General features: G+C 40.5%; 123 protein-coding genes and 4 tRNA genes (1 of these 127 running past the window's edge). 82 read left to right on the forward strand and 45 right to left on the reverse strand.

Going from position 1 to position 114740, the window contains the following annotated elements; all coding sequences use genetic code 11:
• Positions 1-44 precede the first annotated feature (44 nt).
• From ahcY to nadD, 5 genes are all read left to right on the forward strand, one after another.
• Complete coding sequence (gene ahcY / locus RIC88_RS10920) at positions 45-1352, forward strand: adenosylhomocysteinase (protein ID WP_502880002.1); 1308 nt, start codon at positions 45-47, stop codon at positions 1350-1352.
• Between the two features lie 268 nt (positions 1353-1620).
• The gene (locus RIC88_RS10925) at positions 1621-2211 is read left to right on the forward strand and encodes a sigma-70 family RNA polymerase sigma factor (protein WP_350217578.1); all 591 of its coding nucleotides are present in this window, start codon (positions 1621-1623) and stop codon (positions 2209-2211) included.
• A gap of 123 nt (positions 2212-2334) precedes the next feature.
• On the forward strand, positions 2335-2520 hold the full coding sequence (locus RIC88_RS10930) for an anti-sigma factor (protein ID WP_350217579.1): 186 nt from the start codon (positions 2335-2337) through the stop codon (positions 2518-2520).
• A 56-nt stretch (positions 2521-2576) separates the two neighbouring features.
• Positions 2577-3143: a guanylate kinase gene (gene gmk, locus RIC88_RS10935; protein ID WP_350217580.1), complete on the forward strand. Its 567-nt coding sequence runs from the start codon at positions 2577-2579 to the stop codon at positions 3141-3143.
• Positions 3143-3721 carry a nicotinate (nicotinamide) nucleotide adenylyltransferase gene (gene nadD, locus RIC88_RS10940; RefSeq protein ID WP_350217581.1) on the forward strand — a complete coding sequence of 193 codons (579 nt, stop codon included), beginning with the start codon at positions 3143-3145 and terminating at the stop codon, positions 3719-3721. Before gmk ends, nadD begins: the two co-directional genes overlap by 1 nt.
• On the opposite strand, the gene frr is transcribed toward nadD, so the two are convergent.
• The 3 genes from frr to RIC88_RS10955 form a co-directional block, all read right to left on the reverse strand.
• On the reverse strand, positions 3718-4272 hold the full coding sequence (gene frr, locus RIC88_RS10945; protein WP_350217582.1) for a ribosome recycling factor: 555 nt from the start codon (positions 4270-4272) through the stop codon (positions 3718-3720). The genes nadD and frr overlap by 4 nt on opposite strands.
• Before the next feature lie 20 nt (positions 4273-4292).
• Positions 4293-4997, reverse strand: coding sequence for a UMP kinase (gene pyrH, locus RIC88_RS10950; RefSeq protein ID WP_350217583.1), 705 nt, complete (start codon positions 4995-4997; stop codon positions 4293-4295).
• A 65-nt stretch (positions 4998-5062) separates the two neighbouring features.
• Complete coding sequence (locus RIC88_RS10955) at positions 5063-5557, reverse strand: acyl-CoA carboxylase biotin carboxyl carrier protein subunit (protein WP_350217584.1); 495 nt, start codon at positions 5555-5557, stop codon at positions 5063-5065.
• A gap of 156 nt (positions 5558-5713) precedes the next feature.
• On the opposite strand from RIC88_RS10955, the gene RIC88_RS10960 reads away from it, so the two are divergent.
• The 48 genes from RIC88_RS10960 to eno all read left to right on the forward strand — a co-directional run bounded on the left by RIC88_RS10960 (position 5714) and on the right by eno (position 38729).
• A tRNA-Tyr gene (locus tag RIC88_RS10960) sits at positions 5714-5796 on the forward strand.
• Positions 5797-5875: 79 nt separating this feature from the next.
• A tRNA-Gly gene (locus RIC88_RS10965) sits at positions 5876-5948 on the forward strand.
• Between the two features lie 76 nt (positions 5949-6024).
• Positions 6025-6096, forward strand: a tRNA-Thr gene (locus tag RIC88_RS10970).
• A gap of 68 nt (positions 6097-6164) precedes the next feature.
• Positions 6165-7352 carry an elongation factor Tu gene (gene tuf, locus RIC88_RS10975; RefSeq protein ID WP_350217585.1) on the forward strand — a complete coding sequence of 396 codons (1188 nt, stop codon included), beginning with the start codon at positions 6165-6167 and terminating at the stop codon, positions 7350-7352.
• Between the two features lie 96 nt (positions 7353-7448).
• A tRNA-Trp gene (locus tag RIC88_RS10980) sits at positions 7449-7521 on the forward strand.
• Positions 7522-7539: 18 nt separating this feature from the next.
• Positions 7540-7731: a preprotein translocase subunit SecE gene (secE, locus tag RIC88_RS10985; protein ID WP_350217586.1), complete on the forward strand. Its 192-nt coding sequence runs from the start codon at positions 7540-7542 to the stop codon at positions 7729-7731.
• Between the two features lie 15 nt (positions 7732-7746).
• The gene (gene nusG, locus RIC88_RS10990) at positions 7747-8310 is read left to right on the forward strand and encodes a transcription termination/antitermination protein NusG (RefSeq protein ID WP_350217587.1); all 564 of its coding nucleotides are present in this window, start codon (positions 7747-7749) and stop codon (positions 8308-8310) included.
• A gap of 11 nt (positions 8311-8321) precedes the next feature.
• A complete protein-coding gene (gene rplK / locus RIC88_RS10995; RefSeq protein ID WP_350217588.1) occupies positions 8322-8765 on the forward strand; it encodes a 50S ribosomal protein L11 in 444 nt (147 codons plus the stop codon).
• Between the two features lie 9 nt (positions 8766-8774).
• On the forward strand, positions 8775-9473 hold the full coding sequence (rplA, locus tag RIC88_RS11000) for a 50S ribosomal protein L1 (RefSeq protein WP_350217589.1): 699 nt from the start codon (positions 8775-8777) through the stop codon (positions 9471-9473).
• A gap of 6 nt (positions 9474-9479) precedes the next feature.
• Positions 9480-10010, forward strand: coding sequence for a 50S ribosomal protein L10 (gene rplJ / locus RIC88_RS11005; protein ID WP_350217590.1), 531 nt, complete (start codon positions 9480-9482; stop codon positions 10008-10010).
• A 31-nt stretch (positions 10011-10041) separates the two neighbouring features.
• Positions 10042-10422, forward strand: coding sequence for a 50S ribosomal protein L7/L12 (gene rplL / locus RIC88_RS11010; protein WP_348283884.1), 381 nt, complete (start codon positions 10042-10044; stop codon positions 10420-10422).
• Between the two features lie 135 nt (positions 10423-10557).
• Positions 10558-14427 (forward strand): DNA-directed RNA polymerase subunit beta, encoded by a 3870-nt coding sequence (rpoB, locus tag RIC88_RS11015; protein WP_350217591.1) that lies wholly within the window; start codon positions 10558-10560, stop codon positions 14425-14427.
• Positions 14428-14482: 55 nt separating this feature from the next.
• Positions 14483-18793, forward strand: a complete 4311-nt coding sequence (gene rpoC / locus RIC88_RS11020; protein WP_350217592.1) for a DNA-directed RNA polymerase subunit beta' — start codon at positions 14483-14485, stop codon at positions 18791-18793.
• A gap of 4 nt (positions 18794-18797) precedes the next feature.
• The gene (locus tag RIC88_RS11025) at positions 18798-19130 is read left to right on the forward strand and encodes a DUF3467 domain-containing protein (protein WP_350217593.1); all 333 of its coding nucleotides are present in this window, start codon (positions 18798-18800) and stop codon (positions 19128-19130) included.
• Between the two features lie 118 nt (positions 19131-19248).
• Complete coding sequence (rpsL, locus tag RIC88_RS11030) at positions 19249-19623, forward strand: 30S ribosomal protein S12 (RefSeq protein ID WP_089356794.1); 375 nt, start codon at positions 19249-19251, stop codon at positions 19621-19623.
• A 12-nt stretch (positions 19624-19635) separates the two neighbouring features.
• Complete coding sequence (rpsG, locus tag RIC88_RS11035; RefSeq protein ID WP_350217594.1) at positions 19636-20103, forward strand: 30S ribosomal protein S7; 468 nt, start codon at positions 19636-19638, stop codon at positions 20101-20103.
• 8 nt (positions 20104-20111) lie between these two features.
• Positions 20112-22220, forward strand: coding sequence for an elongation factor G (gene fusA, locus RIC88_RS11040; RefSeq protein WP_350217595.1), 2109 nt, complete (start codon positions 20112-20114; stop codon positions 22218-22220).
• A 10-nt stretch (positions 22221-22230) separates the two neighbouring features.
• Positions 22231-22536 carry a 30S ribosomal protein S10 gene (gene rpsJ / locus RIC88_RS11045; RefSeq protein WP_089356797.1) on the forward strand — a complete coding sequence of 102 codons (306 nt, stop codon included), beginning with the start codon at positions 22231-22233 and terminating at the stop codon, positions 22534-22536.
• Positions 22537-22708: 172 nt separating this feature from the next.
• Complete coding sequence (gene rplC, locus RIC88_RS11050) at positions 22709-23341, forward strand: 50S ribosomal protein L3 (RefSeq protein WP_350217596.1); 633 nt, start codon at positions 22709-22711, stop codon at positions 23339-23341.
• Between the two features lie 2 nt (positions 23342-23343).
• Positions 23344-23970: a 50S ribosomal protein L4 gene (gene rplD, locus RIC88_RS11055; protein WP_350217597.1), complete on the forward strand. Its 627-nt coding sequence runs from the start codon at positions 23344-23346 to the stop codon at positions 23968-23970.
• A gap of 1 nt (position 23971) precedes the next feature.
• Positions 23972-24259 (forward strand): 50S ribosomal protein L23, encoded by a 288-nt coding sequence (rplW, locus tag RIC88_RS11060; RefSeq protein WP_350217598.1) that lies wholly within the window; start codon positions 23972-23974, stop codon positions 24257-24259.
• Positions 24260-24268: 9 nt separating this feature from the next.
• The gene (gene rplB, locus RIC88_RS11065) at positions 24269-25090 is read left to right on the forward strand and encodes a 50S ribosomal protein L2 (protein WP_350217599.1); all 822 of its coding nucleotides are present in this window, start codon (positions 24269-24271) and stop codon (positions 25088-25090) included.
• The gene (rpsS, locus tag RIC88_RS11070) at positions 25090-25368 is read left to right on the forward strand and encodes a 30S ribosomal protein S19 (protein WP_350217600.1); all 279 of its coding nucleotides are present in this window, start codon (positions 25090-25092) and stop codon (positions 25366-25368) included. Before rplB ends, rpsS begins: the two co-directional genes overlap by 1 nt.
• Positions 25369-25376: 8 nt before the next feature.
• The gene (gene rplV, locus RIC88_RS11075) at positions 25377-25847 is read left to right on the forward strand and encodes a 50S ribosomal protein L22 (RefSeq protein ID WP_350217601.1); all 471 of its coding nucleotides are present in this window, start codon (positions 25377-25379) and stop codon (positions 25845-25847) included.
• Positions 25847-26578 carry a 30S ribosomal protein S3 gene (gene rpsC, locus RIC88_RS11080; RefSeq protein WP_350217602.1) on the forward strand — a complete coding sequence of 244 codons (732 nt, stop codon included), beginning with the start codon at positions 25847-25849 and terminating at the stop codon, positions 26576-26578. Before rplV ends, rpsC begins: the two co-directional genes overlap by 1 nt.
• 17 nt (positions 26579-26595) lie before the next feature.
• Positions 26596-27018: a 50S ribosomal protein L16 gene (rplP, locus tag RIC88_RS11085; protein WP_089356805.1), complete on the forward strand. Its 423-nt coding sequence runs from the start codon at positions 26596-26598 to the stop codon at positions 27016-27018.
• Positions 27018-27230, forward strand: coding sequence for a 50S ribosomal protein L29 (gene rpmC, locus RIC88_RS11090; RefSeq protein WP_089356806.1), 213 nt, complete (start codon positions 27018-27020; stop codon positions 27228-27230). Before rplP ends, rpmC begins: the two co-directional genes overlap by 1 nt.
• A 9-nt stretch (positions 27231-27239) precedes the next feature.
• Positions 27240-27494: a 30S ribosomal protein S17 gene (gene rpsQ / locus RIC88_RS11095; protein ID WP_089356807.1), complete on the forward strand. Its 255-nt coding sequence runs from the start codon at positions 27240-27242 to the stop codon at positions 27492-27494.
• The gene (gene rplN / locus RIC88_RS11100; protein ID WP_348280433.1) at positions 27494-27862 is read left to right on the forward strand and encodes a 50S ribosomal protein L14; all 369 of its coding nucleotides are present in this window, start codon (positions 27494-27496) and stop codon (positions 27860-27862) included. Before rpsQ ends, rplN begins: the two co-directional genes overlap by 1 nt.
• 2 nt (positions 27863-27864) lie before the next feature.
• Positions 27865-28197 carry a 50S ribosomal protein L24 gene (rplX, locus tag RIC88_RS11105; protein WP_350217603.1) on the forward strand — a complete coding sequence of 111 codons (333 nt, stop codon included), beginning with the start codon at positions 27865-27867 and terminating at the stop codon, positions 28195-28197.
• Positions 28190-28744: a 50S ribosomal protein L5 gene (gene rplE, locus RIC88_RS11110; protein ID WP_350217604.1), complete on the forward strand. Its 555-nt coding sequence runs from the start codon at positions 28190-28192 to the stop codon at positions 28742-28744. Before rplX ends, rplE begins: the two co-directional genes overlap by 8 nt.
• A 6-nt stretch (positions 28745-28750) precedes the next feature.
• Positions 28751-29020: a 30S ribosomal protein S14 gene (gene rpsN / locus RIC88_RS11115; protein WP_348280436.1), complete on the forward strand. Its 270-nt coding sequence runs from the start codon at positions 28751-28753 to the stop codon at positions 29018-29020.
• 80 nt (positions 29021-29100) lie between these two features.
• Positions 29101-29499 (forward strand): 30S ribosomal protein S8, encoded by a 399-nt coding sequence (rpsH, locus tag RIC88_RS11120; RefSeq protein ID WP_350217605.1) that lies wholly within the window; start codon positions 29101-29103, stop codon positions 29497-29499.
• A gap of 10 nt (positions 29500-29509) precedes the next feature.
• On the forward strand, positions 29510-30061 hold the full coding sequence (gene rplF, locus RIC88_RS11125; RefSeq protein ID WP_350217606.1) for a 50S ribosomal protein L6: 552 nt from the start codon (positions 29510-29512) through the stop codon (positions 30059-30061).
• A 6-nt stretch (positions 30062-30067) separates the two neighbouring features.
• Positions 30068-30415 carry a 50S ribosomal protein L18 gene (rplR, locus tag RIC88_RS11130; protein ID WP_350217607.1) on the forward strand — a complete coding sequence of 116 codons (348 nt, stop codon included), beginning with the start codon at positions 30068-30070 and terminating at the stop codon, positions 30413-30415.
• A gap of 12 nt (positions 30416-30427) precedes the next feature.
• Positions 30428-30946, forward strand: a complete 519-nt coding sequence (gene rpsE, locus RIC88_RS11135; protein WP_350217608.1) for a 30S ribosomal protein S5 — start codon at positions 30428-30430, stop codon at positions 30944-30946.
• A gap of 4 nt (positions 30947-30950) precedes the next feature.
• The gene (gene rpmD / locus RIC88_RS11140) at positions 30951-31130 is read left to right on the forward strand and encodes a 50S ribosomal protein L30 (protein ID WP_350217609.1); all 180 of its coding nucleotides are present in this window, start codon (positions 30951-30953) and stop codon (positions 31128-31130) included.
• A gap of 2 nt (positions 31131-31132) precedes the next feature.
• Positions 31133-31582: a 50S ribosomal protein L15 gene (rplO, locus tag RIC88_RS11145; protein ID WP_350217610.1), complete on the forward strand. Its 450-nt coding sequence runs from the start codon at positions 31133-31135 to the stop codon at positions 31580-31582.
• A complete protein-coding gene (secY, locus tag RIC88_RS11150; RefSeq protein ID WP_350217611.1) occupies positions 31582-32889 on the forward strand; it encodes a preprotein translocase subunit SecY in 1308 nt (435 codons plus the stop codon). The genes rplO and secY overlap by 1 nt, the downstream gene beginning before the upstream one ends.
• Positions 32889-33107, forward strand: coding sequence for a translation initiation factor IF-1 (infA, locus tag RIC88_RS11155; RefSeq protein WP_089356818.1), 219 nt, complete (start codon positions 32889-32891; stop codon positions 33105-33107). Before secY ends, infA begins: the two co-directional genes overlap by 1 nt.
• Positions 33108-33135: 28 nt before the next feature.
• Positions 33136-33252: a 50S ribosomal protein L36 gene (gene rpmJ, locus RIC88_RS11160; RefSeq protein WP_089356819.1), complete on the forward strand. Its 117-nt coding sequence runs from the start codon at positions 33136-33138 to the stop codon at positions 33250-33252.
• Positions 33253-33254: 2 nt separating this feature from the next.
• Positions 33255-33632, forward strand: coding sequence for a 30S ribosomal protein S13 (rpsM, locus tag RIC88_RS11165; protein ID WP_350217612.1), 378 nt, complete (start codon positions 33255-33257; stop codon positions 33630-33632).
• Between the two features lie 7 nt (positions 33633-33639).
• Complete coding sequence (gene rpsK / locus RIC88_RS11170) at positions 33640-34032, forward strand: 30S ribosomal protein S11 (RefSeq protein WP_350217613.1); 393 nt, start codon at positions 33640-33642, stop codon at positions 34030-34032.
• Between the two features lie 21 nt (positions 34033-34053).
• Positions 34054-34656: a 30S ribosomal protein S4 gene (gene rpsD / locus RIC88_RS11175; RefSeq protein WP_350217614.1), complete on the forward strand. Its 603-nt coding sequence runs from the start codon at positions 34054-34056 to the stop codon at positions 34654-34656.
• Positions 34657-34676: 20 nt separating this feature from the next.
• Complete coding sequence (locus RIC88_RS11180; RefSeq protein WP_350217615.1) at positions 34677-35666, forward strand: DNA-directed RNA polymerase subunit alpha; 990 nt, start codon at positions 34677-34679, stop codon at positions 35664-35666.
• Complete coding sequence (rplQ, locus tag RIC88_RS11185; protein ID WP_350217616.1) at positions 35666-36256, forward strand: 50S ribosomal protein L17; 591 nt, start codon at positions 35666-35668, stop codon at positions 36254-36256. Before RIC88_RS11180 ends, rplQ begins: the two co-directional genes overlap by 1 nt.
• Before the next feature lie 89 nt (positions 36257-36345).
• Entirely contained in the window at positions 36346-37449 is a 1104-nt protein-coding gene (carA, locus tag RIC88_RS11190) for a glutamine-hydrolyzing carbamoyl-phosphate synthase small subunit (RefSeq protein ID WP_350217617.1), read from the forward strand.
• Positions 37449-38729 carry a phosphopyruvate hydratase gene (gene eno / locus RIC88_RS11195; protein WP_350217618.1) on the forward strand — a complete coding sequence of 427 codons (1281 nt, stop codon included), beginning with the start codon at positions 37449-37451 and terminating at the stop codon, positions 38727-38729. Before carA ends, eno begins: the two co-directional genes overlap by 1 nt.
• 67 nt (positions 38730-38796) lie before the next feature.
• On the opposite strand, the gene RIC88_RS11200 is transcribed toward eno, so the two are convergent.
• Positions 38797-39162, reverse strand: coding sequence for a VOC family protein (locus RIC88_RS11200; protein ID WP_350217619.1), 366 nt, complete (start codon positions 39160-39162; stop codon positions 38797-38799).
• 48 nt (positions 39163-39210) lie between these two features.
• On the reverse strand, positions 39211-40533 hold the full coding sequence (locus tag RIC88_RS11205; RefSeq protein WP_350217620.1) for an FAD-dependent oxidoreductase: 1323 nt from the start codon (positions 40531-40533) through the stop codon (positions 39211-39213).
• 187 nt (positions 40534-40720) lie between these two features.
• On the opposite strand from RIC88_RS11205, the gene RIC88_RS11210 reads away from it, so the two are divergent.
• A complete protein-coding gene (locus RIC88_RS11210; RefSeq protein WP_350217621.1) occupies positions 40721-41218 on the forward strand; it encodes a hypothetical protein in 498 nt (165 codons plus the stop codon).
• A gap of 93 nt (positions 41219-41311) precedes the next feature.
• On the opposite strand, the gene RIC88_RS11215 is transcribed toward RIC88_RS11210, so the two are convergent.
• The 6 genes from RIC88_RS11215 to RIC88_RS11240 all read right to left on the reverse strand — a co-directional run bounded on the left by RIC88_RS11215 (position 41312) and on the right by RIC88_RS11240 (position 49273).
• Positions 41312-42043, reverse strand: a complete 732-nt coding sequence (locus RIC88_RS11215; protein ID WP_350217622.1) for a hypothetical protein — start codon at positions 42041-42043, stop codon at positions 41312-41314.
• A 67-nt stretch (positions 42044-42110) separates the two neighbouring features.
• Positions 42111-42695: a Crp/Fnr family transcriptional regulator gene (locus RIC88_RS11220; protein ID WP_350217623.1), complete on the reverse strand. Its 585-nt coding sequence runs from the start codon at positions 42693-42695 to the stop codon at positions 42111-42113.
• A 127-nt stretch (positions 42696-42822) separates the two neighbouring features.
• Positions 42823-43050 carry a hypothetical protein gene (locus RIC88_RS11225; RefSeq protein ID WP_350217624.1) on the reverse strand — a complete coding sequence of 76 codons (228 nt, stop codon included), beginning with the start codon at positions 43048-43050 and terminating at the stop codon, positions 42823-42825.
• 457 nt (positions 43051-43507) lie between these two features.
• Positions 43508-46444 carry an FG-GAP-like repeat-containing protein gene (locus RIC88_RS11230; protein WP_350217625.1) on the reverse strand — a complete coding sequence of 979 codons (2937 nt, stop codon included), beginning with the start codon at positions 46442-46444 and terminating at the stop codon, positions 43508-43510.
• Positions 46444-48390, reverse strand: coding sequence for an IPT/TIG domain-containing protein (locus RIC88_RS11235; protein WP_350217626.1), 1947 nt, complete (start codon positions 48388-48390; stop codon positions 46444-46446). Before RIC88_RS11235 ends, RIC88_RS11230 begins: the two co-directional genes overlap by 1 nt.
• 241 nt (positions 48391-48631) lie before the next feature.
• Positions 48632-49273 carry a hypothetical protein gene (locus RIC88_RS11240; RefSeq protein WP_350217627.1) on the reverse strand — a complete coding sequence of 214 codons (642 nt, stop codon included), beginning with the start codon at positions 49271-49273 and terminating at the stop codon, positions 48632-48634.
• A gap of 142 nt (positions 49274-49415) precedes the next feature.
• On the opposite strand from RIC88_RS11240, the gene RIC88_RS11245 reads away from it, so the two are divergent.
• Both RIC88_RS11245 and RIC88_RS11250 read left to right on the forward strand, forming a co-directional pair.
• The gene (locus RIC88_RS11245; RefSeq protein WP_350217628.1) at positions 49416-49790 is read left to right on the forward strand and encodes a BlaI/MecI/CopY family transcriptional regulator; all 375 of its coding nucleotides are present in this window, start codon (positions 49416-49418) and stop codon (positions 49788-49790) included.
• The gene (locus RIC88_RS11250; RefSeq protein WP_350217629.1) at positions 49787-51898 is read left to right on the forward strand and encodes a peptidoglycan DD-metalloendopeptidase family protein; all 2112 of its coding nucleotides are present in this window, start codon (positions 49787-49789) and stop codon (positions 51896-51898) included. The genes RIC88_RS11245 and RIC88_RS11250 overlap by 4 nt, the downstream gene beginning before the upstream one ends.
• 74 nt (positions 51899-51972) lie before the next feature.
• Here RIC88_RS11250 and RIC88_RS11255 read toward each other — a convergent pair whose 3' ends face one another.
• The 3 genes from RIC88_RS11255 to RIC88_RS11265 form a co-directional block, all read right to left on the reverse strand.
• On the reverse strand, positions 51973-53073 hold the full coding sequence (locus RIC88_RS11255; RefSeq protein ID WP_350217630.1) for an MFS transporter: 1101 nt from the start codon (positions 53071-53073) through the stop codon (positions 51973-51975).
• Between the two features lie 79 nt (positions 53074-53152).
• Positions 53153-53572, reverse strand: a complete 420-nt coding sequence (locus RIC88_RS11260; protein ID WP_350217631.1) for a DUF3995 domain-containing protein — start codon at positions 53570-53572, stop codon at positions 53153-53155.
• A gap of 5 nt (positions 53573-53577) precedes the next feature.
• Positions 53578-55314, reverse strand: a complete 1737-nt coding sequence (locus RIC88_RS11265; protein WP_350217632.1) for an ATP-binding protein — start codon at positions 55312-55314, stop codon at positions 53578-53580.
• A gap of 171 nt (positions 55315-55485) precedes the next feature.
• Here RIC88_RS11265 and RIC88_RS11270 point away from each other — a divergent pair, with 171 nt between their 5' ends.
• Entirely contained in the window at positions 55486-56073 is a 588-nt protein-coding gene (locus tag RIC88_RS11270) for a hypothetical protein (RefSeq protein ID WP_350217633.1), read from the forward strand.
• 78 nt (positions 56074-56151) lie between these two features.
• Entirely contained in the window at positions 56152-56919 is a 768-nt protein-coding gene (locus RIC88_RS11275; RefSeq protein ID WP_350217634.1) for a TerC family protein, read from the forward strand.
• Here RIC88_RS11275 and RIC88_RS11280 read toward each other — a convergent pair.
• On the reverse strand, positions 56916-59186 hold the full coding sequence (locus RIC88_RS11280) for a T9SS type A sorting domain-containing protein (RefSeq protein ID WP_350217635.1): 2271 nt from the start codon (positions 59184-59186) through the stop codon (positions 56916-56918). The genes RIC88_RS11275 and RIC88_RS11280 overlap by 4 nt on opposite strands.
• A gap of 414 nt (positions 59187-59600) precedes the next feature.
• Complete coding sequence (locus RIC88_RS11285; RefSeq protein ID WP_350217636.1) at positions 59601-60620, reverse strand: nucleoid-associated protein; 1020 nt, start codon at positions 60618-60620, stop codon at positions 59601-59603.
• Positions 60621-60812: 192 nt separating this feature from the next.
• On the opposite strand from RIC88_RS11285, the gene RIC88_RS11290 reads away from it, so the two are divergent.
• Positions 60813-61886, forward strand: a complete 1074-nt coding sequence (locus RIC88_RS11290) for a hypothetical protein (protein ID WP_350217637.1) — start codon at positions 60813-60815, stop codon at positions 61884-61886.
• A 56-nt stretch (positions 61887-61942) separates the two neighbouring features.
• Here the strand turns inward: RIC88_RS11290 and RIC88_RS11295 are convergent, their stop codons facing one another.
• From RIC88_RS11295 to RIC88_RS11335, 9 genes are all read right to left on the reverse strand, one after another.
• Positions 61943-62449 carry a uridine kinase family protein gene (locus RIC88_RS11295; protein ID WP_350217638.1) on the reverse strand — a complete coding sequence of 169 codons (507 nt, stop codon included), beginning with the start codon at positions 62447-62449 and terminating at the stop codon, positions 61943-61945.
• 33 nt (positions 62450-62482) lie between these two features.
• Complete coding sequence (locus RIC88_RS11300; RefSeq protein ID WP_350217639.1) at positions 62483-63787, reverse strand: aminotransferase class V-fold PLP-dependent enzyme; 1305 nt, start codon at positions 63785-63787, stop codon at positions 62483-62485.
• Between the two features lie 73 nt (positions 63788-63860).
• Positions 63861-64550 (reverse strand): DUF2461 domain-containing protein, encoded by a 690-nt coding sequence (locus tag RIC88_RS11305; RefSeq protein ID WP_350217640.1) that lies wholly within the window; start codon positions 64548-64550, stop codon positions 63861-63863.
• Between the two features lie 66 nt (positions 64551-64616).
• Positions 64617-67061 (reverse strand): ABC transporter permease, encoded by a 2445-nt coding sequence (locus tag RIC88_RS11310; RefSeq protein ID WP_350217641.1) that lies wholly within the window; start codon positions 67059-67061, stop codon positions 64617-64619.
• 157 nt (positions 67062-67218) lie between these two features.
• Complete coding sequence (locus tag RIC88_RS11315; protein WP_350217642.1) at positions 67219-67614, reverse strand: VOC family protein; 396 nt, start codon at positions 67612-67614, stop codon at positions 67219-67221.
• Positions 67615-67630: 16 nt separating this feature from the next.
• Positions 67631-68608 carry an acyl-ACP desaturase gene (locus tag RIC88_RS11320; RefSeq protein ID WP_350217643.1) on the reverse strand — a complete coding sequence of 326 codons (978 nt, stop codon included), beginning with the start codon at positions 68606-68608 and terminating at the stop codon, positions 67631-67633.
• A gap of 190 nt (positions 68609-68798) precedes the next feature.
• A complete protein-coding gene (locus RIC88_RS11325; RefSeq protein ID WP_350217644.1) occupies positions 68799-69458 on the reverse strand; it encodes a Yip1 family protein in 660 nt (219 codons plus the stop codon).
• An 83-nt stretch (positions 69459-69541) separates the two neighbouring features.
• The gene (locus RIC88_RS11330; protein ID WP_350217645.1) at positions 69542-69928 is read right to left on the reverse strand and encodes an endonuclease domain-containing protein; all 387 of its coding nucleotides are present in this window, start codon (positions 69926-69928) and stop codon (positions 69542-69544) included.
• Between the two features lie 270 nt (positions 69929-70198).
• A complete protein-coding gene (locus RIC88_RS11335) occupies positions 70199-71014 on the reverse strand; it encodes a hypothetical protein (RefSeq protein ID WP_350217646.1) in 816 nt (271 codons plus the stop codon).
• Positions 71015-71276: 262 nt separating this feature from the next.
• On the opposite strand from RIC88_RS11335, the gene RIC88_RS11340 reads away from it, so the two are divergent.
• Positions 71277-74639, forward strand: coding sequence for a methylmalonyl-CoA mutase family protein (locus tag RIC88_RS11340; protein WP_350217647.1), 3363 nt, complete (start codon positions 71277-71279; stop codon positions 74637-74639).
• 49 nt (positions 74640-74688) lie between these two features.
• Here RIC88_RS11340 and RIC88_RS11345 read toward each other — a convergent pair whose 3' ends face one another.
• On the reverse strand, positions 74689-76437 hold the full coding sequence (locus tag RIC88_RS11345; protein WP_350217648.1) for a hypothetical protein: 1749 nt from the start codon (positions 76435-76437) through the stop codon (positions 74689-74691).
• A 141-nt stretch (positions 76438-76578) separates the two neighbouring features.
• Between RIC88_RS11345 and RIC88_RS11350 the strand changes: the two genes are divergently transcribed.
• From RIC88_RS11350 to RIC88_RS11360, 3 genes are all read left to right on the forward strand, one after another.
• Positions 76579-77469, forward strand: coding sequence for an ABC transporter ATP-binding protein (locus tag RIC88_RS11350; RefSeq protein WP_350217649.1), 891 nt, complete (start codon positions 76579-76581; stop codon positions 77467-77469).
• Between the two features lie 12 nt (positions 77470-77481).
• On the forward strand, positions 77482-81159 hold the full coding sequence (locus tag RIC88_RS11355; RefSeq protein WP_350217650.1) for a M1 family aminopeptidase: 3678 nt from the start codon (positions 77482-77484) through the stop codon (positions 81157-81159).
• A 76-nt stretch (positions 81160-81235) separates the two neighbouring features.
• Positions 81236-82018: a hypothetical protein gene (locus tag RIC88_RS11360; RefSeq protein ID WP_350217651.1), complete on the forward strand. Its 783-nt coding sequence runs from the start codon at positions 81236-81238 to the stop codon at positions 82016-82018.
• Here the strand turns inward: RIC88_RS11360 and RIC88_RS11365 are convergent, their stop codons facing one another.
• Positions 82019-82783 carry a class I SAM-dependent methyltransferase gene (locus RIC88_RS11365; protein ID WP_350217652.1) on the reverse strand — a complete coding sequence of 255 codons (765 nt, stop codon included), beginning with the start codon at positions 82781-82783 and terminating at the stop codon, positions 82019-82021.
• Positions 82784-82867: 84 nt separating this feature from the next.
• Here RIC88_RS11365 and RIC88_RS11370 point away from each other — a divergent pair, with 84 nt between their 5' ends.
• From RIC88_RS11370 to RIC88_RS11380, 3 genes are read left to right on the forward strand one after another with little or no spacing between them, the layout of a single operon-like run.
• A complete protein-coding gene (locus RIC88_RS11370; protein ID WP_350217653.1) occupies positions 82868-83278 on the forward strand; it encodes a hypothetical protein in 411 nt (136 codons plus the stop codon).
• Between the two features lie 26 nt (positions 83279-83304).
• Positions 83305-84066 carry a hypothetical protein gene (locus RIC88_RS11375; RefSeq protein WP_350217654.1) on the forward strand — a complete coding sequence of 254 codons (762 nt, stop codon included), beginning with the start codon at positions 83305-83307 and terminating at the stop codon, positions 84064-84066.
• 2 nt (positions 84067-84068) lie between these two features.
• Positions 84069-84653 (forward strand): acyl-CoA thioesterase, encoded by a 585-nt coding sequence (locus tag RIC88_RS11380; RefSeq protein ID WP_350217655.1) that lies wholly within the window; start codon positions 84069-84071, stop codon positions 84651-84653.
• On the opposite strand, the gene RIC88_RS11385 is transcribed toward RIC88_RS11380, so the two are convergent.
• Genes RIC88_RS11385 through RIC88_RS11400 form a run of 4 tightly spaced genes read right to left on the reverse strand, consistent with a single transcriptional unit; the run spans position 84628 to position 87204 of the window.
• The gene (locus tag RIC88_RS11385) at positions 84628-85035 is read right to left on the reverse strand and encodes a DUF3052 domain-containing protein (protein WP_350217656.1); all 408 of its coding nucleotides are present in this window, start codon (positions 85033-85035) and stop codon (positions 84628-84630) included. The two genes, RIC88_RS11380 and RIC88_RS11385, sit on opposite strands and share 26 nt — an antisense overlap.
• A complete protein-coding gene (locus RIC88_RS11390) occupies positions 85035-86219 on the reverse strand; it encodes a J domain-containing protein (protein ID WP_350217657.1) in 1185 nt (394 codons plus the stop codon). Before RIC88_RS11390 ends, RIC88_RS11385 begins: the two co-directional genes overlap by 1 nt.
• Positions 86220-86263: 44 nt before the next feature.
• Positions 86264-86629: a fluoride efflux transporter CrcB gene (gene crcB / locus RIC88_RS11395; protein WP_350217658.1), complete on the reverse strand. Its 366-nt coding sequence runs from the start codon at positions 86627-86629 to the stop codon at positions 86264-86266.
• Complete coding sequence (locus tag RIC88_RS11400; protein ID WP_350217659.1) at positions 86626-87204, reverse strand: acyl carrier protein phosphodiesterase; 579 nt, start codon at positions 87202-87204, stop codon at positions 86626-86628. Before RIC88_RS11400 ends, crcB begins: the two co-directional genes overlap by 4 nt.
• Before the next feature lie 163 nt (positions 87205-87367).
• Here RIC88_RS11400 and RIC88_RS11405 point away from each other — a divergent pair, with 163 nt between their 5' ends.
• From RIC88_RS11405 to RIC88_RS11420, 4 genes are all read left to right on the forward strand, one after another.
• Positions 87368-87742 carry a tellurite resistance TerB family protein gene (locus tag RIC88_RS11405; RefSeq protein ID WP_350217660.1) on the forward strand — a complete coding sequence of 125 codons (375 nt, stop codon included), beginning with the start codon at positions 87368-87370 and terminating at the stop codon, positions 87740-87742.
• The gene (locus RIC88_RS11410; protein ID WP_350217661.1) at positions 87739-88170 is read left to right on the forward strand and encodes a YybH family protein; all 432 of its coding nucleotides are present in this window, start codon (positions 87739-87741) and stop codon (positions 88168-88170) included. The genes RIC88_RS11405 and RIC88_RS11410 overlap by 4 nt, the downstream gene beginning before the upstream one ends.
• 86 nt (positions 88171-88256) lie before the next feature.
• Entirely contained in the window at positions 88257-88706 is a 450-nt protein-coding gene (locus RIC88_RS11415; protein ID WP_350217662.1) for a CBS domain-containing protein, read from the forward strand.
• Positions 88707-88754: 48 nt separating this feature from the next.
• Positions 88755-90275 carry a serine hydrolase gene (locus RIC88_RS11420; protein ID WP_350217663.1) on the forward strand — a complete coding sequence of 507 codons (1521 nt, stop codon included), beginning with the start codon at positions 88755-88757 and terminating at the stop codon, positions 90273-90275.
• Between the two features lie 301 nt (positions 90276-90576).
• On the opposite strand, the gene RIC88_RS11425 is transcribed toward RIC88_RS11420, so the two are convergent.
• The 4 genes from RIC88_RS11425 to RIC88_RS11440 are packed head-to-tail and all read right to left on the reverse strand — an operon-like array spanning position 90577 to position 93443.
• Positions 90577-92214: a peptidoglycan DD-metalloendopeptidase family protein gene (locus tag RIC88_RS11425; RefSeq protein ID WP_350217664.1), complete on the reverse strand. Its 1638-nt coding sequence runs from the start codon at positions 92212-92214 to the stop codon at positions 90577-90579.
• 37 nt (positions 92215-92251) lie between these two features.
• Positions 92252-92827: a YdeI/OmpD-associated family protein gene (locus RIC88_RS11430; protein ID WP_350217665.1), complete on the reverse strand. Its 576-nt coding sequence runs from the start codon at positions 92825-92827 to the stop codon at positions 92252-92254.
• A gap of 4 nt (positions 92828-92831) precedes the next feature.
• A complete protein-coding gene (locus RIC88_RS11435) occupies positions 92832-93248 on the reverse strand; it encodes a hypothetical protein (protein WP_350217666.1) in 417 nt (138 codons plus the stop codon).
• A gap of 24 nt (positions 93249-93272) precedes the next feature.
• Entirely contained in the window at positions 93273-93443 is a 171-nt protein-coding gene (locus RIC88_RS11440; protein ID WP_350217667.1) for a glycine zipper domain-containing protein, read from the reverse strand.
• Between the two features lie 190 nt (positions 93444-93633).
• On the opposite strand from RIC88_RS11440, the gene RIC88_RS11445 reads away from it, so the two are divergent.
• The 4 genes from RIC88_RS11445 (at position 93634) to RIC88_RS11460 (ending at position 96054) form a co-directional block, all read left to right on the forward strand.
• The gene (locus tag RIC88_RS11445; protein ID WP_350217668.1) at positions 93634-94602 is read left to right on the forward strand and encodes an alpha/beta hydrolase family protein; all 969 of its coding nucleotides are present in this window, start codon (positions 93634-93636) and stop codon (positions 94600-94602) included.
• Positions 94599-94949, forward strand: coding sequence for a PadR family transcriptional regulator (locus RIC88_RS11450; RefSeq protein ID WP_350217669.1), 351 nt, complete (start codon positions 94599-94601; stop codon positions 94947-94949). The genes RIC88_RS11445 and RIC88_RS11450 overlap by 4 nt, the downstream gene beginning before the upstream one ends.
• The gene (locus RIC88_RS11455) at positions 94946-95557 is read left to right on the forward strand and encodes a hypothetical protein (protein ID WP_350217670.1); all 612 of its coding nucleotides are present in this window, start codon (positions 94946-94948) and stop codon (positions 95555-95557) included. Before RIC88_RS11450 ends, RIC88_RS11455 begins: the two co-directional genes overlap by 4 nt.
• Positions 95558-95640: 83 nt before the next feature.
• Positions 95641-96054, forward strand: coding sequence for a secondary thiamine-phosphate synthase enzyme YjbQ (locus RIC88_RS11460; RefSeq protein WP_350217925.1), 414 nt, complete (start codon positions 95641-95643; stop codon positions 96052-96054).
• A gap of 20 nt (positions 96055-96074) precedes the next feature.
• Here RIC88_RS11460 and RIC88_RS11465 read toward each other — a convergent pair whose 3' ends face one another.
• Positions 96075-97085, reverse strand: a complete 1011-nt coding sequence (locus tag RIC88_RS11465; protein WP_350217671.1) for a helix-turn-helix domain-containing protein — start codon at positions 97083-97085, stop codon at positions 96075-96077.
• A 299-nt stretch (positions 97086-97384) separates the two neighbouring features.
• Here RIC88_RS11465 and RIC88_RS11470 point away from each other — a divergent pair, with 299 nt between their 5' ends.
• The 3 genes from RIC88_RS11470 to RIC88_RS11480 all read left to right on the forward strand — a co-directional run bounded on the left by RIC88_RS11470 (position 97385) and on the right by RIC88_RS11480 (position 100111).
• A complete protein-coding gene (locus tag RIC88_RS11470) occupies positions 97385-97894 on the forward strand; it encodes a hypothetical protein (protein ID WP_350217672.1) in 510 nt (169 codons plus the stop codon).
• Between the two features lie 15 nt (positions 97895-97909).
• Positions 97910-99049, forward strand: coding sequence for an Ig-like domain-containing protein (locus RIC88_RS11475; protein ID WP_350217673.1), 1140 nt, complete (start codon positions 97910-97912; stop codon positions 99047-99049).
• A 105-nt stretch (positions 99050-99154) separates the two neighbouring features.
• Entirely contained in the window at positions 99155-100111 is a 957-nt protein-coding gene (locus tag RIC88_RS11480) for a hypothetical protein (protein ID WP_350217674.1), read from the forward strand.
• Position 100112: 1 nt separating this feature from the next.
• Here RIC88_RS11480 and RIC88_RS11485 read toward each other — a convergent pair whose 3' ends face one another.
• The 7 genes from RIC88_RS11485 to RIC88_RS11515 form a co-directional block, all read right to left on the reverse strand.
• Positions 100113-100754, reverse strand: coding sequence for a hypothetical protein (locus RIC88_RS11485; protein ID WP_350217675.1), 642 nt, complete (start codon positions 100752-100754; stop codon positions 100113-100115).
• 51 nt (positions 100755-100805) lie between these two features.
• Positions 100806-101960 (reverse strand): alpha/beta hydrolase, encoded by a 1155-nt coding sequence (locus RIC88_RS11490; protein WP_350217676.1) that lies wholly within the window; start codon positions 101958-101960, stop codon positions 100806-100808.
• A gap of 12 nt (positions 101961-101972) precedes the next feature.
• On the reverse strand, positions 101973-102650 hold the full coding sequence (locus tag RIC88_RS11495; protein WP_350217677.1) for a hypothetical protein: 678 nt from the start codon (positions 102648-102650) through the stop codon (positions 101973-101975).
• Positions 102647-104308 carry a tetratricopeptide repeat protein gene (locus RIC88_RS11500; RefSeq protein WP_350217678.1) on the reverse strand — a complete coding sequence of 554 codons (1662 nt, stop codon included), beginning with the start codon at positions 104306-104308 and terminating at the stop codon, positions 102647-102649. The genes RIC88_RS11495 and RIC88_RS11500 overlap by 4 nt, the downstream gene beginning before the upstream one ends.
• Before the next feature lie 43 nt (positions 104309-104351).
• Positions 104352-105254: a nuclear transport factor 2 family protein gene (locus tag RIC88_RS11505; RefSeq protein ID WP_089356885.1), complete on the reverse strand. Its 903-nt coding sequence runs from the start codon at positions 105252-105254 to the stop codon at positions 104352-104354.
• A gap of 3 nt (positions 105255-105257) precedes the next feature.
• Positions 105258-106817: a hypothetical protein gene (locus tag RIC88_RS11510; protein WP_350217679.1), complete on the reverse strand. Its 1560-nt coding sequence runs from the start codon at positions 106815-106817 to the stop codon at positions 105258-105260.
• Positions 106818-106938: 121 nt separating this feature from the next.
• Positions 106939-107784, reverse strand: coding sequence for a TolB family protein (locus tag RIC88_RS11515; RefSeq protein ID WP_350217680.1), 846 nt, complete (start codon positions 107782-107784; stop codon positions 106939-106941).
• Between the two features lie 45 nt (positions 107785-107829).
• Here RIC88_RS11515 and RIC88_RS11520 point away from each other — a divergent pair, with 45 nt between their 5' ends.
• Positions 107830-109446 (forward strand): amidase, encoded by a 1617-nt coding sequence (locus RIC88_RS11520; RefSeq protein WP_350217681.1) that lies wholly within the window; start codon positions 107830-107832, stop codon positions 109444-109446.
• Entirely contained in the window at positions 109443-110099 is a 657-nt protein-coding gene (locus RIC88_RS11525; protein WP_350217682.1) for a hypothetical protein, read from the forward strand. The genes RIC88_RS11520 and RIC88_RS11525 overlap by 4 nt, the downstream gene beginning before the upstream one ends.
• Here the strand turns inward: RIC88_RS11525 and RIC88_RS11530 are convergent.
• Positions 110096-111322, reverse strand: coding sequence for a 3-phosphoshikimate 1-carboxyvinyltransferase (locus RIC88_RS11530; RefSeq protein ID WP_350217683.1), 1227 nt, complete (start codon positions 111320-111322; stop codon positions 110096-110098). The genes RIC88_RS11525 and RIC88_RS11530 overlap by 4 nt on opposite strands.
• Before the next feature lie 69 nt (positions 111323-111391).
• On the opposite strand from RIC88_RS11530, the gene RIC88_RS11535 reads away from it, so the two are divergent.
• The gene (locus RIC88_RS11535; protein ID WP_350217684.1) at positions 111392-111547 is read left to right on the forward strand and encodes a hypothetical protein; all 156 of its coding nucleotides are present in this window, start codon (positions 111392-111394) and stop codon (positions 111545-111547) included.
• On the opposite strand, the gene aroB is transcribed toward RIC88_RS11535, so the two are convergent.
• Complete coding sequence (gene aroB / locus RIC88_RS11540; RefSeq protein WP_350217685.1) at positions 111540-112562, reverse strand: 3-dehydroquinate synthase; 1023 nt, start codon at positions 112560-112562, stop codon at positions 111540-111542. The two genes, RIC88_RS11535 and aroB, sit on opposite strands and share 8 nt — an antisense overlap.
• 61 nt (positions 112563-112623) lie before the next feature.
• Here aroB and RIC88_RS11545 point away from each other — a divergent pair, with 61 nt between their 5' ends.
• The gene (locus RIC88_RS11545; protein WP_350217686.1) at positions 112624-113802 is read left to right on the forward strand and encodes a proline dehydrogenase family protein; all 1179 of its coding nucleotides are present in this window, start codon (positions 112624-112626) and stop codon (positions 113800-113802) included.
• Positions 113803-113834: 32 nt separating this feature from the next.
• A protein-coding gene (lysS, locus tag RIC88_RS11550) for a lysine--tRNA ligase (protein WP_350217687.1) crosses the window boundary here: on the forward strand, positions 113835-114740 show its 5' portion. 813 nt of this gene lie beyond the right edge of the window; 906 of the gene's 1719 nt are visible here — the first part of the coding sequence; the start codon lies at positions 113835-113837; its stop codon lies beyond the right edge, outside the window.

Consider the following 114740-nt stretch of genomic DNA (forward strand, 5'->3'; position numbering starts at 1 on the left):
CTTTGCACTCCGAAAAAAGAAATCAGACAAGAAATATTTAAATAATGAGCGTAACTACGGAAAAATTTAAGGTTAAAGACATTGCCCTGGCAGATTGGGGTAGAAAGGAAATTGGGCTGGCTGAAGCTGAAATGCCTGGCTTGATGGCACTGCGAGAGGAATATGGGAAAAGTAAGCCATTGGCTGGAGCTCGGATTGCGGGATGTCTTCACATGACTATTCAGACAGCAGTCCTAATTGAAACATTGGTTGAATTAGGCGCAGATGTGACATGGTCTTCATGCAATATCTTCTCAACTCAGGATCATGCCGCAGCAGCTATTGCTAAAGCCGGAGTTCCTGTTTTTGCCTGGAAGGGAATGAACGATGAAGAGTTCGATTGGTGTATTGAGCAAACGCTATTTGCATTTAAAGATGGTAAGCCTTTGAACATGATCCTTGATGATGGTGGTGACCTTACTAATATGGTGCTTGACAGATATCCAGAATTAGTAAATGATATCAGAGGCTTGTCCGAAGAAACAACAACAGGTGTTCACAGACTTTATGAGCGCATGAAGAAAGGAACACTTCCAATGCCTGCAATCAACGTGAATGATTCTGTAACCAAGTCAAAGTTTGACAATAAATATGGATGTAAGGAATCGCTCGTTGATGCAATCAGAAGAGCAACCGATATTATGCTAGCTGGAAAAGTTGCTGTGGTAGCTGGATATGGTGATGTTGGAAAAGGTTCAGCTGCTTCTTTAAGAGGAGCGGGTGTTCGTGTGATTGTAACAGAGATCGATCCAATATGTGCGCTACAGGCTGCTATGGATGGATATGAAGTGAAGAAAATGTCTGATGCTGTTTCAAGAGCAGATATTATTGTTACCGCGACAGGTAACAAAGACATCATTAGAGGAGAGCACTTCGAAAAGATGAAAGACAAAGCGATTGTCTGCAACATCGGTCACTTCGATAATGAAATCGATATGGCATGGTTAAAGAAAACCTACGGATCTACTCATGTGGAGATTAAGCCACAAGTCGATCTGTATAATGTCAATGGAAATGATGTGATCGTTCTTGCTGAGGGAAGACTAGTAAATCTTGGATGTGCTACAGGACATCCATCATTCGTAATGTCCAATTCATTTACTAATCAGACATTGGCTCAGCTAGAACTGTGGCAAAATCATAAAAACTATGAAAATGCGGTTTATATGCTTCCTAAGCATTTGGATGAGAAAGTAGCTGCATTGCATTTGGCTAAGATTGGCGTTGAGTTGGATTCATTAACGAAAGATCAAGCAGACTATATTGGAGTGGAAGTTGAAGGACCATTCAAGCCTGAATATTACAGATATTAATAGAACAGATTTATAAATATGAGAGGATTCTTCTTAAATGGGGAATCCTCTTTTTTGTTATAGGGGTATTCCTGACTCATTGGCAGCCTTTTGCTTTTGGCAGGTTTTTGGTGTATTTTATATAGTAGCTGATTTGAATGTCAGTTGTTGAACAATTGATGGATAAATAGGTTCTATAGTATGAAGTTTTGAGAAGAAGGAACTTATTTAGAACAAATCTAAATCAGGCACGTATATTGATGTACATACACGTAAAAATGTGAAGAGAATGACCAATCAAGTAGATACTCCAGTAAAAAGATCATATTCAGAAGCCAAAAAAATACAGGTTTTCGATGGGGAATTCATGCCTCATATCGACTCGATGTATAATTTTGCTTATCGTCTCACTTTCGATGAAGATGAGGCAAAAGATTTGGTGCAGGATACATACATGAAGGCTTTCCGCTTTATCAATTCCTTTCAAGAAGGAACGAATGCAAAAGCGTGGCTTTACAGAATTCTGAAAAACAGTTTCATAAACGACTATCGAAAGAAAAGCAAACAGCCTGCTAAAGTTGATTATCAGGAGGTAGAACAATTCTATAATTCAGAAGATACCCCAAGCAATGCGACTGTTGATCTCCGCTTGGAGACAACAAAGGATATGATTGGTGATGAGATAAGCAATGCCTTAAATTCTTTAGCGGTTGATTTTAGGACGGTAGTTATCTTATGCGATCTTGAAGGCTTCACTTACGAAGAGATGGCCAAAATTTTGGATATTCCAATAGGTACTGTGCGTTCAAGACTACACAGAGCAAGAAACTTGCTTAGGGAAAAATTAGGCTCTTATGCTCTTTCAATGGGGTACAATTAAAATTGAACTTTTTTAGCCCGCTCACCATTCCATACGTAACACAAAAACAACATTCTTGAAATGTCAGATTGTCCCGACTGTGGTTGTAGTGATTTTGATAAGTGCTTGAGAATATTAAACCTCATGCTGGATAATGAAGCCACCCCTAACCAGGAAGAATTTTTCTATGGTCATATTGAGAAGTGCATGGTTTGTTTTGCTCACTATAATGTGGAAAAGCAAATAAGACAGCTACTTAAAACCAAGTTGAATAATAAAGCCGTGCCAAGTGCTTTAGCTGATGAGATTAGAAAAAAGATCGTTTCATAACTCGAGAGCATCTCTAAATAATTGTCCCTAGAGTCATTCGGGTTTAAATTCGCCGGATGGAGGGAAAGGCTATCATATTTTCTGCACCATCCGGTGCTGGCAAAACTACCATCGTTCATAGTTTGCTGGACAGAATTCCAGGTCTGCGATTCTCTATATCCGCTACCACGAGACCTAAGCGTCCGACTGAAATAGATGGCAGAGATTATTATTTTCTATCCGTTCAGGAATTTAAAAACAAACAAGAATCAGGAGATTTACTGGAATGGGAGGAGGTCTACACAAACACCTTTTATGGTACGCTCAAAAGCGAAGTAGAACGTATTTGGTCTGAAGGCAATCATGTTATTTTTGATGTGGATGTTAAAGGAGGAAAAAAATTGAAGGCTATTCTAGGTCAGAAAGCTATTTCCATTTTTGTAAAAGTCAAAGGGAAGGATGTCCTGAGAGAGCGTTTGCAAGCCAGGAGTACTGAAAATGAAGAAGTTTTAAATATGCGGGTAAGTAAAGCCACAGAGGAGATGAAAGAAGAAACTCACTTCGATGAAGTGGTGCTCAATGAAAATTTGGATGTGGCTATTAATAATGCGGAGAGTCTGGTAAAGAAATTCATCAAAAGTTAATGAAAGAAATTGGACTATTTTTTGGTTCTTTCAACCCCATTCACACCGGGCACATGATTATTGCCAACCTGGTGAAAGAAACAACTAGTGTAGAAGAGGTATGGTTTATTGTAAGTCCACAAAATCCGTTTAAGAAAAATAAGAACCTGCTGCATGAATTTGACAGGCTGGATATGGTGAATGCCGCCATAGCAGATGATTACCAATTTCGGTCCAGTGATGTTGAGTTCAGTATGCCCAGACCAAGCTACACGATTGACACGCTTACTGTCTTACAGGAAAAACATCCGGATAAGAAATTCAAACTAATAATAGGAGAAGATAATCTGGCTTCATTTCCGAAATGGAAAAACCATGATAAAATTCTGGAACATTTTGGATTGATTGTTTACCCAAGACCAAATTCAAAACCTTCAGAACTTTCATCACACATCAATGTGCATTTGATAGATGCACCTGAGGTAGATATTTCTGCGACCCTGATTCGAAAATTGGTGAAAAAAGAAAAATCAATAAAGTATTTGGTGCCGGATCCGGTAGCTGCTTTGATAAAAGCAAAGGCTTTTTTCAAAACTTAAACAGTCATAATGTCCTTTTCCTTGCTCTCCACTAAAGAGTCAATCTTGGCTGTATATTTATCGGTTAGCTTCTGAACATCATCCTCAGCCCCCTTAACCAAATCTTCAGAGACGCCATCTAATTTTTTCAGAGAATCATTTGTATCCTTTCTGGCATTACGGATACTGATTTTTCCTTTTTCTGCTTCCGATTTCACTTGCTTCATAAGTTGAAGTCTTCTTTCCTCAGTTAATGGAGGTATGTTTATGCGGATTTGCTCACCGTCATTCTGTGGGTTGAGGCCTAAATTGCTATTGATAATTGCACGCTCAATTTCCTGAAGCATTCCCTTCTCCCATGGCTTCACACTCAAAGTACGAGCATCAGGAGTAGTCACACCAGCAACTTGATTCAAGGGAGTCATAGTTCCGTAATATTCTACCTCTATTCCATCCAGCATGCTTGGCATGGCTTTCCCGGCTCTGATTTTTGAAAACTCAGCAATCGTGTGAGAAACAGCACCTTCCATCATCTCTTTCGCTGTGTCAAGATATATTTCTATTTCTTCCATAGGTGAAAATTATAATTTTTTCAATGAATAAGTGTCCCTACTTCCTCCCCGGCTACTATTTTTTGAAGATTACCTTCCTTGTTCATGTCAAATACAATGATAGGAAGGTTGTTTTCCTGGCAAAGTGTGAAGGCTGTCATGTCCATAATGTTCAGGTTTTTTTCATAGGCTTCTTGGAATGAAATTTTAGAATAGCGTTCAGCATTAGGATCCTTTTCCGGATCAGCAGTGTAGACACCATCAACCCTTGTACCTTTTAAGACCACATCAGCCTCAATTTCTATCGCACGCAAACTAGCTGTTGAATCGGTTGTGAAATATGGATTACCAATCCCAGCTCCGAAAATGACAACTCGTCCTTTCTCTAGGTGCCTGATTGCTCGTCTCCTAATAAAAGGCTCACACACTTGCTCCATTTTTAGTCCGGCCATCAGACGAGTGTACATCCCTTGTTTTTCAAACATGCTTTGAAGAGCCATAGCATTTATCACTGTGGCCAGCATGCCCATATAGTCACCTTGCACCCGATCAATACCGGATGCTTCAGCTTCAACGCCACGGAAAATGTTGCCGCCTCCTATCACAACGGCTACTTCGATTCCTTCATTTACGACCTTTTTTATTTCTTCAGCGTATTGGGTCAAACGATTGGAATCAATCCCATGCTGTTTTTCTCCCATCAATGCTTCTCCACTTAATTTTAATAGTATTCGTTTGTAGGTCATGTGTTAATGATATGTATATGTCTGAAGGATGAAATCGTGCAAATATATAAGGATTGAAATCGGAATTATTCGAAAGAAATAAGTACTTGATTTTTTTCGACATTCTCTTTCGCCGATATGTGGACTTTACTCACTTTTCCTTCACCTGGAGACTTTATGACGTTTTCCATTTTCATAGCTTCCAGCACAAGTAGTTTGTCGCCTTCACTAACTTCATCACCTTCAGTTACTATTACATCTATAATCGATCCCGGCATAGGAGCTTTAATATCTTTCACAGCAGTGCTGGCCACCATGTTCATTCCAAGCTGATCTAAAATTTGGTCGATGTGATCCGTCACAGAAACATCAAGCAATTGACCATTTACTTTGAGTTTCATTTTTTTCCCATCCCTATCTACCACATCCACTCGAAAAATTTTATTTGATTTGAAAACCTTATATGAGTTTTCGTTGATCTTCACCACCTCCCCATTAAATCTTTTCTTATTGAGAAGAATCCCTTCTTTATCACTCTCAACGCTAATTTTTTCGATATCATCGATCTGTACTTCTATCATGGAAATGGAGTTTATTTTCTGTTCGTCCAAAATTATGGATTCAATTAGATTTTTTATCTAAAAATGAAATTTGATTAGTTGAAAAAACCATATACTTTTGCAATCCTTTTTCTGGGAAGCATCTGGGAAAAGTAGTTCTTGAAAGTATTATAATCAGGGGAGATACTCAAGCGGCCAACGAGGACAGACTGTAAATCTGTTGGTGTATTCCTTCGCAGGTTCGAATCCTGCTCTCCCCACTGTGATCGTTCGAAACTTTAGTGAAGACGATCCTTCATCAAGCAAGCAAGTTCATCTTCGCTAAGCTTCGATGAACAAGCGGGTGTAGCTCAGTTGGTAGAGCGACAGCCTTCCAAGCTGTAGGTCGCGGGTTCGAGCCTCGTCACCCGCTCAAATCTTCCGAGAATATTTTCGGGAGTCTTTGAGCTCTTTGGTTCAAATTACTGAACTCAGGGAGTTTAGAATTAGCCGATGTAGCTCAGGGGTAGAGCGTTTCCTTGGTAAGGAAGAGGTCAGGGGTTCAAATCCCCTCATTGGCTCTTATTCAAGGATTAGAATTAGAAAATAGAGTAATAACAATAAATTAAACAAACGAGGATTATCAAGCATGGCTAAAGAAACCTTTGATCGTTCGAAACCACACGTAAATATTGGTACAATCGGACACGTTGACCATGGTAAAACAACTTTAACTGCTGCTATTTCGGCTGTACTAGCTGGAAAAGGTTTGGCAGATATTAAAGACTTCTCTTCTATCGATAACGCACCCGAAGAGAAAGAAAGAGGTATTACCATTAATACTTCACACATTGAGTATCAGACAGAAAAACGTCACTATGCTCACGTTGATTGCCCTGGTCACGCGGATTATGTAAAAAACATGGTAACAGGAGCGGCTCAGATGGATGGAGCTATCATCGTGGTAGCTGCAACTGACGGACCAATGCCACAAACTAGAGAGCACATCCTTCTTTCAAGACAGGTAGGTGTACCAGCTCTAGTGGTATTCATGAACAAAGTTGACTTGGTTGATGATCCTGAGCTTCTAGAGCTAGTAGAAATGGAAATCAGAGAGCTTCTTTCTGATTATGATTTCCCGGGTGATGACATTCCTGTAATTCAGGGTTCTGCTCTTGGTGGCCTTAACGGCGATGCTAAGTGGGTAGAAAAAATTGAAGAGCTAATGACGGCTGTGGATGAGTACATTCCACTTCCTGAAAGAGCTGTTGATAAAGATTTCTTGATGCCGGTTGAGGATGTGTTCTCAATTACTGGTCGAGGTACTGTTGCTACAGGTAGAATCGAAAGAGGAGTAATTAACTCTGGAGATGCTGTTGATATCATCGGTATGGGTGCTGAAGGACTTAAGTCTACAATTACTGGAGTAGAGATGTTCCGTAAGATTCTAGACAGAGGTGAAGCTGGAGATAACGTAGGTCTACTTTTGAGAGGTATTGAAAAAGATCAAATCAAAAGAGGAATGATTATCTGTAAGCCAGGTTCTGTAACTCCTCACGCTAAGTTCAATGCTGAGGTGTACGTTCTTTCAAAAGAAGAAGGCGGACGTCACACTCCATTCTTCAACAAGTACAGACCACAGTTCTACTTGAGAACTACAGATGTAACTGGAGAGATCATGCTTCCAGCTAACGTAGAAATGGTGATGCCAGGTGATAACGTTACTATCGAAGTGAACTTGATTAACCCTGTTGCACTTGAAAAAGGATTGCGATTTGCAATTAGGGAAGGTGGACGAACTGTAGGTTCTGGTCAGGTAACTGAAATTCTTGATTAATACATAGTTATCCCGAAGCACGCAAGTGCTTTCGGGATTTGTTTATACAAACTGATTACTCTAAATTTGCAGTCCTTTTGGGACTGCTTGTTTTTTACGGGTGTAGCTCAATTGGTAGAGTAGTGGTCTCCAAAACCATTGGTTGGGGGTTCGAGTCCCTCCTCCCGTGCTAAAAAGAAGGAAAATTATGTCTAAAGTTATCAATTTTTTCAAAGATTCATACGATGAATTGACACATAAAGTGTCCTGGCCAAAGTATGGTGATTTGCAAAATAGTGCCGTTTTAGTGCTAGTAGCATCGTTGATTTTTGCGCTTATGATAGGAGCGATAGACTATGCCTTCGAAAATTTGATGGAGTTTATTTATCAGGAACTATAATACGTACGGGATAGGATGGAGTATAAGTGGTACGTCGTAAGAGCCGTTAGCGGCAAGGAAAAGAAAGTCAAAGAAGCCATTGAGAATGAAGTGGTTCGACAAGAATTGACCGAATATATACCTCAGGTACTTATTCCTTCGGAAAAAGTATATGAGATGCGTAACGGCAAAAAAAGAGTAAGAGAAAGAAATTTTTTTCCAGGATATGTATTGATCCAAGCTGACTTCTCCAATGGTGAAGTGCAACACCTGGTTACGAATAAAGAACTAATTCCGAATGTGATCGGCTTTCTAGGATCCACCGGGAGTAGTACAACAAAAGATCCAATTCCTTTAAGGCAATCTGAGGTGAATAGAATCCTCGGTAAAGTTGATGAGGTTGAGGAATATGAAGAGAAGCTTGATACCCCATTTATAGTGGGTGAGAGTGTGAAAGTGATGGACGGTCCCTTTAGTGGCTTCACGGGTACAGTAGAGGAGGTATTTGAGGATCGTAAGAAGCTTAATGTTACGGTTAAGATTTTTGGCAGAAATACACCTGTCGAATTAAATTATATACAGGTAGAAAAAGAAGATTAATAAGGTAAAAAATGGCTAAAGAAATATCGGGCTATTTGAAATTACAGATACGAGGAGGGGCGGCAAATCCGTCACCACCAGTAGGACCCGCACTTGGTGCTAAGGGTCTGAATATCATGGACTTCTGTAAGCAATTTAATGCAAGAACTCAGGATAAGCCAGGACAGCTTCTTCCGGTTGTTGTTACAATTTACGCAGATAAGTCTTTTGACTTTGTAATTAAAACACCTCCGGCTGCAACTCTATTGATGGAGGCAGCTAAGTTGAAGAAAGGATCTTCCGAGCCAAACCGTGTGAAAGTAGGTTCAGTAACATGGGATCAGGTTAAAGCAATAGCTGAGACTAAGATGCCGGATTTGAACTCTTTCAGTATTGAGTCTGCAATGAGAGTTGTGGCTGGTACTGCACGAAGCATGGGTGTGAAAATTTCAGGTAAAGCCCCTTGGGCAAATTAATATTTGGTAATGGGAAAGCTTACAAAAAATCAAAAGAAAGCTCAGGAACTTTTAGAAGTTGGCAAAGAGTATTCTTTGGAGGAAGCAGCAAAGCTTGTGAAGGAAATCACCTTCACCAAGTTTGACTCTTCTGTAGATATCGACATCCGATTGGGTGTGGATCCAAAGAAAGCTGACCAAATGGTTCGTGGAGTGGTGTCGTTACCTCATGGTGTAGGTAAAGACGTGAGAGTATTGGTGCTATGCACACCTGATAAAGAGCAAGAAGCAAAGGATGCTGGTGCTGATCATGTTGGATTGGATGATTATGTGAAGAAGATCGAGGGGGGTTGGACAGACATAGATGTAATCATTACTATGCCAACTGTAATGGCACAAGTAGGTAAACTCGGACGGGTTCTTGGACCTAGAGGTTTGATGCCTAATCCAAAGTCTGGAACAGTGACGATGGATATTGGACAGGCAGTAAAAGAAGTGAAAGCTGGTAAAATCGACTTTAAAGTTGACAAGTTTGGAATCATCCACACAAGTGTGGGTAAAGTATCATTTGAAGCTGATAAGATCAGAGATAATGTTACTGAGATGGTTCAGACCGTATCAAAGTTGAAGCCTGCCTCATCAAAAGGCACGTACTTCAAGTCGATCACACTATCATCAACGATGAGCAGTGGAATAGCAATTGATAAAAGTAGCATAGCGAATATATAAACAGTTATGACACGACAAGACAAAGCACAATTAATAAGTGACCTTACTGAAAAGTTTAAGGGAACAGATCATTTCTATATAGCTGACACTTCAGGCCTCACAGTTGCTGAGATCAATAAGTTCAGGGAAATGTGCTTCAATAAAGGAGTAGAATATAAGCTTGTGAAAAACACGCTTATTAAGAAAGCCCTTGAGAATGTAGATGGAGATTTTTCGTCTTTAGACGAAGTGTTGAAGGGTACATCTGGCATTATGTTCGTTAACGAAATTGCCAATGCTCCTGCGAAGATTATCACTGAATTCAAGAAAAAGGATTCTAAAGATAGACCGAAATTCAAGGCTGCTTCCATAGACTCGGATTTATTCATAGGTGAAGATCAACTAGGAGCACTTGCTAGCTTGAAATCTAAGCAAGAGCTTATTGGAGATGTCATCGCATTACTGCAATCGCCTGCTAAGAATGTTCTTACTCTACTTCAGAGTGGGGAACACAAGCTTGCTGGTATTGTTAAAACACTTTCAGAAAGAGAGAATTAAAAATTTTTAAACAGAATTAACACTTAATAAAATGGCGGATTTAAAAGAATTTGCAGAGCAATTAGTTAACCTTTCAGTAAAAGAGGTAAACGAACTAGCTAACATCCTTAAAGACGAATATGGTATTGAGCCAGCTGCAGCTGCAGGACCAGTAATGGTTGCCGGTGGTGGCGGAGCTGAAGGTGGGGCGGAAGAAGAGAAATCTTCATTCGACGTGATCCTTAAGTCTCCAGGTGGTGCAAAACTTGCTATCGTTAAGTTAGTGAAAGAACTTACTGGACTAGGCCTTAAAGAAGCGAAAGAGCTTGTTGATGGTGCTCCTAAGGCAGTGAAAGAAGGAATCGCTAAGGACGAAGCGGAAGCATTGAAAAAGCAGCTTGAGGAAGCTGGTGCTGAAGTAGAATTAAAGTAATTAGCACATAATACTTAAGGTTTAGGCCTGGCTCCCTCCCATTTTTTTTTTGGGATCAGGGATCAGGTCTTTTCCTGTTTGTATATAAAGCTAAAATGTCTTTTTCAATTTTTATAAACTAAAACTCCGTAAGCTTTGGCTAACAACAATAACACGAGAATCAATTTCTCTTCAATCAAATCAGTTATTGATTATCCGGATTTTCTGGATGTACAATTAAAGTCATTTGTTGACTTTTTCCAGCTGGATACACCGGCTGAACACAAAGAAGGCGAAGGCCTTTACAAGGTGTTTATGGAAAACTTTCCTATTACGGATTCTCGAGAGAATTTCGTATTGGAATTTGTGGACTATACAGTAGACCCTCCAAAATACAGCATCCAAGAGTGTATTGAAAGAGGACTTACTTATTCTGTCCCATTAAAAGCAAAGCTTCGTCTGCTTTGTAATGACGAAGAAAATGAAGATTTTGAAACGATTGAGCAAGAGGTATTTCTGGGTAACATCCCATACATGACCGAAAAGGGCTCTTTCGTAATCAATGGTGCGGAGCGTGTGATTGTATCACAACTTCACAGGTCTCCGGGTGTGTTCTTTGCTCAAAGCAAGCACACCAATGGAACACTTCTTTATAGTGCCAGAATTATCCCATTCAAGGGGTCATGGATCGAGTTTGCAACTGACGTAAACAACGTGATGTATGCATATATTGATCGTAAGAAGAAGTTTCCTATTACCACACTTCTCAGATCTATTGGATATGGATCTGATAAAGAAATATTAGACCTTTTCGGCTTATCTGAAGAGATTGAGGCAACAGAGAAGGATCTTAAGAAAGTTATCGATAGAAGACTTGCTGCAAGGGTATTAAGAACCTGGACAGAAGATTTCGTGGATGAAGATACCGGTGAGGTAGTATCTATTGATAGAAACGAAGTTGTTCTTGAGCGTGATAGCATGATAACTGAAGATGATATTCAGACTATCATCGATTCAGGATCTAAGTCGATCATCGTTCATAGAAAAGATGTGAATATTGCAGAATATTCCATCGTTTATAACACCCTTCAAAAAGATAATTCAAACTCAGAGAAAGAAGCAGTTGAGCAGATTTATCGTCAGTTGAGAAATACGGAGGCTCCTGATGAGCAAACTGCGCGTGATATTATCACAAGCTTATTCTTCTCAGATAAGAGATATGATCTTGGGGAAGTAGGTCGATATAGAATCAATAAGAAATTAGGTATTGATACCGATTGGGATAGAAGAGTTTTAACAACTGAGGATATCATCCTTATTGTTAAATATCTAATTGGACTAATCAATAGTAAGGCTGTGGTCGATGATATTGACCACTTAAGTAACAGAAGGGTAAGAACAGTTGGTGAGCAGCTTTATTCTCAGTTCGGTGTTGGTTTGGCCAGAATGGCAAGAACCATCCGAGAAAGAATGAACGTCCGTGACAATGAGGATTTCAAGCCGGTTGATTTGATCAACGCTAGAACATTGTCTTCTGTGATCAACTCATTCTTCGGAACAAATCAGCTATCTCAGTTCATGGATCAAACGAATCCACTTGCCGAGGTAACACATAAAAGAAGAATGTCTGCCTTAGGACCAGGCGGTCTTTCAAGAGAAAGAGCCGGTTTCGAGGTTCGAGATGTTCACTACACTCACTATGGTAGACTTTGTACCATTGAGACACCAGAGGGACCAAACATTGGTTTGATTTCTTCACTTTGTGTTCACGCTAAAGTGAACCAAATGGGTTTCATTGAAACACCATATAGAGAAGTAGCAAAAGGTACTGTAGATATGTCAGGAAATGTAAAGTACCTGACAGCAGAAGAAGAAGATACCCACAACATTGCACAAGCTAATGCGCCATTGTCTGACAAGGGTAAATTCTTGAATGAGAAAATTAAGGCTCGATTTGAAGGTGACTTCCCACTTTGTAGTGAAGAAGAAGTGAGTTACATGGACGTAGCTCCAAACCAGATTGTGTCTGTTGCAGCCTCTATGATTCCATTCCTTGAGCACGATGATGCGAATAGGGCATTGATGGGATCAAACATGCAGCGTCAGGCAGTACCATTGATGAGACCACAGGCTCCAATCGTAGGAACTGGTCTTGAGGAGCGAGTAGCACTTGACTCAAGAGCATTGATCAGAGCAGAGAGAGACGGAGTAATTGAATATGTAGACGCTACTAAGATTACAGTAAAGTATACGCTTGATTCTGATGAGCAGATTATCACTTTCAATGATTCAGTGGTGACTTATGATCTGGTTAAGTTCAGAAGAACGAATCAGGACACTTGTATCAACTTGAAGCCAATCGTACAGAAGGGTGATAAAGTGAAGCAGGGACAAGCATTATGTGATGGATTTGCGACGGAGAAAGGAGAGCTTGCACTAGGTATTAACATGCAGGTTGCCTTCATGCCTTGGCAAGGATACAACTTCGAGGATGCGATTGTAATCTCAGAAAGAGTAGTGAGAGAAGATATCTTCACCTCTATTCATATCGATGAATTTGAGCTTGAAGTAAGAGATACAAAGCGTGGTGAAGAGGAGCTAACTAGCGAGATTCCAAACGTTTCTGAAGAGGCAGTTAAAAATCTTGACGAAAACGGAATTATCCGAACAGGTGCTGAGATTAAAGAAGGAGATATCCTTATCGGAAAGATTACTCCTAAAGGAGAGTCAGATCCAACTCCGGAAGAAAAATTATTGAGAGCAATCTTCGGTGATAAAGCTGGTGATGTAAAAGATGCTTCATTGAAGGCGTCTCCATCTCTGAAAGGTGTGGTTATTGACACCAAGCTTTTCTCCAGACCTAAGAAAGATAAAGACGTAAGAGCGAGAGCTAAGAAAGAAGTTGAACTGCTTAAAAACAGGTATAGTCAGCAACTTTCGGAAGCGCGAGCGACTATGATTGATAAAATCACACAGCTTCTTGAAGGCAAAACATGCCAGGGAATCAAACATAAGTTTGGTGAAGAAGTGATGAGTAAGGGAACCAAGTTCACGAGGAAGAACATCGAAGCGAACTTGTTCCCACCAAAGAACAAATACAGAGACGAGAGTAATTACAACGTTCCTGAAGAGGCGAATCTGATCTCTGATTTGATTATTGAAAACTGGGTAACAGACGAAAAGACCAATGAGCTGGTATTTAAGCTAGTCAAAAATTTCATGGGTTACCGAAATGATATCTCAGGTCATTTCAAAAGAGAGCGTTTTACGCTTGAAGTTGGAGATGAGCTGCCTGCAGGTATTGTTCAGCTTGCTAAAGTTTATGTTGCTAAGAAACGTAAACTTCAAGTGGGTGATAAGATGGCAGGACGTCACGGTAACAAAGGGGTTGTAGCGAAGATTGTGCGTGAGGAAGATATGCCGTTCATGGAGGATGGAACTCCAGTGGATATCGTATTGAATCCTCTTGGTGTACCATCAAGGATGAACATCGGTCAGATTTATGAGACTGTTCTTGGATGGGCAGGATTGAAGCTGGACAGAAAATATGCGACTCCAATTTTTGATGGTGCTACTGAAGAAGAAGTACAGAATGAGCTGAAAGAAGCAGGCCTTCCGAATTTCGGTAGAACCTATCTATATGATGGACTTTCTGGCGAGCGATTTGATCAGCCGGTGACTGTTGGTGTGATTTACATGCTGAAACTGGGTCACTTGGTGGATGACAAAATGCACGCAAGAAGTATAGGACCATACTCACTTATTACTCAGCAGCCGCTTGGTGGTAAGGCACAGTTTGGAGGTCAACGTTTTGGAGAGATGGAGGTATGGGCATTGGAGGCATTTGGTGCAGCCAACGTTCTTCAGGAAATCCTCACCATCAAATCTGATGATGTAATTGGTAGAGCTAAAGCTTATGAAGCGATCGTGAAAGGCGAGAACATGAATAAGCCGAACATTCCGGAATCATTCAATGTATTGATACATGAATTGAGAGGATTGGCTCTTGAAATTACTTTGGACTAATTAATTATTGACAATCATTCCCCGCCAGCTGGCGGGGGCTTTATTGATATACAACATGGCGTTCAGAAAAAACAAAAAAATTCACAACGACTTCTCTAAAGTTACCATCAGTCTTGCCTCTCCGGAATCAATTCTGGAAAGCTCACATGGTGAAGTAACTCAGCCGGAAACCATCAATTACAGGACTTATAAGCCTGAGATGGGTGGCCTTTTCTGTGAGCGAATTTTCGGTCCTGTAAAAGATTGGGAGTGTCATTGTGGCAAATACAAAAGAATTCGATACAAAGGCATTATTTGTGACCGATGTGGTGTCGAAGTGACAGAGAAGAAGGTTCGAAGAGAGCGAATGGGTCATATCGAATTGGTAGTACCGGTTGCACACATCTGGTACTTCAAGTCATTACCAAATAAAATCGGATATCTTCTAGGTGTACCAACCAAGAAGTTAGATCAGATTATTTATTACGAACGATACATCGTAATTCAGCCGGGAGCTAAAGAAGAAGACGGAATTTCAAAACTGGACTTCCTTACTGAAGAAGAATACCTGGATATTCTGGATAAGCTTCCAAGAGAAAATCAGATGCTTGATGATGATGATCCGAACAAATTCATCGCAAAGATGGGTGCGGATGCATTGGAAATGCTTTTGGCAAGAACTCAGCTGGATGAACTTTCATTTGAACTAAGACATCAGGCAGCTACAGATACTTCTCAGCAGAGAAAAGCAGAAGCTTTGAAGCGATTGAGAGTAGTTGAAGCATTCAGAGATGCAAAAACCAGAATCGAGAATAAGCCTGAATGGATGATTGTGAAGATGGTACCGGTAATTCCACCTGAATTACGTCCTTTGGTGCCGTTGGATGGTGGTAGATTCGCTACTTCTGACTTGAACGACCTGTATAGAAGGGTAATTATTAGAAACAATCGTCTGAAAAGACTAATTGATATTAAAGCTCCGGAAGTAATTCTTCGAAATGAGAAGAGGATGCTTCAGGAAGCGGTGGATTCACTTTTCGATAACTCAAGAAAAGTAAACGCCGTTCGATCTGATGGAAACAGAGCCCTAAAATCTTTAAGTGATATGCTTAAAGGTAAGCAAGGTCGATTCCGTCAAAACCTATTAGGTAAAAGGGTTGACTATTCTGGTCGATCTGTAATCGTAGTAGGTCCTGAATTGAAGATGCATGAGTGCGGCTTGCCTAAAAACATGGCAGCTGAGCTATTCAAGCCGTTCATTATCAGAAAATTGATCGAACGTGGAATCGTAAAAACAGTAAAATCTGCGAAGAAGATAGTTGATAGAAAAGATCCTGTAGTTTGGGATATTCTTGAAAACGTATTGAAAGGACATCCTGTACTTTTGAACAGGGCACCTACACTTCACAGGTTAGGTATTCAGGCTTTCCAGCCTAAGTTGATTGAAGGAAAAGCAATTCAACTTCACCCGTTAGCATGTACAGCATTCAACGCTGACTTTGACGGTGACCAGATGGCGGTACACGTTCCTCTTGGTCATGAAGCAATTCTTGAGGCATCTCTATTGATGCTTTCTTCACACAATATTCTGAACCCTGCGAATGGAGCACCTATTGCGGTACCTTCTCAGGACATGGTATTGGGTCTTTACTACATCACAAAGGGTAGGAGAAGCACCGATAAGGAGAAAGTAGCTGGTGAAGGCAAAATTTTCTACTCTCACGAAGAAGTAATCATTGCGCTTAATGAGAAGCAAATTTCTCAGCATGCTTACATCAAGGTGAGAACAAAAGTAAGAAACGAGCAAGGTGAACTTGAAACCAAAATAATTGAAACTGTTGCTGGTAGAGTATTATTCAATGAGTCTGTTCCTGAAGAGGTTGGATTTGTTGATGAGCTTTTGACCAAGAAAAAGCTTCAGAAGATTATTTCCAATGTCTTCAAGATTGTTGGAATGGCAAGAACAGCTCATTTCCTTGATGATATAAAAGATCTTGGATTTAAGATGGCCTATAAAGGTGGTCTTTCAATGGGACTTGATAACATCAACGTTCCGGAGGAGAAAGAGAAGTTGGTAGCTCAGGCGAAAGAGGAAGTAGATGCTGTATGGCAGAACTACCTGATGGGTCTGATCACAGATAATGAGCGTTACAACCAGGTGATTGATATCTGGACCAGAACGAACACCATGCTTACCAACTCGCTGATGAAGCAGATGGAAGAGGATGATCAGGGATTCAACTCGATCTATATGATGATGCACTCCGGTGCTAGGGGATCAAGGGAGCAGATTCGTCAGCTTGGTGGAATGAGAGGATTGATGGCTAAGCCACAGAAAAACCTTCAGGGTTCTGTTGGTGAGATCATTGAAAACCCAATTCTTTCAAACTTTAAGGAAGGACTGGATGTAATTGAGTACTTCATCTCCACGCACGGTGCGAGAAAAGGTCTTGCGGATACAGCATTGAAAACTGCGGATGCTGGTTACCTAACCAGACGTTTGGTGGATGTTGCGCAGGATGTTGTTATCAACGAAGATGATTGTGGAACATTGAGAGGTCTTTCTGTTTCTGCATTGAAGGATAATGAAGAAGTAGTAGAAGCATTGTCTGAGAGAATTCTTGGACGAGTTTCTGTTCACGATATATATGATCCAATTACCGATGAGTTGGTAATTGAATCTGGTGCCGAGTTCACAGAGGAGATAGCTGATTATGTTGATCAGTCGAGCATTGAAGAGGTTGAAATCAGGTCTGTATTGACTTGTGAAACTCGTCAGGGAGTTTGTGCTAAATGCTATGGAAGAAACCTATCAACGGGTCGAATGTCTCATATCGGAGAGTCTGTAGGAGTAATTGCTGCACAGTCAATCGGTGAGCCGGGAACACAGCTTACATTAAGAACATTCCACGTAGGAGGTACAGCATCTAACATTGCCGTTGACGCAAACATCAAAGCGAAGTTCGAAGGTGTTGTTGAGTTTGATGAGCTAAGAACCGTGAAGTCTACCGACGATGAAGGAAACAAGATTGAGGTAGTAATGGGTAGGTCAGGTGAGATCAAAATCCTTGATGCGAAGAAGGAGAAAGTATTGATCTCTAACCACGTCCCTTATGGAGCAATCCTGAAAGTGAAAGACGGTGGTAAAGTTGCCAAAGGTGATGAGCTATGCTACTGGGATCCTTATAACGCAGTTATTATGTCAGAATTTGACGGTACTGCATCATTCGATTCAATCATTGAAGGAGTTACTTTCAAAGAGGAGTCTGATGAGCAAACTGGTCACAGAGAGAAGGTCATTATCGATACAAAAGATAAAACAAAGAATCCTGCTATCGATATTGTCGGAAAAGACGGAGCAACTCTGAAGGCTTATAACATACCAGTAGGAGCCCACATGGCTGTTGAAGAAGGAGATAAGATCAAGCCGGGTCAGGTACTTGCTAAGATTCCTAGAAAAACTGGTAAGTCACGAGATATTACCGGAGGTCTTCCAAGAGTAACGGAGCTTTTCGAGGCACGAAACCCTTCAAACCCGGCGGTGGTTAGTGAAATCGACGGTGTTGTAGAGTACGGTGGAATCAAACGAGGTAACCGAGAGATTTACATTGAGTCGAAAGACGGTGTGAAGAAACGTTACATGGTGCCACTTTCTAAGCACATTCTTGTTCAGGATAACGACTATGTTAGAGCAGGAGATGCACTTTCTGATGGAGCAATCACTCCGGCAGATATTCTAAAAATCAAAGGCCCTACAGCAGTACAGGAATACCTAGTGAATGAAATTCAGGAAGTATACCGTCTACAGGGTGTGAAGATTAACGATAAGCACATCGAAGCAATCGTTCGTCAGATGATGCAAAAAGTAGTTATTGAGAATCCGGGAGATACAAGCTTCCTGACAAATCAATTGGCTGATCGTTTTGCATTCATGGAAGAAAACGATAGCATTCTTGATAAGAAAGTAGTGGTTGAGCCAGGTGATTCTTCGAATTATAAGGCAGGTCAGATTATTGATGCCAGAAGTTTAAGAGACGAAATTTCAAGCTTGAAACGTAGAGATCTTAAGCCAATGGTAACAAGAGATGCTGAGCCGGCAACTGGAAAGCCAACACTACAAGGAATTACACAGGCATCACTTGGAACGGAAAGCTTCATTTCTGCAGCTTCATTCCAGGAGACTACCAAAGTATTGAGCGAAGCTTCCATCAAAGGAAAAGCCGATACATTGATTGGCCTGAAAGAAAACGTAATCGTAGGACACCTGATACCGGCAGGTACAGGTGTAAGAAAACACCAGAATTACATCGTAAACTCTCAGGAGGAATACGAGAAGTTGGTGTCTTCTAAAGAGGAGTTCGAATCTAAAGAAGTAGAAGAAGCTTAAGATTATGAGCGACGATCAGAAAAAGAAAGACGATAAAAACCAAAATCAGATCAACATAGAGCTCTCGGAGGAAACTGCCGAGGGCATCTATGCCAATCTGGCGATGATTGCTCACTCAAGTAGTGAGTTTGTTATTGACTTTATTCGACTGATGCCCGGAGTGCCGAAAGCAAAAGTGAAATCACGAATTGTGGTTACCCCGGAACATGCAAAAAGACTCCTCAATGCCCTCAAAGATAATATCCAAAAGTACGAAGCTACTTTTGGAGAAGTCAAGCAGACAGATGAAGTACCTAAATTCCCGATGAATTTTGGCGGAACCATGGGTGAGGCTTAATATGAACCTCTCTGTTCCGATAAATATTTCCGTTAATTAATCTTTTAACTTTTTGATATAATCTCAATATATCTATCTTTGCGTTCCCAAATTTTGGGACGATTAGAAATTATAGCGTATGCCAACTATACAACAATTAGTAAGGAAGGGTAGAAAAAAGCTGACCTCAAAGTCTAAATCCCCAGCATTGGACTCTTGTCCTCAAAGAAGAGGAGTATGTACTCGAGTGTACACGACTACTCCTAAGAAGCCAAACTCAGCAATGAGAAAAGTGGCGAGGGTGAGACTTACCAATGGAAAAGAAGTGAATGCTTACATTCCGGGAGAAGGACACAACCTTCAGGAGCACTCAATTGTGCTTATCAGAGGTGGTAGAGTAAAGGATTTACCTGGAGTAAGATATCACATCATTAGAGGTGCGTTGGATACTGCTGGTGTAAACGGACGTCTACAAAGAAGATCTAAATACGGCGCTAAGCGACCTAAAAAATAATTTGCAGGAGAAATGAGAAAAGCAAAACCTAAAAAGAGATACATACTTCCTGATCCTATATATCAGGATACCCTTGTTACCAAGTTTGTAAACAATCTGATGTTTGATGGTAAGAAGAGCGTCTCTTATAAAATCTTTTACAGTGCAATCAATCAGGTAGAAGAAAAAACAAAAGAAAACGGTCTTGAAACATGGAAGACAGCATTGAGTAATATCATGCCATCTGTTGAAGTAAAAGCGAGGCGGGTTGGAGGAGCTAATTTCCAGGTTCCTATCGAAGTTAGACCGGACAGAAAAATTGCCCTTGGCATCAAATGGATGATTAAGTACGCAAGACTTAGAGGCGAAAAGACCATGGAAGATCGTCTTGCAAATGAAATCATCGCTGCATCAAAAGGTGAAGGAGCCGCTGTGAAGAAAAAAGATGATATGCACAGAATGGCTGAAGCTAATAAAGCATTCTCACACTTTAGATTCTAAGAACCAAAATGGCAAGAGACTTAAGACTTACAAGAAATATCGGTATCGCAGCTCACATTGATGCCGGAAAAACAACCACTACTGAGCGTATCCTTTATTACGCAGGTATCAACCACAAAATCGGTGAAGTTCACGATGGTGGTGCTACCATGGACTGGATGGAGCAGGAGCAAGAAAGAGGTATTACAATTACTTCAGCTGCGACAACTGTATTCTGGAAATATAAAGATGAGGATTACCACATCAATATTATTGATACTCCCGGACACGTTGACTTTACTGTAGAGGTAAATAGATCACTTCGAGTATTGGATGGGTTGGTTTTCCTTTTTAGTGCAGTTGATGGTGTGGAGCCACAGTCTGAAACGAACTGGAGACTTGCAGATAATTACAAAGTAGCTAGAATCGGGTTTGTTAATAAAATGGACCGCTCTGGTGCAGACTTCTTGAAAGTTTGTAAGCAAGTAAAAGAAATGCTAGGTACTAAAGCAGTGCCACTTCAGTTGCCAATCGGAGCTGAAGACAACTTCAAAGGAGTTGTAGACTTAGTAGAAAATAAAGCCTATATCTGGAATGAGGAAGATATGGGGATGACTTTCGAAGAAATTGATATTCCGGCTGACATGCTGGAAGAGGTTGCTGAGTATAGAGAGCATCTTGTAGAGTCAGTGGCTGAGTATGATGAAGGATTGATGGAGAAATACTTCGAAGATCCTGAAAGTATTACAAGAGACGAAATTGTTGCTGCTTTAAGATCTGCAACTATAGACCTTGCATTTGTGCCAATGCTTTGTGGTTCAGCTTTCAAAAACAAAGGAGTTCAAACACTTTTGAACTATGTGATGGAACTTCTTCCATCTCCTTTAGATAGAGATAGTATTGTTGGAACAAATCCTGATACTGAAGAAAAAACTTCAAGAAAGCCATCAAGTGATGAGCCATTCGCAGCACTTGCATTCAAGATTGCAACGGATCCATTCGTAGGTCGTCTATGTTTCGTAAGATCATATTCAGGAACATTGGAGTCTGGATCTTATATCTATAATACAAGGACCAGCAAGAAAGAGCGTATTTCACGAATCTTCCAAATGCATGCCAATAAGCAAAACCAAATTGAAAAGCTTCATTGTGGAGATATTGGCGCAGTTGTTGGATTTAAGGATATTAAAACTGGAGATACGCTTTGCAACGAAAAAGCTAAAATCGTTCTTGAGTCAATGGTATTCCCTGAACCGGTTATTGGATACGCAATTGAGCCAAAAACTCAGGCAGACGTAGATAAGTTAGGTGTAGCTATTGGTAAATTGATCGAGGAGGATCCAACCCTTCAAGTTGAATCCAATCACGAAACAGGGCAGACCATTCTTAAAGGAATGGGTGAGCTTCATCTGGACATCATCATCGATCGTCTTAAAAGAGAATTCAAAGTAGAAATTAATCAAGGCGCTCCCCAGGTTGCTTATAAAGAAGCAATTACCAATTCAATTGAGCACAAAGAGGTTTACAAGAAGCAGTCAGGTGGACGAGGTAAGTTTGCGGATATCTCATTCGAAATCGGACCGAAAGATGAGGATTATGAGCAAGGTGGATTGCAGTTTGTAAATCAAATTGTAGGGGGTGTAATTCCAAAAGAATTCATTCCGGCAATTCAAAAAGGATTTGAGACCGCAATGGTAAATGGTCCTTTAGCTGGTTATCCGATTGATAACATGAAGGTGAGACTATTTCATGGATCATTCCACGATGTAGATTCAGATTCACTATCATTCGAACTAGCAGCTAGAGCAGGGTTTAAAGCTGCAGCAGCCAAGTGTTCTCCTGTCATTCTTGAGCCAGTAATGGCTGTAGAGGTAGTAACTCCTGATGAATACACGGGAACAATAACAGGCGATCTTAATAAGCGAAGAGGAATGATGAAGGGAATGGATACTAGAGGTACTTCTACAGTAGTTAAAGCGGACGTTCCATTATCTGAACTATTCGGATATGTAACAGATCTTAGAACTAACAGTTCAGGTAGAGCAACGGCTTCATTGACGTTCTCTCACTACGATCAGGTACCTAAGAATATTGCTGAAGGTATTATTGCTGATGTTAAAGGCACAGCCAACGTATAAAAATTAGAAGATGAATCAGAAAATTAGAATAAAGCTTAAGTCTTACGACCACAATTTGGTTGACAAGTCTTCTGAGAAAATTGTTCGAGCGGTAAAGACCACTGGAGCAGTAGTAAGTGGTCCAATCCCGCTTCCAACTGTAAAGGAAAAATTTACGGTGCTGAAGTCACCACACGTGAACAAGAAAGCAAGAGAGCAATTTCAACTGTGCACATACAAAAGATTAGTAGACATCTACAGTAATAGTGCAAAAACAGTAGACGCACTTATGAAGCTTGAGCTCCCGAGTGGAGTAGACGTTGAGATTAAAGTATAACTCGGTTTTTAACCGAAAAATGAGAACCAATTGGTCCATATCGATTGGTTCTTTTTTTGTCTGAAAATAACCGATCAAAGTTTTTGTTCGGCAAATGGATTTGCTATCTTTGCAGTCCTTTTCACGAAAAGTTTGCCTGAGAGGGTAATTAAAAGATATAAACGAGTAGAAAATGCCTGGTTTAATAGGAAGGAAAGTAGGAATGACAAGTGTCTTCGACGAGAATGGTAAAAGCATCGCTTGCACCCTTGTTGAGGCTGGTCCTTGCGTCGTGACTCAAGTTAAGAACGAAGAGACAGACGGATATAAAGCTGTGCAGTTGGCTTATGGTGAGCGTAAAGAAAAAAACACACCGAAGGCACTTCAGGGTCATTTTGCCAAGGCAAAGACTACTCCTAAAGTGAAGGTGGTAGAGTTTAGGGATTTCCGAGCTGAATTTGATGATAAAGTGAAGTTGGGTAACGAAATCAAAATCCAGGATGTATTCAATGAGATGGATTTCGTTGACGCAGTTGGTATTTCCAAAGGAAAGGGTTTCCAAGGAGTTGTTAAAAGACACGGATTTGGTGGTGTAGGTCAGTCAACTCATGGTCAGCACAATAGATTAAGAGCTCCGGGTTCAATTGGTGCCGCATCTTTCCCATCTAGAGTATTCAAAGGAATAAGAATGGCTGGTAGAACTGGTGGAGATCGAGTAAAAACTCTTAACCTAAGAGTGTTAAAAGTATATCCTGAGAAAAACCTGGTACTTATTTCAGGTGCAATTCCAGGAGCTAAAAATTCATTCGTAATACTTGAGAAGTAATCATGAAGGTAGCTGTATTAAATATTAAAGGAGAAGAGACAGGAAGAGAGATCAACCTGGACAAGAGCATCTTTGGCATAGAGCCAAACGAGCATGCTGTCTACCTTGATGTGAAGAACTATTTAGCAAACCAACGACAGGGTACTGCTAAGACAAAAGATAAAGGAGAGATCACAGCATCAACTCGTAAGATCAAGAAGCAAAAAGGAACGGGTACTGCTCGTGCCGGTAGTGTGAAGTCTGGTATTATGAGAGGTGGAGGTACCTTCTTCGGACCTCAGCCAAGAGACTATGGTTTCAAGCTGAATAGAAAAGTTAAAAAATTAGCTCGAAAATCAGTTCTTTCATCAAGAGCAAAAGAAAAGGCCATTCAAATACTTGAAGACTTTACTTTCGAAGCTCCAAAAACAAAAGAATTCATAGGCATCCTTAATAGTCTTTCTGCTTCAGGTAAGAAGGCATTGTTCCTTGTAAGTGATAAGAACAAGAATGTATTCTTGTCTTCAAGAAACATTAAGAAAGCACATGTTTCAACTGTTGACGAAGTGAACACATATGATTTGATCAATGCAGAACGATTGATTATTTGTGAAGGAACGCTTGAGCAACTTAAAGAAAGATTGAATTAAGATGGGAGTTTTAATAAAACCACTAGTTACAGAAAAGGTATCAGCTCTTAATGAGCATGGCAAGTACGGATTCGTAGTAGCCAGGAATGCCAATAAAGTACAGATCAAATCTGAGGTTGAGAAAACTTACGGAGTTACTGTAGAATCTGTGAATACAATGATTCAGCCTGGTGGATCCAAAAGGCGATACACTAAGTCTAGAGTTATTGAAGGAAGAACTCCAGCTTATAAAAAAGCAATTGTGCAGGTGGCTGAGGGAGATATAATTGATTTTTATAGCGGAATATAATAAACAGAGATGGCTGTAAAAAAACTTAAACCGACAACTCCAGGGCAGAGATTCAGAATGGCTCCTGTCTTTGATGATATTACCAAGTCCACTCCAGAGAGATCTTTGGTGGCTACATCTAAAAGAAATGGAGGTAGAAATAACCAGGGTAGAATGACCGTGAGAAATGTTGGCGGTGGCCACAAGCGTAAGCTTAGGCTCATCGACTTCAAGAGGGATAAACACGGTGTACCTGCTACTGTAAAAGCAATCGAATATGATCCAAACAGATCCGCTAGAATCGCATTGCTTTATTATGCTGATGGTGAAAAAAGATACATTCTGGCACCAGCTGGTCTTGAGGTCGGAACGGTTGTTAATTCAGGTAAGGGAATAGCTCCTGAAGTTGGAAATACACTTTTCCTATCAGAGATTCCTCTTGGTACAATCATTCATAACATTGAGTTGAAGCCTGGAAAAGGTGGGGTGATGGCAAGAAGTGCAGGAACTTATGTGCAGTTGGTTGCTCGTGAAGGCAAGTATTCCACAGTAAAGCTTCCTTCCGGTGAAATGAGAATGATCCTTAACACCTGTCTTGCCACTATAGGCACTGTGTCAAACTCTGACCATATGAGTGTGAGGCTAGGTAAAGCGGGTAGAAACAGATGGTTAGGTAGACGACCTAGAGTAAGAGGTGTGGCTATGAACCCTGTCGATCACCCAATGGGTGGTGGTGAAGGTAGATCTTCCGGAGGTCACCCAAGATCTAGAAATGGTCAGTACACGAAGGGTATGAAAACTCGTCGACCAAATAAATATTCTGATAAGCAGATAGTTAAACGAAGGAAATAATGTCAAGATCATTAAAGAAAGGACCTTATATAGACTTCCGACTTGAGAAAAAAGTCGATGCGATGAATGACTCTGGTAAGAAGTCTGTGATCAAAACATGGTCAAGAAGATCAATGATATCTCCGGATTTTGTAGGACACACGTTCGCTGTTCACAACGGAAATAAATTCATCCCTGTTTTCGTAACAGAAAATATGGTAGGACATAAACTTGGCGAATTTGCACCGACTAGAAACTTTAGAGGTCATATCGCTAAGAAGGATAAAGGTAAAAGATAAGAGCACCAATGGAAGCTGAAAAGAAATTAAAGAAATCAGTACGAATCAGACTTCAGAAAGAAGCTGACAAGAAATTCCGTGAGGAAAACAAGGGGAAACTTGGTGCGGTTAAATCATCGCTGCGAAATGTTCCTACTTCTCCTCGTAAGATGAGATTGGTAGCAGATATGATTCGTGGAGAGCGAGCAAATATTGCACTAAACATCCTTCGTTTTGACGCACATCATGCATCAAACACTCTGGAAAAACTTCTTCTAACTGCAATTGCAGATTGGCAAATGCAAAATGAAGACATCAGCATCGAAGAAGCTGACCTTTATGTGAAGGAAATCTATGTAGATAGCGCTCGAATGTTGAAAAGATTGAGACCTGCCCCACAAGGAAGAGCTCACAGAATCAGAAAGAGATCAAATCATGTGACTATCGTAGTTGATAATCACAACCAGGATACTAAGGAAACTAAAGAAAGCAACAAATAATGGGACAAAAAGTAAACCCAGTTGGATTTAGATTAGGTGTTATCAAAGGGTGGGACTCTGCCTGGTTTGATAGCAAGTCATATGCTGACAAACTTGTTGAAGACAACAAAATAAGAAAATATATCTCTGCTCGTATGCCAAAAGGAGGCATCTCTAAAATTGTGATTGAGCGGACATTGAAAAGAATTACCCTTACTGTTCATACCGCTCGTCCGGGTGTTGTGATTGGTAAAGGCGGGTCTGAGGTTGATAAGATCAAAGAAGAGTTGAAAAACTTGACAGGAAAAGATCTTCAGATCAATATTTTCGAAATCAAAAGACCTGAGTTAGATGCGAAGTTGGTAGGTGAGTCTATCGCTCAGCAGTTGCAGGCAAGAATCTCTTTCCGAAGAGCGATGAAGCAATCAATTGCTTCTTCAATGAGAGTTGGAGCTCAAGGAATCAAGATCAAATGCTCTGGTAGACTTGGTGGTGCGGAGATGGCAAGAAGCGAGCAGTATAAAGAGGGAAGAATTCCTTTGCATACACTTAGAGCGGATATCGATTACGCGATTACTGAAGCACATACCATTTATGGTAAAATCGGAATCAAAGTATGGATATTCAAAGGAGAAGTATTCGGTAAGAGAGATCTTTCTCCAAACGTAGGACAAGCAGGTGGTGGCAATAGCAACGCACCTGGTGGTGGAGCGCCGAACAGAAGGCGAAGAGAAAATAGAAGAAGAAAGTAAAAGTTTTGTAAAGCATCATGTTACAGCCAAAACGAACGAAATTTAGAAAAATGCAAAAAGGCCGAGTGAAGGGTCTTGCCAATCGTGGGCATAGACTTGCATTCGGAACTTTTGGAATCAAGGCCATGGAGCCGGGATGGATCACAAGCCGTCAGATAGAAGCTGCCAGGATTGCGATGACAAGAGCAATGAAGCGGGAGGGACAGGTTTGGATTCGAATCTTCCCTGACAAGCCCGTGACCAAAAAGCCTGCAGAAGTAAGGATGGGTAAGGGTAAAGGAGCACCGGAATATTGGGTAGCTACTGTTAAGCCTGGCACTGTTCTTTTCGAAGCTGCGGGAGTAGATATCGAGTTGGCGAAAGAAGCTTTAAGATTGGCTGCTCAAAAACTTCCAATCTCTACAAAATTCACATTAGCAAAAGATTATAAGCCAGAGTAATGAAAAATTCTGAATTAAGAGGATTGAGTCTGGACGAGCTGAAAAATAAGCTTGCAGTTGAAAAGGAGAACTACGGCAAATTGAAGTTTGCACATAGTATCACTCCAATTGAAAACCCAATGAAAATTCGCGAGAATAGGAAATTGGTAGCAAGAATTCAGACAGAAATTAAGGCCAAAGAATTAAACCAAGTTGCTGAAGCAAGCAAATAATTTTCAGTGATGGAAAGAAATCTAAGAAAAGAAAGAATCGGACAAGTGGTGAGCAATAAAATGCAGAAAAGCATCACGGTAGCTGTTGAACGTAAAGTGAAGCACCCGATCTATGGAAAATTTGTGAGAAAAACCACTAAGCTCACAGCTCATGATGAGAAAAACGATTGCAACATCGGTGATACCGTGAAGGTGATGGAAACTCGTCCAATGAGCAAAAGCAAAAGATGGAGGTTGGTAGAAATTATTGAAAGAGCAAAATAATGGTACAGCAGGAGTCAAGATTATCGGTTGCGGACAATAGCGGCGCTAAAGAAGTGCTAGTTATCCGTGTGCTTGGAGGCACCAAGAAGCGATATGCTTCTGTAGGTGACAAAATTATTGTGACTGTTAAGCACGCACTTTCATCAAGTAGTTTGAAAAAAGGAACTGTTTCAAGAGCAGTGGTTGTAAGAACCAAAAAAGAAGTTCGCAGAAAAGATGGTAGCTATATCCGTTTCGAGGATAATGCAGCTGTACTTCTTACTGCAAACGATGAGCCGAGAGGAACAAGGATCTTTGGCCCTGTGGCTAGAGAGCTTAGAGAGAAGCAGTTCATGAAAATAGTATCATTAGCACCCGAAGTACTTTAACAATGAGCAACGTAAAATTTCACGTAAGAAAAGGAGATACGGTTAAGATCATTGCCGGAAACGATAAAGGTAAAACCGGTAAGGTTCTTGAAGTAAATACCGCTAAGTACCGCGCGATTGTTGAAGGTGCGAACATGATTACTAAGCATGTGAAGCCTTCTGCTGCAAATCCTGAAGGAGGAATTCAGCAAACAGAAGCAGGTATTCACCTTAGCAACCTTAAAGTTGTAGATCCGGCATCCGGAGAGGCGACAAGAATTGGAAGAAAGCAGAATGCAGATGGTAAGCTGCAGAGATATTCAAAAAAATCAGGAGAATTTATCACGAATGGCTAGTCCTAGATTAAAAGAAAAATACAGAAAAGAGATCATTCCTCATTTGAAGGATAAGTTTCAGTACAGCTCTGTTATGCAGGTGCCTAAACTGACTAAGATCGCAATCAATAAAGGTATTGGTGCTGCTGTGTCTGATAAGAAGTTGGTTGATACAGGAGTTGAGGAATTAACTCAAATCACTGGTCAGCAGGCTGTTGCAACAATTGCAAAGAAGTCAGTATCCAACTTTAAGTTGAGAGAAGGAATGCCTATAGGAGCGAAAGTTACGCTCAGAGGTGATAAAATGTATGAATTTCTTGATCGATTGGTGACCGTAGCGTTACCACGAGTAAGGGACTTCAAAGGAATTAGAGAAAAGGGATTTGACGGAAGAGGTAACTACACACTTGGTGTGCAGGAGCAAATCATCTTCCCGGAAATCAGTATCGATAAAGTAAACAAAATCACTGGTATGGACATCACGTTTGTGACAACTGCACAGACTGATGAGGAGAGTCTTGAATTATTACGATCTCTTGGAATGCCGTTTACTTCAAAGAAGAACTAAGAAATTATGGCTAGATCAGCAGTAAAAGCGAGAGAAAGAAAAAGAGAAAAGCTTGTAGCAAGATATGCCGAGAAGCGAGCTGCCCTAAAAGCAGCCGGTGACTGGGAAGGTCTTGACAAACTACCAAGAAATTCTTCGAAAGTGAGATTGCACAATAGATGTAAGCTTACAGGTAGACCTAAGGGCTACATGAGGAGATTTGGTATCTCAAGGGTGACATTTAGAGAGATGGCATCTGATGGAAAAATTCCAGGAGTAACAAAAGCGAGCTGGTAGTTAAAAACTTCCTTTCGTTTCAAAATATTAATTATTATTTTTGCACCCCCTTTTTCGAGGGGGATAAGTGTGTTTAAGAAATGGTAACAGACCCGATAGCAGATTATTTAACCAGGATTCGCAACGCGATAGGCGCGAACCACCGTGTAGTAGAGGTGCCTGCTTCTAATTTAAAGAAGGAGATCACTAAGGTATTGCACAGTAAGGGCTTCATCAGAAACTACAAGTTTGAGGATGATGGAAAGCAAGGCATTATAAAAATTGCTTTGAAATACAATCCACAGACGAAGCAGTCAGCAATCACTAGCTTGGAGAGAATAAGTACTCCGGGACTTAGGAAATATGCTGGATCTGAAGCTCTGCCAAGAGTACTGAATGGTCTTGGTATCGCAATTTTATCTACATCTAAAGGAGTTATTTCTGATAAAGAAGCTCGCAGAGAGAATGTAGGTGGAGAAGTTTTATGTTACGTGTATTAATTGATTTGAGATGTCAAGGATAGGAAAAGCACCAATTAATGTACCTGAAGGAGTTTCAATCACAGTAGACAAACAAACTGTGAGTGTAAAAGGACCTAAGGGAGAGTTGACTCAACAGATAGATCCGGATATCACCTGTAAGGTGGAAGACGGAGTATTAACTGTGGAGCGACCTACAGAGCAAAAAAGACATAAATCACTTCATGGACTTTACCGTTCGCTGGTCAGCAACATGGTAGAGGGAGTGAGTAACGGGTTCAAGAAAGAAATGGAGCTTGTAGGGGTAGGTTATAAGGCTGCTGTCCAAAACAATGTTTTGGAACTAAACCTTGGATACTCTCACAGCATTTATTTCGCAGTACCTGAAGAAATCAAGGTTTCTGCAGAAACTGAAAAAGGAAAGAACCCTAAAGTGACGATTGAAGGGATTGACAAACAACTAGTTGGTCAGATTTCGGCAAAAATCAAATCACTGAGAAAAGTTGAGCCATACAAAGGAAAAGGTATTCGCTTTGTTGGAGAGAAAGTTAGAAGAAAAGCTGGTAAAACTGCTGCTAAATAATAAGATATGGCAATTACTAAAACAGCAAGAAGAAAAAGACTTAGACTGGGTATCCGTAGGAAGGTATCCGGTACTGCTGAGAGACCTAGAGTTTCTGTTTTTAAGAGCAATAAAGGTATTTATGCTCAGTTGATTGACGATGTGAATGGTAAAACATTGGCTTCTGCATCAACCAAAGAAATTGGTAAAACCAATTTGAATGTAGAAGTAGCAAAAGAAGTAGGCAAAAAGCTTGCTGAAAATGCTAAAGGAGCAGGGATTGAGACAGTGGTGTTTGACAGAGGCGGATATCCTTACCATGGCAGAGTTAGATCTTTGGCAGAAGGAGCTCGTGAAGGAGGTTTAAAATTCTAAGAAACAGAAATTATGTCACAAAGCAATATAAGATCTATAAAAGCAAGTGAAATCGACCTTCAGGAGCGAGTAGTTGCGATCAAGCGAGTAGCGAAAGTAGTGAAGGGTGGACGAAGATTCAGCTTCTCAGCTATCGTAGTAGTAGGAGATGGAAACGGTGTAGTTGGATACGGACTAGGTAAAGCAAACGAGGTAACAGACGCGATCACTAAAGGGATTGATGATGCTAAGAAAAACCTTGTGAAAGTACCGGTTTTCAAAGGAACTGTTCCTCACGAAGCGATCGGTAAGTTCGGTGGTGGTCTTGTGCTACTTAAGCCAGCAGCACCGGGTACTGGAGTAATTGCCGGTGGTGCGATGCGTGCAGTATTGGAGAGTGCAGGGGTACACGACGTACTTGCAAAATCAAAAGGATCTTCAAACCCACATAACGTGGTGAAAGCAACTTTTGATGCTTTAAATAAAATGAGAGACCCATTTGCTGTCGCTCAGCAAAGAGGTGTGTCTTTGGATAAAGTTTTCAATGGCTAAGACAATGGGAAAAGTATTAATCACACAAAAGAGAAGTACGATCAAACGTCCTCAGAATCAGAAAAAAACAATGATTGCTTTGGGCCTTGGTAAAATAAATAAGTCCGTTGAAAAAGAACTGACTCCTTCAATTAGCGGGATGATCAAAACGGTGAATCACTTAGTAGAAGTAAAAGAGCTGTAAACATGAGACTTGAATCATTAAAGCCTGCAGAAGGCTCAACAAAGAATAGAAAGAGAATCGGTAGAGGACAAGGCTCTGGACGAGGTGGTACATCCACAAAAGGTCACAAAGGAGCTCAGTCACGTGCAGGTTACTCTCGTAAGACAGGTTTCGAAGGAGGGCAAATGCCTTTACAAAGACGAGTGCCTAAGTTTGGATTTAAGAACAACAACAAAGTTGTTTCCAAGCCAATCAACCTCGATGATCTTCAGGAGCTAAGTGAAGCAAAAAAGCTGAAAGAAATTACGATTGAAGTCTTAATAGCTAATGGTCTTGCTCAAAAGAACGATATCGTTAAAGTGTTAGGAAGAGGCGAACTGAAAACTGGACTTAAAGTTACAGCACATAAATTCTCAAAAACTGCTCAGGAAGCAATTGAGAAAGCTGGTGGATCCATTACTATAGTAGAATAATGAAGAAATTCATAGATACCATAAAAAACATTTTTTCCATTGAGGAACTGAGAACTAGAATCCTAAACACAATAGGATTTTTAGTGATATTCAGAATAGGTTCTTTCGTGGTACTTCCGGGTGTAGACCCAAGTAATCTTGGAGGAGATGCACAAGGTATTTTTGGATTATTGGATACGTTCTTAGGAGGCGCATTTAGTAATGCTTCCGTATTCGCATTAGGTATTATGCCTTATATCTCTGCATCCATTGTGTTGCAGTTGATGACAGTGGCAGTACCATATTTTCAAAAGCTTCAAAAAGAAGGAGATAGCGGACGTAAGAAGATCAATCAACTTACAAGAGTATTGACTATCGCTATATGCATGGCTCAAGGATTTAGCTACGTTTCAGCAGCTATCCCTGCAGAAGCGATTATTAGCAACACCTTCTTCTTCAAGTTTACTTCCGTGATCATCCTAACTTCAGGTACCATCTTTTGTATGTGGCTTGGAGAGAAAATCACTGATAAAGGAATTGGTAACGGTATTTCGATGCTAATTATGATTGGTATCATTTCAAGATTCCCTGGAAGTATTGCTGCTGAAGCAATTACAAGAGGAATGAGCGAGATGTTGCTGTTCATTTTAGAATTAGTTGCTCTGTTCTTTGTAGTACTTGTAACGGTGGCGTTGGTGCAGGCGGTAAGAAGAGTACCGGTACAATATGCAAAGCAAGTAGTTGGAAATAAAGTATACGGTGGTCAGAGACAATACATTCCATTGAAAGTGAATGCTTCAGGAGTTATGCCGATCATCTTTGCTCAGTCTATCATGTTCCTGCCGGCAATGCTTGCAGGTCTTTGGAGAGAGGAAAGTGATTTCGCAAACTACATTGGAACAACATTCTCTGATTTCACTTCATGGCAGTACAATTTGACCTTTGCGATCATGATTATCGTGTTCACATTCTTCTATACTGCCATCACAATCAATCCTAACCAGATTGCAGACGATATGAAACGAAATGGTGGTTTCGTACCAGGTGTTAAGCCGGGAAAACAAACCGCTGACTTTTTAGATAATATTCTTTCAAGAATCACTTTACCTGGAGCGATTTTCCTTGCGATTATCGCAATCCTTCCTGCATTCGCTATGATAGCAGGTGTAAATCAGGGCTTTGCCCAGTTTTACGGAGGAACATCACTATTGATCATGGTAGGTGTAATTCTTGATACCCTTCAGCAGATTGAGAGCTACCTGCTCATGAGGCACTATGAAGGAATGATGAAATCAGGTAGAGTTAAAGGAAGAACTCAAGCAGCATAATGGCAAAACAAGCATCCATAGAGCAGGACGGAACGATCGTGGAAGCATTGTCAAACGCAATGTTTAGAGTAGAGCTTGAAAACGGTCATGAGGTGATCGCACATATCTCAGGAAAGATGAGAATGCACTACATCAAGATTTTACCCGGAGATAAGGTAAAGTTGGAAATGTCTCCTTATGATTTGACCAAAGGAAGAATCGTATATCGATATAAATAACAGTCATAGACTGAAAAAGTAAAAAGAAATGAAAGTAAGAGCATCCGTTAAAAAACGAAGCGTTGATTGCAAAGTGATCAGGAGGAAAGGGAAGCTTTATGTAATCAATAAAAAGAATCCAAAGTTTAAACAGAGACAAGGATAATTATGGCAAGAGTTGCAGGAGTAGATATTCCCGATAACAAGCGAGGCGAGATTGCCTTGACTTACATCTTCGGCATTGGTAAAACATCAGCTCAAAAGATTTTGGCTGAAGCCGGTGTAGATCCGAACAAGAAAGTTCAGGATTGGACTGACGATGAAGGTGGTAGTGTAAGAACTGCTATCCGAGAGAAATACAAGGTAGAAGGTGTTCTCAAAGGGGAGATACAAATGAGTATCAAACGATTGTTAGATATCGGTTGTTACAGAGGCCTTCGTCATAGAAAGGGTCTTCCGGTAAGAGGACAGCACACCAAGAATAATGCTCGTACTCGAAAAGGAAAGAGAAAAACGGTTGCTAATAAGAAGAAAGCTGTTAAGTAATAGATAGATGGCACAAAAGAGAAAAGATAAAGCTAAAAAGAGAGTTGTTGCTGTTGATGCGATAGGCCAGGCGCACATCAAAGCATCATTCAACAACATTATCATATCAATGACCAATGGAACAGGTCAGGTTATCAGCTGGGCATCAGCCGGTAAGATGGGTTTCCGTGGTTCAAAGAAAAACACGCCATACGCAGCTCAGGTAGCAGCTCAGGAATGTGCTCAAAAAGCATATGACTTAGGATTAAGAAAGGTTGAGGTTTTTGTTAAAGGACCTGGATCAGGTAGAGAATCGGCTATTAGAACCATTCAAAACACAGGTATCGAAGTTACAATGATCAAAGATGTAACCCCACTACCTCACAATGGATGCAGACCACCGAAAAGAAGAAGAGTTTAAGATATTAAATAGTTATAGATAATGGCAAGATATACTGGGCCTAAGACTAAAATTTCAAGACGATTTGGAGAGCCAATCTTCGGAGCGAGCAAAGCGCTTCAGAAGAAAGCATACCCTCCGGGTCAGCATGGTCGTGGAAGAAGAAAGAAGCAGTCTGAATATGCAATCCAGCTAGCTGAAAAGCAAAAAGCAAAGTACACGTATGGTGTATTGGAGCGTCAGTTTGCAAACGTCTTTGACAAGGCATCAAGAAAAAGTGGAATTACAGGTGAGATCTTACTTCAAATGTTAGAAGCAAGATTGGACAATACTGTATTCCGTTTAGGTATTGCGCCTACAAGAAGGGCAGCAAGGCAACTGGTTTCTCACAAACACATAACTGTGAATGGAGAATTGGTAAACGTACCTTCTTACACATTAAAAGGAAACGACATCATTGGCGTAAGAGAGAAGTCAAAATCTCTTGAAGCCATTACTGATAGCCTGGCATCTAATGCCAGAAGCTATTCTTGGTTGGAGTGGGATTCTGCTAGCATGACTGGCAAGTTTCTTAATGCTCCTAGCAGAGAAGAAATTCCTGAAAACATCAAGGAACAGTTGATCGTCGAATTGTACTCTAAGTAAACACTCAAAATATAAGATATATGTCTATCCTAGCATTTCAAATGCCGGAAAAAGTGGTAATGGAAAAAGCAGATGACTTCCATGGCCTCTTTACGTTCAAACCTCTGGAAAAAGGATACGGTGTTACAATAGGTAATGCGTTGAGAAGGATTCTTCTTTCTTCTTTGGAAGGTTATGCGATCACAGGTGTGAAAATCCCTGGTGTACTGCATGAATTCTCTACCATCGAAGGAGTAGTAGAAGATGTGAGTGAAATGATTTTGAACCTGAAAATGGTTCGATTCAAGAAAATTGAAGAAGTAGCTGACGGTTCTATCACAGTATCTGTTTCAAACATGAAAAAGCTTACTGCCGGTGACCTGGCGAAAGCAACCACTTCTTTCGAAATCCTAAATCCTGAGCACGTAATTTGCAATCTGGATGAGTCAGCTAAGTTTGAAATTGAGCTTACTATCGAAAAAGGAAGAGGGTATGTTGGTGCAGATGACAACAAGCCTGCAGATCAAAACTTCGGATTCATTGCTATCGACTCAATCTTTACGCCGATTAAGAATGTAAAGTACAGTGTGGAAAACACACGAGTGGAGCAGAAAACGGATTATGAGCAGTTGACTTTAGATATTGAAACTGATGGATCTATCCATCCTGAGAATGCATTGAAAGGTGCAGCTCATATCTTGATTCAACACTTTATGTTGTTCTCAGACCAGAGCATGATCCTTGAAACACAGGAAACTGGTGAGCCTGAGCAAGTAGATGAAGAGCTTCTACATATGAGAAAGATGCTTAAGACTAATCTTAATGATCTTGATCTTTCAGTAAGAGCTTACAACTGCTTGAAGGCTGCTGATGTTAGAACATTAGGTGATTTGGTATCGCTTGAGATCTCTGACATGATGAAATTTAGAAACTTCGGTAAGAAGTCACTTGCTGAGCTAGAGCAATTGGTTTCTGATAAAGGTCTTACTTTCGGTATGGATCTTGGTAAATACAAATTGGAGGAAGAATAATGAGACACGGAAAGAAATTTAACCACCTTAGTAGAAAGACCGCTCATAGAAGTGCAATGCTTTCTAATATGGCCTCTTCTCTTATCATGCATAAGAGAATAAACACAACTGTAGCAAAGGCGAAAGCACTTAGAAAATTTATTGAGCCAATTTTGACCAAGTCTAAAACGGACGACACTAACTCAAGAAGGGTAGTATTTGGTTACCTTCAGGATAAGGCGTCTGTAACCGAGCTTTTCAGCAATGTAGCTGAGAAAATCGCTACAAGACCAGGAGGATACACCAGAATCATCAAGACTGGGGCGAGACTAGGTGATAACGCTGAAATGTGTATGATGGAGCTAGTTGACTTTAATGAGTTGCTACTTGGTGACGAGACTGCAGGTAAAGCAAAAACCAGAAGATCAAGAAGAGGCGGATCTGGCAAAGCGAAGGCGGAAGCTCCAAAAGCTGAGGCGAAAGAAGTGAAGGAAGAAGTAGTTGCTGAAGAGGTGAAGGAAGAAACCAAAGCAGAAACTGTAGAAGCTAAAGCTGAAGAAACAGAGCCGAAAGCTGAGGCTAAAGAAGAAGAAAAGAAGAAAGAAGATTAAGTGTCTTTGATCTTAAGATATATAAGCCATTCACCAATTAGTGAATGGCTTTTTTATTGCCCTTTACATAACTATTTTTGCTCCCCAGTATGAAATACCCTACCCGTAAGAAAGCAACACTTTTACTTCAGGATGGCACCACTTTTACTGGATACTCCATTGGCAAACAAGGTACTTCAGGTGGAGAAATCTGCTTCAATACCGGAATGACCGGATACCAGGAGATCTATACTGACCCATCCTATTATGGTCAAATCATTGTTAATACTACATCACACATTGGCAACTATGGAGCTATTGATACCGAGGTGGAAAGCGCAAGTCCTACTATTAAAGGATTGGTGGTCAATGATTTTTCTCACATTTACAGCCGAACTAGTGCCACAGAAAGCTTGCAAGAGTTTTTAGAAAAGAACAACACTGTAGGTATTGCCGGAGTTGATACCCGGAAGATTGTTCGCCACATTCGTACCAAAGGCGCCATGAATGCGATTATTTCGTCTGAATTGGAGGGAAAAGAGCTTCAGGCTGAACTGGATAAAATACCAAGTATGGAAGCTCTGGAGCTTTCTACGCATGTAACTACCAAAAAGCCGTATGAATTAGGTGAATCAAATAGTGGCTTTAAAGTTGCCGTTTTGGACCTAGGCATAAAGAAATCTATTTTAAAGAACCTGACTAACAGGGATTGTCATTGTAAAGTATTTCCTGCTGAGACCACTTTTGAAGAAATGGAAAAGTGGAATCCCGATGGCTACTTTATTTCCAATGGTCCCGGAGACCCGGCAGTAATGGATTATGCGGCAAATACTGTCAAAAGTATTCTGGAAAAGAATAAACCATTGTTCGGTATTTGTATGGGAAGCCAAATTCTGGCTCTTGCGGTAGGAATTCCAACCTATAAAATGCATCACGGTCATAGAGGGTTGAATCACCCAGTAAAAAATTTACAAACAGGATTAAGTGAAGTTACCTCTCAGAATCATGGTTTTGCTGTAGAAATGGAAGCTTTAATGCAATCAAAAGTAGCTGAGCTTACGCATATCGATTTGAATCATGATACTGTTGAAGGGCTAAAATTGAAAGATAAGCCTGCATTCGCCGTTCAGTATCACCCGGAATCTTCACCGGGACCTAATGATTCGGTTTATCTGTTTGACGATTTTATCCAACTAATAAAAAACAATAAGTAATGAGCGTTATTGAAAGTGTATTTGCCCGACAAATTATGGATTCACGGGGCAACCCAACCATAGAAGTAGAGGTAATTACAGAGGATGGCTACATCGGAAGAGCAGCGGTTCCATCCGGAGCTTCAACTGGAGAACATGAAGCTGTAGAGCTCAGAGACGGGGACAAGTCCCGATATATGGGCAAAGGGGTGCAAAAAGCAGTTGATAACGTAAATGATATTATAGCTCCTGAGATTGAAGGGCTGTTAGTAGTAGAGCAATCCTACATCGATCAGGTAATGATTGAACTGGATGGTACACCTAATAAGTCAAGGCTTGGAGCAAATGCCATTTTGGGAGTTTCACTAGCTGTTGCTCATGCCGGTGCAGATGCTTGTCAACTTCCATTGTACAGATACATCGGAGGAACCAATGCTAAAGTTCTCCCGGTACCCATGATGAATATCATCAATGGTGGCTCCCACTCCGATGCACCAATAGCATTTCAGGAATTCATGATTCGTCCTGTAGGAGCTCCTACTTTTACTGAAGCCCTACGAATGGGGGGAGAGATTTTCCATAACCTAAAGGCGATCATTCATGATAAAGGGTTGAGCACTGCGGTTGGTGATGAAGGTGGATTTGCGCCAAATTTTAAAGGTGGAACGGAAGAGGCACTGGAAAGCATTTTAGCAGCGATTAAGAAAGCAGGCTACAAAGCTGGGAAAGATGTAACAATTGCATTGGATTGTGCATCGTCTGAGTTCTTTTCAAAAGGCACCTACGACTACAGCAAGTTTGAAGGTAAGAACGGATTAAAAAGATCAAGTGCAGAGCAGGCAGAATATCTGGCTAAGCTGGTAAATGACTATCCGATTGACAGTATCGAGGATGGCTGTGATGAGAACGACTGGGAGGGGTGGAAAATGCTAACTGAAAAGATTGGTGATAAATGCCAACTGGTAGGGGATGATCTTTTGGTGACAAATGTCAAGTTCCTCGAAAAAGCAATCAAGGAAAAGGCCGCTAACTCCATTTTGATCAAAGTAAATCAAATCGGCACGCTAACTGAGACGCTTGATGCCATTGAGATGGCGCACAAAGCAGGCTGGACAGCTGTGGTATCGCACCGATCAGGAGAGACAGAAGATGCTACTATCGCGGATATAGCTGTAGCTACTAACTCTGGTCAGATCAAGACGGGATCTATGTCTCGATCGGACAGAATGGCTAAGTACAATCAGCTTCTTCGCATTGAAGAGGAGCTGGGTGAGGTTGCTATTTATCCAGCTGCCAAATAGAATAGAAGAAAGTAAGTCAATTTTTTTGTTAAGTGAGTCGTCCTTCCACTCAAAGTGGTGGGACGACTTACACATCCTGTACTATAAAAATTGCATTCTTGTTCAAATCATAGAATCCAAACTCATGTGTACCCCATGGTGTATTCATTCGGAGTTTTTCTTTTTTGATTGTGCCTCGTTTGACGAATTCATCCACATAGGTGTGTATGTCCGAAACAAAAATCTTCATCACTGAGGGGAAGACCGGGTCACCCGCATTATTGTGGTGAAACTGTAGATGAAATTCCAGGTTATCTCGTTGCAGTCCTGCATATCCATCGTCTCCAAATACAAACTTGAAGCCGGTGTATTTTTCATACCACTCCAGGTCGCGTTTGATGCTGTCAGTAGATAATACAGGAATAATTTGTAGAGGGGAAATTGATTGAGACATGAAGTTAAAACGAATAAAAACAATTGAAGTTTATGGAACATAAACTTGTTAGTTTTCTGAACTCAATTCAATCAGATCAGATTCCAACCTTTCATTACCCAGTGCTTTCTGAGTGATTTCATACATGCGATCATTTGATCCTTTTTTTCCGAATAATAGATTGGCTGCTAAATGACCATAGGTCATCGTTCCCTTAGCTCCAACACCAGACATTCCCCCAACAAGCACAGCATTTCTGTCCAATGTGCCATCAGACATTGGAAGATTAATTACATAAGGCACTTCTGATTTTGTTAGCGAATACACGCACGAATAGCCGCTATGAAAATCAAGATTATCTTCTTCTATATCTAACCCATTCATTTGAAGGTATTCAATTGTTTCTCTGGCACTCCATTCCTTTTCTTCTGTGGATAAAGGAATCGTCCAAACCTCATCTAGATTCGTAATAGGCGTTCTTTTAAAATGCCCACCCACTTTCAGGATAGGTACCCCGTCAGAATCATATCCTTCGATCATTGAATAAAAGAGTTCGTCATGAAGCTTGATGATTGGGTATCCATTAAGGAGTTTGTCCTTTTGTGCAGCACTCCAATTGTTGTAAACTGAGGGTTTAATTTTCAGGAAAGCCAGAAATAGTCGCTTTGGTGTGATCAACTCATCAATAACCGGAGAAATATGCTGCAACAACTTCCCATTGTATGGGCCAGCAGCAGCAACAATCTTCGAGGCTTCTACGATCTGGTTATTTTGATTTTTAGTGTCCTGGATTGTTAACTGATATCCCTGATCGATCCGTTTCAGTTGATCAACCCTTTGATTGTAACGCACTTCATTGTCGGTGTAGCTGATGGCTTTATGTAGTTTTTGAATGAGCACACTGGGATTCATGGTGCCGGAGTACTTCTGATACTCGCGGATTACTTTTAGAGAATCCGGAAGCTGCATGCCGAATTTTTTCATGGCTGTTTCAACATCCGGCGCAAATGCGATACTGTCTCCGGAAGAAGCCGGCAAAGTATCCGGTTTGTTAAGGTTGAATACGGCAATCTCCTCAGAGGTCTTGGGATAAAAAATGTAGGTTACCGGAGAAGTGGAATATATATCTTCCATGGAATGCTTCCCAGGCTCTTTCGTATTTAGAAAATCAATCAACTTCTGAGTCTCCTCAATCCCCCGAATTTGCAAGTAAGCATAGATATCACCTTCTGGTCCAAGGCTTCTGGAAATACGTGATTCCCCAAGACTTGATCCTGAGGTATAGATGGAGTCTTGTTGTTCAAGCAAAATCACCGATTCTCCTTGTTGAGCCAAATGCCAGGCCGTGGCACTGCCCATCAGTCCACCTCCAATGACTATCGTGGGTTTCATTTCTTGTTCAGTCTGACAGGAAGTTAGAATGAAAAGGGTAAAAGTGACTGTAATCCAATGAAACATTCCTTTAAGATAAAGAATTGGAAGTCACCAATAGCGTGCAGTTAGTTTTATACCAACTGTGTTGATTTTTTATGTACCTTTTACAAAACCACTACGTTAAAAAGATCAAAAAAACAGACCAATGAAATCGTACCTACTGCTCCTTCTTTTTTCTTTTAGTTTATCCCCTTCAAAACTGCCTGAGCTCAATGCTAAAGTCATTGAGTTTGTAGACAAGAACATGGGCAAAAAAGTAGACCGTGGTGAATGCTGGGATCTGGCAGCTGGTGCTCTTGCCTACTCCAATGCTTACTTCGATAGAAGTTCTGTGAAGACGGCCATGATCTACGGGAAAGAACTAAATCCATCAAAGGATGAAATTTTACCGGGTGACCTGATCCAGTTTAAAAAGGTTCAAATGGAATGGAAAGAGGGAAACACGACCTACCAATCGTCTCTGGGGATGCCGGATCATACCGCCATCGTTTATAAGGTTAATGGATCCGGTGACTATGAAATTGCTCACCAAAATACGGCCGACTGGGGCAAAAAGGTTGGAGTTAATAATTTCCGACTTGACAGGGTCACAAAAGGCAAGCTGAATTTTTATCGGCCGGTTGCTTCCAAGGCTGATATGTGAGTTTATCGTCTGATGGTTTTCGTCTCCTTTTCATTTGTTGTGTCTTCGCAAACCACTAATTCATTACGTGAGGACACAAGGGAAGACGAAGGGCTAATGTTTTAGTTTCTTTTTTAATTCTTCAGCTCTTTTTCGCCCAGCTTGATAATTGGGATCAAGTTGTATTGCTTTGTCTAAATACTGCAAAGCTTGATTTCTGTATTTTTTACCTTGATGCTGGTTGGCCCAGCCCCAGTAGGTGAAGCTCATTATTTTCCAATTAGCAAAGTCTGAATTCTTTTCTTTTTTATCAATTATAGCTTGATGGTCTTTTTTAGCAAATTTTCTTTTTGAAAAGAAAATCCAGGGTAAATTCTCAGCAACACTTCCTCGTAAGAATTCAGGCATATAGCTAATATGTGAGTATTTGGCTACAGCATCTTCGAACATATCGAATGCCTCTCCAACAAGTTTTAGCTTTTTTGTTTCAGCTCCTACTAAAGATAAAGCTGAGGCTCTATAAGAAGATATAAATGGCAGTAGCTCTTTTGTTGTTGTAGAGGTATAGAACAACTCGTTTAATTGATCAAAACTCTTTTTAGCATAACCCTTGTATTCAGATTTTGAAATAAAAGATAAGTTCAAAGCTGTTTCGTGATACATTATTCCAAGTCTGGCTTTGTTTATCATGCTTGGGTCTTGCTGGTATTTTCTTTCTACCTCTTGGAGCTTCACTTTCAATTCTGGAATATCGATAAGCTCCATGACATCATCTAATTGCTGTTCAAATGCTTTCAGTTTAGAGAAGTCTAGTGGATGTGCATTTAAACTATTTGTTACCGTCATTGCTGTTATATTTTTTTGAATAACAGCAAAACTGCAATGAAGACTGGGCTAAAATCGATGACTTAAGTTAAGATTGTCGTTTGTGGTATACCCTGTTTTTAATTCGACTTAAACTTTCCGGACTCACCCCTAATAAATTAGCAATGAATCTTTGAGGTACCCTTTGAAATAGATCAGGTTGTTCTCTTAATAAATTTTGAAATCTTTCTTCAGGTTTATCCGCTGAAAGAGACATTGCAATATCAGTGGCTCTTTGAGCAACTCGTTCAGCCATAAGACGCCCAAAGGTTTCGTATTTACTACATTCCTGATAAAGTGTTAGAAGGTTCTGTTTTTTGATAAGAGCTACTGTCGTATTCTCCATTGCTTGTAAGTTCATCATTCCAGCTGTTTCATGATTAAAACTTTGAAAGTCGGTTACCCAGGAGTTGTCAAATGAAATATCGCAGGTTCTTTCTACGCCATCCTTAATGTGGAAGTGTCTTATAGCACCTTTGGTAATAAAAGCGATAAAGTCACAAACTTTATTGGATTCCAATAAATACTCTCCCTTCTTCAAGGACTTATCTTCAAAATAATGGTCAATAAGTCCAAGTTCTGCATCCGAAAAAGGAATCGTCTGTTTACAAAAGGTCTTCAGTTTTTCGTACAAAATCGGTCTTTTTTACTCACACTCAACGTGGCGTTATCTAACCTTTAAATATATCGGCTTTTCAGCCATGGATTTGTGTCTTCACAAACTGCTAATTCATTTCGTGAGGAACTTAAGCTGGTGTGTTTTAATTCAAGTCCCATTTTGATTTAATAGTTAGGCTGTCTGTTATGATAATTCGTTGGCACTCGCCCTTCATTGAATATGGCATTTGAAGTTCGTGAGTTCGGGTTGCTGTCAATAGTTCAATAGTTACCTCTTCAATTTCTGGAACACTTTCAAATTCACGGTTGAGATAAGTCGGTGTATAATAATCAACTTTAGAACCATGATGTTCTAGCTTCCCTAAGTTCACTTGAATGGAGTTAGAAGTGAGTTTAATGTTATTGAACTCCTGACCAGATTTGTTAATAACCTTGAAATAGACCCGTTCAGAAATCTTGGACTGTAGTTTTATAATTACATAAACAGCAGCAAGATTAAGTAGTAAAATGACAAGAGGTATGAATGCTTTTCTTCTGTATCTTCCTTGATTAGCTGATATGACAACAGAACTTGTTGTCAGTCCAATTAGGGCAAATGGAATAGCAATAAAAATCCAAAGAAAACCGTATCCCTCAAGTGTTGAAAGGTCAATAGCAAACCTCGCTCTGGCAACCCACCATAAGGCAAATATTCCAGTTCCCCTGCCTAACGTTAAAGAACCATAGAAGTTGAAGGTAATAACTAGCTAAAATGAGTATGCGTTCCAACTGCTAGCAGCAGCATAATCTGCCGTTTGCATTTGACTAAGTCGCATATTCATTTTAGTGTTAGCGACTTTGTTTTATTACTTTTTGGGTTAAAATCATTTCTCCTTGGTCGGATATCTTAAGTAGATATATTCCATCTTGAATAGAACTGAGGTCGATATAGCTTGCGATTTTTGTGGACTCTAAGATCATTATTTTTTGCCCACTTAGATTAGTCACCTCAATGATAAAGTGATTGTATCTTCCGCTAGACTCAATATACAATTGGTTAGCAAAGGGATTTGGGAAGATCGAAAAAGTCTGTTCACTAACCCCATCCATTGTACTCAGAATTTTAGTAACTTCTAACTCAATGGCAGTCTGATCACTTTCATCTTCTCCATCAGAAACGGATATTAGTACAGATAGTACTCCAACAAAATCAGTTACGGGAGTAATCTCATTATCAGATACTAAATAGTTTTGACCATCAAATACAGTCAGGACAAAATCGTCAGGAAAAACATTGTCCGGATCTTCAATGATTAAATCATTTATAGTAAGTGTAAGCGGCGTGCCTTCTGGAGTAGTAAGTTCTGATGCTGTTCCTGTTATAGTAGGAATATCATTAACTGGCATAACCTCTACTTCTAGCATGAACTGATTACTCTCATCTTGTCCATCGTTTACTGTAATTGAAATCTCTAGTACTCCATTGAAGTCTACATCTGGAGTTATATCAAGTTTGTTGAATGTGTAATTATCACCTTCATTGAGTTTCATTGAAAAATCATCAGGATAAACTCCATCTATATTAATGATCGAGATATCAGATAATGAAAGTGTGATGGTTTGTTCTTCAAGGGTAGATAAAACAACTTGACTAATTATTTCAGGTATGTCATTTACAGGTGTCACAACAATTTCGAGGTTAAATATTGGACTTTCATCCTCCCCATCGTTGACCCGTATAGGAACTTCAAGTGTACCATTGAAATCTACACCGGGAGTTAATAGGTTATTATCAAATGAATAATTTTCTCCCTCTAAGATTTCAAGAGAAAAGCCGCTTGGATAGGGAACATCTAGATTTGTGACTGAAATGGCATCTAATGAAATATTAATGGGAGTATCTTCTTCTGTAGTTAGTTCGATTATCTGTTCAGTAATCTCAGGAATATCATTAACATTTTCGACGGTGACAGTTAATTCATAGATATTGCTTTCATCTAGCTGGTCTTTGACAATTACAGGAATAGTTAGATCCCCAAAAAAGTCTTTCAATGGCGCAATGATATTACCCGAAAAATTATAATTAGCTCCTCCTTGAATAATTATGCTAAAATCATCAGGGAAGGAACTGTCTGGATCAGTAACCGAAATGTCATCAAATATTATTTCAAAAGGAGTTTCTTCTAGCTTGGGAGATTTAGCAATTGAATCAATAACAGGTGGGAAATTGACATGAAAATAACTTTCTTCTGAAAAAGATGAGCCTTGAAAACCATTATCTATGGCTTGAATACTCCAGTAATAATCACCAGGTTCCATGAATCTGCTAAGGAAATGTACAGTTCCATATCCAAGATTACCATTTTCTACTATTTTCCTTTTGCCAGATGCAAAGCTGTTTGATGATATTGCAGTGTCAGTCTCCATTCTGAGGTACCAATTATAGGTGAGTGTTTCACTGTTGGTTTCATTATCAGTACTCTGATCCCAGCTAAATTCAAAACGATCGTCCACTAACTCAGTAATCAAATTGGTAGAAGTGGTTGGCGATGAGTTTGAGCTTAAACCGTCATTAATGAATATTATGGATGTTCTAGTATCGAAAGTACCTTCATATGCCCCCGATATAGCTAAATCTAAATCTGAATCATTATCATAGTCGCCCCATTTTATGGATCCGTATGCTATATCTGGTAAGTTATCACTTGTGATTTCTGAAAAACTTCCACTACTATTTGAATAAATTTTACCAAAATTTATTAGCGCATTATCCTGAATCGTATTTCCAATTTGTGCGACATCTGAGAAACCGTCATTATTGAAGTCTCCATCACTTAAATGACCAAAATACGTCGGAGAAATACTAGTCTCTGCGATTTCGAAGGAGGCTCCACTCTGATTATGAAATAATCTTGTTAGGGATTCTCCCCTGGAAGAAGTTGGAGATGTTTGAAAACGATAAGTTCCAGACATTAGAATTTCTGGATAACTGTCATTATCTGTGTCAAAAACTCTAATGTTACCAGCACTCAATCCAATCGTATCAAGAATAGATTTCTCAAGGAAAGAGCCATTGTCTTTATAAAGGCGAGTTTCAGAATTTGTAGTTCTTCCTTCAACTATTTCTTCGTAAGATCCTGTTAGTACAATCTCTAATTTCCCATCATTGTCTATATCAATAGGCTCTATATCTTGGGTGAAGTACCCATATGGATTATCATCAAACTCCTGCTCAGTAAATCCACCATTTTCATTAATGTATAGTGCAGTTTTAAAGAACCAGCCTCCATTTCTTCCTTGAACCAATTTTTGTCCAGAAAAGACTACATCTATGTCTCCGTCATTGTCAAAATCGGAGAAGAAACCAACTCCACGAAAATCATTTATTTGAGCTAATAAATCGAATGATCCATTTTCGAGGTAATTGTTAACATAAATAGATGTTGATCCACTTGAAGATCCTCCTTCGGAAATGAGAAGGTCTACATCTCCATCACCGTTAAAATCGCTTATGTCAAGGATATTAATTTTGTTTTCAAATATTGAATTATCCTCACCGAAGCTTCCATCTCCATTATTTATGTACAAGATTGAAGCATCAAAGGACACACCGGAATCATCTTTTGATAAACCTGATATTATTAAATCAAGATCTCCATCTGAGTCAATATCAAGCCAATCTACTTGGCCAGCAAGTTCTTCAAATCCAGCATCAAATTCCGAGAAGGTCTGAGAGGTAGCAGAGTATGAGAAAATAATTATCGAGAAGAAGAAAATGTATTTCATTATTGAGAAAATTTATAAAGCAAAGGAGAGCATGAAACTACTCCAGCTGCTGTGCTTGCGAAATAGATTCCATTATCTAAAACAAATATTGATTTGTAACTTCCTCCTCCATCACATGGATAATAGGAAATAAGATTCCACTTATTTTGATCAAAATCATATCGAAATAGTTCATCGCCATCCGCTAAAACATAAGCATTTCCATCGTAGTAAAAGCCTAGTGTGAGAAGTGTGTATGTATATTGGCTGAAATCATTGCGTGAGATTTCTGACCAGGTGTCTGTAGTAGCGTCATATTGCCAATTGGTCCCTTTTGTTATTAAATACACTACATCGTTGTGAATGAATGGAAAAGCAAAATCTTCAAATGTAGTTGGAATATTGTTTCTACTGCTAAAGTCCCCCGTACGGTGATCGTATGACCAAACTTGTCCAGTATTTGTGATGATGTAATAAAGATCTTCTAGCTGGAAATAGTGAGCTACGTTAAACTCAAAAGGGAGATCGTCTTTTTGAACCCATCGGTCATCAGCAAAATGGTATTCCCAGAATTCTCTTATTGGAACAGAACCAAGCTGTCCTCCCATTTTGAGAACTGAGGATTCTGTAGGGATGAAAAGATTTCTGTCATCATTTTGATTAATGGGATATGTAACGAAGCTCCATTGGTCAATTGATGGATCGTAACTGTAAAGTCGATCGGCATTAACCTCGACAATATATCCCTTATTTTGGAAAGAGAATCCTTTGTAAAGCCAGCTCCAATCAAAATTGTGAGATGATTTCAATTCCCATGATTTCAATATTCTTAATGAGTTTGATGATGTTGCTCTCTTGAGACCATTTACTACAGTAATTGCTAAATCAGTATCATTATTTATGAAATCTCTCGAAACAGGAATGGTGGTACCAATTGATACCGAATCATAATCAAATAGTACTGCTTTATACTCGCCAAAGTATATTTCTGTCAATTCGCCATTTTGAGTGAAGTACTCCCCATTAATTAAAACAGTATCTCCTGGGTAGCCTTCTTGGGTAGATATTTGATTGATTATAGGGCCATGAATAACTAGCTCTTGTGTTGTTTGTGTTTCCTGAGGACCTATGGATAAGGTGATAATTGAGGTTCCAAAAAACTCCATATCTGGAATAATGAATTGTATTTCTGAATCAGTGGAGTGCGTCACTTCGGCTTCAATTCCTTGAATTGATATCTTATTCAATTCTTCATCCCAGCTGAAATTACTGCCTGAAAGTGTGATAATTGAACCATCAAATCCTTCATCTGGAGATATAGCTGATATTGAAGGGGTGTTTAAGGTAAAATCATTTTCTTCGCTTGCCTTGTTTCCAACCATCACCCATACCGTGTTTGAGATTACTTCTAGATTGCTGGGAACAATAACTTCAATGTTAGAATCATCGATCGAAACGATTGATGCTTCCACTCCAGAAAAATAGACACTAGTCACAATTTCAGGATCTAAAAAGTGTTGTCCAATAATTTTTATGGAATCCGAAATTTGTCCACTGTTTGGAGAAAGCATATTCATAGAAGGAGTATAACCACTAAAAGTGAAACTTTTAGTAGAACCATATACAACTGTGTCTGACTCTAGAAAGGCGCGGTAGAAGTAGGTGGTTCGTTTAAGGTCTGAGGAAATTTCATGTTCAAAACTCTCATCATTGGATTCAATGTTAATATCAGCAATAACTACGTCTTCTTCGAATGCATTTGATGTGCCATATTCAAAACCAACTTTTTCTATTTCATTTCCATTTGATTCAAAAGAAGCTGAAAGGATAACGATACCATTCTCAACTTCGATGGCTGATCCAGTCGTAATGGTTGGTGGATTTGGTTCTAGCACTGATTCATTATCATCGTTGCAAGAAACAACTCCTATTAAAATGTATAGAGAAATTATTTTTTTTAGTGTCATTGTCGATAACGCTAAGCTAGCAGGAGTGCGCCCCGAGCTTAGCAGAAAAACACTAAGATAGCGCAGCTGCCCAACACCTACAACGGCTTCTATGAAATGCTGCATTTAGAAAGACAAAATCTAGAAGCAAGACAGTTGCTAGGAGAGAAGATGCTTTCAGAATGGGTAGCGGCGCGGTGAAGATCATATGAAACGAGTGGATAGCACTCAGGCGCATTCGTGCTAGCAACTGTTAGCAATTTTACTTTATTACCGAAATATTCTTTCTAATCATTTCTATATCATACGCCTTTGAGTCACAGTTTTGTTTGCCATCTGGAAATATTAATTCCATGAATTCATTCAAATCTTTGCAGTTTCTGAAAATGTTAAACTCTTCATTTTTAAAGTCCCAAACAACACCTTTAAGTGTTTCATTTCCCGCAGATTTAACACTTGTGTTTGCTGCAACGGCAGCTCCCCATCCGCTATGGAGTTCCAATTCAGTATACAAATAATTGTCGCCACCTTCAATGACCTTTACAAAAGCATTATATGTATACATAGACTGGTCTTTATCCTTTTTGTTTCTGTTCTTTGGCATCACAATTTGTACTTTCTGAAAGAATAAATTTCCGTCATAGGAAATGGCAAAAGTGTTTTTGATTTTCTTTTCAGAATCACGGTAATAGAAGAAGCACTCATTTACTTCATCTAATGATTCATCATATTCTTTGCCATTTATTACAGGGTATATTTCCACTTGACTTGATGGTTTTTTGCTTATTAAGTCTTCCTTGGTCTTATATAAACCATCTTCGTAAGGGGAGTCATAATTTGTTTGTCCAAAGGCTAGATTGCTAGAGAGTGATAGTAAAAAGATAGTAATGAAAAGCTGCTTCATGAAATGCTTAAATTATTGCTAACAATAATGTAACGCGCACTGTGCGCGTTATCTACCTTTCTAATATACCGGCTTTAAGATTGAAAAATTAATAACTATAAAAATAGTTGTATAATTATAATTATAGTTATAGTATTGCTCTATGAAGGAATTGACCAAAGCAGAAGAACAACTCATGCAGATCCTGTGGGGGCTGGAAAAAGCCTACCTTAAGGACATTGTGGAGCAGTATCCGGATCCGGCACCTGCATACACCACCATTTCTACGGTAGTGAATGTATTGGTGAAAAAGGGATTCATCGGATTTGAAACGCATGGGAAGTCGAGGGAATATTTCCCTTTGATCTCGAAGGAAAAGTACACCCGTCAGTCCATGAATGGCCTGATGAGTAGCTTTTTTGATAATTCTGCCAAGCAGTTTGCTTCCTTCTTTGCCAGTCAGAAAGATTTGTCGGTGGAGGAGCTTCAGGAAATCAGAAAACTAATTGATGACCAGATAAAGCAACGAGGATCATGAGTGAAGTACTGGTTTATATAGGCAAAGTATTTTTGATCCAGGCATTGTTTTATGGCTTTTATAAGCTGGTATTAAAACAATCGCTGAGGCATAGCTGGAATCGGTTTTACCTTCTTTCAGTTCTGATTTTAAGCTTTGGTATTCCTTTTATCGAGACGCCATATCAGCAGGCCATAGAGCCACTGAATACTGATTATGTGATTACATGGGTACAGGAGTCAGCCATGGAATATGAGCTGACACCTATTATAAATACCTCAGAATCCACTTTCAATTATTGGTCTGTACTTCCCTGGCTGTATGGTGTGATCGTTTGCTATCTGATCAGTCGGTCGGTGGCGTACTTATTCATTCTTCAAAAACTCAAAAAGCATTCGGAATATGTAAAAAAACAATGGTTTAAGCTTTTTAAGATTTCACAACCTCGTCCATTCAGCTTCTTTTCAAATGTATTTATTCCGGAGCAGATCTTCGGGACATCCTCTTTTGATCAGATTCTGGCGCATGAGTGTGTGCACGTAAAGCAGTGGCATTCGTATGACCGTCTGCTAATGGATTTTCTTGTTTCGCTGTTTTGGTTCAACCCCTTCATTTATTGGTATCGAAACGCACTCATTGAAATCCATGAATTCCAGGCTGATGCAGCAGTGATCCGGCGGTTCAAGGATCCAGTCGGATATCAGGAAATTTTATTTTCGCAGCTTCAGGTGGCTTCTTATTCAGGTTTGGTGAGTCATTTCAATTTTTCAATCATTAAAAAACGAATTGTTATGATGAACAAACAAAAAAATAAATATGCAGGGTGGGTATACGCACTCACTTTGCCGGTAGTACTCTCGGTCATTTTTGCGTTCTCAACCAGGGAAGCGATTGAGCCGATCGAAAAGGTAGGAACGGAATTGGCGGATATTTTATCTCCGCAACCTGGGTTTAAATTTCCGGGATTCACCCTGCCGGAACCCAAAGCAACAACTCAGGACAATACTACTCCTTCCATTTTGCCCTTAAAGGATACGGAAAATGTCAGGATGACTTCCGGATTTGGTACCAGGTATGACCCCATTGATAAGGAAGAAAAATTGCACAAAGGAATGGACCTGGCGACTCCTATCGGAAATCCTGTGTTAGCTACAGCGGATGGAAAGGTTGAGTTGGCGAAAGAAGACGGGAAGCATGGTCAGCGTGTGATAATTAAGCACAATGACACTTTCACTTCAGCCTATTCTCATCTTTCATCCATTGACGTGAAGGAAGGAGAATCGGTGAAAAAAGGCGATCAGATTGGCCTTTCAGGCAACTCTGGAGCGAGTACTGCACCTCACCTGCACTATGAGATTCAAAAGGATGACGAATATGTAAACCCGATCTATTACATCGGCGATTACAACTTTAAGGTTAAAACAGAGCAGGGTGAGTTGATGGAAGCGGAGCGTCAAAAGGCTATGAGACATGCCGAAAGGCAGCAGGCTGAAAAGGAAATGATGATTGCAAAGCAAGAAGCGGAGCAAGCAAGAATCAATCAGATTCAAGCACAGGAAGCACAAAATTTAGCCAGCGAAGAACAGAAGCAAGCTTATCAGCAACAAAAGGAAGCTGAAGAAAGACGGCAAGTAGAAGAAAAAATTCGGGAAGAAAAGCTGAAGTTTGAAGATAGAAGACAAGCAAGAGGAGAAACTCGAATTACCATTGATGGTCCCGGTAGCACAAGTTTGTCAGGAAAAAATCCACCCCTTTATGTTGTTGATGGTGAGATCAGAGATAATGTTGAAGAAATGGATCCAAATAAGATAGAACGGATCGAAGTGTTGAAAGGGGAGAGTGCTACTTCAAAATATGGAGAAAAGGGTAGTGATGGGGTAATCGAAATTACAACCAAGGATAAGAAGAAAGAGAAAACGAAGTTGAAAGAAAAAACGAAGGATAAGGACAAAGAAAAGCTAAAGAATGAACAGGAAAGGCTGGCAAAGGTCTATGGATTTTTAGAAGGATACGATGGTGATTCTTTTAATGCGGCTAATTGGAACATCGTTTTGAAAGATGACATGGTGAAGTTAAAACGTGTTGGAAGCTTGGAGGGTATTGTGCTATATAATGCGTTTTTTGAATAGGAAAAGAATGTAAATCACTAAAAACAACATATACATTAAATCCCGATAGGATTATTCTATCGGGATTTTTTCTTTTACCTCAGCATATACTCGAACAATCCGGTAATAACTTCTGAAGCCCCGATGTAAATCCCTACGCCATATGTCACATGCCTAACGGACAAATTCCGAATGACAAAAGGCAGTCCGCTTATATTGACCATGGTAAACCCCGCTCCAATGATTAATGCTGCTAAAATGGTCAAGTAAGGATTATATGAAAAGATCATAGCAACCACACCAACTGCTAAAACTAAAAAGCTACTAATAATCACCTTCTTTAAGTCTGATTTTGATACTTTTTTACTTATCAGGAAACCGGAAATGGCACACATGCCCAATATAGCAAAGGAGATGTATCCCTCATATGCTGTAAATCCTGGAAACCTGGTAGCGAAATGTTCTGGTAAAAACTCCACGAGAAAAGCCTTTCCTATTCCCAGGAAAAGGCCAACTACAATAATGGCTAAATAAGAGATAGGTGTTTGGTTCTTCACCCGATCATTAGCCATCAACTCTGTTTTTCGCTGCATCACTTCATCACGCGATACTCTATGAAAAATGAATCCGGTGACGGAAATAAGGATTCCACCTACAACGAATGTTAGGGTATCACCGAAAAAAGTCACTAATGCTACCACAACAGGTTCAAGCGCATAAAGCAACTCTGTGACAAGAAAAAGTACACCTACCACAATCGGTAATTGCTTTGCTGGGGCAAACGCCTCAATCATTGAGTTAGCGGGGCTAATAAATAGGTTCATACTTATCAGCCAAACCACAATCATAAATGGTATAATTCCACTCACATCCATAATGTGGGATGTCCCTATCAGGGTTGCGACAACCATGAAAATCATGGCAGTAGCACCTATCCCAACCGTGAAAATGATCATGTATTTACCATTTTTCTTCAGTATTCGGTCGGCAAGCCAGCCTGCCAATGGTGGAATGACAATGAGAATAATAGCTTTGGCGATGATGAGGAAATCTATCAGATGTGTAATGCCGAGGTTTTTCATCAAAATCGGCTGGTATTCATGATAGGCAATCCAACTAATAACTACTGCTGCATTAAGTGCGGCAAGACTGTAAACTTCTCTCCACTTGAGAGACGGTGCTTTTTCGATAGACATAAATTGCTCTTTGGTTATAGATGTTGGTATTTACGGGAAATGGTGATTAACCGGATTTCAACGGTAATGCGCTAATAAGTTAGATAATTCCTATAATGAAACCAATCAGGGCAATTACAATACAAAGCGGAGAGAAAAAGTTGGAGTCGTTGCGAGCAAACTCAGTGGTCTTCACTTTTTTGAAAAATCCAACATATTTAAAGTCACCAATCGCCCGAAACAGAAATATAGAAGGAATCAGCCATTCTGCTATGTTTACCGCCCAAGGTGGTAATTCGAATGGTATATGATCAGCACGAATCAGATAGAATATAGCGAACAATAGCAGTCCCAAACCCACAATTGCACTATCTGTCTTCTTTGGTTTCATTACCCACTCACCATCCGTGGTTTTAGGAATTGATGCTTCAAAACCCCATGATCCTCCCATCGCCCAGCTAAAATGAAGTAATGAAAGTAGAAGAAAGATGGAAACGATTGACAGAGTTAGGAGATACATGATTTTTAATTGAAGTATTTCATGAATACCTGCTTCAATGTCTCGGTCTTGATCGGTTTCAACACATAATCACTCATGCCAACCTTTAAACATTCTTCCATACTGCTTTTCATGGCGTTTGCCGTCAGTGCAATGATGATGGGTTTTTGCTGCTTGTCGGCATAGAAGTCTATTATTTGCTTTGATGCTTCAAACCCCGAAATTCCCGGCATTTGCAGGTCCATGAAAATGATGTCATAAAATTTTTCAGAAGCTTTTGAAACCCCCTCATTCCCATTAATAGCAGTATCTACCTTAGTAATATTCAGGCTTTTCAGCATTTTAGTTGCTACCAGACGATTAATCTCCACATCCTCGACCAGGAGTACATCCAACTCTTCCAGTCCGGGTACCACAATTTTATCATAATTCTCAAGGTCGTCTTTGCTGGCTACTCCCAATGGCAAGGTGAAATAGAAGTTGGAGCCCTGTTTTGGTACGGATTCAAACTGGATTTCTCCACCCATAAGCCTGACTAACTTCTCTACAATTGAAAGCCCCAAACCGGATCCTTCATATGCGGCATCATCAGAAGCTTTATAGAATGTTTCAAATAAGTGAGCTTGTTTATCTTCCGGAATCCCAGCCCCTGTATCTTTTATGCTAAACTTAACCGAACAAACATCTCCAGTTTGAGCAACGACCTTAACGCTTAAGATTATACTCCCCTTCCAGGTGAATTTTATGGCATTATTCAGCAAGTTTACCAATACCTGCCGTATGCGGGCAATGTCACCGGTGAGATACTCCGGTAGATTTGGATCTAAATCTAACTTTATAGTAATGTTTGGATTTCCACTCACCCGTTTCTCAAATACCCTCCAGATGGCATTTAATTCAACTTTTGTTGAGAAAGAACTCATACTGAGTTCCAGCTTACCTGCCTCTATAATGGTTATATCCAGTACGTTGCTAATCAAGCCATGAAGAATATTACTGCTGTAGCCAAGACTTTCTATGAGTTCCCTTTGTTCCTGAGTCACATCTGTTTTTGATAGCAATTCTGTCATCCCTACAATGCCATTGAGCGGAGTTCTCATTTCGTGAGATATGGTCGCCAGAAAAGTAGTTTTAGCCTGATCTGTTGACTCTGCATTTTGCTTTTCGGCTTCCAGCTCTTTGTTTCTTTTCCTTAGCTCACGTCTGTCATCGATGTAAGTGCGCTTAAATACATACAGGCAAATTCCCATAATCATCAATGATGTGAGTGTAGAAATGGCCAGATCCTGCATGAGTAATTCATTGCTCTGATATGGGGCAGCCAGGTGAGGATATTTGATTTCAAATACAACTAAGCCGAGCACCATTCCAAAGGTTATGATGATGAATATAAGGTAATCCCTTAATGGCAATACCAGCAGGCCCGAGAGATAAACAAGTGCCAGGAATGTAGGTATAGCAGCTTTGATGCCGCCCGAAGGCAGCCAAGATATGCCGATTAAGAAAAGGGCGAGATAATAATAGATGAGTGATATTTTTCGGAACCCTATTTGTTTCTTCTGAAGAACATAAAGTGCCGTGTAGATAAAAATTCCACTAGTATACACCGTCTGTACAAAGTATTCGTACCCAACAAAAAAACCATAGATCGACCAAAAGAGGAATACCAAAATGGTAAGCGCCAGCGTAATCTCAAAAAGTCGGAGTTCAATCTTTTTGGACTTATCGGTATTTGGCAGAATATTGTTTATAGATGATTTCAAATAACTGGCTATCGCTGAAATAGTGAAGTTAATGATTTAGGTGTAATATTCTATACTCCGAATTTTTACTGATTAATTACTGGGTGATTCCTATTAAAATTATTTACTCACTTCTTGCGAGTACGAGCCAGCGGATCAAAATCTACTTTTGATATTTGAATAGCCGATTTTATGAAAAAGATTGTTCCATACCTCATTGTACTCACCTTCGCTTTTTTTTCTGGAAAAGGATTTGGTCAAGCGTATGTTGCAGTAGACGTAGAAGAAGAGTACGATTTTCTGACCAATCATTGGCTGAAAATGTCTGAGGACATATCGCACTATTATGGCTTGTCGGCTTTCTGCACCAATAGTGAATACAGAACTTATACCATTGAGGTTTTAGAGCTACTCCATCATTACGATTCGATGGTGCTTGATTTGCTGAAAGACCCGACAGTAGAAATAGATATTAGCTCTCATGAGTACAAAAAGACCATGAAGGATATTGAGAAGTTTGAAGGGGACTATGATTTGAAGGGTTTTATTGCCTTTTTGAGAGAAAGTTGCACAACCAGAAATCAACTGGAAAGAGATAAGCAAGACCTGAAGAAAGAAATGGGAATGTATTCTTATGATGGACAAGTGATGATGTTGGAAACAGAAGTCAATAAGTTTCTCAATAAAATCGATAAGCGAATCTTAGCTATCAATAAGCACATTCATCACATCCATCCTGATAAGGTAAAGCCATTCAAAATGGTTAGTGCAAACGATTAGCTTTAGTTAATGCCATATTGTAAATAAGGATTGCATCTGTTAGTTCAGTTTTGTTTCTTACGGCAAAACGAAATTGAAATGGTAGAAAATATCTTCACCCTTCTAATGCTCATCATCTTGCAGGCTGTTCTTGGATTTGACAACCTGCTTTATATTTCGCTGGAATCGAAACGGGCACCTGCACATAAGCAAAAAATGGTTCGCTCTGTTGGAATCGGGATCGCCATAGCTCTAAGAATCATTCTACTTTATGTGTTGGTAAATGTGATCCAATATTTCCGGGAACCATTCCTTGAACTTGACTCAGAACTCCTTTCCGGAGCTATCAGTGTCCATAGTTTGATTGTGTTTTTTGGAGGTGCATTTATTCTTTACACAGCAGTTAAAGAAATCTTTCATCTGGTTTATCTGGAAGAGCATGAAGGGCAGGAGCAGAGAAGTCAAAGTACATTTAAAACAATCATGATGATTGTCCTGATGAACCTGATCTTTTCTTTCGATTCGATTCTAAGTGCCATGGCGTTGAGTGAGGTGTTTTGGGTTATGGCAGCTGCTATTATTATCAGTGGCGGTATGATGATCTGGCTAGCGGATGGTGTTTCTAAGTTTCTGGCCAAAAACAGATTGTATGAAGTTCTTGGCTTATTCATACTCTTTTTAGTAGGGGTGATGCTGTTGTCTGAAGGTGGGCACTTGGCGCATCTTCAACTCTTTGGTAATCACATCACGCCGATGAGTAAAACCACTTTTTACTTTATCATTTTCATTTTGGTTGTGATAGACATTGTGCAGGGTCGCTATCAGAAGAAACTAATAGCGAATAGAACCCCGTCAAAAAACCATTAGTTCCTATAGACAGTCTTATGAATGATTTGGTTATTGAAATGTATCTGAATTGAATAAGCGCCACTTTTTAGGTTTGAAAGATCAAGCACGCTTTTTTTATTTGAATGCCTAACAGGTACTTGGTACTTTATGCCAGCCATGTCATACACTATAATCTGATTTGGTAAAATTCCACTTTCATGTTGAATTTGGAGTGATGAACCGGTCGGGTTAGGGTAGGTGACAACTAAACCAGACAATCGTTTGACTACTTCTACCCGGATAGTTCCTAGCACCTCAAATTGACCATCAAAATCGTATTGAGTCAGTCTGTAGTAATTAGCTCCAACTGGCGGATGCAAATCTGAGTATTTGTAGTTAATGATAACATCAGAATTACCTGCTCCCTTGACGCGCTCTAATTCATCAAAGTTTGTTCCATCAGACGATCTTTCCACAATGAAGTGCTCGTTATTGATCTCAGTGGCGGTACTCCAGAATAAATCAATTCTATTTTTGTTTTCACGACCGGAAAACTCAATGAGGGAAACAGGAAGCAACGCTCCGGCCTGTACGGCCTCTAAATATAGATCAAAGCTTATATCTGAACTGGTGGCATTGGCTTGATGTATTTCTACTGCGATGTAGTTTGTGCCTACAATTAAATCCGCAGGATCGACTTCAAAAACAAAATAGGTGTCTTCATCGATTCCACCTTCTGCTCCTGATGCATAGTCTAGATATGTAACTGCGCCAGTTGGCATGTTGTCACGAACAATTTCATTTCCATTTAAGTAAACAATCGCACCATCGTCTCTTCTTAAGCCAACTTTCAATGCATAGACTGAGGCGTCAGTATTTTCAAATGATTTCCTAAAATAGGTAGTTGGATATTTGTTGTTTGCATCACCCCCAAATCCGACCGTTGTGGTTTCATTTCCATCGCCATATCCAAGCTCTGCAGCACCGCTAGACCAGCCAGAGTCATCAAATGAGGTGCCTGTCCAGGCAGTTCCCTGGTCTGAGCCATCGTCCAGATAATTCCAGGTTTCACCTTTTCCTATTAGCTGATCAGAAAAGCTGCCAACCAGTTCCATATCAAAGCTAATATCACTACTGGTTAGGTTAGCCTGATGTATTTCTACTGCTATATAGTTTGTTCCATTGGTTACATCAAATACAGAAAGTGTATACTCCTGATAAAGATCCTCTTCTGCGACTGTACCCGACGAAAATGTGGTAGATGTGATGGTTCCTGTGGGCATATTATCCCTTAATACTTCATTGCCATTTATATACATGACAAATCCATCATCGTATTTAATATTGGCTAAAATTTTAGTGAAATTAGCTCTATCCTCTACATAAAAGGATGTTCTGAAGTACGTGGTAGTATACTTGTTGTTTGCATCTCCCCCAAAGCCAACGGTTGTCGCTTCATCACCATCTCCATAGCCAAGCTCTGCAGCGCCGGCTGCCCACCCGGAATCATCAAAACCACTTGCTTGCCAAGCTGTACCCTGATTGGATCCATCGTCCAGATACCTCCAGGTAGCTCCTTTATTCAGTAGGTTTTGTTCTGTCCCAATGGTGTTTGGCCCAGTGCCGGAGGTTGGTGTGCCGTTTTCATCTACAGTTAGATCGCTACAAATTTGATCTGATGAGGCTCCATTCAGGTATTGAATCTGGTCTCCTAGATTCAGCGCATTATCTCCGCAGAGCAAAGCGTCTGTATGATCCATGTATAAGTCATCAGAGGAGGTGGATGTATTGTAGATTAAAGTCTCACTAAATCCGGATAAAATCAAATCATCTCCAATCGAAGTTGTTGCATTTGCAGTTATGGTCAGTTTCCCGAGTATAATTATGTCTGACGTTGTGCTAAGGGTACCGTAGATTGTAACATTACCGCTTAGCATGGCACGTGAACTGGTGAAAGTACCTCCACTTCTTACATAGATATTTCCGGTATGATAGAAATTTGGTGTTCCTGAGCCGTTAAATGTACCAACATTGGCCAGGCCCAGGTCATTTGCAGAAGTAGCAGGGCCTCCATTATCGGTAGTAGCATTTACAATGATGTTATGGCCACTAAGGATTACAACATTATCAGTTGGTCCGGGGATTGCAGCAGCAGCGCCTGATCCATCTGAATTAAGCGTCCAGGAGTCTGCCTCGTCCCAATTTCGAGGAGCAGTAGCCCCATTTCGGCTATAATAAGTGGTTTGACAAAAAAGGCACGAGCCTGATACTAAAAAAAGTATTGATCCTGCTATGACTTTATTCATCAATGATTTTTCAGCATTAACCATTGCGAATGTTTTTAAAAATGAATGGCGGTGTTACCCTATTTCCAACTAATAAATATAGCTAGAGTTGATCTAAATCAAGTATTCATACGATTGTCATCTGGAGAATTTTCGATCAGCAATAGGCGTACAAGCATTTAGGCATTGATTTTGTTGATTAGTAGGTGTTAATGCTCGTTCTCGTAATAGTTGTATAATATTTATATCCGTAGTATCGATTACTCAGTAACAGCTGCAGTCGATTAGCTAGATCAAGGAAGGCTAATGGAATTTTAACAGCAGTTGAAGAGACACACCTCCCTACGTACATTACTCAAGTTCATTTAGCTTAGGTATTCTAATTTGGTGACCACAGCTTTATAGGAGTTTATTAATAAAATAACTCCAAAAACTTTAGGATTCATTCTCATAATAAATCTTGTAGTACTTTCGCCCGTCCGAATCCTGCCCACGCTCAATTAGCTCACGATTACCATGAATGTAGACGTGAAAGTTTTTATCCAGTTTTAACACGCTCTTAAAAATCCGGGCCTGCTTTTTTACAGACTGAACTGCAATCTTAAAGTTGTCCTCCAGCTCCAGGTCCATATCCTCTTGATACTGTTTATCAAAAAAACGAAAGGATTTTACAGCTTCCTCTTCCTGGCCAAAAACTGATAGTTCAAACTCTCCTTTATCAAAATTTTCAGCTTCTTTGAAGTATTTGATAGACTTATTAAGTAGGTCAATTTGATCCGTTTTGGAAACTTCAAATTCTTCCGGCATTTGATTCGTGATATAAGTTTTCGTCATCTCCAGAAAATGGTTGGTGTTGTTCACATGATCCTTCTTGAAGTCAAGCTGAATGAAATCGTTTTTCCAATACACAGCTTCGCTATTGTTGTTGTCATAAGCGAGGATTGTGAAAGGATCTTCATCAAAAAGGATCAAACAGGCTTTATCAAGTTTTTTTTCGCCGATTCCTTCTTTGAAAAGCAAGGTTGGTTCCTTAGTCCAATCAGGTGTTTCAATGAACGGGTCTTTTTTCTCTACTTTAAAAATGCCCAGGCCATCGATTGTTTTGTCTTCAAGAAAAATATCATTAAACCGGATGATGAAAAGCTCGCCTTCTTTAATGTTCGGATGACGTGAGCTTGTTCTTAAATGTGAGATTATCCCCTCATGGGTGTTTCCAATCTTCTCATTTCTGTTGATTTCGTTTGTGAGCTTGTATAGCACATTAAGCTCGAGATCAACATTATGAGAAAACTGATAGGTATTGGTAGCAGATGCAAAAGGTTTTAAAAAGATATTTTTTAACATCTCCTCTTCACTTGGAGAAAACTCATGTTGGATGAGGTGATGGTTATTAGCCTCTTCCTCAATTTTTTGAAAGAAAAGCTCTTTTACACTTGCACCTTTGTACTCGATCATAATCGGTTTGATTTATCTGCCACGAAATTAATTCGAATTGAAGCATTACCTAATTTCTCAATTTTTTAGATAAAAGGATGATGTAACTGGACTAACATCGATTTTACCGTATCAGAAACTGGTAACTTACAAAAACAAATTTTTTGGTAGGGTAAATCCTATCCCTCCTGTACTACTACTAAAATTACGATTATGAAATCAATAAAATTAATTGCCTTATTACTAAGCTTCGCATTTCTTGTGGCTTGCTCCAATGATGACGAAGTACCAAGTAAAATTGATATCCCAACAAATTTCTCGGTAGATATACCACAGTCGATTAGCGCCAATGCCGGTGGACTAAACGGTCGTGTTTCCGGAGATGGTGATGGAGTGATAGAGGGAAATGAAATCTATGAAAGTCTGAGAGGCTTTATCAAAATTGGTGAGGGATCAGCGGAAATCATAGAGTTAACTCTGTTAGTTGGTGTCGCGCTTGAAGTGCAAAATGTCCGCAGCTACACTTTTGAAAGCGATGACGATGGCCGTGAAAAGCGAATTGATATAACGGAAAGGGTCACTCGTGGAGGAACGGCATATGACTATGAAATGACGATGGTTGATACTGAGAATGACGAAATGGCCTTGCAACTTCTTTGGAATACCAACCCTGTACAAGGTGTGGGCATACTGAAACCTTACAATATTGATCGGACAGAGAACACAGATGCCATTGACGCTTTTATAAGAATTGATTACAGTGAGGATGACGCCAATTATGATGCAACTATGACTGTATCTATCGCTGGACTAGAGACTGTCGACAATGGTGACATTGATAACTTGAAAATGTTTGTAGGTAAAAAGGGAGACGTTGTAGATGTAATGGGTAACTCCAATCATCCAAATATTGTCATAATAGATGAAGATTTTACCGGTGGAAGAAATTATGCATTTGTTGCTCGGGGTGATGAGTCAACTGATTTAGGAGTTGCTAAACTGGCACTACCACCATCCTCAACTACTACCGATGATGTATTGGTTGATTATTCAGTCTTTGCAGTTTTGGAGGCAGAAATTAATGCTGTGGCAAACTTAGATCAGACCATTATTGATGCAATACTGGCAGAAGCACATTCACCTGCTTATTTTAATAACGATGGGTTTATTACTTCTGGTATTGACAACAAGCCAGCTAGTTTTGATGCGGCATTTGTCGATTTGACTGGTATGAACCCATTTGTCCCTAATGATGTAAAGAACTTAACGATAGATTTTATTCAATAATTGGTTTAAGGTTATTTTAATTGAAATCCCGACTGAGAGGTCGGGATTTTTTTTGATCATTGCAAACGGGCTTTGTCTACAATATCACTCAATTCATTTTCTGTGATCTCTTTCTCACCAGATAAAACAAAATCCGCATCGGCGATTACACCATATTTTTGATGAGCTTCCCACACATACTCAAGGTACCAGTCCGGTTCATTGCCCCATCTTGTTTCTTCTTTTCTACGATTCAGGTATGTGGACTTTGTGATTTTCATTATCACAGTCAAATCATACAGGTTGTTCAATTCAATGCTTGCGAATGCACGGATTCCCTCTATTATGATAGCATCACAATCCGGGTTTTTTTCTATCGTTTCTAAGATTCTCTCAAAATCGTATGATTCAGGTACTTCCCAGTTACTAAGTCCATTAATTTTTGGGATGTCCTTTTCAGGAATAACATACGCATCCATATCTATGATCAGTACCTTTCTGGGCTCCAGTTTCTTTTTCAGTTTTCTAGCCAGCATAGATTTTCCGGACCTACTAACTCCTCCTATACCTATAATGTGGGGCACTGCATAAAATTGAAATGGTGTTGGCTTAGGTTTTTACGCTTTAATCTTTTCTAATGCTTTTAAAGACCTATCCACCTCTTCCTCGGTATTGATAATGCATGGAGTCAATCGTGGATAGCTGATTCTATACGGTGAAGAACTTGCAATCACACCTCGTTCATGAAACTTCTTAACGGTAGTTTCAGCATCTAGTCCATCAATTTCAAAGCAATTGATTCCAGCTGAAAGTTCCGGAGACAAAGGTGTGAGCAGTTTTACGTGCTTCATCTCTTTGATACCATCCTTGAGTCGTGTATTTAATTCGGTAGTACGTTGGTGTACCTTACTTCGGCCAATTTCCATTTGAAACTCAAAGGCGGCATCCAGTGCCCATCGATGGTCAAAGGCATGAAAACCACCCGGAGAGCACATCTCTCCAAACGTGACTTCTCCCTCCGGCGGAAATCCCAGCCACATGCCGTATGGATTCCATCTAAATGCAGGTATAGTAGGTGCCACAGCATCCCATGCGTCCTTTTTCCCCCAAAGTATACCTGTACCACGAGGACCGAATATCCATTTATGCGTACCTGCTGCAAAGAAATCACACCCAAGAGCTGAAATGTCTTCATCCTGATTTCCAAAACCGTGAACCCCATCCACGCAGAAATAAATGCGATCAGCAGTTGATCGGTTAGAATTGGCACGGGCTATGACTTCAGAGATTGCTTTTATCGGGAGTTTGATGCCTGTACATGAGTGAACCCATGTAACCGCCACGATACGTGTTTTGTCTGTGATGGCATTGGAAATATTGGAGGTAATTTCATCCACAGTTGCAGTTGCAGGATCAGCATACTCTGCAATTCGATTGATTTTCGCACCGTTTTTGTCACAAGCATATTTCAAGGACATTTCCGTAGCATAATGGTCGTGTGTAGTCGTCAGGATTTCATCTCTAGGCTGGAGTTTGAAACCATTGTACAGCATGGCAAGACTTTGGGTGGTACTATCGGTAAGGACTACTTCACCGGGATCTACATTCATGTATTTGGCAGCTGCCTTGCTTACAATGTCTTCTTGTGGCCGCCAGTTTTCCTCCCAGTAGAGGGCCGGATTTCGATCAAAAGCATCTCGATGCTTTTGAATGGCTCCTCTAACAGGTGTCGGGTGGGAGGCAAGCAGCATTTGTGCCATTTGGATATGACTGTGATCGAGCAGGAATTGCTCGCGAATGCTTTGCCATGAGTTAGTATCAAGTGTCTGAGATTGTTCTTCAGCACATGCTATAAGGGCAGGAGTGAATAGTGCCGTTCCGAAAGCTGTTCCGGAGCGGGCTAAGAATCTTCTTCGATCCATATGTTATGGTGATTGGTGAACAACCAAGATACAAAAAATAGATATGAGTTGCTAGTCAGAGATCCTTAGAATTTCAGCTTGAATACCTAACCTGCACTAAAGAAATACCATTCAGATCTGTGGTGATTATCTCGGTCATACAGTCTAAAAATGGACGCATTTCTTTAAAAGCATCAGACATAATTCTAGAAAAGTTTGAATCATTCACCTGCTTTCGGGTAAAGTCATGTCGGATGATGTATTGCTTATATCGGAGCAGATCAATCTCCGGATGATCCTTTTCAAATCCTTTAGGAGCAGTTTTCAGTTGGTCACCTTGCAGCTCACCAAAAGTGTTTTTAAATGTCTTTGATTCAATGACTGCCCGCAAAGGGTCTGCATCTGATGCGATTTGATTTCTGAAATGTAGCAGATCCTGGGCATTGGGACCAAAGAACCCACCCATGACAAATGCTTCATCAAGTCCTATTTTGTAAAAGTACCCTCCGCGTCTATCTGCTCCGGCTCGTTTAAACCTCCCTGCCCAGTGTGTTTTGTATGGTATTTTATCCTTAGAGAAACGGACATCCCGATAGATTCTAAACAAGCTCTTTTTGCCCGTTGGCGTTTCAATCACATCGTGTTTGTTCATCTCATTTAGCAGCCGATCTGCGAATTCGATCATCTCCTCATGTGAAGCCTCGTATGCTGGCTTATTGTCTTGAAACCATTCACGGTTGTTGTTTTCAGCCAGATCAGATAGGAAGGAAAGAGATTTTTGCATTTTGGAAAGGTAGAGAAGGATTAAGTGTAACACTGAATTCCCCGCCTTGATTTTACCAAATCAAGTCTATTCTGATCTTAGTGAATTAACAGGATTAGAGAATGCTGTTTTGAACGCCTGAAAACTGATCGTAATGATTACCATCAATAGTGTAAGAAGGCTAGCTATAATAAAGCTCATCGGAGAAATGTCGATACGGTATGAAAATTCACTGAGCCAATCGTTTGCAAGCCAGATGCTAACCGGTATAGAAATGATCATGGAGACTACTGCAAGTAGCGCAAAACGCTTCGAAAGTAGCAGTACAATATTCGTAACAGATGCGCCCAGAACCTTTCGAATACCAACTTCTTTCATTTTTTGAGAAGCAATAAACATGATTAGGCCATACGAGCCCAGACAGGAGATCAGGATGGCAAGAAAGGAGAAATACCCAACCGTAGTTCCAAGCTGTTCCTGTTGATTGTATCCCTGATCCAGTGACTCATCCAAAAACGTAGAGTTGAATGTCTCATCAGGGAAGAAGGTGTTCCACTCACTTTCAAGTTTAGCCAGTGTTTCAGGCACGTTGAGGTTTTCAATTTTAATGGAGAACACAGCAAACTGTGCCACTGATATTTCCATAATAAGCGGCCTCATGGGTTCAGTCAAGGCCAGAAAATTAAAATCTTGCACCACGCCAATTATCTTCCCTTCCTTTCCTTCGATGTTAATCCCTTTACCCAATGCTTCCTCCGGCGTACCAAAATTATATTCCTGAAGTGCGTATTCATTTACGAGAAAAGCGTTTAGATGATCTGTTCCAAAACCTTTAGAGAAATCTCGTCCGGCAACCATCGCAATTTCATATGTATCAATGAAATCATAATCCACAGCATAAACCGGTGCTATGATATTGTCCTGTGCGGTGAATCCCTCAGGGATCACATTCCGGTTCACCATGCCAAACCCGGGAGCCTGGGCAGATACCGTGCTGGCTAAAACACCGGGAATGCCTGCAATGGCATCCTCGAAAGCATTCATTTTTTGACGCAATGATTCATTCACACCGCCAAATACATTGTTAAAATTTTGGCTTTGGATAGGGATGGTAATGATATGATCACGTTGAAAACCAAGTGGCCTATTCCGCATCATATCCAGCTGATCGAATACAATGAGTGTGCACGAAATAAGGATCATGCTGATCGTAAACTGAACGATGATCAGTCCTTTTCGAAATGCGAGCCCTCCTTTTGCGTTTGTGCTGACCTCTCCTTTCAGGCTGCTGATTGGAGCGATTTTGGTCACATAAAAAGCAGGGTACATGCCAGCCAGGAAGCCGGTCAGCAGAAATAGTACTATCAAACCAATAAGAGTGCGTGATGTAAACAAAACAGAAGTTTCAAGCTCTTTCCCTGTGAGTTCATTGAGCTGGGGGAGTAGGGCATAAGTAGCAATCAATGCTAAAAAAGCTGCAATGGCTGCAGTGAGAAACGACTCGCCCAAAAACTGGGTGATCAGATTGGACTTCCATGCACCCAATACCTTGCGCATACCAATTTCTTTGGCCCGCTGCAATGACCGGGCAGTAGACAAGTTGATGAAATTGATACAGGCAATTAGCAATGTCAAAGCCCCTACAGCAATGAATATGAACAAAAAGGAGCGACTGCCTGACGCTTCTGCTTGTGCCTGAATCTCGTCATTCAGATGAATATTATGCAAAGGCTGAAGTGAAAAAGATTGATTTTTTTGCATGTTTTCTGGAATCTTCTCTGCAATGAATTCAGGAAAAGCACTATCTACGCTTTTCGGGCTAGCTCCTTCTTTTAATAAGACATAGGTTGGTGAGTGTGAGACCATCCAGTTCATCTTAAAGTTTTGCCGCACATTTTCCTCCAGCCCTACAGGCTCCAGATCATACATGTTGTCATAAGGGAGGATCATATCAAAATGTACATGCGAGTTGGATGGAAAGTCTTTGGTGACAGCAATCACTTTGAAGGTGTTTTCTCCTTCCATGATGATGGACTTCCCGACCGGGTTTTCATCACCAAAGTATTTGGTGGCTATTTCATCATTGATGATTACGGTAAAAGGCTGAGTCAACGCACCTTCTAAAGAGCCCTGTACAAGTTCAAAATCAAAAATACTGAGAATGGTAGCATCGGCGAAGTTTACATTTCCTTCCTCAAATCGCTGTACGGAACCATCATCCTTAGGCACCTGAACACTCACACTTCGTGAGAACAGTCTGGAAGTACTTTCTACTTCCGGAAAGTAGGTGGCGATATGCTCTCCCATGATTGGCGGGATTCGGGCCAGATTGAAATCTGCTATGTCATATCGCACGCGATAGATTCTATCTTTCTTTGCATGAAAATTATCGTAGTTCAGCTCATCCGCCACATAAGTGTAGATCAAAAGGCAGGCTGTAAGGCCTCCGGTTAACCCTAAAATATTGATTACACTGAAGGATTTGTGTTTGAATAGGTTTCTAAAGGCTGAGATCAGATAACTTTTAAACATGTTGGTAGGATTTATACTGTCAACCTAACGAAATGCTTCTTTGACTGATCGGGGATTTACATAAACGGCTGTCTTTGATACCTTATTTACCAAATATTTTGGTTTATTGAGGCCCTCATCTGTGCTGTTGAGATAAGTTGTTTAAAAGCTGGTCTTGTTAATCGACCTGATTCGGTTCTATTAAGTCCCAGAGGTTTCCATAAAGGTCAGAAAAGACACACACCTTACCGTAAGGCTCGACCGAAGGCTCACGTATAATTTCTACATCGTTTGCCTTTAGCTGTTCATAATAGCTATCAAAATCACTCGTATGCATAAACAGGAAAACACGTCCTCCCGTCTGGTTTCCTATGGCCTTTTTTTGTTCTTCATTGGCCGCTTTCCCAAATAAAAGAGCAATGTCTGATTCCGGAGGCGCTACACGCACCCAGCGTTTGGTCTCACTTAGCTGAGTGTCTTCCAGCAATTCAAACCCAAGCTTCTCAGTGTAAAAACTGATCGCTTCATCATAATCCCGGACGACCAGTGTGAGTTGGAATAGTTGATTTTTCATGCCTTAAAATGAACGATCAACTTGCTATCCACTTAAATTGGAATTGTTTTCCAGGAATTTTCACCCGTTCCGATAGCCGCTGGAGTCTGTTGGGTAGTGCCATCAAATAATCCCGTGCTTCTTCCGCTTTTTCATTGATTCCTTTGATATTCTCGATGTTCCACTCTTTGATCAGTGAATTCAGAATATCGATGTAATCCTGAGTGGTATAAACCATGGTTCGCTGTGCTGCATCCGAGAAATGCTTGAACAGTTCACCGATCCTGCCACCCGTTTCCCGGAGAAAATGTGCGGGCATCACAATTTTTTTACGCATCATATCTTCAAAAGCGATCATTGCTTCACTTGGATCTATCTCGAAAATGTTCTTCACAAAATTTTTGTATGCACTTGCATGACGTGCCTCATCTGAGGCAATGATGCCACACATTTTAGCCAGGAGCGTGTTTCCCGCCTTTTTCGCCAGGCTGGCTACTCTTCTGTGTGAGATGTTGGTGGCCAACTCCTGAAAGCTCGTGTAGATGAAGCTTTTATAAGGATCCCGGGCAGTTTGAATGTCAAATCCATCGTTTAGCAAATGATGGGTGGAGACTTCCATTTCTCTCATGTTCACCCTGCCGGATAAATAGAGGTATTTACTGAGCAAGTCTCCATGACGATTTTCTTCAGCCGTCCATCCTCTCACCCACTGAGTCCAGCCGTTTTTATTTTCTTGGTTTACTCCATCCATGTCCATGAGCCACGATTCGTAGGTAGGAAGCGCTTCCTCCGTGATGGTATCTCCAATAAGTACGGCAAAAAGATCATAATTCATTTCTGCCGAATGTCCCTGAATATCGCGGATCTCCTCTATGAAGTCGGGAGAATTAGAATCAGGAAGGATATCCGAAGGCTGCCAAATTTCCTCAATCGGTTTAAGGTATTTACCTAACAGCTCATCCATCGATTTCTCCAGGGTCTGCATCACTTCCTTACGTATGTTATTCAAGTTCATTTGGCTAAGGTATTTGGATGCGGTTGATTGTGAGCTCTTTTTGGAAATTAATAGCAAGACCCAAAACAAAATAGGTATTCACCTTTTTGAAAAGGGGGATTCCTCTCGGGTTAAGATTAAATGTATTCCCCCTTTTTCAAAGGGGGCTAGGGGGATTGGTACGTACACAAAAAGCTAACCGGTGGTTGGGCTAGTTAAAACCAGTGAGTAATGCCACTAGCAGGAGAACAGGCACAAGGACTACACCCATAGAAATAAATATATTGGCGATGGCTTTCCACACAGAAAAACCCTGAACCTCGGAAAGTCCGATCACAAAAATGGCAATCGTCCAGACACCAATGATGACCTCTGACAAAGCAAGGAGATAAAATAGTATCACTTCTATAGCTGAATAATTCTCCAGGTAAATTTGACTTTTGAATAGGTCATTCCCGAAAATAGCAATCTGAATAGTGATGATAATCAATGAAAAGGCAACCGGTATAGAAGCATAGGCCGACATTCTAAGGAGAGATTCTCGTGTAGCTTTACCATCAATCCATTTTCCGGTCCAGCTCATCAAAGCCGCGCCAATGTAGAAGCTAATCCAACCTAATAGTCCACCAAAAATGACACTCATGGCCAGTACGAAGGTTAAGGAATGCTCATCACCCATGTTTTTATTGGATGCATTATTTAGGGTAGAGCCGATTCCGGCCATTATCAGCAAGCCATACAAGAATTTATCGTAACTGTTCTCTTCGAGGTACCTGAAGACAATTCGTGGTTTAGTCCAGATAAGCGTGAAAATCTGACGATCTGTGATGGATACAAACTCTATTTTGTCCTGGTGTTCTTCGTCATTCATATTTTTTAGCAGTTGATTTAAAAGTCAAACATACTACAACATGGAAAACCGAGCCTTCTGGCCTTAGATATATAGCCCCTTTCTCAGGAGAGCTGTGGGTATTGTCTCTCCCACCTTTCCACAAAATGATAAATCTCTCCCAAAACAAAAGCCATGTTTTGCTTCACATCCAGATCATCGAACCAGAGAAAGGACAATTGCATTGCTTCCAGGATTTCCTGTCTGGCTTGGTCTTGCATTCGAGCTTCTTCATGGTAGTGACTGCTGCCATCTACTTCTATTACCAGATTGAGCTTTTTGCAATAGAAATCGACGATGTAATTATCAAGTGGTTTCTGCCGGTTGAATTTGTATCCTTTTACCGAACCCGCTCTCAGCTCCCGCCAGAGCAGTACCTCACCCATTGTGCTGTTGTTGCGCAGGTCTCGCGAAAACTGTTTCAGGTTCTTGTTGTACGGCAGATAGTACATGGGATAAAAATAGAAATGTTGCGTTGAATATCCTGCGTCGGTTGCGAATCCCTTGTCTGTGGTTCGTCGAATCCCCCGCCTTGATTTTTCAAATCAAGCCACCCCCTTTGGAAAAGGGGGATTCCTCTCGAATTAAGATTAGATGTATTCCCCCTTTGAATAAAGGGGGTAAGGGGGATTGGTACGTGCACAAAAGTACAATGCTTCGCTAAAGAGGATTGGTACATACACTCAAAAAGCACAAGCGGATGCTTGCGCTAAAGAGGAAGCCTAATAGATTGTAACTAATATCAACATGGCTAGCATAATTAGTACTTGTACAGACATAAGAAGGAAAACAATCACAGCACCAGTTGTTAGTTTGTTATTTTCATCTTGTACGGCAGCCACAAAAGTCAATGTTCCAAGTGCAGTTGAAAGTAGAAAAAAAACGAATATTATAATACTGACCCATTTGGAACCTAAAAAGTCATGAATTGAGGTTATGAATTTTTCAATTTTACTTTTCTGAAGTAAAAGCTCATAAGGTAGGGGTGGTTTAATTTGACCCTTTTTTAACTTTCCTAGAAAGTCTACCTTGTTTATTTCAGAATCAGAAATAAATATTTCTATTTGAATTTGATCCCCTGGATTTAATAATGATGGGAGATATTCAAGGGATACATTAGGTTCTAATGAAGAATATTTGAGGATAGAATTTCTTTGTTTTGCATTCTCAACTTCAATTGCATTAATGATAAATGGCTGCTTGTCTTGTGTGTTGCTACCAACAAGTAAAAACTGAATAGGCCCATCTATAAAGTCATCTTTTGAAATATATTGGTTGCCCGAATTGATTATAGTCAGCTTGATTGAAGAAATATTTTGAACTCTTAAACTATCGTAATAGAGGCGAATATCATTTTGCAAAGCTGATTTATTGGTTAGTATTTTTTCAGATTTGGAGTAATATAGACTTAGTTCCTTGACTTCTTTTTCGAAAATTCTAATAGCGAAAGTTATAACAACTGGTATTAAAGCTGTGATTAAAGCAACAAGCAATTGGGATCTTCTTTTCTTTATATCTATTGCCGACTTATTGCTCATAACTTCTTTCTGAAAGTACCAATTTAGTATCTTTTTATAAAATCATTACTCTTAAAACTTAATGTCAGCTACCAAAGCAATCTCATTAACTCTTAAATAAAGTACAATCTTAAGTTTTTGACTTAAAATATAACTTCCCAAACAAATCACTCCATTTTATACCTCATGCCAAATGATATTCCTGCAAATCTTCACAGGAACCAAATTCCTCCATTTCCCCTTCATTTTCAGTAAATTTGCAGTCCCAAAATTTTGAAACAACATGACTCAGGCTGTAGAGATATACAAACCCAAAAATCACATTCGTATCGTAACTGCAGCGTCCCTGTTTGATGGACACGATGCAGCGATTAACATTATGCGAAGGATCATTCAGTCTACCGGCTGTGAGGTGATCCACTTGGGACACAATCGTGCGGTGCAGGAAATTGTGGATTGTGCCATCCAGGAAGATGCGCAGGCTATCGCGATCACCAGTTATCAGGGTGGTCACGTAGAGTATTTCAAGTACATGTATGATTTGCTGAAAGAGCGGGGTGCTGAGCAAATCAAGCTGTTTGGTGGAGGAGGAGGCACCATCCTTCCAGAAGAAATCGAAGAATTACATAAGCACGGGATCACACGCATCTACTCGCCGGATGACGGACGAGCGATGGGACTTCAGGGCATGATCAACGACCTGGTGAAGCAAAGTGATTTTCCGGTTGGAGAAAATCTGAATGGGCAGATAAAGAAGATCAGCACGAAAGATCATCAGGCCATTGCACGCACCATCTCAGCAGCAGAAAACTATCCGGAACAATTCAAGGAAGAGATGGCTGCCTTGCGAAAAATTGCTTCTGATACGCCTGTTTTGGGAATCACTGGAACGGGTGGAGCAGGTAAATCATCGTTGGTAGATGAACTGGTTCGTCGCTTCCTGATGGATTTTAAGGATAAAAACATAGCGGTTATTTCCGTAGATCCGTCCAAGCGAAAAACAGGCGGTGCTCTATTGGGAGATCGGATCCGTATGAATGCAATCTTCAGTGATCGGGTATACATGCGCTCGCTGGCAACTCGTCAGTCCAACCTGGCATTGTCCAAATATGTGCAGGATGCTATTGATATTGTAAAAGCAGCCGGGTTCGATCTGATCATTCTCGAAACTTCCGGTATCGGTCAGTCGGATACTGAAATCACCGATCATTCAGATGCTTCGCTTTACGTAATGACGCCCGAGTATGGTGCTGCTACTCAGCTGGAAAAAATCGACATGCTGGACTTTGCGGACATCATCGCACTGAACAAGTTTGATAAGCGTGGTGCATTGGATGCATTGCGAGATGTGAAAAAGCAATACCAACGCAACCATCAACTGTGGGATGCAAAGCCGGAGGATTTGCCGGTATTTGGTACGATCGCTTCACAGTTTAATGATCCGGGCATGAATCAGCTGTACTTATCGCTGATGAACCTCATCGCTAAAAAGACCGGGTCGAAATTAAAATCTTCTTTTGTGAGCTCGGAAGAGATGAGCGAGAAGGTGTTCATCATTCCTCCTAAACGAACCCGATACCTTTCTGAGATCACCGAAACGATTAGAGGCTACAACGAAACAGTAGAAAAGCAGAAAGAAGTAGCACAGAAGCTATACAGCCTGGATAAATCTGCTGAAGTGCTGAAGGATGAGAAAGCGGCACTGGAAGCCATCGATAAGGCCAAAGAAAAATTGAAGTTGGATCTGGATCCGCACAACGCTAAGATTTTAGAGGAATGGGACGCAAAACGCGCCAACTATGAAGGAGAGCACTTCACCTATGAAGTGCGAGGCAAAGAGATCAAAGTGGAAACTACCACTGAATCACTTTCGCATACCCGGATTCCAAAAGTGAGCCTTCCAAAATATGAAGCCTGGGGAGATATTTTGAGATGGAGTTTACAGGAAAATGTGCCTGGAGAGTTTCCATACACCTCAGGAGTATTCCCTTTCAAACGTCAGGGAGAAGATCCAACTCGGATGTTTGCCGGAGAAGGAGGGCCGGAAAGAACAAACCGTAGGTTTCACTATGTATCTAAAGGATTACCTGCAGCGAGACTATCCACTGCCTTTGATTCCGTAACGCTTTACGGAGAAAATCCGGATCACCGTCCGGACATTTATGGTAAGATTGGTAACTCCGGAGTGAGTATCTGTTGCCTGGATGATGCGAAAAAATTATACTCAGGATTTGATCTGTGCGATCCGACTACCTCGGTTTCCATGACCATCAATGGTCCTGCTGCTACAATCTGCGCATTCTTTATGAATGCCGCGATTGATCAGCAGTGTGAAAAGTACATCACCGAAAATGGGATGGAGAAAGAGATCGAGGCTAAGATCGCTAAGATGTACAAGGATGCCGGGGTACAGCGACCGACCTACAGCGGTGAATTACCGGAAGGACACAATGGATTGGGATTGATGCTACTCGGTGTGTCTGGCGATCAGGTGCTACCGGCAGATGTGTACCAGGAAATGAAAGTGAAAGCACTCTCATCTGTTCGAGGTACGGTACAGGCTGACATCCTGAAAGAAGATCAGGCTCAAAACACGTGCATATTCTCAACGGAGTATTCCCTTCGTCTGATGGGAGATGTGCAGCAGTATTTCATCGATCAGAATGTGCGGAATTTCTACTCAGTTTCCATTTCCGGTTACCACATAGCAGAGGCAGGCGCCAACCCAATTTCTCAACTGGCATTCACGCTGGCAAACGGATTCACATTCGTAGAGTACTACTTGTCCAGGGGCATGGATATCAATGCTTTTGCACCAAACTTGTCTTTCTTCTTCTCCAATGGAGTAGATCCGGAATATGCAGTAATAGGCCGGGTGGCACGAAGAATTTGGTCCAAGGCAATGAAGCTGAAGTACGGAGCAAACGATCGTGCACAGAAGTTGAAATATCATATCCAAACTTCGGGACGGTCATTACATGCGCAGGAAATTGATTTCAACGATATCCGAACCACACTACAGGCACTCTATGCGATTTATGACAACTGTAACTCGCTACACACCAATGCCTACGATGAAGCGATCACCACTCCAACGGAGGGATCAGTGAGACGAGCGATGGCGATCCAGTTGATCATCAACAAGGAGCTGGGACTTGCGAAAAATGAGAATCCGATTCAGGGCTCATTCATCATTGAAGAATTGACTGATTTGGTTGAGGAAGCAGTAATGGTTGAATTTGACAGAATCACGGAACGAGGAGGTGTGCTTGGAGCAATGGAGAGCATGTATCAGCGAGGCAAGATTCAGGAGGAGTCGATGTATTATGAAACGCTGAAGCATACAGGTGAAATGCCGATCATCGGTGTGAATACCTTCCTTTCTTCCAAAGGATCGCCTACTGTTATTCCTGATGAGGTTATACGAGCTACTAAAGAAGAAAAAGAGCAACAGATTCATAACCTAAATGAGATGCATAAAGGAAATGCCAGTAAATCCGCAGAGCTTCTCAAGCATCTTCAGGGTACAGCCCTGCACAATGAAAATACATTTGCAGCTTTGATGGAAGCTTCTAAGTATTGCTCGCTTGGTCAGATCACTCACGCTATGTTTGAGGTGGGTGGCCAGTACAGAAGGAATATGTAAGTCACATTTGCACAGAAGGGGAGACTATTGAATATTGACTTTTTTTAATCTAAAAATCTTTGCCAATTGTTTTTAAAATAAGGTCATCTACATCCTCCCAGGGCAGTGGTTCTTTGTATTTATCAAAGCTTAGAATATGCAAACTATCACCTTCTGTATATACTGAATAGATATGTGAATGAGCATTCCAATGTTCTTCAGGACCTAAAAAAACATGGTTGATATAGTCTCCTGTTTTCTTGTCGATCTTTACAATTAACCCGATGTGATACGTTGGTTGCCAAAACCATTCAGAGTAAAACTTATGCCCTTCACCATACAAGTAGATAAAGTCTTTATCCGCCGTTAGCCCTTCGTACTCCGTAACATGTGCAGGAATGCTAAATGTATTTCCCCAAATTTGATCCCCTGTTTTGATATCAATCGCATACAAGTGGGAATTATAAATGGAATCATTAGCCAGCGTATAATGAGCATATACCACTTCCACGGCTGTATCCACATGCGTCATAAGTAGATCAAGCGGATCAAACGGAGCGTCTTTTTGATACACAGCATGATTCCAGATGAGTTGATCAAGGGAGTCTGCAACACCAAGATTAAAGCTTAAAACATGATGATTGCCCCAACGAATAGTTTCCCTAAGAGATTGATTATTTTCAAAATAGGTAAATGAAGTGAATGTTTTAATATCAGAAACTTTTTGTGTGGAGACTAAATCCCACCCTGTAGAATCCTGAATTACTTTGATTTGAAGATTGCTGACAAAGGCTTCAAAATGGTTTTTATCATTCCTTTTAAAAGATAATTGTTTCCCTTGAGAGTTGGTCTCAAACCGTTTATTCGTTAACGTATCTCCGTTGCTGGAATAAAGTGTAAGAGCAACTTCTTTCCTATCATGAAAACATGCTACGAGATATGGACCATTTCCTATTCTTACAATCTTTTTGCTATAATAATCAGTGAGGGGGATTTCCTTAACGACATTACCTTCTTTGATCCAGGATAAATTAGTAGATCCCAACACAACAAAGTTTTTCTTATTGGTGAGTATTACTTGCCGTACTTCGCCCGGCTCGATTGGGAATTGTTTCGTAGAAATAATCAATTGATTATCGGGTCTCATCTCAAGTACTTCCTCATTCGTAGATAAATTTATTATAAGGTTAAAAAGAGGATTTTCGATGTAAATGGGAGCCACTATTATTGGGATTACTGCAGCGATCATTGCTTTTATGCTCGACAAAAACCAATGCTGGATATTGAGTGCAATGACAGGAAAAACAGTAATAGAAAGGAGCCAAGGGATTATTATCAGCTCAGATTCAATTTCAAGGGCGTTCAGAATAAATACAGAAGCAATAAGTAATGTGAAGATTACCGAGGTAACATAAAAAGCAGCAGATAGAAAAAAACCCCAGGGTTTACGCTTATAGAAAAGCAGTTTTAGTAATATAAAATAAAGTGGGATGAAAGAAACGGCCATTAAATAGCCGTAATAGTCTTCATCAATGCTTTGGTTGAGTTTTAAATAATGTTGGTGCGGAAGCGGATATCGCCACAAATTATACGCCTCTATTCCATCTACCCAAGAAGGGTTTGTGATATAGTAAAGTATAAAAAGGAAGGTGAAGATATTGAACGTAAACTTGAGTTCACCTGTATAGGTGCCATCATTGGCCTCTATTACCCTGGCTGGACGCAGAAAGGAATCTCTAAACGTACGAAAAAACTTAAAGTCGTATTCGCTAAAATCCCTGAAATAAGGGCCAAATTCACGTTTGAGGAAATTTCTCACATGTTAAAGATAATGCGCGAGACACTTATGCGCATTAGCCACTCGCGGGGCTTTTTTATTCGCTTACCAATTTTTTCTTCTCGGTACCTGTAAGTTTTTTAAGTTGCGGTGCACTAATCACAATGAACTAAAATTAGACGAATGAAACTCACGATTTCTAACCTTTCAAAAACCTATAAAAACGGGGTAAAAGCACTTGATGATGTATCACTCGAAATCTCATCAGGTATGTTCGGACTTCTTGGACCAAATGGCGCTGGAAAATCTTCTTTAATGCGAACCATTGCTACCCTTCAAACGCCGGATACTGGCACTATCCATCTAGATGACATGGATGTACATCAAAACCAGATGGAATTCAGAAAACGTCTGGGCTACCTTCCTCAGGAGTTTGGTGTGTATGGTAAGATGTCTGCAGAGGCATTATTGGAATATTTTGCTACGCTCAAAGGTGTGTCAACTAAAGCGGAGCGTGACGCCATCGTTAAAAGTGCGTTGGAGGTGACCAACCTATACGATGTGCGAAAGAAGCATGTAGCTAAATACTCCGGGGGAATGAAGCAGCGATTCGGGATTGCACAGCTTCTATTAAACGACCCTAAGCTGATCATTGTGGATGAGCCTACCGCTGGTTTGGATCCTACAGAGCGTCAGCGGTTTTTGAATGTGTTGCGGGAAATAGGAACCAACAACATCGTAATTTTCTCTACACACATCGTGGATGATGTGAAAGAACTGTGCACGGACATGGCGATCCTGAATGGAGGAAAAATCTTGTCCCATCAAACACCTAAAGAGGCCGTGAAATCACTTGCCGGTAAGATGTGGAAGAAAGTGATCGATCGGGAAGATCTCGAAGCTGAAGAAACAAAATTCAATGTCATTTCATCTAGCTTCAATGACGACAATACGGTGAACATTAGAGTGATGGCAGATGCAAATCCGGGAGACGGATTTCAATCAGTAGATGCCAACCTGGAGGATGTCTACTTCACTACACTTGGACAGGACAAAGAAGTTTCAGTAGCCTAAATCAGCCGTCGTATGTTTTTTAAGATATTTTCATTTGAAATAAAATATTGGGTTAAGAATCCACTATTTTATATCTATGTCGGTTCACTTTTTGCAATCGCGACCTTAGCGATGGCATCCAGTGCCGGGCTTTTTGATTCAGTAACCGTCACAAGGAGTTCGATCGCCTATATCAACTCAGCGTTTTCATTGAACAATTTCATCAATGGATTCACCATTATTGGTTTTTTTCTGATTCCGTCAATTGTTGGTGGCACGATTGCTAAAGACTATACCACGAATACCAGCAATGTACTGTATTCGTTTCCTTTTACTAAATCGAGTTACCTGTTTGCGAAGTATTTGAGTGGGCTTGTAATTACCATTTTAGTGCTTCTATCTATAGCGCTAGGCGCAATAGTTGGAGGATACCTCCCGGGAACTAACCCGGAATTGTCAGGACCATTCAACTTATTTAATTACATCCAGCCTTATCTGATCTATGTCATTCCAAACCTGATCTTTTTTAGTGCGATCGTTTTTGGAGTGGTCACCTTTTCCAGAAATGTAGCTTCCGGTTTTGTGGCCATTCTAGCGTTATTTCTGCTTCAGGGTGTAGCAGAAACGATCATCGGAAACATGGATGATAAAGAATTGGGTGCATTGCTGGATCCATTCGGTGCTGGTGCAAGTAGCTACTACACTGAATATTGGACAGTGGCTGAACAAAATGAAAACTTTCTCCCATTTGAAGGGTATATCATCTATAACCGATTGATATGGGGAGGATTGGGGCTGTTGGTTTACTTCGGAGTTTTCTCCGTTTTTAAATTTTCACATAATCCACTAGCGTTTTCATTTAAGAAGAAGGCAGGTGTGCGTTCAACCAAAAACAATTTTGGTAGCATGGTCCGCATTAACCTGCCTAAGGTATCGTTTGATTACAGTTTCATTAATCGGATTAAAACGGCCTGGACACTATCTAACAGTGATTTCCTTTTTGTGGTGAAAAGCTGGCCTTTCATTATCATTTCCCTGATTGGACTTTTGATATTGACCACTACGCTGGCGGTGGGGCAGCAGATCTGGGGGACTACTACTTACCCGGTGACATGGCAAATGCTTGATATCGCCGGAAATGTATTTACCACATTGGCGATTTTACCAATTACTTACCTGTATTCAGGCATGCTGATCCATCGTCATCGATTATCGAAAATAGATCAGATGGTGGACGTAACGCCAGTCCCCAACTGGACAATGTTATTCTCGAAGTTTTTAGCACTGCTAAAAGTACAGGCCGTACTACTCTTATTGATAATGATCGCAGGTATGCTCATTCAGACCTATGCAGGCTTCTATGACTTTGAGATTAATTTGTATTTAAAAGATCTCTATTTTATCCGCATTTGGAGTATCGTAGTTTGGAGTTTGCTCGCAATCTTTATTCACACACTCATTCCCAATTACCTTATTGGATTTTTTGTGACGCTCGGTTTGGCCATTGGGATCGGATTTCTAGATTCGATTGGTATCGAGCAGTCCATTTTTAAATACAATCAGGGGCCCGGAACAAGCTATTCACCGATGAATGGATATGGGAGTTCACTTCGTCCATACCTGATTTACAAGGTTTATTGGTTGCTGCTGGGAGCGGCACTTTATGTATTTGCCATTGCTTTTTGGAAGCGGGGAGTGCCATCATCTTTCAAAAATCGACTGAAGGTGGGATTTCAATCTTTCACCAGGCCTTTGCAGTTTGCATTCTTCTCATTGCTTATCCTATTTCTTGGCCTGGGATACTTCATTTGGTATGAAAACAATGTTGAGAACGAGTACACCTCTCAAAAAGAAGGGGAGCTTCAGCAAGTAGAGCAGGAAAAACTTTACTCAAGGTATGAGTCAATGGCTCAGCCTCGGATCGTGGACGTTATAGTTGATCTGGATCTGATGCCAGAAACAAGAGATTTTAGAGCAAAAGGGACTTATGTCCTGGTAAACAAAACAGAAGAGGTGATTGATTCTGTATTGCTGAATCATAATAACTATCCGAGTGAATTCGCATTTTCAGTACCTAATGAACGAGTGCTTGAAGATACGGTTTACAACTTTGATTTTCATGTGCTGGAAAAACCGATGATGCCCGGTGATTCAATCACTTTCACTTTTGAGGTATGGAATGAGCCTAATACATGGTTGAGAACCAATTCACCTGTTCGGGAAAATGGAACGTTCATGAATAATGGAATCTTCCCAACGTTTGGATACTCGGGGCAGGGAGAATTGACAGACAATGAAGTGCGTAAGAAATACGACCTCCCGGAAAAGGAGCGAATGAAATCTCCGTATGATACCACCGCCCTTGGGAATACATACATTTCAACTAGCGCAGATTGGATCGACTTTGAGACTGTGGTGAGTACTTCACCGGATCAGATCGCCATAGCTCCTGGCTACCTTCAGCGCGAATGGGAAGAGAATGGTCGTCGTTACTTCCATTACAAAATGGATAGTAAAATGCTCAATTTCTATGCATACCAATCGGCTCGGTATGAGGTATTGAAGGATCAGTGGAAGGATATCAATATTGAAATTTACTATCACAAAGGACATGAGTATAACCTGGGCCGAATGGTCAAGGGTGTAAAGCAGGCGCTTGAGTATTACACAGAGAACTTCAGCCCTTACCAGCATAAACAGGTCCGAATCATCGAGTTTCCGCGTACGAGCGGGTCTTTCGCTCAGTCATTCGCCAACACCATTCCTTTCTCAGAAGGCATTGGGTTTATTGCCAAAGTGGATGATGACGATCCTGAAGGAGTCGATTATCCATTTAGCGTTACGGCACACGAAGTGGCTCATCAATGGTGGGCGCATCAGGTGATAGGCGCTAATGTGCAGGGAGCCACACTGATGTCAGAAAGTATGTCTGAGTACAGCAGTTTGAAGGTGTTGGAGAAAGTGAGAGGAGAGGAGCAAATGCGATCCTTCCTAAAGGATGCATTGGATTCCTATCTTCAGGGTCGTTCCTTCGAGCGATTAAAAGAAAAGCCGTTGCTATTTAATGAAAATCAGCAATACATCCATTACAATAAAGGATCGCTGATTTTATATGCCCTGAGTGATTACCTGGGAGATGAGGTGTTCAACGCTGCAATGAGTAGGTACATTGATAGTGTGGCCTTTCAGGAGCCCCCATACACAACTTCACTGGAGTACCTGGAGTTTGTGAAGGAGATCGTACCAGATTCACTCAATTATCTGGTAAGGGACATGTTTGAGACCATCACACTTTATGATAATGAGGTCAAAGATGCCACCTACCGAGAACTACCTAATGGTAAATATGAAGTGAAATTGAATGCACTTGTGGCCAAGTATCGCGCTGATGAAAAGGGAAAAAGAATGTTTACTGATCCTGAAGGTGCGGATAGCCTTTCTTATCAGGTGGAAGGTGCCAGAAAACCGACCTATTCTTTGCCATTAGCAGACTGGGTAGAGGTAGGTGTTTTCACAGAAAAAGAAGTAGATGGGAAAATGAAAGAAATTCCGCTCTATCTTGAGAAACGAAAGTTTGATCAGATTAACAATGAAATAACGGTCGTAGTTGATGAAAAGCCAACATTAGTCGGTATCGATCCTTATAATAAGTTGATTGATGTGGTTTCGAATGATAACCGGATGACTCCAACGGTGGAAGAAACCGAATAAATTGAAAAGCGGCCTTGAGCCGCTTTTTTCTTGTCTTCTATGAAATGCACTTCCTAGTTTTGCGTGTATGAAAATGATGCGCGCAGCACTTGGTATAGTATCCTTCTTTTTCCTTTTCCATTCACAAGGCCAAATCCTGAAGGTTGATAAAGGTTTCATGGCTTCTGACTCTTCCAACTATTTTACAGGTTTGGTTGATGCAACATTTGCCATCAATAATCGAAGCTCGACCGTAGATCAACAGAATATTTATGTGGGAGTGAATAACAATGTAGATCTGGTTTATATCGCCGAGCGATCTGCTACCGTTTTGATTAGCGGACTGAACTATTTCAAAATAGGGGAAGGCCCACTCATCTATAATGGATCGGCTCACCTTCGACAGGTGTTAAGGCGGTCTGCGCCGTTGACTTCCGAGTTTTTTGTTCAGGGGCAGTTTGATGAATCACGAAATATGGAGTTGAGAGTGCTGTATGGAGGAGGTCTGCGGTGGAATATCCTTCAAAAGAGCAACTCACTTTTTGCAGGGGTAGGCATTTTCAGGGAAAATGAGCGTTGGAATGGTCCGGAAAGGGAAATCAATAAAAACCTTTGGAAATTAAACTCCTATTTGAGTGCAGATGTAAAGCTCACAGAAACAATAAATATTAATGCAATCGCTTACTTTCAATCAGGTAGAGACGGTGAAATTGATGCCTTTCGAAATAGGTTGAGTGGCCAGCTAGAGTTTAAAAATGCCCTTTCAGAGAAGTTCAAACTTAAAATGACCTCCAATTTCCTTTTGGATGACAAGCCAATCATCCCACTTAACAAGTTCATTTATGAGGTATACTTTGGAGTGGAATACAGCTTCAACTAGCTATTTGACTACTTTGTAAATCACCTCTTTATCAGGAAGAGCGTAGCGGGTTTTTTCTTCAGGACTTAGTTCCTCAATCAATCGTTCTTCTACAACCCGAAATCCGGAGCTGGCTAGTCTTGTGCCATAATCCTCTCCGTACATACGAACATGATCATCCTGCCCAAATGCTTTTTCTCGCTCTTTAGGATCAATAATTGTCCTATCCTCGTAAGTCGTTTTTGGTAGTGGGTAGAAAAACGGAACCTGTAAAATGGCCCATCCATTTGGTTTAAGGACTCTTCGTATTTCACTCAAGGCTTTTTTATCATCATCAACATGCTCTAATACATGGTTGCAAAAGATAATGTCTATGGAGTTATCCTCAAACGGGATTGTATGAATGTCCATTTTCACCTTAGCTAACGGAGATTCAATATCACCGGTGATGTATTCCAGGTTTTCTAAAGCATCAAAACGGCTCATGAAGCACATTTCAGGGGCTACATGAAGCATTCTGGCTTTTTTAGTAAAGAAGTCTGTCTTCCTTTTTAGATACAGCCAGATCAACCGGTGGCGTTCCAGTGCCAGGCATTTTGGGCACAGGGCATTACTTCTTGATTTTCTTCCATAAGGTAAGAATTTCCTAAAACGAGACTCACATACCGGGCACTCTACTTTATTCCCACGATAGAAAACAGCTACAATCCGCAACGCCACATGGCTAAACAACTGAAGGTACTTTCTGGGTATTTTTCTTAGGAAAAATGAGATTAAAAACTTCACGCCTCGTCAATTTTGCGTCGCAAGTTATTTATTCACTATCCTACCAGCAATCATTGCTTAAAATTTCTCTATTTTGGCTCATAAATGAGGCGAGACTTACTTTTCCTTTTTCTAATTGGGTGGGCAACAATCTGCTTAGCACAGAAAGAAAAGACTGTTCAGGAGCATCTGCCCACCGAGAACCTGGAAATGAGAAAGGATTCTAATAAAGCTTTCAACAAACCTAAGCGAAAGAAATACGCTTTTATTTACGTCCCGGACGGAGATAAAATTCTTTATGGCAATCAATGTGTGCTAGAACAAACCCACAAGATGGGGTTTGAGTATGTGGTAGAGCCACGAAAAATAGCCGGAAGCAAGACTTGGAAAGGTAAATTTTTGAATAACCTCTGGGTAAAGACTAAATTAGTAGTGACTCGATCACCGTTTTGGAAGTTGATCCTGAAAAAGAAAATCAAGGAATGTAGACAGATGAGTGGTGATTTGGTAGGCTAAAATTTGAAGAACCTAACATATCACTGATGAAGACCAACCTAATCACATCTAAAAAAGGGATTTATGCAATCATCCTCTTATTGCTTTGCTCCTGTGCCAATATCACAGAAGAGATTTATCTAAATGCAGATGGAAGTGGAAAGTATCTTGTTTATACAGATGCTGTAAGCAGCACTCGAAACATGATGATGGGGATGATGAGTAGCATTTATCCTGACGCTTCTGAGGATAGCCTCATGCAGGTGGTAGATGCTCAATTGTGGGAGCAGTTTCCCGCTGAGGTAGATTCAATTATCGATTTCTCATCGCGCGTACCGGACAGCATCAAAAATGACCCTGCGAAGAAGAAGTATCTTGATAATATTGAAATGTTTATGAAGGGCAGCCGCGCTAAGGGCTACCTCAACTCTGGGATCCGATATACATTCTCTAACATAGATGAACTGCAAGGTTTTAATGATTTCATGAGCGAAAATCAGGAAGCTACTGGTGGGCAAATGAACATGGATCTACCTCAAATGGATGTGAAATACTCGTTTGATGGTAACTCCTTTTCCAGGACAGCAGTAATGAACGAAAACATTGAGATGAATGATTCTACAATGTTGGTGCTTGGTTCACTCTTAGAAGGCGCAAAATCAAGGTTAATTATCCATTTACCAAGTAAAGCAAAAAAGGTTAGTAAGAATCAGTTAGTGGGCAAAGTTGGGAAAGATGTAATATACGAGTTTGAGTTGATCAAAATATTAAGTGGTGAGCAATCCACGGATATAAAAGTTGAATTTTAATCATGGAGCCAAGAACCGTTCAGTTTTCCCGTACTAAGCTTACTGAGCTAATGATTCCTTCCTTCGCAAATTTCGGAGGGAAAGTACATGGAGGACTTATTTTATCATTGATGGATAAAGTGGCTTATGCAGTAGGCAGTAAGCATGCCGGAACCTATTGTGTCACGGTCACGGTAGATGGTGTGGAGTTTTTACAGCCGGTGGAAGTTGGGGAATTGCTAACCCTTGATGCAGCAGTGCATTATGTGGGTAATAGCTCGTTGGTTGTAGGGATAAAGGTGACGTCTGAGAACATTAAAACGAATGAAGTAAAACATACGAACAATAGTTACTTCACCATGGTGGCTAAAGGAGAGGATGGCAAACCAACCCAGGTCCCAGAATTGATTTTAGAAGATATAAAAGAGATGAGGCGGTTTGTTGACGCTATTAAGCGAATAAAGGTGAAAAAGGAGGCGAATGCCAAAATGCAGAAAGAACAAGATGAGTTTATTATGGTAGATGATATGGAGTTGTTAAGTGGTCAACGCTGCAAGGTGGAATTCAAAGTGGATGACGAATTCAACGATCTTTTTTCCGATACATAAATTTCAAGCCAGACCAGTTTTCGTCTACAGCACAGACTTTCACATCCACCAAGCCACCACTTAACCCGAACTCTCTAACTATATTTCCGTTTAGGTCAGTTTCCATTTTTGAGCTTGCTTTTGGCCAGGAAATCCATAGGGTGCCTTTTTTCTTTAATGAATTTTTCCAGTCATCCCATCCTTTTTCAAGTTCCTTAAGTTCTGTCACAAAAACATGTGCAAAATCATAAGGAGGATTTGAAAGCTCATCTTCCCATGTGGTTTCTAAGGGAGTGTTCTCCAGCAGTTCAAAATAGTTTTCCGGGGATTGGAATAAAAAACAGTGGAACTCTTCTTTGATGTTTAGTTTTTTCCACAAGGGATTTTTAGAGTATCCGGCCATTATTTACAGTATGAGGGAGTTTCTCCATTCCAGTTTCTGTCACGAGCTCCACTAAATTCAATACAGGCTTGTCTTCTTTCACCCATTGCCAAGTAAGCATGTGCTGTAGTTATGTAAGAAATAGCACTGTCCGGCCATACATATTTATTCCAATCAGCTGCCTTGATTGCCATTTCATAATCGTCTAACCTCAGATACATATCAGCCAGGTTGGTATACAAGTAGAAGTGAGATTTTGGAACATATTTTTCGTTGATCACTAGTGCATACCCTTCACCGTAAAATGTTTTGTATCGTTTTATTGCTAACCGGTGGGCAATAAGCAGGTGATCCAGGGCTTCTTCAGGGTTGTTGAGTTCATCTCGCTGAATTTCTGCGATTTTGACCAATGAAGCTATAATCTCATACTCCCCGACCAAAAAGTTTTTCAGAATTTCTATCGCCTTATCCGGTTGTCCGGTTCGCTTGTAAGCATCCGCTAGCTTTTGCCGCAGTTCGTAAAACGGGAGGTGCGGTGCAAACTCCTGAACCAACTCATACAAGGATATTGCCTTGTGATAGTCTCCTTTCTGAAATGCCCGGTTTCCATTTTCTACAATTTTATCCAGCATTGTACTTTTGAAAATCTTCATATCTCGCTCCTCAGTCCGGAACAGGTTCAATGAAGTCATTATGTCGAATGCAGTCTTGTAGTCCCCTGCTTCAAAGTATTCCCTGGCGTCCATGTAAGTAGACCGACGTTCAGCAAGCATTTTTTCCAGTTGATGGTCATCGTAGCTTTGTTTCATCCATACACCGGTCATTACCATCAGCGCAATTAGAAACGTAATACCGAAAGCATAAGCAGTAGCAATGGCATTTTGTCTGTAGTCGATCCGACCACTGCTGTATCGGGCTCTATTCCTATTTTTCCAATGATCAGTCCTTGGAGGTTGATAGGTATAAGTCCTGGTGTCACTTTGTGAGAACTGACGGTATTTGAGTTTGAGATCAAAGCGCGCCTTTTCATATTCATCGGAAAGAACCTGATGAGCGACATTGATTTCTTTGAATTTCTCCTCCATTTCAGGTTTTCCCGGATGTTTATCCGGGTGATATTTCACTGCCAGTCTTTTAAAAGCAGCTTTTATTTCGGATGGAGTGGCATCCTCAGAGAGCCCTAATACGTGGTAATAGTTCGTCATCGGAAAGGGTAAGTAGCTATATAACGGAGAAATTTACAGAAAGATTATCCTTTATTCATAAGATAAAATCCTGCCAGGCAAACAATCAATCCTCCAATCATGCTTACGGATGCATATAAAATAAACTGAAGAAGGAGGCCTTCCTTTATCAGCTTTAGCCCATCCAGCGCAAATGTGGAAAATGTGGTGAAACCGCCACATAGGCCGGCAATCAAAAACAAGCCTGTCTGGTTGTTCATTTTTATCAAACCACCGCTTAGCAGTCCTATGATAAGGCAGCCAATTAAATTGACGATTAGTGTACCTGAATACGGTTTTTCAGCATAATGTTTTGCAGTGAAGAGGTAAACGGCATATCTGGCAGCACTACCCATGAAACCACCAATGCCAACAATCAGAATATCCTTCATCCTTCAAAATTGCTAACATGTAACTCTAATTCAGGAAAAAACTGATGGAATTCTCTGTCAAATTGCTGATAATGCTCCTTTAAAGCTTCTGAAGCCTCTTCCATTTTGCTTTCAAACTTTGTTCGTCTGCTCATACCCGTTAGCGCACGATCAATCCCCTCAATAAACTGGTAATTATATAGCCAATTGTCCCTGGTCATAAAACTTAACATATGGATAACTCCTTTGGGGATAATATCAAAGTAGTTGTTCATGAGCTCATAAAAATTCTCTGTGTATTTTTTCAATGGAATTTTTGAGAATTTTAACCAGTCCCTGGCTAAAAAATGGTCATAGTAAACATCTACAATTACCGGGGCATAATGCCTGAATTTCTCTCTTAGCCTCACCTTACTCTGGAGTACAATGTCATGATTGTCAGTGAAAAAATCGATGCTACGGTGTAAGCGTATTCCTTTTTGAATATTTGACGGAAAGTGATCGATTTGCGATCCTTTCACAAAATCCCCGATGAAGTTTCCCACTAAAACTTCCTCATCATCGCCGCTGAGGTATAAGTGCGCTAGAAAGTTCATCTTTTAGGCTTTAAGATAGGTACTAAAATTTAATAGTTTGAGATTAAGGTGACTGGGTTTACTTTTGTGTGGCAGCTATAAATTGGTTGCACGAAAATTAAGACCTTATAAAATAACTGTCATCGAAAATAATTTCCCCAATATAATCCGCTCGCATTTGAACATGCTCGTCCAGCTCGCCAGAGTTGATGGAGTGGTCGTTCAGGAAGAGATTGACCTTATCAAACAGATTGGGAAAGCTAATGGTATGTCTGCCGAGGAGATTAGTGAATGTTTCGAAGATCCATCAATAATAGAAGGGCTAGAGACACTTTCAAATGATCAGCGCTATGACTACCTGTACAATGTAGTGCAGCTCATGAAGATTGATGGTCGCATCTACAAGGAAGAAATAAAATTTTGCGCCCGTATTGCCAGTAAGCTAGGCTATGATGAAGATGTCCTTCGGGAGATGATGCTTAAGATTTATAGTGATCCACATATTACTACAGATAAAGAAACGTTAAAAGCAAAAATCCAAACGTATCTTCGAAAATGAAGAAGCTAGTTTTTCTTCTCTTACTTACTTTCTTTTCCGTTCAAACTTATGCTCAAAGAATAAACCCTGACGAATCAGCTATCAGGGAGGTTTTAAAGCAGCAGGTGGAGTGCTGGAACGAAGGAAATTTAGAGTGTTTCATGGAAGGGTACTGGAAGTCGGATCAGTTGGTTTTTATAGGCAGCTCAGGGATAACCTATGGCTGGCAAAAAACCCTTGATAACTACAAAATAAGCTATCCAGATAAATCAGCGATGGGCAAGCTTACTTTTGATGTGATCATTCTTGAACCCTTGAGTGAAGATTTCTGGTCGGTGATAGGCAAGTGGAATTTGAAAAGGCAAAAAGATAATCCTAAAGGGCATTTCTCCCTTATTTTCAGGAGGTTAGGCGATGATTGGGTCATTGTTTCTGATCATTCCAGCTAATTATTCAGCATACTAAATTTGGCGATTTCATGTTTTATGAGTAGATTCTATGCTACTTAAAACATTAAATTCAGCTAAATATGGTAATGAGCTACAGAGGAGCCGAAGCTCCGAAACCACAGGAAACACAAGCACTCAAAGTCGAAGATTATATGGCCAGAAAGTTGATTACATTCAGGCCCGATCAGGCCATGCACGATGTGGTGGACGCTTTGATGAAGCATAAAATTTCCGGAGGTCCTGTAGTAAATGATCAGGGAGAGCTAGTGGGCGTCATATCTGAAGGAGACTGTCTGAAAGAGGTCGTAAAAGGTAAATATGATAACATGCCTATTTTTACCGGATTGGTGGCCGAACACATGGCTAAAAATGTGATTACTGTCAGCCCTGACCTCAATATTTTTGAAGCAGCCAAGATGTTTTTGGAAAAACGTCTACGCCGGTTCCCGGTAATCCATGACGGTAAATTAATAGGCCAGATCAGTCAAAAAGATGTGATGAAAGCTGTGCTCAACGCTAAGAGTTCTACCTGGTAATTAACTAAAAGCTTTTCTGTATTTTCGTTCTTCATCAAATCCAGAAGAATGAAAAAGCTATTATCCCTACTTCTTTTAATCTTATATATCTCTACCCAGGCTCAGGTAGATGTCAAAGCAATTGACAAATACATTGAGCAGGCCAGAAAAGACTGGAACGTCCCCGGCATGTCTGTAGGCATTGTAAAAGATGGGGAAGTGATTCTGAGTAAAGGGTATGGGGTTAAAGCGCTTGGAAAAAATGATAAGGTAGATGACAATACACTTTTTGCTATTGCCTCTAACTCCAAAGCATTTGTAGCTTCATGTATTGCGAAATTGGTTGAAGAAGGAAAGCTTTCATGGAAAGACAAGGTGAGGGATTACTTACCTTATTTCACCCTATATGGGGATGAGTATATTTCAGCTATGGTCACTATTGAAGACCTGCTATGTCACCGAGTAGGTCTTGGCACATTCAGCGGAGATGTGATCTGGTATAAATCTGAAAAGACAGCCGAGGAGATCATTAAGCGAGCAGCTCATGTTCCCAAAGCTTTTGAATTCAGAGATGGCTATGGGTATTCCAATCTCATGTTTATCACCGCTGGTGAAGTCATTCGAACTATAACCGGTGAACCTTGGGAGAACTACGTGAAAAAGAACTTTATGGAACCTCTTGGAATGAGTAATACGGTGATCAGTGTTAAGGATTTGAACGATAATGTAGCCACTCCTCATAAGCCAACCCTTGATAGAGGCACTGAAGTTTCAGAATGGGCTAGTTGGGATGCCTCAAGTGCAGCAGGTGGTATCATTTCTTCCTCTACCGATATGACAAAGTGGATGATGATGAATTTAAATGGAGGTTTGTGGGAGGGCAAGCAATACATTGATAAAGAACAACAAAACTTACTGTGGACACCTCATACAAATTTTGTGATAAGTGAACGATCAAAAGAATCCTTGCCGGGCGTTCATTTCAGAGGATACGGTCTCGGTTGGAGCCTGATGGATTATCACGGCAATTTGGTAGTGAGTCACAGTGGTGGTTATGACGGTATGTATTCCAGAGTAGTGATGGTGCCAGACCAAAAACTGGGTATTGTAGTTTTAACTAATTCAATGGAAGGGATTTCATCTCCGCTAGCTATGTACATAGTAAATCAATATATCCAAAGAGACATGCGTGACTGGTCAGCTGAATACCTGGGAAGGGCAAGATCTAGTAACAGTCATAAAGAGGACGTTGAAAGACGTAGGGTGGCCAGGGTCATGGATACCAATCCAACGATTGCTCAAGAAGAAATGATTGGAAAGTATAACGATCCGATGTATGGTGATATCACCATTTCTGAAAACGATGGAAATCTACGGATTGAGTTTCAGGATGCTCCTGGGCTGGGGGCTTCATTGGCTCATTGGCATTATGATACTTATGAAATCACATGGGATGAAGAACACGCTTGGTTTGATTTTGGAACCGTTTCTTTTGAAACGGATAATAACCTAAAAGTCGAAGGGTTGGAGTTTGATGTTCCAAATGGAGACATTTTTTTTCATGAGCTACGTCCGAAGAGGGTTGATTAAAAGAAGTTGTACCCCTGTTAAGGTTTAAATTTGATTGAATGTCATCATCACTTTTAGTACGGATCAATAAGGGAAATGATTCTTCAGCAAGCAATAGGCATAAGTATCTGAAAAAGGACCGATGTATTTTGAATATTTTATAAGGAAGTATTCATAATTCTCATCTCTCTTAAAAATGTCCTCTCCATTACCTCTATCGTAAACATGATAGTATGTTTCTGGGTTGAAGAGGTTTCGTGTTTTTCATTTTTGAAATATGTCTGTACCTCTGTTATCGTTCTAAACCCTAACAGAGTTCTGCTTAGTTAGCAATCATCAATCGTTTGGAATATTTAATACCATCTTTCTCCAGTTGCAGTATGTAGATTCCATTGGTAAGATGTGATACTTCAATGTCGCTTTTCGGGTTTGTGGTGCTAGTGTGAACCTTACCGCTTAGAGACAGTATTTGGGCATTTTCAAATGTCCCATTCAGAGTTACCATGCCAGATCTCACTGGGTTTGGATAAAACAGAACCTCCGATTCAACACTGCTACTTAACACACGGGGTTCGCTAGAAACGGCAATTGAATAGGTTGAAAGGGTCGTTTCTATTTCGATGAAACTTTCCAGCGGTAGATTTAAATCCGGTTCAAAAGTGAAATGGATGGTCTTAGTTTCCTGAGCATGAATGATACCGTCCCAGTTACCCTTAAAATTTTCAGGATAATTAATGTTGGTCACGATCACTCCATTATTCCCAGAATTAGTGATATCAAAGGAGCTGGTAATAATATCTCCTACTGTATAATCTGAGAATTGAATGTAGTCCGTTGAAAGTGAAATTTGATCTGAGTTGTTGTTTGTCACATAGAAGTAGGTTGATAATTGGTCACCCGCATATGATGAAGTAAATCTCCATTGCCCCTGATCGCCTGATGCTGGAAGCGTAAACGACCTGTACCAATAGGAGCCGCTATAAAATTGAGGTGAAGTAGTGGTCCATTGCTGAAACAGTGAGCCATCTGGCTTATAAACAGCATGAGAACTAACAGCACCTTCCATTTGGTCCCTAAAATAAGTAGCAAAGTAGACGGTAACTCCGTTATCAAAATCGACTTGTAGATTAGGTTTTTCGCTTCCGTAGCATCCAAATTCCGGTGGAGAGTGATGGGTGGCTACTCTATTTAGGCCTGAAACCGCATAGTCTTGCTGCTCTTTCCACCATGATTCATTAGTAGTGGTGTTGCAGGTTCCCACATATGGGTCAATCAGATTACCTTGTGCATCATAAAGCTCAAAATGCAGGTGTGGACCTGTTGAATTTCCAGAGCTGCCCATTACTCCCAGGAATTCGCCAACCTCTACTTGTTCACCAACACTTTTCTTTGTGGCCGATCCTGTTTTCAAGTGCCCGTACCAAGCTACTGATCCATCATCATGTTGGATGTACACTGCGTTCCATCTGTTGCTATTAAAAGAACAACTTTTGTCTATTTGATTATTTTCTTTGTAAATAATCTCGCCAGCTGCGGCCGCAATAATCTCCATGTGATCATGATCCATTTTGTGCCAATTGAAAGGCCAGGAGTAGATATCCGTACCCTTATGATTGTACCCAGCATCCGTATCGTAAGTGCGTGTACCACAGTTGTAGTCCAGTAGCTGATCCGGGTAACTGTCATTCAGATCTACATAATTGGAAATACCGATGGCACCATGTTCATCATAGTTCCGTGCCTGTCTAATCGGCCATTCCAGTTTGACCTGATTGTTAGTCCTGGCAGATTTGTGAGAAGTACGTTCGGCTATTATCTCCTTTATTAGAGTGCGGTCACTTTCGCTCAAGCAAGGAGTTGGGTTCTGCGTAATGTATGGCGTGCCAAACCCTTCTTCTTGTGCGGTAGCTGATATTACGATGCACACAAAAATGATTGATAGGTAGTGGTGAACTTTCATAAAACAGTATTTGGTATAAAGGTATTAATTGAAATTTTTACTTTGCCCATTTAAGTGGGGGTATTTTTTGCTTCTGGCTGGAACACTCGATTAAGGTAGTGAGTCTTTTTTCACGCGTTTCCTCACGTTTCGCACTCATCACCCAATGAATAGATTGTTTACGATACGAGGGTGCTATTTGACTATTGAAAAAATCCCAGGCTTTTTTGTTTGCTTTGAATCTTTTTTCAAAAGCAGTACTCAGTGTCACTTTCTTTTGCTCGAAAGAAGCTTTCCCGGTATTCTCAGGGTCTCTTTTGGAGTAAGCCTCGAGACCTGCAGGCATGACTAGCTTTTCCTTTTTTAGCTCTTCTATTCGTTTAATGTTGACATGGCTCCAATGGCTTTTGGGTTTACGTGGAGTGAATCGAACCTGATAAGCTTCTTCATCGATCTTTTTTCTTATGCCATCAATCCAACCGAAGCAAAGCGCCTGATCAACCGACTCGGGCCATGTGATGCTCGGCCTGTCGGTGGTTTTCTTGTAATATCCTACCCAAAGTTCTGTTTCAGTTTTATGATTTTCTTCCAACCATTTTCTAAAGTCCTGAGGAGTAGGGAAGAAAGTTGTCATGATTCTAGAAAGGAAGAAGGTCGGGTGCTACATATTCTTTTTTGGCACGTTTGTCAGCAAAGACATTGAAACCATAGTGCTGACCTAATAAGTCTTTGAAGTTTGTCAGCAATCGAGGAAATTCCTGAATAAAATCTTTGAAGTTGTCAGATTCCGCTTTTTGCATGAAATGATTCATGGCTTTCACTGAGGCAATTGTCACCGTCTTGTTGAATTTATCATAAACACCCAGTGATTCCGCAAAGCCTTTTATTTGTTCGCACATATTAAGCTCAGCCTGTTCTATGCCATATTTTCCTATATGAATATAGGCTAGCCTCAAGTGCGCCTCATGGCTAAACATGCCCGGTTTTAGCCCATACGTTTCAAACACTTTCTCAAATTCCTCATCCGTAAACTGCCAGTGATCTTTGATTCGCATGTAGCAAAAATACGATAGTTCATTTTAGCTCTTCTCTCCCATATTCTCTTTCTTTAAAAGAGAAAAACCTATTGCCACACCGATGCTGATACCCACACTTAGCCAGAGCCCAATGTTTCCTGTTATTGCTCCCACTGTAGTACCAACACTAACTCCCAACCCAATGGCTAAACCGAACTTGTTATAATTGTTCATCTAATTTTTTTTGATTATTCAAATTAGGAAAGTAGTGTGATTCGACCTAATGAATCGTGCTAAGTGGTGGTTTACCTATGTTTAGCAGCGTGCTATGATTACTTTTTAAATAAATACATCAAATAATGAGGTATTTATTTGTATATATCATAATTTGATGTATTACTTTGTGATATATTTAAATTGGATCATGAAAAAGTTATTTCAATGTATTGTGATTGGCCTTTGTCTTTTTCAATGCGAAGAAAACTCTAACGAAGTAAGTCTTGCAAATGAGAAAGCAACTTTCGAAGCAGGAGAATTAATAAAGGTTACGGGTATTGATTATACCAAAACGCCCATATACAAGAAGGTGCAGAAGCATCCTGAATCTTATGAGCACCTTGATAAAGTTGATTTTTATCGGATCGCCTATTTGAGCGACGGTCTTCTTATCACCGGTTTAATGGTAGCTCCAAAAGCAGAAGGAAGCTATCCCGTGATAGTATATAACCGGGGCGGGAACAGAGACCTTGGTAGGTTGCTTGTAGCCACTTCCGTAGATGTGCTTTCCAGGTTTGCTGCAGAGGGCTATGTGTTGGTAGCCTCTAATTATCGAGGTAATTCTTCAAGTGAAGGCACAGAAGAGTTCGGTGGAAGCGATGTTAATGATGTAATTAACTTAATAAATGCGCTCCAGCAGATACCCAAAGCGAACCCTGAAAAAATAGGCCTTCTTGGATTAAGCAGAGGAGGAATGATGAATTATCTAACAATGAAACAAGGTAATCTTTCTCAAATAAAGGCTGCAGCAACGATTGGTGGTGTTGTTGACTTACAAATAACAGGGAAATATCACCCTGAAATGACAGAAGTTTTTAACGAATTGATTCCGGATATTGAAGTTGATAAAGTAAATGTATTGAGGAGTCGGTCAGCTACTTACTGGGTAAATGAACTACCAAAAAATGTCCCGATGATGATCTTACATAGCAAGACAGATGAGCACGTTAGCTATGAGCAGATTCCCCCGTTTCTGGATAGTTTGACAGCCTATTCAGTTCCTTTTGAGTCAGTAATTTATGAGGACGATACGCACGGTTTGATCAATCATCAGGATGAAGTATTTAAGAAAATAACCAAGTGGTTTGATAGGCATTTAAAACAAGAATCCCTGTGATATATTCAAAAGAACTTTTAAAAGGAACCCTGGAAGTGATTGTGCTGAAGCTGCTTTCAGAGCATGGTAAGATGTACGGCTATGAACTCTCGCAAAAAGTGAAAGATGAGACAGATGGCAAAATCTACCTGAAAGACGGATCGCTATATCCGGCCCTTCACAAAATGACAAAAGATGGCATACTCACCTTCGAGGAGGTCAATATTGGGAAGCGTGTGCGCAAGTATTATAAACTCACAGCTAAGGGAGAGGAACAGAAGGAGACACTGCTGGATGAGATGCGAGACTTTATCAAAACGATCGAGAAAGTAATTTTTAGTGACTTAAAAACATCACCGGCGATATGATTGCTGAAGAATACGAGGATCGGATTATTGAAGAGGTCGAAAAAAGTACGATTAAAAATCAAACACTGAAAGATGATCTTATCGATCATTTCTGTTGTCTGGTTGAAATCGAAATGGATCGCGGTTCTTCTTTCGAAAAGGCGCTTGAAAAAGCCTATTTGCAAACTGCCCCAAATGGACTAGAAGAAATACAAAGAGAAACAATTTTTTTACTCAATTACTCAAAAATTATGTTTATGAAACGACTAATGTATGTAGTAGGCTATCTGTTCACAGTGACCTGGATAGCCGGGATCGCATTTAAATTACTGCATCTGGCTGGTGCAGGAGTTTTACTTGGTATTGGGGCACTAGGTCTGGCATTTATTTTTATCCCTATGTTTTTAATAAATCGGTATAAGAATTTTGCCAGGGAGGTATTGTCCGAACGATTGAAATGGATATTTGGTGGAATATCATTTCTATTATTGGTGACTTCCATCACCATGAAATTACTTCATCTTATGGGAGCAGGACTAATGCTAGGACTCAGTTTTCTAATTTTTGGAATCGGTTTTTTACCCTTCTTATTTTTTACGATGTACAAAAAATCAGTAGATGAACTCTGAGGTCAAGGACTAGACTCAAAATGAAAAGGCTACCCGCCAACTGGCGGATGGCCTTTTTTGATTCAAATTGTAGCTTTACGGTAATGGTTAGACAACACAATATCACCCTATCATCTTTTCCCAGAGGTTTTCACCTCATCACGAACGAAGTATTGAGTCAAGTTGATCTGAATGGAATTCAAGTAGGTCTTCTTCATTTGTTCATCAAACACACATCAGCTAGCCTCACCATTAATGAAAATGCTGATCCAACAGTTCGAACAGATTTCGAAAGCCATTTCAATAAATCAGTTCCTGAGAATGCACCTTATTACCAACATACGTATGAAGGTTCTGATGACATGCCGGCTCACTTGAAGGCTAGTACTTTGGGAAGTTCAGTGACTATTCCTATCACTAACGGCCGTCTCAATCTAGGTACCTGGCAAGGGATTTATTTAGGAGAGCATCGAGATCATGGAGGAAGTAGAAAGTTGATTGTAACCGTATATTCATAAAATTTGAAGCAGCATCGTGATTAAGCACTTGCCTGTGTGTGCTCCTCTCTAAATTCACCGGGCGATTTTCCGACAAGCTTTTTGAAATTGTTGTAAAACGAAACCTTATTTCGGAATCCTGCTTCTTCACCAATGGCTTCAAGTTTCAAATGGCTGGAAGATTCAAGCAAAAGCTTGCTTTTAGCTTCCTCAACCCTAAACTCATTTATTAGTTCGGAAAAGGACTTTTCTGAAAAAGCATTAAGAGCTTGAGAAATCCGATATTTAGGTACCCCCAACTTCTCTGCAAAAGATGAGAGGTTGAAATCCGGGTCCTTGTAGTACTTATTATGTTCAAGCACAGAGTTGATTTTCTGTACCAGGTAGTCCCCATCTTCTTTGGTCAGGCTGCTGGAAGAGTACTTGGGTTTTACTCTTTCCTTAATAAAACTGTACTCACCAAAGTAGGTAATACCATAGGTAAGTAGGACAAATCCTGCACAAATGATGTAATCGAGCCGAAGCGTGTAAAAGCCAAAGTACAATGAAGTGAAATAGGCAATTTGTCCGATTATAAATGAAGCATATGCAGCTAAAAACAAATGGTTGATTGCATTAAATTTTATCGTTCTCACTATAACTAATCCGTATCCAACGAACAAGGCTATTTTAATCCAGGGCAACACGCTTCTCATAATAGAAAGAAAATCCGGAGAAGCTTGAATGAAAAATGACATTGCTACCCAGTAGGTTGTAAATGAAATTGCCGGGATGAGGTGATAAGGGAGATGTTTAAGTTTTGCCCCTTTCTTTATATAGTAGTAAAAGGAGAAAGGCATGAACCAGTTGGCGCTGACAAATAGCCAGGTTATTGCAGTAGGAGGCTTGACCATTTGTGACCAATAGTTGACATAATGCAGGATTGTGATAGAAAACATCAACAAGTACAGTCCCAGGAATCGTTTTCGCTTGCTGGTGCTGACGATAAACATTAGCGAAAGGATTACTCCATTGATGGCGGCAGCTAAAAAAAGTATAAGTTCCCAGGTCATGTCATTCCAGTAAAATTTGTGAAAGTTTTTTGCTATGAAAAAATGAAATCCGAAAACTACCTTTTTATTCGCTAAAGGGACTTTTCATTATCACCCTTTAGGGTGGGGTTTTAAGATTCATTAAGAAAATCTTTTCATCTATTAAGTATCACAAATAGTTTATTCCTCAACGGTTAAATCTAATCAGTAAATGGAATTGGGGCATAAATATTCGTTAATGTTAACCTCTTGCTGTTGATATGCTAAGTGTATGGATATACGGAAGCGTTATCATTATCCTAACAAAAACAAAAAAAAATATGAAAGCGACACTACTTATGACAGGCATGATCCTATGTATCATAGCGTCAGGACAGCAACCACCACAACCATCCGAAGAAGATCTTGCAAAGATGGATTTTTGGGTTGGAAAATGGGATTTGACATGGGATGGGGGCAAAGGGACCAACCTCATTGAAAAGAAACTCAACGGACGAGTGATCCAGGAAAACTTTGAAGCAATAGAGGGAAATTTCAAAGGGTATCTGGGTACTAGTATAAGCACATTTAATGCTCGTGATGGTAAATGGCACCAGGCCTGGGCAGATAGCAACGGAGGCTACATAGATTTAATTGGAATCATGAATGGAGATACACGCATTTTCCAAATGACAAGTCCACGAAAATTACCGAACGGTACAGAGTCTGTTTCACGGATGCGGTTTTATGATATCACAGAAGATTCATTCACCTGGGACTGGGAAGCATCAACAGATGGTGGAGAAACCTGGAATCTGAGTTGGAGAATCAATTACACACGTGCTGAATAATTAAATGCTGAATCTATGAAGTTTTTAACAGGAATTATAGGGTTAGTCCTATTGCTAAGTGTGGCATGCGGAAGTGATGACGGTGAAGAAGGTTCGGTGTTGACCTCTTTAGAGATTAGCATCTCAAAAGACAGGATAGATGTTGGAGAAACAGCCACCATCGCTTTGGTTGGGAAAGATCAAAACGGCAATGAGATAGATATCACATCCGAAGTAAACTGGAGCACCAGCAATGCCAATGCTTCCGTTGATGCTAGTGGAATAGTGATGGGCCTTGTCATCGGGGATGTCACTATAACCGCAACAGTGGAAGATATCTCCGAAACTATTGATGTACGAGTTTGGGATAGCACCGCTCCTCGTACCGAAATATATGTAACAGATGCGGCTCAGTTTAACAATGGTGGACCTTATAAAGTGATAAGGTATGATGAGGACGGTGGATTTGCAGAGACGCTCATTAGCTCAAATCTAGCCTGGCCACAGGATATCGTATTTCTTGAAGATGAAGGTACGATGCTTGTTTCAAATCTATCCAGTAACAGTATTAATGAGTTTGATATAAATACAGGAGAGCACAAGGGCACTTTTGCATCTGTATCCAATGGTCCAACACGAATGAAGATTGGGACGGATAACCTGCTTTATGTTTTGCAATGGAATAATTCAGCAGCTGTTTTAAGATATGATCTTGATGGAAATTTTGTGGACGAATTCACTAGCATAGGTATAAACCAGGCCATAGGTATGGACTGGGATGCTGAAGGAAATTTTTATGTCTCTTCATTTCAGGGGAGTGTGAGAAAGTTTGATGCTGAAGGTAATGACCTGGGAGTTTTTATTAGCTCAAACATTCAAGGCCCCACTAACATCTCGATTACTGAGGATAATGAAATGTTAGTATTGGACTGGAAGGCAGGTTCAATTCAAAAATTTGACCTGAATGGTGCTTTCATTGGAACGTTTGCCTCAGGGTTAACGCAACCGGAGGGAATTGACATGTTACCTGATGGAAAGCTTTTGGTAGGAAATGGAGGCGGTTCGACATTAAAGATTTATAGTTCTGACGGAACATCTGAAGGTGATTTATTTTCAAGAGGCTTTGGTGGTCTGCTTCAGCCAAACGGAGTTATCGTCCGATTAGTGAATCAATAGCATCTTCTTTTCTATAAAATCGATAGATAATTTACTGGTAATACCGCCGACTCCTGTTTCATAGTAGGGAGTCCGGCGGTTACCTATTTTAAACAAAATCTATTCATGGTGAAATCAACCCTTTATGTAATCAGTTTAATGTTTGCGTTGATGACTCGGGCACAAGTGATGTATCCATCCAATCCGGCATTCGTGGATGACAATTACCGCGCTTTTGATTTCTGGATAGGGGAGTGGGATGTGAATCTAAAAATCAAGAATGAGTCAAACGAATGGCCGGTAAGTAAAAAGGCGCATGTTAAAGTTTTTCCTGTTCTCCAAGGAAAAGCCGTAATGGAATTATGGAATGAAAAGAAAGAAGGGCTTGATGCCATTCAGGGTTTCAGCTTAAGGTATTATAATAAAGAAACTGACAAGTGGGATTTAATCCTGCATTGGCCCAGACCTAACTGGGGACGCACAGCTATATTTCAAGGAGAAGAGACGCACGGAAGGTTTGATTTCCATATTAGCTACCCGATCAATGACAGTACCACTCAAATGGCGAAATACTCCTTTTCGGATATCTCGGAAAACTCTTTACGTTGGCAAGACTTTTACTCTCAGGACAATGGCTCGAGCTGGACAGCCAACTGGATCATGGAGTTTACCCGAACAGCAAAATACCCCAAAGCTCTGACTGAAAAAGAAGCTCATACCTATCTGGATGGAAGCAGATGTTCAGCTGATCAGTATTCAGCGATAACTGACCTGGCTTCTGTGAAATCTTTTGAGTGGAAAGGTGAGCGTTATGCAACCACCGCTTATAAAATCCTGGACGGGTGTGCTACTGTAATTTTCGGATCAAATAATACTTATCCAGTAAAAGAGAAATTGTTGCTTTTCACCTTCCATACTCCCGAAAGTAAATACGAAGTAATTGAGCTGAGCAATGACACAAATCCATTAGGACGATATCGAGGAAGTTTTATTGATAACGTTTTTAGTTTTGAGTCAGTCAATTCGGATTCATCAGTAATGATAAAAATGAATGAGGATGGCGAATCTTTTTCGGCTGAATAGATCATTCATTAACCTCTAACCATTGCCCTGGACTAAATTTATAATTCGTTTTTGGAGGACCTGCTACTAATTTATGATCAGCACAATCACCTGCCCCATCAGATGGTATCCCCACAATACTATTGGGATTTTCAGCAGTCATTAATCCGATGGCCAACTTAAGCTTCCCTGCAAATGCTTTTCGATCGATGATAAATTCAGTCTCACCAGCATTGCCCATGTTCATGGTATTGGCTACCCATCCATTATCCTGCAGATATTGGTTGCGTTTAGCTATTGTAGCATCTTTCATATCGACTTCACGAAGTTGCCAATCAAACTTTTGATTGGTGACCCATCCATCTCCCTCTTTTTTGTAAAGAATTTGACCCAGAGCTGCTGAGGCATGCAAAACAGTTACCTCATCTTGCTCATTGCATATACACAGGCTGGCAACATATAACTCCTCTGATTTGACAGTTATTTTCAGATAATTATCTGAAGAAGGATCAATCAGTAATTGATTGGTGCCATTCTCGTCTAATATTTCAAGTCCTTTAATCTCCTGAGAGGAAATGTTACCATCAAGGTTTTTTAGATCTATTTGTGCCTGACTTGAATAAGCAAAAAAGAGTAGTAATGTAGTTTGAAGTAATATTTTCATGATTTGAGCATTATTGAAAGGATTCGTCTGAGATTTATGATTTAGAGGTTGCTATTTTTTGTATAAACGTTGGTTTCGCATGAAAAAGCCATCACTTTCATTACGATTGGTTCGTAGTTCTATCAATGCATTCTTATCTTCTTTTAGATAAGCATCAAAAAAGCCTTTTACACTTTCATACCAGAAGTAATGCTTCTGATTGATTGTTTCATCAAGCTGTGGTAGGACGAATAAATTTCCTGTGAGATAAGCATGACCAAAATCCTTCATTATGAATGAGAAGCGATCAATTAGAGTCAGGGAGTCAAATATCGTGGTATTTACATACAAGGATTCATTCTCCGGACTTTCATGCTGCTGAAACTCCATACGTGGTATTTTCAAATTTGCAGGTTCGTAATAAACGGAGCTACTGGCATAGCTGAATCCATTGTTCTTGCCCTCCCAACCATCAACGCTTACCATCGCATCTGCGGTTAGGTTTTTCATTTGATAGAGAAGGGTAGAGATGCCATCTGAATTGAGTCCGAGCAAACCAATTTGTGACTGATCAATATTAGGGAAATCATCGAGCAGACCTCTTACAATTTCAAAAGTTCGGATGCGTCGATTAATCACTTGCTGGGTATTCTGTCTGAATAGTCGATTGCTACCCGAAAGCGGCCCGGTAGAAATTACGGCATAGCCATGACTTGCAAGGTATTCACAAAGTGTGCTCATTTTCCATACCCCACCGTCGTGTCCGGCAAGGAGTACTGGAAAAGGGCCAGGGGCTTCTCTTACATTCGCCATTGCTGCAGTGGGTTTACTACCTATTTCTTGTTTTTCATCGGCAGTAAACTCAATGGATAAGCCGTATTTAGCATAGTTAAAGAAGATATCCATGGCTTGCGCTTTTTGCTGCTCATTCATTTCATTGAAATCATTCTTCTGAGCTGTTTTAAAAAAGTAATGCTCAAATGGCAGGGCCTTGTCTATGCTCCATTGATCCGTAGTAGGGTACCAGATCGATATTTGAATTGGGAAAAACCGATTATCGCTAAGACCACCGGGGATACTACGACTTTTGTCGATATAGTTGATGGTTTTGAATCCAACCTGGTAGGGTCCGGGCTCTAAGTTCTTCCATAACGAATAGGTTGGTTGTCCGATTAATAAATGGGTGAAAGTAACAATTACGATATATAGTTTGAATGCTTTTTTCATTGGGGAACTACTTTATTGTATCAACTTTAAACTTTTGAAGTAATGAGTCCATATCTCAGCTGCAAAAACAAAGCTACTGTCAGGCGCCATGGATACATCTGGATGCACTAATCCATCAGTTTCTGACCATTTTGCATAGACCGTCAATGAAGTATCACCGGAAACAGTTGGCGTAAAATATTTGTAAGGGAGTCCATTCTTATTGAGGATAATGGTGGCTATAAAATAGCTCCCATCCCAGATGTTGAATGTTGAATCATTTTTGGCCTTTGCTACATAGTTTTCAGTAGCCAGATTTTTAATGGTTCGGTAGAATAAATGCCGGTCCCAATTTTTCAAATAAACAAGCATGGAGGAATCCATCTCTGTTTTATTACCATTTCGCAGGCTCCAGCCCAGGGAATCATTGAAATATCTGACATTGTCAAACTCATCAGTCCACTGATGAATCCACACTTCCGTAGGGTTCAGATTGCGTTTTATTTCGGAGTAATATGGAAAGTCAAGTCTTTGTTCCTCATGCAGGGCTTTTATATAAAGTGCCTGCAGTGAACGCCATTTGTCCAGGTCTCCCATTTTGGCCAATACCTTTTCTCTTTCAGAAATTTGGGATGACTGATTTTGCTGGCTGCAAGATACCTGCAACACTATCAGCACTATACAGCACAAAAGGTGAAAGGTAGGTTTCATCGGTTTTTCAATTGATCAATTTTATTCTTAAAAGCATTTTTATGTGCGTTCAGTAAGTTCTCTGGGTAACCTGTTGCCGTTTCAGTAAGCTTAATGCCTTTCTCAAATTGCTCAAGAGCTTCCCCCTTTTTTCCTATTTGCTGATAGTAGTCACCCAGGCTGTACCTTGGAATGTGATGTTCAGGGTAGTTTTCAACGTTGGCCAGAAAGACCCGTAGTGCTTCATCTTTCATTTCAAAGCTGAGAAGCATATAGCCGAGATTATCCAGTATCCCTCTCGCATCCTGATTTTCGGGATCTACAATGAGGAGAATTTTTGCTATAGCCAGGGCTTTGTCAATATCCCCTCTGCGTTGATAAAACATACCTACTTCTCGAAGGGAAAAAATATCCTGTTGAAGCAAATTAAAGGTGTCTTTCTCAGCTTCTCTTTCCATCATCGATACCACTTCCTTAGGGGAATGCTTGTCAAACAAAGCTTTGAGCTCCGCCAGATTCGGCATATTGGATTGTCGAGGCGTATACTCCATCGTTACCAGCTCAGGATCAAATTCAACGGGCACTTGTGCAGATTGAATGCGCAGCTGAGACTCAAGGTTTCCTTTGAGTGATGCATCAAAAAAATGCTTTAGATAATCATTGAAAATATGGAAGGACTCGATTACGTCTTGTGCTACATCCTTTCTGTTGTTGAGGTGTTTGGCTGCCAGATATCCTTCTGAAGCAAAATCCCAATGATGTTGAGGCTTCCCGAGAATGAGGCGATAGATATCTGCATATTTCATCAGGAACAGACTATCAAGAAAAATTTCCTCTTCGGTCAGCTTGCGACTGAAAATGTGGAGAAATGGAACCCTGATCTGTTGAGGGTCATAGGATGATAGGGCAGTCAATCCTTCATAAAGTCCTTCCATGAAATAGCCACTTTCAATATCAGCTATAGCGTCTACATCCACATTAAGCATAGCAAAGTGTACTTGCGCAAAACCGGATCCGCTGAAGCCAATAGTTCCCAGTTTTTGTTGATCTGCAATTTCCATTTTTCGAAGTTTCATTGTTACAAACTCCATATCACGGGCCATGTTGATATAGGTCTTCGACATGACAGGATAATATTGATGCGATTGGGATTCGTAATCGTGTTGACGGACATAGGCTACTATGAATCCATGGCTGGCTAGGTATTCATTTGTAATGAAGGTGGAAGTAGGTCTCAATTCGCCGATTAGCAGTGGGAATTTTTGTGAGTGATAATCTGCACCAATGGATGCTTCCCATTCAAGGCTTCTCAGTTGTTCCCAGTCTGATTCCTCAAAAGCACCAAACCATGAGCGCATAGCGTTTTTGTTTCCATGAATAAGACTTCTGCTTGGCAGTGTTTCCAGCGCCCCATTTTCATCTTCCCACTTTTGACTGGCCATGTATTTTTCTGTTGTCATCTTATAGTTAGATGAAGATGAAGTCGGATACCAAATGTGGACTTTGATAGTGCGATATCTGTTCTCAGGCTGTGCCAGAGGTTCGTTAGTCATCACACGAGTTGAATCGATAAAAGTCAGAATACGGAATCCAACATTGTGCGAACCATAATTTAGATCTTGAGCGAAAGACTGAAAAGTGAGTAGGCATATCAGTGAATAAATAATTAATACTTTCATCTAATTAGAATTTTTGATTTGAACCCTCCTCACACTTCAGATTCTATTTATTCTCATCCTTGATTCTTCTCATCATTTTCGTATGGTCTTTGGCATTGTAACTCTGCCATAAAATCTGCTGAACAATCCAATCATCATTTTCATTTTTTGTCATCAACAAATAGTCGAAACCCCAGATGGCGTAGACCTTCACGTTAGCGACACGTTCATCCATATCCAGTATTTCTACTTGTTTAGGTGCAGTAGGAGGGATCCATCCTTTCTTATTATAGGTTGCTGCTATATTCTTTAATTCTTCATAGGTCATGGGGCTTATGGACCATGAGCTGTCTTTTCTGGAGTAGTAGTAGCCTTGTTTTACAAGGCTAGGAGAAATGCTTACAAGCAATGTAGTGTCTACTTTATAAATGCTCTCAAGATAGTTCATGGCAGCCTTGGTAATCTTTTTCCGGTCATCGGAATACCAATCGTCCAACATCAAGGGAAGGGGATTCTCATCATCTTCATCGTACCAGACCATTGCCGCTATTTTCCACTCATTCTGTTCATTTTTGATAAGTTGAATGCTATTAATGCCTCGTTTTTTATGAACGCCCTGAGGTGTTTTTACTTCTGCTTTATAGGAACTGAGAAAGTGTGCGATATTTCCATAGATTTCTGATTTGTTTGAAATCTCGAATTCTGTGGCTTCCAAAATGATCCCTTCCCTGATTTGATCCTCATAGACTTTCAAAAATTCGACCGGTGTAAAGGAAGCCACAGTTGAATCGCTTACCCACTTAAACTGTGCATTCTCTGTGAAAAGCTTCAGCCCTTCCTTAAAATCGGGTATGGTTTTCCCATCGTAATTAATCGACGTGTAAAGCGCGTCCACAGTCTCTTGAGGGGTTTGGGCATTTAGGCCAATAACCAGGGCAAATAGTAATAATGTTAGGTTGTTTTTCATATTTTAATAAGTTTGGGAAGTTGAATTCTTTGAGAAACTTTTTAAAGCGCTCTCAATCTGCACACCTGATGCGCCAACACCGTTATATGGTTCTTCGGCTCGCATATCTAGCTTAAGTAGCTCAACTTTAATATCTCCATGCACATAATTTTGTTGTTTCACACCTGTACTATCATTGCTGAAATCAGAGTTTAGAACCATTCCATTCTCTTTTACAAATTCAGTGAATACATCATACTGACTGTTTGTGTCTGTGATGAACGCATAGAAGCTATTCTTCCAGTGAGATCCTCCTTCGAAAAACTGGAGCACATTGCCTTCTGGATCCCGGACGAGAAACATGGGTTGACCCCAGAAAACGATTGGCCTTCCAAACATTAAATCATCAGTTCTGGGGAAGTGTTTTTCTATCACATCCTGGGTATAAGGGACGTCAAAACCAAATTTGAAAACTCCATTTGGGTTCTTATTATTTCGCTCCGATTTGTAAGTGCTGAGTGTTGGTCGGCTTGAATCACGAATGAATTTTATCTGCGCATTCTGATATTGCAGTGTCAATGAAGAATCTGTCTGGGCAACTACTTCAAAAGGCAGGCGATCAAGGAACCATTGCGTAGTAGAGTCAAAATTTGCAGCTCTATAGGTGAATTCTTTAATACTGAGAGTGGGAGGCTTCTTAAGTAGCACTTCCTGCTTGTCATAGTCGAAGATCACCTCATAATCTTTTAGAATGCCACTTCCCAGGTTGCCGGCATGCGTACTTCTTGCCCAGGCACCAGCAGAATGATCAGGAACTCGGGTCTTAACGGAAAGAAAATGTAATTCGTCACTGATCTTGACAGAGGGCAAAACATACTCCCTGGCCATTACTGGTCCTCCAACTCCGTAACCAGTTCGTCGTAGCTTGCTCAACTCAATGTTGGCTGTATCTAACGAATTGTAAAATGCTGAGAAAGTAGTGAGCATTGACCGATCTCCTGTGTCGACTGTAAAATCACCTTCTACGCCATCGATCTCCATTTTGATCATGGGTATTTGATTACGATAAAATTCAAAAGGTATTACTTCGTAACCGTCAGTAGGATGATTACCATTTTCGTAAAATGATATGAGTCTATTCGGGTAATTGATAGATAAATCATATTCCTGAAACAGATTCAGACCAAGAACGCCATCTGCAAAAGGCAGGGAGAGAGAGTCTCTTATTGGGTTTAGGTTTAATATGATTGGATTGTCAGAAAGTGTTTTAATTGAAGTGCCAACAATATGAAATTCAGCTTTCTCTCCATACCATGCTTCCTGCTCCCCATCTCCGCCTCCCTGGATCATAAATGATCGACCCTTTTTTACCCCTGCTTTTTCAGCGAAATCGGTGTTCATTCCGTGCACACCCCCAGTATCAACAATGAACTTGCCTTTGACACCATTGACTTCAACTCCGATATACGGACGATTGTCAACCAGCTGAAATAAGACGGATTCTGGCTCTTGGGTATTTTCTGTTTGTGAGCTACATGAAATTAGTGTAACCACAACTAAAGCTAAGGTTAGGTTTCTTCGCATCGGTTATTTGATTTTGAAGAAGATAACGGCCTCACTTTAATCGAGTTGGAATTCTTATATAAGAGGAGTAAACATTTTCTAAAATTTACTCCCCAACTGTATTTTTAATGAAAACTGTGATTTATTCTGCAGCAATCGCAAGCTTTTGCCCATCAGGCGAAACAGCTACACGCGTAATTTTGGAGATTCCTTCGGAAATCAGATTGGCAATTTCTATCCATTCCCCACTTCTTTTCCAAATGAATAATTTACTTCCGGAACCCATGATTATAAATCCATTTGGGGTCCAACAGTAATCTTCCGAAGCATCAACAACATTGATTAAATGTTGAGACTCTAGTGTTTCGGGATCCATTGATTTAATGATCCATGGATTACTTGATTTATCGACATAGCTAAACCGAGAGGAAGCAGGTATTTTGTGCAATGAGCGACCAATGTTTTTCGCTACAATGTTTGCTTCATTAGTCTTTGTATTTACTATTTGCATGGTTGCTGTATCGCCAAGAACAAAAGCAACAACTTCCTGCTTGCTTATCCAGGCATGGTATCCGATAACCAAATCCTCGACTAAAACCTTACTTTGACCTTTTAGATTATATGAATAAAGTAGCTGTAGTCCGGTAGTATCAAGCCGTATGCTTGAAATTTTTTTGTCCGGTGTTGGAGTAGGGGAATATTCACTTCCCTGAAGTGTGTTTGTAATGATTTCAGTTTTACCATCATCCAGAAAATATCGCGCAATTTCTATCTGTCCGTTTATGTTACGGCTATAAATGACTGATTTCCCATCCGGCCAAAATGCAGGTTGATTGTCATAGCCGGGGTTAGCCGAAATATTGATTGCATTCGACAGATTAAACTCATTCCCAGATCTATTCAAATCCATCAAATAGATTTCCGTATCAGGCTGAGCGATAGCTCCAAGGTATGCAATTACTAGTATGGTTGAAATAAGTGTCTTCATCTCATTAAATTTAAAGGTTTGCAACCTAACTAAAATATCTTACCTATGAAGCGACGAAATTTTATCCAATTGAGTGCAATAAGTGGAGCAATTCCTTTTTTAGGAATCAAAGCCTGTGCACCGGCTGACGAACCCAACAATCAATCAACCACGGAAGAAAACCCATTTGAATTGGAGGAATGGACGGTGGAGCAATTTCAGGATGCGATGGAATCCGGAAAATATACGTCCAGGCAAATATGTGAATTGTATATAGCCAGGATCAAAGAAAAAGATCAATCTGAAAACGGGCTGAATAGTGTCATAGAATTAAATCCTGATGCGTTAGCTATTGCTGATGATTTAGACAAAGAGCGGACAGAAGGTAAGGTCAGAAGCCCTCTCCATGGTATCCCAATAATGATTAAAGACAATATTGACACGGGAGACAAAATGATGACAACTGCAGGGTCAATGGCGTTGGCAGGTTCATCAGCTCCTGACGATGCTTTTATTGTGAAGAAACTGAGAGAGGCTGGAGCAGTACTTTTAGGTAAAACCAACCTCAGCGAGTGGGCAAACTTCAGATCCTTCAGATCGTCCAGTGGGTGGAGTGGTCGTGGAAGACAAACACGAAACCCGTATGCACTTGATCGCAACCCTTGTGGTTCAAGTGCGGGATCCGGATCAGCAGCTTCAGGAAATATGTGCGCTTTAACCATCGGTACGGAAACCAATGGCTCAATAGTCTGTCCTTCTTCAGCAAATGGACTTGTAGGCATCAAGCCAACCGTGGGTTTGTGGAGTAGGGACGGAATTATTCCTATTTCTGAAACTCAGGATACAGCAGGGCCAATGGTTCGGTCAGTAGCTGATGGTGCTGCTCTTCTGGGTGCACTCGTAGGAGTAGATGAATCAGACCCCAGAACGAAAGAAAGCGAAGGTAACTACCACACGGATTACACACAGTTTCTGGATGTTAATGGACTTCAAGGTAAGAGAATAGGAGTTTTAAATGGAACGCTGGGCTATCATGAAAAAGTGGATGAAATCATGGAGCGGTCTTTTGCTGCCTTAGAGGCGCAAGGTGCTACTTTGGTTAAAGACATTAAGCTTTATGAAAACGATGCTTATGGTAATTCAGGATTAGAGCTTTTACTTTATGAGTTTAAAGATGGAGTTAATAAATACCTGGCTTCAAGACCGGATTTGAAGGTCAAAACTTTAGCAGATATTATTCAATTCAATAAGGATAACGCAGATGTGGAGATGCCTTACTTTCCACAAGGTATTTTAGAACGAGCAGAGATGAAGGGCCCTTTGACGGATGAAGAATATAAAGAGCATCTAAAAGTAGTAACGGAGGTTTCTAGGAATGGTATTGACAAAGCACTAAAGGAGAATAACCTAGATGCCATAATAGGTGTAACCGGAGGGCCGGCCTGGCCGATTGATGTGATCAATGGTGATCATTTTGGTACTGGAAGCTCTACACCTGCTGCACGTTCCGGGTATCCAAACATTACGGTTCCTGCAGGTTATGTGCATGGACTTCCGGTTGGTATGTCCATCTTTGCCGGAAAGTATGAGGAGCCAAAACTTATTAGCATGGCCTATGCGTTTGAGCAGGCGACCAAAGTAAGAAAGGCACCTAAATTATTACCCACACTTGATCTGGCATGATAAAAGCGATATTTAAATTTCTAGGAATTGGGTTGGTAACTCTCATAATCATTGGGATATTGACCTATCTATTCATAGATGAGCCGGTTCCAAACGGCAGTCAGGGACAGGGTGCGGAAGAGCTGGCGGATGAGATGCTTCGTGCCCTGAACAAGCCGGGGTTTGACACATTGTCCATCATTAAATTCACCTATCCGGGAGGTCATTCATACGATTGGAACAGAGCCGAAAATACTGTTCAGGTGAAGTGGGAGGAGAATGATGTATTTCTGAACTTAAATGAACCTGTTGATGAGTTCAGCACTTTGCAGTATGAAGCTTATGAATACTTTATTAACGATTCATTCTGGCTGATTGCACCTTTCAAAGTAAGGGACAGTGGAGTAGTTCGATCGGCAGTAAAAGTAGATGGCGGAAGAGGGCTTCTAGTTACCTATACATCAGGAGGTGTAACTCCCGGAGACAGTTACTTATGGATTATTGATGAAAATGGATTTCCTAAAGCCTGGAAGCTTTGGACCTCAAACGTTCCGATCGGTGGATTGAAGATCGGCTGGGGAGGATGGACAGAAAAGAAAGGAGTTTGGTTTTCTCTTTTCCACCCTAGCCAGGTTATTGATCTGGAGATTACTGGATTAGAAGTGAGTTATTAAACTTCACTAATCTCAACTCCAAGTTTTCTAATCTCATCCCAAAAACCCGGATAGGACTTCTCAACCACCATGGGATCTTTGATGGTCACATCCATCAATTGGCAGAGAGGTGCAAAAGCCATAGCCATGCGGTGATCTTCATAAGTATCAATTTCTACAGAAGTAGGTAAATCTTTCACAGGCTTCAGCAACCATTGATCTTCCTCATCCACCAACAGTGCACCAATTCTGGCCAGTTCTGTCTGCATAGCATAGATACGATCTGTTTCTTTGATTTTTAAGCTCTCCAGCCCGGTCATTTTTAAAGTTATTCCTGATGCTGCTGCCGCTACCATGACCGTTTGTGCCAGATCCGGGCAATCTCTAAAGTCCAGCTCTAAATATTCAGCCTTTTCTTCCCTTTTCAATAATTTGACTTTCCCGGATTCAAAATGGGAAGCCACCCCCATTTGATACATGATGTTTGTAATTTTTTTATCTCCCTGCGTAGAGTAATTTCTGATCCCTGGAAGGTTTAAATACCCTTTTTCAGGAGCTAATGCAACGAAACTGTACCAGTAGCTCGCCCCTGACCAGTCGCCTTCAATGGTGTAAATAGTGGGCTCATAGACTTGTGGAGCGACAGCTATCTTTTTCCCAATCCATCTCGATACGACACCAAATGCATGCATTAAATCCAGTGTCATTTGGATGTAGGGGCGGCTGTAAATTTCTGTAGTTAGACGAATAGATAACCCCTGAGGAAGGCACGGTGCAATCATAAGCAAAGCGCTGATATATTGACTACTGATATTCCCCGGAATAGAAATCTCGCTCGATAGCTGTTTTTCTATCTTGTTTATTTTCAAAGGAGGGAACCCTTCTTTTTCAAAGTATTCTATTTCTGCGCCTAAAGATCTTAAAGCATCAACCAGCGGGCCAATTGGTCGCTCTTTCATTCGTTCAGTTCCGGTAATGGTATCTCCGGTTCCATGAATAGCGAGGTATGCGGAAAGAAAGCGCATGGTTGTGCCAGCATCTTTCACATCGTAAACCTCAGGTTTTTTGCCTAACAGCGCCAGCATAGTCTGTGTATCACGAGCCTTCGAAAGATTTTGAATATTAGCCACATCACCCCCTGCCAATGCATTGATTATCAGCGCTCGATTACTTTCACTTTTCGAAGATTCTAGCTTAATAGCACCTTTTAGTCGTGAATTATGCTTTTTTAATCGATATTTCAATGTTTGGCAGGTTTTTTGGTTAACAGAATTACAACTTTTTACGTTACTAAGTTGTCGATAAATTATAATATGTCAAGATCACGTACCATAGGAACCATCTTCGCTTCTGTCGCCTTAGGCGCTCTTACCTTCTTTTTGACCGCCCCCAAGAAAGTAGTAAAAAAGAAAGATCAGCAGACTTCTCAGGACGATTCCAATAGCGACAAAGAAGACTTGTTTATTTAAGAATTTTCTTAAGAATCACGTCTTCAATAAGTACATCATATGTGCAGGAATTGACCTGCGTTAATAATGAGAACCTGATGCCTTGCGCATCATTTTTTTTGTCTTGTAATAAATGGTTCTTCAATGATTGATAATCAGGCACTTTTTCCGGAAGGTCATAAATGCTTAAGATGTATTTTTCAATTTCTTTACTGACCTCCTGGTCTAACTTACCAACTTCAACTCCAATTTTGTTTTCTAAAATCATGCCCCACGCAACTGCTTCTCCGTGAAGTAATGGAGATGAGGAATCAAGAAAATGAGATTCGATAGCATGACCGATCGTATGCCCATAGTTTAATATTTTCCTTACCCCTTTTTCTAGGGGATCTTCATTTACAACTTCGTTCTTTATCACGATTGATCTGGGAATAATTTCTTCCCAATTCAGCTCCCTAAAGGCTTTCGATTTCAAATAATCCCATTGTGATTCGCTTCGTATGAGTGAATGCTTAATAACTTCAGCAAAACCGGATTTCAATTCTCTTTTAGGAAGTGTATCTAAAAATTTAGGATAGACGATTACTTTATCAGGTTCCTGAAAAACACCAATGTGATTCTTAAGTCCCTCAAAGTCCACCCCTAATTTTCCTCCAATGCTGGCATCCACTTGTGAAAGAAGTGTGGTAGGCACATTAATAAAAGCCATTCCGCGCTTGAAGGTTGCTGAAGCAAACCCACCCATATCTCCAATCACTCCACCTCCGAGATTGATCAAAAGGCTGTTGCGAGTGAATCCATTAGAGGTTAATTGGCTCCAAATTTGTTGGCACGTACTTAATGTTTTTTCCTTTTCCCCACTTTGGATAGCTATGATGAGGTCGGACTCTATGTTAACTAGCGTAAGGCATTGCTTTCGGGTATTTTCATCCACAAGCACAGCTATTTTGTCCGGAGCAATACTTTCGATAGCATCACTTAAATCCCGATTAATATCGGTGGAAATGGTTAGGTAAGTAGGGAGATTATTAGACATTTCAATAAACAGATAATGGTGTGAATCTGTTAGCTATCTTTGCACACCGATTTTCAAAAATATGCAATCAGAGCCAATCAATTTTGATGATACTGCAACTGCGTTTGCTTATCGCACAAACGGAGAATTGAAGAACTCCCATTTTGTATTCACTACCATGAGCAAACCATGGATGGTAAAGCTAGGAACTGTAATGACAAACCTGGCATTGAAACTGAAATTGCCTGTGAAGGGCATTATTAAAAAAACCATATTTAATCAGTTTTGTGGAGGTGAGTCAATCAAAGATTGTAGTAAAATGATTAACCTGTTGGGGGATCATAATGTAGAGACAATCTTAGATTATTCTGTGGAGGGGCTTAAAAATGAGGACGGGTATAACGATACCAAAGAAGAGGCATTAAGAGTGATCGATTTTGCTTCTACCAATGATCACATTCCTTTTTGTGTACTAAAACTGTCCGGCCTAGGCTCTACAGAGCTAATGACTAAAGCACAGACTAAGGAGAAGTTGACGGAAGTTGAGAAAACCAAGCTTTATAACGCCGAGCTTCGAGTAGATGAAATCGTGAAGAAAGCTAGTAGCAAAGGCCTAATGGTGATGATTGATGGCGAGGAGTCGTGGTTTCAGAGCTTCATCGATGGGGTAGCCTATCGAATGATGGAAAAATACAACAAAGACAGACCTGTAGTTTACAATACCTACCAATTGTATCGACATGATATGCTGGACAGGTTAAAGAGAGCACAGATTGAGGCGGAGGTCAATGGCTATTATCTCGGGGCAAAGCTTGTGCGCGGCGCATATATGGAGAAGGAGCGAGACAGGGCAGAGGAGATGGGTTATGAGTCGCCAATCCATAAAAACAAGGAGGCAGTGGATAAAGACTATGATGAAGCATTGCGCTACTGCATGCAGCATATAGACAAAATGGGAATTTGTGCCGGCACGCATAACGAAAACTCCAGCAAGCTATTGGCCCAATTGATGGCTGAGCACGGGATTTCAAATAAGGACAGCCGAGTGTTTTTTGGTCAGCTGTTGGGGATGAGTGACAATATCTCATTTAAGCTGGCAGACATGGGCTACAATGTAGCTAAATATGTTCCCTATGGTCCGGTAGAAAAAGTACTTCCGTATTTGTTTAGAAGGGCAGAAGAGAACACCTCAATTGCCGGGCAAAGTGGAAGAGAATACACATTAGTAAAAAAAGAGCTGAGAAGAAGAAAGTCAGCCTAAATAATAATTAATAAGTAGAATAAGCAATTACGATGCAGTTAAGCGAACAGGAAATTCAACGAAGAAAATCTCGCGAAGAGTTAATGGCGATGGGGGTGAATCCATACCCGGCCGAATCTTTTGATGTGAATGTAACTGCCAAACACATCAAGAAGAACTTCGAAAGCAGACCGAACGACTATGCAAACATTTCCATAGCCGGGAGACTGATGAGTCGTCGGATTATGGGCTCAGCATCGTTTGCAGAAATCCAGGATTCCAGCGGTCGAATTCAGATTTATATCCGAAGAGATGATATCTGTTCGGGCGAGGATAAATCACTTTACAATGATGTCTTCAAAAAGAAGATGGACATTGGAGATATTATTGGTATCAAAGGATTTGCATTTAAAACAGAGGTGGGGGAAATCTCCATCCATGTGACTGAACTGAAAATGCTAACCAAGTCTTTACGGCCGCTTCCTATTGTGAAAGAAACGACTGATGAAGAAGGAAATAAGAAGACATACGATGCATTCAGAGACCCGGAGCAACGATATCGTCAGCGATACCTGGATTTGATTGTAAATCCGGAGATTCGGGACACATTCGTTCAGCGAACCAAGCTTATCAACTCAATTCGAGAATACCTAGCTGACAAAGGCTACCTGGAGGTGGAAACACCTATCCTTCAACCATTGTATGGGGGAGCTGCAGCACGACCGTTTAAGACGCATCATAACACACTGGACATGACGCTTTATCTGCGGATCGCCAATGAGCTTTACCTGAAGCGCTTGATAGTAGGTGGGTTTGATGGTGTGTTTGAGTTTGCTAAGGATTTCCGAAATGAAGGAATGAGCCGGTTCCACAATCCGGAGTTTACACAGGTGGAATTATATGTCGCCTACAAAGACTACAACTGGATGATGGATACTATGGAGGAAATGATCGAGAAG

It is taken from the genome of Ekhidna sp. (assembly GCF_040220215.1).
In the GTDB taxonomy this organism is placed as follows: Bacteria; Bacteroidota; Bacteroidia; order Cytophagales; family Cyclobacteriaceae; genus Ekhidna.

Coding starts and splice junctions, on each gene's coding strand:
- rpmC (WP_089356806.1), top strand. CDS start 27,018: ATGAAAAATTCTGAATTAAGAGGATTGAGTCTGGACGAGCTGAAAAAT.
- rplP (WP_089356805.1), top strand. CDS start 26,596: ATGTTACAGCCAAAACGAACGAAATTTAGAAAAATGCAAAAAGGCCGA.
- rplA (WP_350217589.1), top strand. CDS start 8,775: ATGGGAAAGCTTACAAAAAATCAAAAGAAAGCTCAGGAACTTTTAGAA.
- rplV (WP_350217601.1), top strand. CDS start 25,377: ATGGAAGCTGAAAAGAAATTAAAGAAATCAGTACGAATCAGACTTCAG.
- rplF (WP_350217606.1), top strand. CDS start 29,510: ATGTCAAGGATAGGAAAAGCACCAATTAATGTACCTGAAGGAGTTTCA.
- RIC88_RS11340 (WP_350217647.1), top strand. CDS start 71,277: ATGACTCAGGCTGTAGAGATATACAAACCCAAAAATCACATTCGTATC.
- RIC88_RS11370 (WP_350217653.1), top strand. CDS start 82,868: ATGAGGCGAGACTTACTTTTCCTTTTTCTAATTGGGTGGGCAACAATC.
- rpmD (WP_350217609.1), top strand. CDS start 30,951: ATGGGAAAAGTATTAATCACACAAAAGAGAAGTACGATCAAACGTCCT.
- frr (WP_350217582.1), bottom strand. CDS start 4,272: ATGGAAGAAATAGAAATATATCTTGACACAGCGAAAGAGATGATGGAA.
- RIC88_RS11255 (WP_350217630.1), bottom strand. CDS start 53,073: ATGTCTATCGAAAAAGCACCGTCTCTCAAGTGGAGAGAAGTTTACAGT.
- RIC88_RS11360 (WP_350217651.1), top strand. CDS start 81,236: ATGCGCGCAGCACTTGGTATAGTATCCTTCTTTTTCCTTTTCCATTCA.
- RIC88_RS11180 (WP_350217615.1), top strand. CDS start 34,677: ATGTCTATCCTAGCATTTCAAATGCCGGAAAAAGTGGTAATGGAAAAA.
- RIC88_RS11250 (WP_350217629.1), top strand. CDS start 49,787: ATGAGTGAAGTACTGGTTTATATAGGCAAAGTATTTTTGATCCAGGCA.
- rpsE (WP_350217608.1), top strand. CDS start 30,428: ATGTCACAAAGCAATATAAGATCTATAAAAGCAAGTGAAATCGACCTT.
- RIC88_RS11405 (WP_350217660.1), top strand. CDS start 87,368: ATGCTCGTCCAGCTCGCCAGAGTTGATGGAGTGGTCGTTCAGGAAGAG.
- RIC88_RS11500 (WP_350217678.1), bottom strand. CDS start 104,308: ATGAAAGTATTAATTATTTATTCACTGATATGCCTACTCACTTTTCAG.
- RIC88_RS11495 (WP_350217677.1), bottom strand. CDS start 102,650: ATGAAACCTACCTTTCACCTTTTGTGCTGTATAGTGCTGATAGTGTTG.
- RIC88_RS11200 (WP_350217619.1), bottom strand. CDS start 39,162: ATGTCTCAATCAATTTCCCCTCTACAAATTATTCCTGTATTATCTACT.
- RIC88_RS11390 (WP_350217657.1), bottom strand. CDS start 86,219: ATGACGAACTATTACCACGTATTAGGGCTCTCTGAGGATGCCACTCCA.
- RIC88_RS11430 (WP_350217665.1), bottom strand. CDS start 92,827: ATGACAACTTTCTTCCCTACTCCTCAGGACTTTAGAAAATGGTTGGAA.
- rplQ (WP_350217616.1), top strand. CDS start 35,666: ATGAGACACGGAAAGAAATTTAACCACCTTAGTAGAAAGACCGCTCAT.
- rplW (WP_350217598.1), top strand. CDS start 23,972: ATGGGAGTTTTAATAAAACCACTAGTTACAGAAAAGGTATCAGCTCTT.
- RIC88_RS11440 (WP_350217667.1), bottom strand. CDS start 93,443: ATGAACAATTATAACAAGTTCGGTTTAGCCATTGGGTTGGGAGTTAGT.
- RIC88_RS10930 (WP_350217579.1), top strand. CDS start 2,335: ATGCTGGATAATGAAGCCACCCCTAACCAGGAAGAATTTTTCTATGGT.
- secE (WP_350217586.1), top strand. CDS start 7,540: ATGTCTAAAGTTATCAATTTTTTCAAAGATTCATACGATGAATTGACA.
- rpsH (WP_350217605.1), top strand. CDS start 29,101: ATGGTAACAGACCCGATAGCAGATTATTTAACCAGGATTCGCAACGCG.
- rpsK (WP_350217613.1), top strand. CDS start 33,640: ATGGCACAAAAGAGAAAAGATAAAGCTAAAAAGAGAGTTGTTGCTGTT.
- RIC88_RS11335 (WP_350217646.1), bottom strand. CDS start 71,014: ATGAGCAATAAGTCGGCAATAGATATAAAGAAAAGAAGATCCCAATTG.
- carA (WP_350217617.1), top strand. CDS start 36,346: ATGAAATACCCTACCCGTAAGAAAGCAACACTTTTACTTCAGGATGGC.
- RIC88_RS11460 (WP_350217925.1), top strand. CDS start 95,641: ATGGTTAGACAACACAATATCACCCTATCATCTTTTCCCAGAGGTTTT.
- rpsL (WP_089356794.1), top strand. CDS start 19,249: ATGCCAACTATACAACAATTAGTAAGGAAGGGTAGAAAAAAGCTGACC.
- ahcY (WP_502880002.1), top strand. CDS start 45: ATGAGCGTAACTACGGAAAAATTTAAGGTTAAAGACATTGCCCTGGCA.
- RIC88_RS11285 (WP_350217636.1), bottom strand. CDS start 60,620: ATGATCGAGTACAAAGGTGCAAGTGTAAAAGAGCTTTTCTTTCAAAAA.
- rplX (WP_350217603.1), top strand. CDS start 27,865: ATGAGCAACGTAAAATTTCACGTAAGAAAAGGAGATACGGTTAAGATC.
- RIC88_RS11275 (WP_350217634.1), top strand. CDS start 56,152: ATGGTAGAAAATATCTTCACCCTTCTAATGCTCATCATCTTGCAGGCT.
- RIC88_RS11435 (WP_350217666.1), bottom strand. CDS start 93,248: ATGCGAATCAAAGATCACTGGCAGTTTACGGATGAGGAATTTGAGAAA.
- RIC88_RS11480 (WP_350217674.1), top strand. CDS start 99,155: ATGGTGAAATCAACCCTTTATGTAATCAGTTTAATGTTTGCGTTGATG.
- RIC88_RS11400 (WP_350217659.1), bottom strand. CDS start 87,204: ATGAACTTTCTAGCGCACTTATACCTCAGCGGCGATGATGAGGAAGTT.
- RIC88_RS11510 (WP_350217679.1), bottom strand. CDS start 106,817: ATGCGAAGAAACCTAACCTTAGCTTTAGTTGTGGTTACACTAATTTCA.
- rplE (WP_350217604.1), top strand. CDS start 28,190: ATGGCTAGTCCTAGATTAAAAGAAAAATACAGAAAAGAGATCATTCCT.
- crcB (WP_350217658.1), bottom strand. CDS start 86,629: ATGAAGGATATTCTGATTGTTGGCATTGGTGGTTTCATGGGTAGTGCT.
- RIC88_RS11245 (WP_350217628.1), top strand. CDS start 49,416: ATGAAGGAATTGACCAAAGCAGAAGAACAACTCATGCAGATCCTGTGG.
- rpmJ (WP_089356819.1), top strand. CDS start 33,136: ATGAAAGTAAGAGCATCCGTTAAAAAACGAAGCGTTGATTGCAAAGTG.
- RIC88_RS11520 (WP_350217681.1), top strand. CDS start 107,830: ATGAAGCGACGAAATTTTATCCAATTGAGTGCAATAAGTGGAGCAATT.
- RIC88_RS10955 (WP_350217584.1), bottom strand. CDS start 5,557: ATGATAGAAGTACAGATCGATGATATCGAAAAAATTAGCGTTGAGAGT.
- rplK (WP_350217588.1), top strand. CDS start 8,322: ATGGCTAAAGAAATATCGGGCTATTTGAAATTACAGATACGAGGAGGG.
- rpsN (WP_348280436.1), top strand. CDS start 28,751: ATGGCTAGATCAGCAGTAAAAGCGAGAGAAAGAAAAAGAGAAAAGCTT.
- RIC88_RS11525 (WP_350217682.1), top strand. CDS start 109,443: ATGATAAAAGCGATATTTAAATTTCTAGGAATTGGGTTGGTAACTCTC.
- RIC88_RS11425 (WP_350217664.1), bottom strand. CDS start 92,214: ATGAAAGTTCACCACTACCTATCAATCATTTTTGTGTGCATCGTAATA.
- RIC88_RS11485 (WP_350217675.1), bottom strand. CDS start 100,754: ATGAAAATATTACTTCAAACTACATTACTACTCTTTTTTGCTTATTCA.
- RIC88_RS10925 (WP_350217578.1), top strand. CDS start 1,621: ATGACCAATCAAGTAGATACTCCAGTAAAAAGATCATATTCAGAAGCC.
- RIC88_RS11385 (WP_350217656.1), bottom strand. CDS start 85,035: ATGGCCGGATACTCTAAAAATCCCTTGTGGAAAAAACTAAACATCAAA.
- aroB (WP_350217685.1), bottom strand. CDS start 112,562: ATGTCTAATAATCTCCCTACTTACCTAACCATTTCCACCGATATTAAT.
- rpsG (WP_350217594.1), top strand. CDS start 19,636: ATGAGAAAAGCAAAACCTAAAAAGAGATACATACTTCCTGATCCTATA.
- rpsC (WP_350217602.1), top strand. CDS start 25,847: ATGGGACAAAAAGTAAACCCAGTTGGATTTAGATTAGGTGTTATCAAA.
- rplL (WP_348283884.1), top strand. CDS start 10,042: ATGGCGGATTTAAAAGAATTTGCAGAGCAATTAGTTAACCTTTCAGTA.
- RIC88_RS11205 (WP_350217620.1), bottom strand. CDS start 40,533: ATGAAACCCACGATAGTCATTGGAGGTGGACTGATGGGCAGTGCCACG.
- RIC88_RS11290 (WP_350217637.1), top strand. CDS start 60,813: ATGAAATCAATAAAATTAATTGCCTTATTACTAAGCTTCGCATTTCTT.
- RIC88_RS11235 (WP_350217626.1), bottom strand. CDS start 48,390: ATGACACTAAAAAAAATAATTTCTCTATACATTTTAATAGGAGTTGTT.
- rplD (WP_350217597.1), top strand. CDS start 23,344: ATGAAGGTAGCTGTATTAAATATTAAAGGAGAAGAGACAGGAAGAGAG.
- RIC88_RS11415 (WP_350217662.1), top strand. CDS start 88,257: ATGAGCTACAGAGGAGCCGAAGCTCCGAAACCACAGGAAACACAAGCA.
- RIC88_RS11515 (WP_350217680.1), bottom strand. CDS start 107,784: ATGAAGACACTTATTTCAACCATACTAGTAATTGCATACCTTGGAGCT.
- RIC88_RS11215 (WP_350217622.1), bottom strand. CDS start 42,043: ATGACGGTAACAAATAGTTTAAATGCACATCCACTAGACTTCTCTAAA.
- nusG (WP_350217587.1), top strand. CDS start 7,747: ATGGAGTATAAGTGGTACGTCGTAAGAGCCGTTAGCGGCAAGGAAAAG.
- rpsD (WP_350217614.1), top strand. CDS start 34,054: ATGGCAAGATATACTGGGCCTAAGACTAAAATTTCAAGACGATTTGGA.
- RIC88_RS11240 (WP_350217627.1), bottom strand. CDS start 49,273: ATGAAGCAGCTTTTCATTACTATCTTTTTACTATCACTCTCTAGCAAT.
- RIC88_RS11325 (WP_350217644.1), bottom strand. CDS start 69,458: ATGAATGACGAAGAACACCAGGACAAAATAGAGTTTGTATCCATCACA.
- rpoC (WP_350217592.1), top strand. CDS start 14,483: ATGGCGTTCAGAAAAAACAAAAAAATTCACAACGACTTCTCTAAAGTT.
- RIC88_RS11535 (WP_350217684.1), top strand. CDS start 111,392: ATGTCAAGATCACGTACCATAGGAACCATCTTCGCTTCTGTCGCCTTA.
- RIC88_RS11475 (WP_350217673.1), top strand. CDS start 97,910: ATGAAGTTTTTAACAGGAATTATAGGGTTAGTCCTATTGCTAAGTGTG.
- infA (WP_089356818.1), top strand. CDS start 32,889: ATGGCAAAACAAGCATCCATAGAGCAGGACGGAACGATCGTGGAAGCA.
- RIC88_RS11465 (WP_350217671.1), bottom strand. CDS start 97,085: ATGACCTGGGAACTTATACTTTTTTTAGCTGCCGCCATCAATGGAGTA.
- RIC88_RS11280 (WP_350217635.1), bottom strand. CDS start 59,186: ATGAATAAAGTCATAGCAGGATCAATACTTTTTTTAGTATCAGGCTCG.
- RIC88_RS11300 (WP_350217639.1), bottom strand. CDS start 63,787: ATGGATCGAAGAAGATTCTTAGCCCGCTCCGGAACAGCTTTCGGAACG.
- pyrH (WP_350217583.1), bottom strand. CDS start 4,997: ATGACCTACAAACGAATACTATTAAAATTAAGTGGAGAAGCATTGATG.
- rpsM (WP_350217612.1), top strand. CDS start 33,255: ATGGCAAGAGTTGCAGGAGTAGATATTCCCGATAACAAGCGAGGCGAG.
- RIC88_RS11380 (WP_350217655.1), top strand. CDS start 84,069: ATGGAGCCAAGAACCGTTCAGTTTTCCCGTACTAAGCTTACTGAGCTA.
- rplJ (WP_350217590.1), top strand. CDS start 9,480: ATGACACGACAAGACAAAGCACAATTAATAAGTGACCTTACTGAAAAG.
- rplB (WP_350217599.1), top strand. CDS start 24,269: ATGGCTGTAAAAAAACTTAAACCGACAACTCCAGGGCAGAGATTCAGA.
- RIC88_RS11470 (WP_350217672.1), top strand. CDS start 97,385: ATGAAAGCGACACTACTTATGACAGGCATGATCCTATGTATCATAGCG.
- rpsJ (WP_089356797.1), top strand. CDS start 22,231: ATGAATCAGAAAATTAGAATAAAGCTTAAGTCTTACGACCACAATTTG.
- RIC88_RS11320 (WP_350217643.1), bottom strand. CDS start 68,608: ATGAACTTGAATAACATACGTAAGGAAGTGATGCAGACCCTGGAGAAA.
- RIC88_RS11310 (WP_350217641.1), bottom strand. CDS start 67,061: ATGTTTAAAAGTTATCTGATCTCAGCCTTTAGAAACCTATTCAAACAC.
- RIC88_RS11455 (WP_350217670.1), top strand. CDS start 94,946: ATGATTGCTGAAGAATACGAGGATCGGATTATTGAAGAGGTCGAAAAA.
- rpsQ (WP_089356807.1), top strand. CDS start 27,240: ATGGAAAGAAATCTAAGAAAAGAAAGAATCGGACAAGTGGTGAGCAAT.
- rpsS (WP_350217600.1), top strand. CDS start 25,090: ATGTCAAGATCATTAAAGAAAGGACCTTATATAGACTTCCGACTTGAG.
- nadD (WP_350217581.1), top strand. CDS start 3,143: ATGAAAGAAATTGGACTATTTTTTGGTTCTTTCAACCCCATTCACACC.
- RIC88_RS11230 (WP_350217625.1), bottom strand. CDS start 46,444: ATGAAATACATTTTCTTCTTCTCGATAATTATTTTCTCATACTCTGCT.
- gmk (WP_350217580.1), top strand. CDS start 2,577: ATGGAGGGAAAGGCTATCATATTTTCTGCACCATCCGGTGCTGGCAAA.
- RIC88_RS11355 (WP_350217650.1), top strand. CDS start 77,482: ATGTTTTTTAAGATATTTTCATTTGAAATAAAATATTGGGTTAAGAAT.
- rplC (WP_350217596.1), top strand. CDS start 22,709: ATGCCTGGTTTAATAGGAAGGAAAGTAGGAATGACAAGTGTCTTCGAC.
- tuf (WP_350217585.1), top strand. CDS start 6,165: ATGGCTAAAGAAACCTTTGATCGTTCGAAACCACACGTAAATATTGGT.
- RIC88_RS11410 (WP_350217661.1), top strand. CDS start 87,739: ATGAAGAAGCTAGTTTTTCTTCTCTTACTTACTTTCTTTTCCGTTCAA.
- RIC88_RS11445 (WP_350217668.1), top strand. CDS start 93,634: ATGAAAAAGTTATTTCAATGTATTGTGATTGGCCTTTGTCTTTTTCAA.
- RIC88_RS11490 (WP_350217676.1), bottom strand. CDS start 101,960: ATGAAAAAAGCATTCAAACTATATATCGTAATTGTTACTTTCACCCAT.
- fusA (WP_350217595.1), top strand. CDS start 20,112: ATGGCAAGAGACTTAAGACTTACAAGAAATATCGGTATCGCAGCTCAC.
- RIC88_RS11545 (WP_350217686.1), top strand. CDS start 112,624: ATGCAATCAGAGCCAATCAATTTTGATGATACTGCAACTGCGTTTGCT.
- RIC88_RS11350 (WP_350217649.1), top strand. CDS start 76,579: ATGAAACTCACGATTTCTAACCTTTCAAAAACCTATAAAAACGGGGTA.
- RIC88_RS11260 (WP_350217631.1), bottom strand. CDS start 53,572: ATGTATCTCCTAACTCTGTCAATCGTTTCCATCTTTCTTCTACTTTCA.
- RIC88_RS11330 (WP_350217645.1), bottom strand. CDS start 69,928: ATGTACTATCTGCCGTACAACAAGAACCTGAAACAGTTTTCGCGAGAC.
- RIC88_RS11420 (WP_350217663.1), top strand. CDS start 88,755: ATGAAAAAGCTATTATCCCTACTTCTTTTAATCTTATATATCTCTACC.
- RIC88_RS11305 (WP_350217640.1), bottom strand. CDS start 64,550: ATGCAAAAATCTCTTTCCTTCCTATCTGATCTGGCTGAAAACAACAAC.
- secY (WP_350217611.1), top strand. CDS start 31,582: ATGAAGAAATTCATAGATACCATAAAAAACATTTTTTCCATTGAGGAA.
- RIC88_RS11375 (WP_350217654.1), top strand. CDS start 83,305: ATGAAGACCAACCTAATCACATCTAAAAAAGGGATTTATGCAATCATC.
- rplO (WP_350217610.1), top strand. CDS start 31,133: ATGAGACTTGAATCATTAAAGCCTGCAGAAGGCTCAACAAAGAATAGA.
- RIC88_RS11270 (WP_350217633.1), top strand. CDS start 55,486: ATGAAAAAGATTGTTCCATACCTCATTGTACTCACCTTCGCTTTTTTT.
- RIC88_RS11315 (WP_350217642.1), bottom strand. CDS start 67,614: ATGAAAAATCAACTATTCCAACTCACACTGGTCGTCCGGGATTATGAT.
- RIC88_RS11505 (WP_089356885.1), bottom strand. CDS start 105,254: ATGAAAAACAACCTAACATTATTACTATTTGCCCTGGTTATTGGCCTA.
- RIC88_RS11210 (WP_350217621.1), top strand. CDS start 40,721: ATGAAATCGTACCTACTGCTCCTTCTTTTTTCTTTTAGTTTATCCCCT.
- eno (WP_350217618.1), top strand. CDS start 37,449: ATGAGCGTTATTGAAAGTGTATTTGCCCGACAAATTATGGATTCACGG.
- RIC88_RS11025 (WP_350217593.1), top strand. CDS start 18,798: ATGAGCGACGATCAGAAAAAGAAAGACGATAAAAACCAAAATCAGATC.
- rplR (WP_350217607.1), top strand. CDS start 30,068: ATGGCAATTACTAAAACAGCAAGAAGAAAAAGACTTAGACTGGGTATC.
- rplN (WP_348280433.1), top strand. CDS start 27,494: ATGGTACAGCAGGAGTCAAGATTATCGGTTGCGGACAATAGCGGCGCT.